The organism is Pseudomonas syringae KCTC 12500, assembly GCF_000507185.2.
GTDB classification, from domain to species: domain Bacteria; phylum Pseudomonadota; class Gammaproteobacteria; order Pseudomonadales; family Pseudomonadaceae; genus Aquipseudomonas; species Aquipseudomonas syringae.
The window spans coordinates 5,579,480-5,694,822 of the sequence record NZ_AYTM02000002.1 but is presented as its reverse complement, the minus strand read 5'-3'; the positions used below and the strand labels follow the sequence as shown (position 1 = coordinate 5,694,822).

The 115,343-nt window shown below is 58.1% G+C and carries 77 protein-coding genes and 4 pseudogenes (2 of these 81 running past the window's edge); 41 read left to right on the top strand and 40 right to left on the bottom strand.

Translation table 11 applies throughout. The features are described from left to right. The 3 genes from V476_RS24740 to V476_RS24730 all read right to left on the bottom strand — a co-directional run. Positions 1-522, bottom strand: partial view of a PDR/VanB family oxidoreductase gene (locus V476_RS24740; RefSeq protein WP_016568232.1) — the 5' portion only. The gene continues 429 nt to the left of window position 1, outside the view; 522 of the gene's 951 nt are visible here — the first part of the coding sequence; its start codon is at positions 520-522; its stop codon lies off the left edge, out of view. Positions 523-595: 73 nt separating this feature from the next. Next, positions 596-1,660 (bottom strand): aromatic ring-hydroxylating oxygenase subunit alpha, encoded by a 1,065-nt coding sequence (locus tag V476_RS24735; protein WP_024960942.1) that lies wholly within the window; start codon positions 1,658-1,660, stop codon positions 596-598. Between the two features lie 145 nt (positions 1,661-1,805). Then, entirely contained in the window at positions 1,806-2,693 is an 888-nt protein-coding gene (locus V476_RS24730; protein WP_024960941.1) for a LysR family transcriptional regulator, read from the bottom strand. Between the two features lie 127 nt (positions 2,694-2,820). On the opposite strand from V476_RS24730, the gene V476_RS24725 reads away from it, so the two are divergent. Both V476_RS24725 and V476_RS24720 read left to right on the top strand, forming a co-directional pair. Next, on the top strand, positions 2,821-3,570 hold the full coding sequence (locus tag V476_RS24725; RefSeq protein WP_024960940.1) for a gamma-glutamyl-gamma-aminobutyrate hydrolase family protein: 750 nt from the start codon (positions 2,821-2,823) through the stop codon (positions 3,568-3,570). 128 nt (positions 3,571-3,698) lie between these two features. Continuing rightward, positions 3,699-4,247, top strand: a complete 549-nt coding sequence (locus V476_RS24720) for a cupin domain-containing protein (RefSeq protein WP_003344936.1) — start codon at positions 3,699-3,701, stop codon at positions 4,245-4,247. Between the two features lie 61 nt (positions 4,248-4,308). Here V476_RS24720 and galE read toward each other — a convergent pair. Continuing rightward, positions 4,309-5,338, bottom strand: a pseudogene (gene galE / locus V476_RS24715) (UDP-glucose 4-epimerase GalE). Between the two features lie 430 nt (positions 5,339-5,768). On the opposite strand from galE, the gene V476_RS24710 reads away from it, so the two are divergent. The 5 genes from V476_RS24710 (at position 5,769) to V476_RS24690 (ending at position 12,421) form a co-directional block, all read left to right on the top strand. Beyond that, positions 5,769-6,953 carry a glycosyltransferase family 1 protein gene (locus V476_RS24710; RefSeq protein ID WP_024960939.1) on the top strand — a complete coding sequence of 395 codons (1,185 nt, stop codon included), beginning with the start codon at positions 5,769-5,771 and terminating at the stop codon, positions 6,951-6,953. Beyond that, positions 6,941-8,122: a UDP-galactopyranose mutase gene (gene glf / locus V476_RS24705; protein ID WP_004417645.1), complete on the top strand. Its 1,182-nt coding sequence runs from the start codon at positions 6,941-6,943 to the stop codon at positions 8,120-8,122. Before V476_RS24710 ends, glf begins: the two co-directional genes overlap by 13 nt. Positions 8,123-8,124: 2 nt before the next feature. Further along, a complete protein-coding gene (locus V476_RS24700) occupies positions 8,125-9,267 on the top strand; it encodes a glycoside hydrolase family 1 protein (protein ID WP_024960938.1) in 1,143 nt (380 codons plus the stop codon). A gap of 144 nt (positions 9,268-9,411) precedes the next feature. Continuing rightward, complete coding sequence (locus V476_RS24695) at positions 9,412-11,016, top strand: hybrid sensor histidine kinase/response regulator (protein ID WP_003344947.1); 1,605 nt, start codon at positions 9,412-9,414, stop codon at positions 11,014-11,016. Positions 11,017-11,401: 385 nt separating this feature from the next. Then, positions 11,402-12,421, top strand: coding sequence for a hypothetical protein (locus tag V476_RS24690; protein WP_004417649.1), 1,020 nt, complete (start codon positions 11,402-11,404; stop codon positions 12,419-12,421). A gap of 146 nt (positions 12,422-12,567) precedes the next feature. On the opposite strand, the gene V476_RS24685 is transcribed toward V476_RS24690, so the two are convergent. Then, positions 12,568-14,979 (bottom strand): lectin, encoded by a 2,412-nt coding sequence (locus V476_RS24685; RefSeq protein WP_024960937.1) that lies wholly within the window; start codon positions 14,977-14,979, stop codon positions 12,568-12,570. A 412-nt stretch (positions 14,980-15,391) separates the two neighbouring features. Here V476_RS24685 and V476_RS24680 point away from each other — a divergent pair, with 412 nt between their 5' ends. Beyond that, complete coding sequence (locus V476_RS24680) at positions 15,392-16,873, top strand: ArnT family glycosyltransferase (protein WP_024960936.1); 1,482 nt, start codon at positions 15,392-15,394, stop codon at positions 16,871-16,873. Positions 16,874-16,892: 19 nt separating this feature from the next. On the opposite strand, the gene V476_RS24675 is transcribed toward V476_RS24680, so the two are convergent. The 8 genes and pseudogenes from V476_RS24675 to arnB form a co-directional block, all read right to left on the bottom strand. Next, on the bottom strand, positions 16,893-18,287 hold the full coding sequence (locus V476_RS24675; RefSeq protein WP_024960935.1) for a UDP-glucose dehydrogenase family protein: 1,395 nt from the start codon (positions 18,285-18,287) through the stop codon (positions 16,893-16,895). Next, positions 18,265-18,670, bottom strand: a pseudogene (arnF, locus tag V476_RS24670) (4-amino-4-deoxy-L-arabinose-phosphoundecaprenol flippase subunit ArnF). The gene V476_RS24675 and the pseudogene arnF overlap by 23 nt, the downstream one beginning before the upstream one ends. Positions 18,671-18,696: 26 nt before the next feature. Further along, complete coding sequence (gene arnE, locus V476_RS24665; protein ID WP_003344964.1) at positions 18,697-19,041, bottom strand: 4-amino-4-deoxy-L-arabinose-phosphoundecaprenol flippase subunit ArnE; 345 nt, start codon at positions 19,039-19,041, stop codon at positions 18,697-18,699. After that, the gene (gene arnT / locus V476_RS24660; RefSeq protein ID WP_032629562.1) at positions 19,038-20,687 is read right to left on the bottom strand and encodes a lipid IV(A) 4-amino-4-deoxy-L-arabinosyltransferase; all 1,650 of its coding nucleotides are present in this window, start codon (positions 20,685-20,687) and stop codon (positions 19,038-19,040) included. Before arnT ends, arnE begins: the two co-directional genes overlap by 4 nt. Then, positions 20,687-21,568: a 4-deoxy-4-formamido-L-arabinose-phosphoundecaprenol deformylase gene (gene arnD / locus V476_RS24655; protein ID WP_003344966.1), complete on the bottom strand. Its 882-nt coding sequence runs from the start codon at positions 21,566-21,568 to the stop codon at positions 20,687-20,689. The genes arnT and arnD overlap by 1 nt, the downstream gene beginning before the upstream one ends. Further along, the gene (arnA, locus tag V476_RS24650) at positions 21,568-23,562 is read right to left on the bottom strand and encodes a bifunctional UDP-4-amino-4-deoxy-L-arabinose formyltransferase/UDP-glucuronic acid oxidase ArnA (protein WP_024960933.1); all 1,995 of its coding nucleotides are present in this window, start codon (positions 23,560-23,562) and stop codon (positions 21,568-21,570) included. Before arnA ends, arnD begins: the two co-directional genes overlap by 1 nt. Continuing rightward, positions 23,559-24,572 carry an undecaprenyl-phosphate 4-deoxy-4-formamido-L-arabinose transferase gene (gene arnC, locus V476_RS24645; protein ID WP_024960932.1) on the bottom strand — a complete coding sequence of 338 codons (1,014 nt, stop codon included), beginning with the start codon at positions 24,570-24,572 and terminating at the stop codon, positions 23,559-23,561. The genes arnA and arnC overlap by 4 nt, the downstream gene beginning before the upstream one ends. Further along, positions 24,569-25,717 (bottom strand): UDP-4-amino-4-deoxy-L-arabinose aminotransferase, encoded by a 1,149-nt coding sequence (gene arnB / locus V476_RS24640; protein WP_024960931.1) that lies wholly within the window; start codon positions 25,715-25,717, stop codon positions 24,569-24,571. The genes arnC and arnB overlap by 4 nt, the downstream gene beginning before the upstream one ends. A 771-nt stretch (positions 25,718-26,488) precedes the next feature. Between arnB and V476_RS24635 the strand changes: the two genes are divergently transcribed. After that, positions 26,489-27,082 (top strand): DUF2946 family protein, encoded by a 594-nt coding sequence (locus tag V476_RS24635; protein WP_235810978.1) that lies wholly within the window; start codon positions 26,489-26,491, stop codon positions 27,080-27,082. 265 nt (positions 27,083-27,347) lie between these two features. After that, complete coding sequence (locus V476_RS24630; RefSeq protein ID WP_024960930.1) at positions 27,348-28,742, top strand: PepSY-associated TM helix domain-containing protein; 1,395 nt, start codon at positions 27,348-27,350, stop codon at positions 28,740-28,742. Between the two features lie 95 nt (positions 28,743-28,837). Here V476_RS24630 and V476_RS24625 read toward each other — a convergent pair whose 3' ends face one another. From V476_RS24625 to V476_RS24580, 10 genes are all read right to left on the bottom strand, one after another. Then, complete coding sequence (locus tag V476_RS24625; RefSeq protein ID WP_003426548.1) at positions 28,838-30,433, bottom strand: gamma-glutamyltransferase family protein; 1,596 nt, start codon at positions 30,431-30,433, stop codon at positions 28,838-28,840. Positions 30,434-30,464: 31 nt separating this feature from the next. Beyond that, positions 30,465-31,337 carry an ABC transporter permease gene (locus tag V476_RS24620; RefSeq protein WP_003410575.1) on the bottom strand — a complete coding sequence of 291 codons (873 nt, stop codon included), beginning with the start codon at positions 31,335-31,337 and terminating at the stop codon, positions 30,465-30,467. Further along, positions 31,337-32,281, bottom strand: a complete 945-nt coding sequence (locus tag V476_RS24615) for an ABC transporter permease (protein WP_024960929.1) — start codon at positions 32,279-32,281, stop codon at positions 31,337-31,339. The genes V476_RS24620 and V476_RS24615 overlap by 1 nt, the downstream gene beginning before the upstream one ends. Positions 32,282-32,309: 28 nt before the next feature. Further along, on the bottom strand, positions 32,310-33,812 hold the full coding sequence (locus V476_RS24610; protein ID WP_024960928.1) for an ABC transporter substrate-binding protein: 1,503 nt from the start codon (positions 33,810-33,812) through the stop codon (positions 32,310-32,312). Continuing rightward, complete coding sequence (locus tag V476_RS24605; protein ID WP_016568209.1) at positions 33,809-34,942, bottom strand: ABC transporter ATP-binding protein; 1,134 nt, start codon at positions 34,940-34,942, stop codon at positions 33,809-33,811. Before V476_RS24605 ends, V476_RS24610 begins: the two co-directional genes overlap by 4 nt. Further along, positions 34,939-35,955: an ABC transporter ATP-binding protein gene (locus V476_RS24600; RefSeq protein ID WP_024960927.1), complete on the bottom strand. Its 1,017-nt coding sequence runs from the start codon at positions 35,953-35,955 to the stop codon at positions 34,939-34,941. The genes V476_RS24605 and V476_RS24600 overlap by 4 nt, the downstream gene beginning before the upstream one ends. Continuing rightward, positions 35,952-36,689: a FadR/GntR family transcriptional regulator gene (locus tag V476_RS24595; protein ID WP_003401136.1), complete on the bottom strand. Its 738-nt coding sequence runs from the start codon at positions 36,687-36,689 to the stop codon at positions 35,952-35,954. The genes V476_RS24600 and V476_RS24595 overlap by 4 nt, the downstream gene beginning before the upstream one ends. 289 nt (positions 36,690-36,978) lie before the next feature. Further along, entirely contained in the window at positions 36,979-37,341 is a 363-nt protein-coding gene (locus tag V476_RS24590) for an AtuA-related protein (protein WP_024960926.1), read from the bottom strand. Beyond that, positions 37,338-38,702: an acyclic terpene utilization AtuA family protein gene (locus tag V476_RS24585; RefSeq protein WP_024960925.1), complete on the bottom strand. Its 1,365-nt coding sequence runs from the start codon at positions 38,700-38,702 to the stop codon at positions 37,338-37,340. The genes V476_RS24590 and V476_RS24585 overlap by 4 nt, the downstream gene beginning before the upstream one ends. Continuing rightward, positions 38,703-39,995, bottom strand: a complete 1,293-nt coding sequence (locus V476_RS24580) for a CitMHS family transporter (protein WP_024960924.1) — start codon at positions 39,993-39,995, stop codon at positions 38,703-38,705. 130 nt (positions 39,996-40,125) lie between these two features. On the opposite strand from V476_RS24580, the gene V476_RS24575 reads away from it, so the two are divergent. Then, entirely contained in the window at positions 40,126-41,067 is a 942-nt protein-coding gene (locus tag V476_RS24575) for a LysR family transcriptional regulator (protein ID WP_024960923.1), read from the top strand. Between the two features lie 209 nt (positions 41,068-41,276). Here V476_RS24575 and V476_RS24570 read toward each other — a convergent pair whose 3' ends face one another. Beyond that, a complete protein-coding gene (locus V476_RS24570) occupies positions 41,277-42,113 on the bottom strand; it encodes a PhzF family phenazine biosynthesis protein (RefSeq protein WP_024663266.1) in 837 nt (278 codons plus the stop codon). Between the two features lie 1,104 nt (positions 42,114-43,217). After that, complete coding sequence (locus V476_RS24560; RefSeq protein WP_020313137.1) at positions 43,218-43,427, bottom strand: hypothetical protein; 210 nt, start codon at positions 43,425-43,427, stop codon at positions 43,218-43,220. A gap of 113 nt (positions 43,428-43,540) precedes the next feature. Here V476_RS24560 and V476_RS24555 point away from each other — a divergent pair, with 113 nt between their 5' ends. The 14 genes from V476_RS24555 (at position 43,541) to V476_RS24510 (ending at position 57,939) form a co-directional block, all read left to right on the top strand. Beyond that, a complete protein-coding gene (locus V476_RS24555) occupies positions 43,541-44,191 on the top strand; it encodes a phage/plasmid replication domain-containing protein (protein ID WP_248833021.1) in 651 nt (216 codons plus the stop codon). Between the two features lie 41 nt (positions 44,192-44,232). Continuing rightward, positions 44,233-44,562, top strand: coding sequence for a hypothetical protein (locus tag V476_RS29010; RefSeq protein ID WP_248833028.1), 330 nt, complete (start codon positions 44,233-44,235; stop codon positions 44,560-44,562). A gap of 274 nt (positions 44,563-44,836) precedes the next feature. Beyond that, complete coding sequence (locus tag V476_RS24550; RefSeq protein ID WP_027902978.1) at positions 44,837-45,964, top strand: phage/plasmid replication domain-containing protein; 1,128 nt, start codon at positions 44,837-44,839, stop codon at positions 45,962-45,964. Continuing rightward, positions 45,961-46,191 (top strand): hypothetical protein, encoded by a 231-nt coding sequence (locus V476_RS27750; protein ID WP_024960380.1) that lies wholly within the window; start codon positions 45,961-45,963, stop codon positions 46,189-46,191. The genes V476_RS24550 and V476_RS27750 overlap by 4 nt, the downstream gene beginning before the upstream one ends. A gap of 75 nt (positions 46,192-46,266) precedes the next feature. Further along, positions 46,267-46,521 carry a hypothetical protein gene (locus V476_RS28400; RefSeq protein ID WP_146050732.1) on the top strand — a complete coding sequence of 85 codons (255 nt, stop codon included), beginning with the start codon at positions 46,267-46,269 and terminating at the stop codon, positions 46,519-46,521. 11 nt (positions 46,522-46,532) lie between these two features. Next, entirely contained in the window at positions 46,533-46,844 is a 312-nt protein-coding gene (locus V476_RS27745; protein ID WP_080278534.1) for a propanediol utilization protein, read from the top strand. A 222-nt stretch (positions 46,845-47,066) separates the two neighbouring features. Further along, on the top strand, positions 47,067-47,300 hold the full coding sequence (locus V476_RS24545) for a hypothetical protein (RefSeq protein ID WP_024960379.1): 234 nt from the start codon (positions 47,067-47,069) through the stop codon (positions 47,298-47,300). Between the two features lie 61 nt (positions 47,301-47,361). Further along, positions 47,362-48,732, top strand: coding sequence for a hypothetical protein (locus V476_RS28745; RefSeq protein WP_181017516.1), 1,371 nt, complete (start codon positions 47,362-47,364; stop codon positions 48,730-48,732). A gap of 3 nt (positions 48,733-48,735) precedes the next feature. Further along, a complete protein-coding gene (locus V476_RS24535) occupies positions 48,736-49,047 on the top strand; it encodes a DUF2523 domain-containing protein (RefSeq protein WP_024960377.1) in 312 nt (103 codons plus the stop codon). Positions 49,048-49,052: 5 nt separating this feature from the next. Then, a complete protein-coding gene (locus V476_RS24530; protein ID WP_024960376.1) occupies positions 49,053-50,318 on the top strand; it encodes a zonular occludens toxin domain-containing protein in 1,266 nt (421 codons plus the stop codon). Between the two features lie 696 nt (positions 50,319-51,014). Then, the gene (locus tag V476_RS24525; RefSeq protein WP_024960375.1) at positions 51,015-52,052 is read left to right on the top strand and encodes a restriction endonuclease-related protein; all 1,038 of its coding nucleotides are present in this window, start codon (positions 51,015-51,017) and stop codon (positions 52,050-52,052) included. Continuing rightward, positions 52,036-55,107: an ATP-dependent DNA helicase gene (locus tag V476_RS24520; protein ID WP_024960374.1), complete on the top strand. Its 3,072-nt coding sequence runs from the start codon at positions 52,036-52,038 to the stop codon at positions 55,105-55,107. The genes V476_RS24525 and V476_RS24520 overlap by 17 nt, the downstream gene beginning before the upstream one ends. Then, on the top strand, positions 55,104-57,458 hold the full coding sequence (locus V476_RS27725; protein WP_024960373.1) for an RNaseH domain-containing protein: 2,355 nt from the start codon (positions 55,104-55,106) through the stop codon (positions 57,456-57,458). The genes V476_RS24520 and V476_RS27725 overlap by 4 nt, the downstream gene beginning before the upstream one ends. A gap of 70 nt (positions 57,459-57,528) precedes the next feature. Further along, the gene (locus V476_RS24510) at positions 57,529-57,939 is read left to right on the top strand and encodes an AAA family ATPase (protein WP_024960372.1); all 411 of its coding nucleotides are present in this window, start codon (positions 57,529-57,531) and stop codon (positions 57,937-57,939) included. Between the two features lie 283 nt (positions 57,940-58,222). On the opposite strand, the gene V476_RS24505 is transcribed toward V476_RS24510, so the two are convergent. Beyond that, positions 58,223-58,687 carry a DUF3429 domain-containing protein gene (locus tag V476_RS24505; protein WP_024960371.1) on the bottom strand — a complete coding sequence of 155 codons (465 nt, stop codon included), beginning with the start codon at positions 58,685-58,687 and terminating at the stop codon, positions 58,223-58,225. Positions 58,688-58,794: 107 nt separating this feature from the next. Next, a complete protein-coding gene (locus tag V476_RS24500; protein ID WP_373365858.1) occupies positions 58,795-59,451 on the bottom strand; it encodes a glutathione S-transferase in 657 nt (218 codons plus the stop codon). A 137-nt stretch (positions 59,452-59,588) separates the two neighbouring features. Between V476_RS24500 and V476_RS24495 the strand changes: the two genes are divergently transcribed. Both V476_RS24495 and V476_RS24490 read left to right on the top strand, forming a co-directional pair. Further along, a complete protein-coding gene (locus V476_RS24495) occupies positions 59,589-60,158 on the top strand; it encodes a TetR/AcrR family transcriptional regulator (protein WP_024960369.1) in 570 nt (189 codons plus the stop codon). 377 nt (positions 60,159-60,535) lie between these two features. Beyond that, positions 60,536-61,606: an alpha/beta fold hydrolase gene (locus V476_RS24490; RefSeq protein WP_024960368.1), complete on the top strand. Its 1,071-nt coding sequence runs from the start codon at positions 60,536-60,538 to the stop codon at positions 61,604-61,606. A gap of 26 nt (positions 61,607-61,632) precedes the next feature. Here V476_RS24490 and V476_RS24485 read toward each other — a convergent pair whose 3' ends face one another. The 4 genes from V476_RS24485 to V476_RS24470 form a co-directional block, all read right to left on the bottom strand. Further along, positions 61,633-62,958, bottom strand: a complete 1,326-nt coding sequence (locus tag V476_RS24485) for an NAD(P)/FAD-dependent oxidoreductase (protein WP_024960367.1) — start codon at positions 62,956-62,958, stop codon at positions 61,633-61,635. Positions 62,959-62,998: 40 nt separating this feature from the next. Further along, positions 62,999-63,667 carry a haloacid dehalogenase type II gene (locus tag V476_RS24480; RefSeq protein WP_003426786.1) on the bottom strand — a complete coding sequence of 223 codons (669 nt, stop codon included), beginning with the start codon at positions 63,665-63,667 and terminating at the stop codon, positions 62,999-63,001. A gap of 191 nt (positions 63,668-63,858) precedes the next feature. Beyond that, positions 63,859-65,214, bottom strand: a complete 1,356-nt coding sequence (locus V476_RS24475; RefSeq protein ID WP_024960366.1) for an aspartate aminotransferase family protein — start codon at positions 65,212-65,214, stop codon at positions 63,859-63,861. A 26-nt stretch (positions 65,215-65,240) separates the two neighbouring features. Next, positions 65,241-66,326, bottom strand: a complete 1,086-nt coding sequence (locus tag V476_RS24470) for a phosphotransferase (RefSeq protein ID WP_024960365.1) — start codon at positions 66,324-66,326, stop codon at positions 65,241-65,243. A 288-nt stretch (positions 66,327-66,614) separates the two neighbouring features. Between V476_RS24470 and V476_RS24465 the strand changes: the two genes are divergently transcribed. Both V476_RS24465 and tspO read left to right on the top strand, forming a co-directional pair. Continuing rightward, a complete protein-coding gene (locus V476_RS24465) occupies positions 66,615-67,298 on the top strand; it encodes a GntR family transcriptional regulator (RefSeq protein ID WP_024665411.1) in 684 nt (227 codons plus the stop codon). Positions 67,299-67,453: 155 nt separating this feature from the next. After that, positions 67,454-67,894, top strand: coding sequence for a tryptophan-rich sensory protein TspO (gene tspO / locus V476_RS24460; RefSeq protein WP_024960364.1), 441 nt, complete (start codon positions 67,454-67,456; stop codon positions 67,892-67,894). Between the two features lie 96 nt (positions 67,895-67,990). Here tspO and V476_RS24455 read toward each other — a convergent pair whose 3' ends face one another. The 3 genes and pseudogenes from V476_RS24455 to V476_RS29510 all read right to left on the bottom strand — a co-directional run. Next, complete coding sequence (locus tag V476_RS24455) at positions 67,991-69,169, bottom strand: DUF2252 domain-containing protein (protein ID WP_024960363.1); 1,179 nt, start codon at positions 69,167-69,169, stop codon at positions 67,991-67,993. Positions 69,170-69,411: 242 nt separating this feature from the next. Further along, positions 69,412-69,996 (bottom strand): annotated as a pseudogene (locus V476_RS29515) (methyl-accepting chemotaxis protein); the annotation flags it as partial. A 273-nt stretch (positions 69,997-70,269) separates the two neighbouring features. Next, a pseudogene (locus tag V476_RS29510) lies at positions 70,270-71,040 on the bottom strand (MCP four helix bundle domain-containing protein); the annotation flags it as partial. 596 nt (positions 71,041-71,636) lie between these two features. Here V476_RS29510 and V476_RS24445 point away from each other — a divergent pair. From V476_RS24445 to V476_RS24395, 11 genes are all read left to right on the top strand, one after another. After that, positions 71,637-72,992, top strand: coding sequence for an SrfA family protein (locus V476_RS24445; protein ID WP_024960361.1), 1,356 nt, complete (start codon positions 71,637-71,639; stop codon positions 72,990-72,992). A gap of 11 nt (positions 72,993-73,003) precedes the next feature. Continuing rightward, complete coding sequence (locus V476_RS24440; protein ID WP_024960360.1) at positions 73,004-76,138, top strand: virulence factor SrfB; 3,135 nt, start codon at positions 73,004-73,006, stop codon at positions 76,136-76,138. After that, positions 76,135-78,834, top strand: a complete 2,700-nt coding sequence (locus V476_RS24435) for a putative virulence factor (RefSeq protein WP_024960359.1) — start codon at positions 76,135-76,137, stop codon at positions 78,832-78,834. Before V476_RS24440 ends, V476_RS24435 begins: the two co-directional genes overlap by 4 nt. A gap of 3 nt (positions 78,835-78,837) precedes the next feature. Continuing rightward, positions 78,838-79,860 (top strand): hypothetical protein, encoded by a 1,023-nt coding sequence (locus tag V476_RS24430; RefSeq protein ID WP_024960358.1) that lies wholly within the window; start codon positions 78,838-78,840, stop codon positions 79,858-79,860. Further along, complete coding sequence (locus V476_RS24425) at positions 79,857-81,848, top strand: vWA domain-containing protein (protein ID WP_024960357.1); 1,992 nt, start codon at positions 79,857-79,859, stop codon at positions 81,846-81,848. Before V476_RS24430 ends, V476_RS24425 begins: the two co-directional genes overlap by 4 nt. 1 nt (position 81,849) lies before the next feature. Continuing rightward, the gene (locus V476_RS24420; protein WP_024960356.1) at positions 81,850-82,542 is read left to right on the top strand and encodes an ABC transporter ATP-binding protein; all 693 of its coding nucleotides are present in this window, start codon (positions 81,850-81,852) and stop codon (positions 82,540-82,542) included. Beyond that, positions 82,526-83,749: an FtsX-like permease family protein gene (locus tag V476_RS24415; RefSeq protein WP_024960355.1), complete on the top strand. Its 1,224-nt coding sequence runs from the start codon at positions 82,526-82,528 to the stop codon at positions 83,747-83,749. The genes V476_RS24420 and V476_RS24415 overlap by 17 nt, the downstream gene beginning before the upstream one ends. Before the next feature lie 88 nt (positions 83,750-83,837). Continuing rightward, positions 83,838-85,286, top strand: a complete 1,449-nt coding sequence (locus V476_RS24410; protein WP_373365879.1) for a formylglycine-generating enzyme family protein — start codon at positions 83,838-83,840, stop codon at positions 85,284-85,286. A 32-nt stretch (positions 85,287-85,318) separates the two neighbouring features. Beyond that, the gene (locus tag V476_RS24405; protein WP_024960353.1) at positions 85,319-86,056 is read left to right on the top strand and encodes a hypothetical protein; all 738 of its coding nucleotides are present in this window, start codon (positions 85,319-85,321) and stop codon (positions 86,054-86,056) included. A gap of 7 nt (positions 86,057-86,063) precedes the next feature. Next, positions 86,064-86,564 (top strand): hypothetical protein, encoded by a 501-nt coding sequence (locus V476_RS24400; RefSeq protein WP_024960352.1) that lies wholly within the window; start codon positions 86,064-86,066, stop codon positions 86,562-86,564. 55 nt (positions 86,565-86,619) lie between these two features. Next, complete coding sequence (locus V476_RS24395) at positions 86,620-87,879, top strand: vWA domain-containing protein (protein WP_024960351.1); 1,260 nt, start codon at positions 86,620-86,622, stop codon at positions 87,877-87,879. Positions 87,880-87,960: 81 nt separating this feature from the next. Here V476_RS24395 and V476_RS24390 read toward each other — a convergent pair whose 3' ends face one another. From V476_RS24390 to V476_RS24380, 3 genes are read right to left on the bottom strand one after another with little or no spacing between them, the layout of a single operon-like run. Further along, entirely contained in the window at positions 87,961-91,005 is a 3,045-nt protein-coding gene (locus tag V476_RS24390) for an efflux RND transporter permease subunit (protein ID WP_024960350.1), read from the bottom strand. Further along, a complete protein-coding gene (locus V476_RS24385) occupies positions 91,002-92,105 on the bottom strand; it encodes an efflux RND transporter periplasmic adaptor subunit (RefSeq protein WP_024960349.1) in 1,104 nt (367 codons plus the stop codon). The genes V476_RS24390 and V476_RS24385 overlap by 4 nt, the downstream gene beginning before the upstream one ends. Then, positions 92,102-93,532 carry an efflux transporter outer membrane subunit gene (locus V476_RS24380; protein WP_024665407.1) on the bottom strand — a complete coding sequence of 477 codons (1,431 nt, stop codon included), beginning with the start codon at positions 93,530-93,532 and terminating at the stop codon, positions 92,102-92,104. Before V476_RS24380 ends, V476_RS24385 begins: the two co-directional genes overlap by 4 nt. A 275-nt stretch (positions 93,533-93,807) precedes the next feature. On the opposite strand from V476_RS24380, the gene V476_RS24375 reads away from it, so the two are divergent. Beyond that, positions 93,808-95,142 (top strand): diaminobutyrate--2-oxoglutarate transaminase family protein, encoded by a 1,335-nt coding sequence (locus V476_RS24375; RefSeq protein ID WP_024960348.1) that lies wholly within the window; start codon positions 93,808-93,810, stop codon positions 95,140-95,142. A 215-nt stretch (positions 95,143-95,357) separates the two neighbouring features. On the opposite strand, the gene V476_RS24370 is transcribed toward V476_RS24375, so the two are convergent. The 3 genes from V476_RS24370 to sypC form a co-directional block, all read right to left on the bottom strand. After that, entirely contained in the window at positions 95,358-97,319 is a 1,962-nt protein-coding gene (locus V476_RS24370; RefSeq protein ID WP_024960347.1) for a MacB family efflux pump subunit, read from the bottom strand. A gap of 2 nt (positions 97,320-97,321) precedes the next feature. Beyond that, positions 97,322-98,479: a macrolide transporter subunit MacA gene (gene macA / locus V476_RS24365; RefSeq protein ID WP_024663271.1), complete on the bottom strand. Its 1,158-nt coding sequence runs from the start codon at positions 98,477-98,479 to the stop codon at positions 97,322-97,324. Between the two features lie 63 nt (positions 98,480-98,542). After that, positions 98,543-115,343: the end of a syringopeptin non-ribosomal peptide synthetase SypC gene (gene sypC, locus V476_RS24360; protein WP_051128938.1), read on the bottom strand. It continues 23,786 nt past the right edge of the window; the window shows 16,801 of its 40,587 coding nt (coding positions 23,787-40,587); its start codon lies off the right edge, out of view; it ends in the stop codon at positions 98,543-98,545.

Below are 115,343 nucleotides of genomic sequence, written 5' to 3'. Positions count from 1 at the left end.
AGCGTCCAGCACGGTATCCGGCTGTTCATCGAAGTGCAGCGTGATGCGCTCGGCAAATGCCGAATGCTTCAGGCGTTCGATAAAGGCGCCGCGCTCGGCGGAACGCACGCAGTAATGCAGCTCGAAATCGGCAGCCTCCAGCGCAAGTTGTTCAGCCATGCAGAGAATGGGCGTGATGCCGATACCGCCGGCGAACAGCAGCGTGCGTCGGCTGTTTTCAGCCAGCGGGAACAGGTTGCGCGGTTCGCTGATACGCAACTGTGCGCCAGTCTGAATCTGTTGATGCAGGCTGCGCGAGCCACCACGCGAAGCCGGGTCGTTGAGGACGCCGATCAGGTAGCGGTGACGCTCGTTCGGGGCATTGCACAGCGAGTACTGGCGGATAAGCCCGTCCGGCAGGTGCACGTCAATGTGCGCGCCCGCGGTAAACGGCGGCAACAGCGCTCCGTCTGCTCGCACCAGTTCAAAGCTGCAGATATCCAGCGCTTCATCGTTACGTGATAACACCGTCACGTCGATCATGGTAAGTCCTCGGGTGACCGCGGCACGGGTCACTTCTGATTGTTGTCTTCGTGTTTCGACGAGCAATGGCCGGTCATTTTGTTGCCATCACGGGAATCTGCTCGCCGGGACCGGCCTGCTCGGCAGCGATCAGCCGCTCCAGAATCTTGCGTGACTGCACGCCACCGGCGTCGATATTGAGCTTGAGCAAGTTGCGATGCGGGTGCTTGAGCAGGTTCTGTTGCTGGCGTTCAAGCATTTCCAGGTCTTCGGTGAAGATCTTGCCCTGGCCTTCGCGGATGCTGGCGGTCAGCGCTTCGTCGGCCGGATTGAAGTTGCGCGCCATACCCCAGAAGTACCAGATGGACGTGTCGGTCTCGGGGGTGATGAAGTCGACGACGATGCTCGACGCCTTGAACTCTTTAGGCGCGTTATAGCCGCCTTTGCCCGCATGGGCGACGCCGACTTCGATCAGCACATGGCTAGGCGGCGTGAAGCGGCAGATCTGCCAGCGATCGACCGGCACGTCATCGGCCAGGTTGTTGCCACGCAGTGCCATCTGCCAGAACGGTGGCGGCATGATGTTTTCCATGTGCCGGGCGGTGACTACTTCTTCGCCTTCGACGGTTGTAATGGGCGCGGCTTCGTCGATTTCCTTCTGGCCGATGCTGGACGCATGCACGTAGGTTTCGTGGGTGAGGTCCATCAGGTTGTCGATCATCAGGCGGTAGTCGCACTGGATATGAAACAGCCCGCCGCCGTAGGCCCATTCGTCGCTGACGGCCCACTCCAGATGATGAATGAGTGCCGGGTCGGCTTTTTCCCGGTCACCTGGCCAGACCCAGATGAAGCCGTAGCGCTCGACCGCCGCGAAGGTCTTGTTGCAAGGGAAGCCTCGAACACGCTGGCCGGGCATTGAAACCGTCTTGCCGTCGCCGCCCATTACCAGCCCGTGGTAACCACACACCAGTTGGCCGTTCTCGACATAGCCCAGCGAGAGCGGGGCGCCGCGATGCGGGCAGAAATCTTCGACGGCAACGACCTGCTGGTTCTGGTCGCGATAGAACACCATCTTTTCGTTGCAGATCTGCCGGCCCAGAGGCTTGTCGGCGACTTCATCCGCTGTGCAAGCGACGTACCACGCATTTTTCGGGTGCATGATGGTTCTCCACGGTTCGATTATTGATCTTATGGATCCACAGAATGAATCAAGTTGTTTCCTCGAGATTATTAATGCCACAGGATCGAGATTAATCCAATGATTAGTTTTGTTAACTATTATTTAATGGATCCACAGAGGCTGATCAACCGGGGCTGGATACCTGCAACGCTGCGCGCAGGCGCGGCGCGAGTGCTTCCAGCAGAGTCTGCACGGAACGCAGTGCGCGACAGTCGGGGCGGGTCAGCAGCCACAGCTCGGTGCGGCATCCTTCCAGCGGGCCACTCAGACGTTCGACCGCCCCAAGGCCCTCGACCGTAAAGCCGGTTAGCGCCGCAACGCCCAAGCCTGCAGCGACCAACTGCGAGACAGCCGACATGCTGCTGCAGCGGTAGCTCGGTAATACCCCCGGAAAGGTCTGTTTGCGCCAGATCACCGAGGTGTGGTCGGGCATCGAGTCGTCGGGGCTGATCCATGGGATCGAGGCCGGGTTTTGCGTCAAGGCTTCGCGGTATTCGGGGCGACCGCAGACGAAGTAGTCGGCACTGCCCAGGCAGCGCCCGATCAGGTGCTCGGGTGGCGTATTGGTCAGGCGCAGGGCGATGTCGGCATCACGACGGCTGAGGTTGGCAAAAGCATTGGAGGTGGCCAGCTCCAGCGTAAGGGCCGGGTACTTCGGCATGAAGTCTGCCAGTGCGGGTAATAGCAGGCTGTGCAGTACCGCATCGGTACAGGTCAGGCGTACCGTGCCGCTGACCACCTGTTCGCCCTGTTGCAAGGCGATGCGCGCAGCGGCAAGTGCCTGTTCGGCGCGCTCGGCCTGCTCGGCCATGGCCTGAGCGGTATCGGTCGGTATGTACCCGCGCCGGTTCTTTTCAAATAGCGCTGCGCCAAGCGCGGCTTCCAGGCGACGGATCGAGCGGAATACGGTCGATACATCAACTTGCAACAGATCGGCGGCACGGGCCAGCGTGCGGCCGCGAGCCAGGGCGAGCACCAGTGAAAGGTCGGCGTGGGTGATTTCATATTGCATCGGTGCATTGTTCCTTTGCCGGAATGCCTATGTTTGTTGCGCAGATGACTATCCTAGACTGGTTTCATTCCCGCTGGATAGCGCCCGATCGGCGCTGGCCACTCAGATTTCAAACAGGATTCAACCTATGTCGCGACATCCCTTGATCGGTGTCACCGCCTGCCGTCAGCAATTGGGCAAGTATTCCTCTCACACGGCAGGCGACAAGTACGTCGAGGCCGCAGCCTTCGCCGGTATGCCGGTAATTCTGCCTGCACTCGAGGTGCCCACCGAGCCTGCGCAACTGCTCGCGTCGCTGGATGGCCTGCTGTTTACCGGCTCGCCGTCCAACGTCGAGCCGCGTCACTACAATGGGCCGGCGAGCGTGGAGGGCACCGCTCATGATGTAATCCGGGATCGCACCACTCTGCCGCTGCTCAGGGCTGCCATTGCTCAGGGCGTGCCGGTGTTGTGCATTTGCCGCGGTTTTCAGGAGCTGAATGTCGCGCTGGGCGGCAGCCTGCATCAGAGGGTCCAGGAGTTGCCCGGCTATCTGGATCATCGCGAGCCGCAAAGCGATGTGCTGGCGGTGCAGTACGCGCCAAAGCATGCCGTGCAAGTGCAGCCGGGCGGTCTGCTCGACGCGCTCGGGCTGGCACCGGGGTTCGAGGTCAACAGCCTGCACAGCCAGGGTATCGATCGCCTGGCGTCGGACCTGCGCGCAGAAGCATTGGCACCCGATGGCCTTGTGGAAGCGGTTTCCATGCCCGGCGCGCCAGGCTTTGTGCTGGGCGTGCAGTGGCACCCGGAATGGGAGTTCATGGACAACCCTGTTTCGCTCAGCCTGTTCAAGGCCTTTCGCGAGGCCAGCCAGAGGTATGCGCGCAGCAGCCGCTAGAGCGATGAGCTGCTGAGTGTTGTGGGCAAACGTGATTTAATATCTGGCTTGACGGGCTTCGGGTAATGGACGATCTATTGCGCCGGGGCGCTGCCTCATTCACCGGATATCTTTCACATAAGGCCACTATGGATACGGGAGCACGACTCAAACTGGTGCGTGAAAGCTACAAGCTGTCACAGCGTGAGCTCGCCAGACGCAGTGGTGTGACCAATGCCACGATTTCCCTCATCGAGCAAAATCGTGTCAGTCCTTCCATCAGTTCGCTGAAAAAGCTGCTTGAAGGCATTCCCATGACGCTGGCGGATTTTTTCACGTTCGATCAGCCTCCCGGGCAGGATCAGTACGTGTTTCGAGCCGGTGATCAACCCGACCTGGGGCGCAACGGTGCGCGCCTGCTGCTGGTCGGGGCGACCCTGCCGAGCCGGCAAATGCGCTTTCTTCGTGAGCAATACGCGCCAGGCGCCGACTCGGGCGATGAACCCATCGTCCACAGCGAAGGCGAGGAGTGCGGTCTGGTGACGCGCGGCACTGTGGAGCTGACTATCGATGGACAGGTCAACATCCTCGGTCCAGGGGACGGCTATTACTTCCCGACCACCTTGCCGCATCGCTTCCGCAATATCGGCCAGGATGAAGCCGAGATCATCAGCGCCAACACACCCGCTAACTTCTAGCCTGCTTTTGCTGACGTGCCGTTACGATGGCGTGGGTACCGTTGGCACGTCTGGATGAAATTCAAATGACCAGCGCTGTCGGTCTATAACCCTGCGGGTTCATGCACTGCCAGCGCCAGGCATCAGTGAGCATCGAATCAAGGTTGAACCTGGCCCGCCAATCCAGCTCACGCGCGGCTTTTCCTGGATCGGACCAGCATGCTGCAATGTCTCCGGGCCGGCGTGGCTCAAAGATCAAAGGCACAGCTTTGCCGGAGATACGTTCGAAGGCTTGCACCACCTCAAGCACTGAATAGCCCTGTCCTGTGCCCAGATTCCAGACGGATACGCCGCGCTGGTCATGAATTCTGTCCAGCGCCTTCAAGTGTCCCTCGGCCAGATCCATGACATGAAGGTAATCACGCACACCTGTTCCGTCCGGCGTGGGATAGTCACTGCCAAAAAATGTGCAGAGCGGGGCGCAGTCGATTGGCAACCTGCAGCAGGAAGGGCAACAGATTGTTCGGCGTGTTGCAGGGCGACTCGCCCAGCAAGCCGGACGGATGCGCACCAATGGGGTTGAAGTAGCGCAGCAGCCCGATGGACCAGCGTGGATCCGAGCGAGCGACGCTTTGCATCACATGCTCGGCCATCAGTTTGGAGTGCCCGTAAGGATTGGTCGGTAAACCCAGTGGGCAGTTCTCATCCAGCGGCATTTGCTCACACTCGCCGTAAACCGTCGCGGATGAGCTGAATAACAGGTCGAACACGCCTGCTTCTGCCATTGCCTGACACAAGTTGACGCTGCCGCTCACGTTGGTCTCGAAATAGCGCAGCGGCTCTCGAACGCTTTCGCCCACCGCCTTGAGCCCGGCGCAATGCACCACCGCCTTGACAGGGTGCTGAGCGAACAATCGGTGCAACGTCGCTTTGCTGCGCACGTCGCCGTGTATGAACACAACCTGTCGCCCGCAGAGTTCCTCAACCCGTCTTAACGGCTCTCGCGAACTGTTGCACAAGTTATCAAGCACGACGACATCGCGGCCATCTTCAAGCAATTCGAGCGCGATATGAGCGCCAATGTATCCCGCACCACCGGTAACCAGAATCATGAGTGTCCTTCCTGGATTTTCGCCGCCTCGTTAAGAAGCGAGCTGAGGGCTCCGCCTCGTGACCTTTCTCAACAGGACGACAGCGGAGCCTTGCTTGCGAAAATCAGGACCAGACCACCGCGTGGGGGGGGACGTGGTTAAAACGTACTGCAGGTACCAAAAAAACATTCGCTCAAGACTAAGGGCGTATTCTCTGCGACGAGTTCAATGCGTCATTCCCGACGGCGCATACCCTTTATCGGAATCAACGAACAGCGGCCTGGACGCGTGTTCGAAACTGATGAGTCGGTCTATGGTTGCTGCATGCATGTGATGGTTCCATGTACGCAACAGCTGCCACTGCCTATCCTCATCATGAATGCCGTCGAAGCTTAGCCCTTTCAAGAGCCCTTCAGTTTCATCCAGGACTTTCTAACAGAAGGGAAACTCTATGAACGGTGTTCAAACAATTCAGTCCGAGACGTTGGCCTTAACCCGAGTCGAGGCCGTCGTCAGGCCTTTGCTGCTGTGCCTTTCCCATCTGCGATGGGGGTTTGTCTATCAGCGTCCTCAGCACATCATGTCGCGCATGGCGCAGGATTATCAGGTGGTGTTTCTTGAGGAGCCTGTTCTGTCGGACTCCCCTGATATCCGCCTTGAGCAGTTGCCGCAAGCGTGCGGTGTCACAGTACTGGTGCCGCACCTGCCCTCGAAGATGCAGCCTGATGAGGTGATCACTGCACAGCGTGTATTACTGAATCGTTTTATCGATGCACAACGTTTTGGTGAGTTGCTGTTGTGGTATTTCACCCCGATGAGCCTGGCGTTTACCGATCACCTCAGCGCGCACGTGACGATCTTCGATTGCATGGACGAATTGTCTGCGTTCAAAGGTGCGCCGCCAGAGCTTGTCGAACAGGAAGAAGCGTTGATGAAGCGCGCAGATGTTGTGTTTACTGGCGGCTTCAGCCTGTGGGAGACCAAGCGTCGGCAGCATGCGAACGCGCACGCCATGCCCAGCAGTGTCGATTTCGGGCATTTTTCAGCCGCTCGCAACGTGCAGCCTGACCCCGAGGATCAACAGTACATTCCTTATCCAAGACTCGGCTTTTTCGGCGTCATTGACGAACGTTTTGATATCGGGCTGATTCAACAACTGGCCGAGTTGCAGCCGCACTGGCAAATCGTTTTGATCGGCCCGGTGGTGAAGATCGACCCGGCAAGCCTGCCGCATTTGGCCAACGTCCATTATCTAGGCAGCAAGTCCTATGACGACTTGCCAGCCTATCTGTCTGGCTGGGACGTTGCGTTGATGCCATTTGCGCTGAACGACTCCACACGCTTTATCAGCCCGACCAAGACGCCGGAATACCTGGCTGGCGGCTGCCCGGTGGTATCAACCCGGATTGCCGATGTGGTCAGAACGTATGGTGAGTCGGGTGTTGTCGCCGTTGCCGATGATGCCGACGCGTTTGCGCGCGCGATTCAAGAGGCACTGGCGCACAAAGGGACTATTGATTTTCTTCGCAAAGTTGACGCGTTGTTGGTCGGCGAGTCTTGGGACAACACGTGCGCGGCCATGAAGGCGCAAATCGACCTGGTGGCCATCGGGGAGCACATAGAATGCCTCGGATAAATCTCGAATCAGCCGCGTGTGAAAAGACGCCCTATGACTTTCTGATCGTCGGTGCAGGTTTTGCAGGCAGTGTGTTGGCGGAAAGGCTGGCGGCTGGATCGAGTAAGCGCGTTTTGCTCATCGACCGACGTCCACATATCGCGGGTAACGCTTACGATCACCTGGACAGCGCCGGGGTGTTGGTTCATCGATACGGGCCACATATATTCCACACCAACGCTGAGCGGATTGTGGAATACCTCTCACGATTTACCGAATGGCGCGATTACGAACACCGCGTGCTTGCCAGCGTAGACGACCAACTGCTGCCTGTTCCGATCAACCTCGATACGCTCAACAGCCTGTACGGCTTACAGATGAATGAACGAGAAGCCGAAGCGTTTCTTGCCAGCCGTGCCGAGCCTGTCGAGACGATAAGAACCTCCGAAGACGTTGTGATCAATCAGATTGGTCGGGAGCTGTACGAGAAGTTTTTCCGTGGCTACACCCGCAAACAATGGGGGCTGGATCCCTCGCAACTGGATCGGTCGGTTACCGCCCGAGTGCCTACCCGCACTAACTCGGACAATCGTTATTTCACAGATACTTTTCAGAAAATGCCGCTGCACGGTTACACGCACATGTTTGAGCGGATACTCAACCATCCGCTTATCGATACCGTACTGGGGGTCGACTTTGCCGATGTCCGCACGGCGGTGAAGTATTCGCATTTGATCTATTGCGGGCCGATTGATGAATACTTCGGTTATTGCTATGGCCGTCTTCCGTATCGGTCGTTGCGTTTCGAGCACAAGACCGTTGATCAGGCGCAGTTTCAATCGGTGGCGGTGGTCAACTACCCGGATGAGGCGGTCCCTCATACGCGCATCACCGAATACAAGCACCTTACCGGTCAACTGCACGCCAGAACCAGTCTCAGCTATGAGTTTCCAAGTGCCGAAGGCGATCCTTATTACCCCATTCCCCGACCCGAAAATGCCGAGTTGTACAAGCGTTACAAGGCATTGGCCGATCAGTCGGATGAGGTCACTTTCCTTGGGCGGCTGGGCACTTACAAGTATTACAACATGGACCAGGTCGTGGGCCAGGCATTGGCGTTGTACCAGCGGCTGGCCCATGACTTCCCTGAGCCGCCTCCCGAACCGATCGAACAGCCTGCGCGAGGTTGAGCATGGGCGGTCTGTTCGACAGTTTTTTCATCGGCGGATTCGAGTGCGCCAGCCATCGACGAGGTGACGGTGTGCGACTCGACCTGCTTCACGCCACCGGGCACGACCGCTGGGCACAGAAAGATTTTGTCGCGCTGGCTGAGTGCGGAATGCGTACTGTACGTGACGGTCTGCGCTGGCATCTGATTGAAGCCCGTCCAGATTGTTACGACTGGAGCAGTTTTCTGCCCATGCTGCGAGCTGCGCGGCATCAGGGCACCCAAGTCATCTGGGACTTGTGCCATTACGGTTACCCAGATCATCTGGATGTCTGGCGGCCGCAGTTTGTCGAGCACTTTGCGCGTTTTGCAGCGGCGGTGGCTCAGGTCGTCAAAGACGAAGGGGAGACCGCACCTTTTTATTCGCCGATCAATGAGATTTCGTTCTGGAGTTGGGCCGGGGGCGACATGGCTTATTTCAACCCCGCTAGCGAGCAGCGCGGCATGGAGCTCAAGCATCAACTGGTCCGGGCCAGTATTGCGGCAATAGACGCGGTACGCACGGTAGAGCCCAACGCGCGTTTTATTCAGGCCGAGCCATTGATTCATGTAGTACCGGCAACGCGGAGCGGCGCAGATGCCGCGGCAGCAGAACGTTATCGGCTGGCGCAGTTCGAAGCCTGGGATCTGTTATCCGGACGGCAATGGCCTGGGCTGGGCGGCCGCCCGGAGTATCTGGATATCCTGGGCGTCAACTTTTATCCGCATAATCAATGGCAGCTCAATGGCCATAAGCTTACGCACGACGATCCGCAGTACAGGCCTTTTCAAGGCATGTTGAGCGAGCTGCACAGGCGATACGCCAGACCGATATTGATTTCTGAAACCGGTGCTGAAGACGTTCAGCGTCTGCCCTGGTTCAATTACGTTTGTGCCGAGGTCAGCAAGGCGGTGAGGGCAGGCGTACCTGTGCAAGGTATCTGCTGGTATCCCGTTCTCGATTATCCGGGCTGGGACGACGGTCGATACTGTCCGGCGGGGCTGCTGGGTTATGCTGACGGGCAGGGTGCTCGGGCGATCTTTGACCCTTTGCAGGTAGCGTTGCGCGAAAACACGCTTGAATTGGCGGCTGTCATTCGAGAAAAGAATGGAAAATTTGCCGTTTGAGTAAGCGCTTCGGGAGTGCGTGCCCCTTCAAATGAATATAATTCGATTTTTTTCAGATACTTTAGAACCCTTTTGAGGCTTCGCCAGTCCTAGCCATTAGAGAGCAGGCGCAATAGCCCAATAAACAGTCGTGGAGTTTCTGGAGTGTCGGACAATAAAGCCCGGGTCGACAATGCGGCGACGGGAGATATCAAACATCAGGGAAAGGATATCTTTTTCGCGGCGGTAGAAACGACCCGGATGCCGATGATCGTGACGGACCCCAATCGCCCGGACAATCCCATCATTTTTGCCAACCAGGCATTTCTGGAAATGACCGGCTATGCGTCAGAGGAAATCATCGGGAGCAACTGCCGGTTTCTTCAAGGGCCGGACACTGACCGGGCGGCGGTGCAGTCGATTCGCGATGCCATCGAAGAGCGCGTCGATATCTCCACTGAAATTCTCAACTATCGCAAGGACGGTTCATCGTTCTGGAATGCGCTGTTTATTTCCCCGGTCTATAACGACGCGGGCGACCTGATTTATTTCTTTGCGTCGCAGCTGGACATCAGCCGCCGTCGAGATGCCGAAGAAGCATTGCGTCAGGCTCAAAAGATGGAGGCCTTGGGGCAGCTTACCGGTGGCATCGCGCACGACTTCAATAACCTGCTGCAAGTGATGGGTGGTTATATCGATCTGATCGGCAGTGCGGCAGAGAAACCCACCATTGATGTGCAGCGTGTCCAGCGCAGTGTTCATCACGCCAAGTCTGCCGTCGAACGCGCCAGTACACTGACCAAGCAACTGCTGGCATTTGCCCGGAAACAGAAACTGCAGGGGCGAGTCCTCAACCTCAATGGCCTGGTTTCCACGACGGAGCCGCTGATCGAGCGTACTTTTGGCCCGGAAGTGGTTATCGAAACCGATCTGGATCCGGCACTGAAGAACTGCCGTATCGATCCAACCCAGGCAGAAGTCGCACTGCTTAATATTTTCATTAATGCGCGCGATGCACTCATTGGTAGGCCCGACCCGAAGATATTTATTGAAACCCGCAATCTGGTCGTCGACGAGTTGGCCAATATGTCTTACGACGGTCTGTTACCCGGCCGTTATGTCTCTATTGCGGTGACGGACAACGGCATCGGCATGCCCGCGAGTATCCGTGATCGGGTAATGGACCCGTTCTTTACTACCAAAGAAGAAGGCAAGGGCTCCGGGCTCGGTCTTTCGATGGTCTATGGCTTTGCCAAACAGTCGGGTGGTGCGGCGCGTATTTATACCGAAGAAGGTGTCGGCACCACGCTGCGCTTGTATTTTCCTGTAGACGAAGCCGTGCTGAGCAAGAACGATCCGCCGAAAGCCTCGGAAAGGCGCATTGGCAGTTGCGAACGAATTCTGATCGTGGAAGACCGTCCTGATGTGGCCGAGCTGGCGAAGATGGTGCTGGATGATTACGGCTATGTGTCGGAAATCGTCCTCAATGCCCGTGAGGCGCTGAAGCGCTTCGAGGCCGGCGCCACATATGATTTGCTGTTCACTGACCTGATCATGCCGGGTGGCATGAACGGGGTGATGCTCGCGCGGGAAGTGAGGCGCAGGTACCCGAAGGTCAAGGTGCTGCTGACCACTGGCTACGCTGAAAGCTCGATCGAGCGAACCGACATTGGCGGTTCCGAGTTTGAGGTGGTGTCCAAGCCTTGCATGCCGCAGGACCTCGCCAGGAAGGTCAGGCAGGTCCTCGACGGGCCGAACGGCATCGCCTGACGATACTGACAATGAACACATGAAGGCCTGCCTGTTCTCAGTCAGGCCTTCGTGCTGTTTGATATATGATTAAGCCTATCCAATGAGTGCCGATATTCAAAAGGCAGTCAGCCCGTAATGCCCGTCTGTTATTAACGGACATCAGACAACTGCCAATAGTTAGAGCAAACAACCTAATAAAATGAAAAGTGTGTAAATCGCTTGGAGCAAGGCGAGCAGGTAACGTTCCATTGATGTGCGTCACTATCAATACAGTTCTATTGTGCTTTTTCAAGCCTGAAAAAAAGTCTATAAAATTTTTAAACTTCTTGAACGTCGCTCGGGTCATTGATTTGTACGCCACACATGTGTGCGTTTACTGCCAATGACTCAAAGGACTATGACTATGATTCGCGACGACCGTATCGCCCCAGGTGCCCCTGTGTACCACGAAACTCATGCAGCGGCTCCGCTGCTTAAACGAATCTCCTGGAGTGCGATTCTGGCCGGTGTTGTTCTGGCCATGGTTGTTTCGCTGTTGCTGAACCTGTTGGGTACGGCAATCGGAAGTGCCAGTATCGATCCCATGCAGGAAGCCAATCCGTTGTCCGGCATTGGTACGGGCGCAGGTATCTGGGTCGTTGTAAGCTCGGTTATTTCGCTGTTCGTCGGCGGCTGGGCCGCTGGACGTCTGGCGCAGCGTGAAGGTGCATTTCATGGCCTGCTGGTATGGGCGAGCGTCTCGCTGATCACGGTTTATCTGGTCTCCAGCGCAGTGACCGGCGTCGTGCGCGGCGGCCTCAACCTGGCGGGCAGCGGCATGTCGGCACTGGGCAGTGGTATCGCACAGGTGGCTCCAGCCGTTGGCAGCAAGATTCAGGATCAATTGCGCGCCCAGGGCATTGATTTCAATCTGGACGATATTCAGGGCGAGATCGAAACAGCCATGCGTCAGACCGGCAAGCCCGAGCTGAACCCGGATAACGTCAAGCAGGAAGCTCAGGCGACCCAGCAAGACGCACAGAACACTGCCAAGCAGAGCGCACAGAATCCTCAGCAAGCCGACCAGCAATTGAGCGGCCTGATGGATCGCATCAAAGCCAAGGGCGACCAGGCATGGGATGCCGCTGACCGTCAGGCGCTGGTCAATCTGATCAAGGCGCGTGGCAACAAGACTGATGCCGAAGCCAACCAGATCGTCGATCAGGCTCAGGCCAGCTACCGTCAGGCTTATGCCAAGTATCAGGAACTGAAAGCTCAGGCCGAACAGAAAGCTCGCGAAGCGGCTGAAGTGACCGCCAAGCGTGTTTCGCAAGGTGCCTGGATTCTGCTGATCACGCTGGTGATCTCGGGTCTTGTAGCTGCGGGTGCAGGTGTACTGGGTCGTCGTACTCAGCCGCCAGCCAAGGTTGTTGCTGCGGTCTGATTCACTGCAATAAGACTTGAACTGAAGCACCAGACGGGGAGCGTTGATCGCTCCCCGTTTTTATTCATGATGCAGGTGATTGATGGCGTGCAGTTGATACTGATGCAGTCGACATTTTTTGATTGAGGTTACCTTTCGGCACATCCTCAATCTTCCACCACCTCATCATCCTGTCCTGCAGTCTGCTCAATAAAAGAGCGTTCAAAGAGCAAGCGTTCTGCCAAAGAGCTACCAGGAATATCGTTGATTTCAACGGTAGCCCCAGTGTCATCGGCATGGGTCACTCTGATTCGCTTCCCGGATAAAACATCGTCTGCCGACCCACCTTGCCGCAACGGAGCGTCATTCATGCCATGTATGCCTGATGGCGTTGTGTCTACGAGCGTGTTGGAGACGGAGTTGCCATTAAAACGAGCGATTCTCACAATCACACCATTGACAAAGGGATCGTCAGTTGGCCAGTTTTCAAAGCCGGGTGAAGGCTTGCGGAATTCCAGCGTGAGATAACTGCCATCGCTACGAAACAGGCGTAAGCCTTTGACCACTTCGGGATCCGCCGCTCTGAACAAGGGTGCAATATTATAGGTGCCATTTTTCATCACTTCAGGAAATTGGTCATCAGTGAGCCAGCCCGCGTAGTACAAATAAGGAATGGGGTAAAGACGTGACCCTCCACCATTCAGCGTATCCGAAGGGTCAGCGCTATTAGTGACTGCGCACCCACTGCCGCCGATTTGCACAACTTCCCGATTATTGTAAGGGCAGCGCTCCAGCGAGGTCGCATGAGGTCCGCCGAAGCTATGACCGAATTCGTGTTGCCACATCCATGGCTTGTGGCCCGAATTATTTCCCATGGCCCACCAGCCCGGCATTTCAGCAAGCCCACCCCAGGAGCATGAAGTAGAAGGAATCTCAACGGCGACATAATCGTAATTATCCCTGTCAGTTCCCTTGTCGCGTGCGAGTTCTATCGCTTTGTTCCTCAGTTCAGTGGACGGGCAACCTGAAGGTCTTGGGCCCAGGTCTAGACCGGTCACCGCATCCCCGATGAACTTCAGATGATCGCCGGAGGAAAAAGAGACCGCGTTGACAAATGATTTGTTATCACCAGGCGCTCCGAAGAAGGCCGCCCTGGTGGCCTCGAAGTCGGTTTCTGGCTTGTCACTGTATCGGGTGTGCAGCAGGAGAACTTTTCTATCGCCTACGATGGGGCGTCTGGGGATCTTAGGTACTGCCAATTCAAAGTTCCATGTCACTGCCTTCGACCGTGATTCCGGCACCATCTGGATGGTGTGACCTGCAAAGCCCAGAACTTCGTTGGGACCGACAAGATCGTTGCGATATTTATTGGCCAGTACAAACCCTTCTATGAGGGGGATGAAGTTCCTGTTGTAACTCCAGGAACGCTCCGAGGTATAACCGGTACCTTGGCAGTTGATCATTTTGCTATTTGACCCAACGCACTTTTCTGTGTCCCTGTCCAGCAGCGCGCGATTGGTCAATTTGTCATACTCCGGTACGATGACGGACATTCGCCAGTCTTGGCCGGGCACACTTTTACAGGCAGAAAACTCGACGCTGACTTCATCTGCAGACAAAGCGAGGCACGTTTCCTGCCCTTTTTCAACGTTCCTGATGTAACCGTAACGCTTGGCGATACTCCAGCTCGCCGAGCCTTGTTCTTTGCCACCAAATATCAACTGTTCACTGGCATTGATTTGTAGGTAGTTAGCCATTCCAAGATCACTGATATATTTGTTTGACAGCTGACTGGGGGTGTTGCCGTCCCGATTCCACAGTCGCCTGGACTGATAGTCATGACTGCCGGCGCTGGCACACGCGGCCATTTTTACGCTGTTTGCATTCGCCGCAAACAAACACATTTCTTGCGCTGATGTGGACAGCAGTTTGTTTTTCACATAAAGCCTTTTTTCCTTGGGCGTAAAAGTCCATTGCTGACTGTCCCTCCCCAGGCACTTTTGCAGTACCACACTGGTCATGTCACCCGCCAGTGTTAAACAGGCGTCCGGGCCATTCACTGTGCTGATGATTTCTTCGTAAAGAGGTTGGGTGATTGTCCATTGTGATGAAGCTCCCTCTGCAGGGCCAAATACCAACTGCTCGCTTTCATTACTGAGCAGGTAGTTATCAAACCCTAAATCCTTGATGTATTTATTTGATAACACGCTGGTGTGGTCACCGTCTCTGCTCCAGAGTCGCAAGGATTGATAGTCGTTGCTGTCGGCGCTGGCACAGGTTTTCATGCTGACGTGACTTGGATTCGACGCCGACAAACACATTGCCTGCGTTGACCCGCCTAACGCCTTGTTTTTTAGGTACAGCATGGGCCCTGATGACACAAAGATCCATTGTTGATAATCGGTGTTGACACACTTCTGCAGTGAGACAGAACTTAAATCACCGTCGAGGGTTAAACAGACCTGCTCACCTTGCGCAATGCTGATGATCTGCTCATAAGGATTCATCTCTGTAGAGAAGGCGTTTGAATGGAAAAAACCCAGGAAAAACACGTACGTGAAAGCCGGCATTGTTTTCATAACTCTCCCTGTTGCTTGTGTCGGCGCATCCCTTGCGCCGTCTGTATTTTGCTTGCCCGATAACTATTTCTGAACTAAGTGTTCGTGGTTAACAGAGGATTGACCAACACGGCCAGGTCACGCTTAGGCATGACCTGCATCAGGCTGGCTTATCTGTAAGATTAGTAGACCTGCGAAGAGATTTATTGGGCCCGATCACCGGTCGCATTCTGCATGTCGGATGCGTTCTGGGCCACGGGGGATCTGCGCCAGGTCAGGCGTTCACGGCCGGCTTTTTGCCGAGCTTTTGAACAAGCGTTGAGTGGCTGTCTGGTGTGCCGCCGGTTAACAATTCTTCAACAATTGGCGACTTATACTTCGCCAGACCGATTCGCTTGTTTGCTTGCCCCCCGTCAACCCGGTACCTACCTTGATGACTTCTCGTGTGCTTTCACCGTTGCTGTTGTTGCTGGGTGCAATGCTGTTTTTCCTCGCGTTGGGCAATCACCAATTACAAAACTCGACAGAACCCCGCGTGGCCGGCATCGCCATGGAAATGCACCTGAGCGGCAACTGGGTTACCCCGAAATTGAACGATCAACCGTTCCTGGAAAAGCCGCCGATGAGTGTCTGGCTCGACGCTGCGTCTATCGGGGCGTTCGGTGCGACTCCCTGGGCGGTCAGGCTTGCGTCCGCCTGTGCGGGGCTGTTCAGCGTGTTGCTGCTTTACAGCATGCTGCGTCGCTTCGGGCGGCCTGCCTCCGTAGCGTGGGTGGCTGCATTCATGCTGGCGACCCAGGCCAGTTTCTGGAGCAATTCGCGACAGGTGGGCGAGGACGCGTTGCTGGCGCTGGGTGTGAGCATGGCGTTGCTGGGGTTCTTTCACGCCAGTCAGCGTTTGCGCAGCGACGGATTTCCCGCAGGCGCCTGGCTGCTCTTCGTAGTGGGGATCGCGCTGGCAACCCTGAGCAAGGGCGTGCTGGGCCTCGCGATGCCGGGTGTGGTCATTTTCGCCTGGCTGGTGTGCGAGTCGGTGCAGAGCAAACGCATTGTTCTCGCCCACTGGCTACGCCCGTCGATGTTCACCGTCCTGGCTTTGGTGCCTTTGCTGGTATGGCTGTGCTTTCTATACGGGCAGGGCGGTACGCAGTCGTTGAAGGACGTGCTCTGGACCAACAGTGCCGGACGCTTCAGTGGTTCGTTCGAAGAGGCGGGGCATTACGAGCCCGTGCATTACTATCTGACCAAACTGCCTGAAGCGTTTTTGCCGTGGAATGTGTTCGTCTATCTGGGGCTGTGGCATTTCCGCAAACAGCTGCGGGCCAACCGTTACCTGCTGTTTTTCAGCCTGTGGCTGATCGCGCAGTTCCTGCTGTTGTCGCTGGCCTCGAGTAAACGCATGGTTTATCTGATGTCACTGGCCCCTGCGGCTGCGGTCATTGCGGCGGAATATACCTTTGTGTTGGGCGAGCGACTCAAGGCGCGCTCGCAGCGCTCTCCGTATGCGGCGTTGGTTGTACGAAACGCAAGGGCGATGACGGTTGCCGGTGCCGTTTTGATCGTGGCGGGGTATCTCGGCGCAGCCATATGGCTGGAACCGCGAGCGGACCGGCAGTTGTCGTTCCTGCCGCTGACTGACAAGGTCCATTCCCTGCAAGTCCAGGGACGGCACGTCGCCTTGTTTCAGCCCAGTGAACGGCTGGCAGGTGCCAGCGTGTTCTACAGCCAGAGCTTGCTGGATACATTCATATCCAGCGCTGACCTTAGCAGCTTTCTGACCCGTGCCGACGGCAATGTGGCGATCATGGAAAGCCTGCAGCCTCCCGAACCACCCTTGCGAGTGGTCGACAGCGTCAAGGTCGGCGAGCGTATCTACTATTCCGTCAGCCAGGCTCCGGTGACTGTCGGCAACTGACGGCCGCCGGAGCAGCCCGTTACACGACCTGACTGCTGACAAACGAGTTACAGGCCGTCCACTGCTTTTGTGGGATTGGCAGGTCGCACGATTCGCCACGGCCGATGGGGAAGTAGTGGAAGCCGCGTTTTGCCAGTCGTTCAGTGTCGTACAGATTGCGTCCATCGAAGATGATCGGCGCGTTCAGGCGTTGCTGGATCAACTCGAAATCCGGGGCTTTGAACTGTTGCCATTCAGTGCAGACGATCAATGCATCGGCCTCGTTGAGCGCGGACTCCGGCGTGCCCATGAGCATCAGGTCCTCGCGATGGCCATAGATGCGCTGGGTTTCCTGCATGGCCTCGGGGTCGAACGCCCGCACGCTGGCGCCAGCCTCCCATAACGCTTCCATGAGTACGCGGCTCGGGGCATCACGCATATCGTCGGTGTTGGGTTTGAACGCCAGGCCCCACAGGGCAAAGGTCTTGCCGCGCAGATCGCCCTGATAGAACGCGTTGACCCGCTCGAAGAGTTTGTTCTTCTGCCGTTCGTTGATGGCCTCGACCACCGACAGCAGATCGTTGGAGCAATGAGCCTCCCGGGCGCTGTGAATCAACGCGCGGATGTCCTTGCCGAAGCATGAACCGCCGTAACCGCAGCCGGGATAGATGAAGTCGTAACCGATCCGTGAGTCGGCACCGATGCCCAGCCGCACCGACTCGACGTCCGCGCCCAGATGCTCGGCCAGTTCAGCGATCTGGTTGATGAAGCTGATCTTGGTTGCCAGCATGCAGTTGGCGGCATACTTGGTCAGTTCGGCGCTACGCAGGTCCATGAACATGATCCGCTCATGATTGCGGTTGAATGGCGCATACAGTTCGCGCATGACGTTGCGCACGGCTTCATTGTCACAGCCGATGACGATACGGTCCGGGCGCCGGCAATCGTTGACCGCCGAGCCCTCCTTCAGAAATTCCGGGTTGGAGACGATATCGAACTGCAGCAGCCGGCCCGCCTGACGCAGCGCCTGATCGACGTGGTTGCGCAAAGCGTCGCCACTACCGACCGGCACGGTGGATTTCTCGACGATGATCAGCGGTTCGCGCCGATGCCGGGCGATGGCTTCGCCCACCGCAAAAAAGCCGCTCAGGTCGGCCGAACCATCGGCACGAGAGGGCGTGCCGACCGCGATGAACAGGACCTCGGCATGTTCCACTGCCAGTTGCTCGTCAGTGGTGAAACACAGACGCTGCTGGTCCAGGTTTTCACGCACCAGATTGGCCAGTCCTGGCTCGTAGATATGCACCTGGCCCTGACGCAACTGGTCGATCTTGGCCTGATCAATGTCCATGCAGACCACATCGTGGCCGACTTCGGCAAGCACGGTCGCTTGTACCAGGCCGACATATCCGCTACCGAAAACACTGATTTTCATGGGGAAGATCCTGAGGTGATGGCCCGGGGGACGCGCCGAAGGTTGATGATCAAGACACCTGCCACGATCAGGGTGACACCCACAGTTTTCGATACCGTGAATGTCTCGTGGAAAAACGGCAGTGCTGCGGCGAGCGTATAAACCAGCGCGTAGCTGATGCTGAGCAGCGAATAAGCACGGCTCAGGGGCAAGACCCGAAGGGCCAGCAACCAGAAAAGCATGGAGAGCGCATAAGCAGTGATCGAGGCGCAGACGACCATCAGGGCACTGAGATCGAGCTGCGTCGAATTGTGCAGTTCGAGCCATTGAGCGGGCGAGGGCAGGCGGCTCATGCTCCAGCGCATACCCAATTGCGCTGCGCTGACCAGCGCCACACTGGCCATGGCGCACAGGGTTGCCCGGCAGCGGGTCACGCCTGACGCCCCAACTGAAATACCCCGACAAGAATCAGCGCAATACCCAGCCAGTGCTGTGCGTCAACCGGCTCGTCGAACACATAGCGCCCCGCCAGCGTGATCAGCACGAAGTTAACACCCAGCATCGGATAGGCGATGCCGACGTCCAGGCGTTGCAACACCAGCAGCCATACCAGCAGGCCCGACCCAAGGCAGGCCAGCGCCAGCCACAGCCACATTGAGCGCAGCGCTGCAAACGCGCCGGGAAATGCCCCGCGCCAGTCTTGTACCGCGCACTTCTGCGCGATCTGGCCCAGGCAGGTCAGCAGGCATGCGCTTGCCAGCATCAGCCAGGTCACGATGCCGACTTCTCGTAAATGAGGATGGCCAGGTTGCCTTCGTCATAGCGCTGACCATCCTTGGGAAGACTTTCGAGCTCTTTCAGTTCCTCATCGCTCTTGCCGCGCATGATGACGCCGACCCGGCCTTGGCTGCGGGCGTTCTTCATCCAGGCATCAATGTCCTGCAGGCGGACTTCTCGACCCTGCACATCGGGATAGCCCAGGCCGTATTCCAGCTCGCCCCAGGTGTTGAACAGTGCAACATCAGGCCGTTTCAGGCGCCACGCCAATGCCGAGGCAGCGCCCAGGTCGTTGCTCAGCAGATGCGTGCAGTCCGCCAGTTCGGCCTGGTGCCTGACGACGAACGGGTCGGGAGTCTTGTTGTTGATCACATCGTTTGGCAGCGCAACGGGCAGCAATGCGATCAGCAGCCAACCGCCCAACGCCGGCGTGGCCCAAAAGGTCAGGGGGCGCAAGCCTTGCAGGGCGTTGGCGAGTGTCCATCCGAGAAGCACGATGACCGCCAGTGACAGATGCATCGGTTCGTTTTCGTAGACGGGCTGCTTGAGTTGCAGGTAGATCAACGCCACGAGCCCAAGAAAAGTGACGGTCGCGTTGAATATTCCGTTCGCGCGCAACGCTGTGCTGTGGCCTCGATCGAGGCGCTCGACCAGAGTGTTGGCCATCAGCAGCGCCAACGGCAGCAGACACGGCAGTATGTAGGTCGGCAATTTACCTTTGCTCAGGCTCAGAAACGCCAGTGGCAGCAGCAGCCACAGCAGCAAAAAGGCAATGTCAGGGTGGCTTTTTTCTTGCCATGCCTGTTTCAGTGTTACCGGCAGCAGCAGTGCCCACGGCACACAGGCCGCCACCAGCAACGGCATATAGAACCACCAGGGCTGAGCATGCTGCGCATTGTCCCCGGCAAAGCGGCGAATATGCTCATGCCAGAAGAAGTAACGCCAGTAGTCGGGCTCTTGCTGGTGGATCGCCAGCGCCCACGGCAGGCAGACGGCGACGGCAATCAGTACCGCGAGCGGGCCAAATCTGAGCAGCTCGGCCAGGCGTCGCTGGCACAGCATATAGGGCAGGGCGATGATGACGGGCAGTGCCCAGGCGAGAAAGCCCTTGGTCATGAACCCCATCCCGCAGGCCACGCCGACTAACGCCCATGCCGCCAGACGCGCTCGACCGACGCTGTGCACGGCGTACCAGAATGCCAGCAGTGTCACGTTGGTCCAGAGGGTGAATTGCGGATCAAGATTGGCGTAACCGGCCTGGCCGGCGACAAAGCCGAAGCTCATGAGCAACAAGGCGCTGGCGAACTGCTTGCGCGGGTCGTTCCAGATCTTGCCGGCCAGTAGATAGGCCAGCAGCACGCTCAAGCCGCTGGCCAGCGCCGACACAATGCGCACGCCGAACAGGTTCTCGCCAAAGACCTGCTGCCCCAGTGCAATCAGCCAGTAACCGGCCGCCGGTTTTTCAAAGTAACGCAGCCCCATGAAGTGCGGTGCAATCCAGTTGCCGCTGTGGAGCATTTCCTGGCTGATCTGGGCATAGCGGGTTTCATCGGGAATCCACAAGCCGTGAAAGCCCAGCGGCAGCAGATAAGCCAGCACGAACGCCAGTAATAGCAGCGCAAGATGACGATGCCTGACGTGCATCACTGCTGCACCCCCAGCCAGCCTTCGCGGCCGGGCAGGTGGCCGCGAACGATATGCCCGGAAGGCAACCGTTCGATGGCATCGGGTAGCAGATGGCCCAAAGGCGCGAAGTGGATGCCTTGGGTATTGGCCCGCTTTAACAGTTGCCTGAAACCGTCGGCCATGATGATCCCTTCCACTTCGGCGTGAAGGGTGTAGACATTGAGCCGTCGTGCGGCGAAGCGGCCGAGAATGTAGTCGTTGAACGCATTCGGCTGCAGGTGCGGGCCGATTACTTCATCGAAGGTCGGCAAATCCACCGGAACCTGAGCGGTACCGAGACTACCGTCGGCCAGCAACGGGCGAAACAGACTGGCGCCACGGCAGTCACTGTTGTAGCGAAAGCCAAACGCCTCTTTGGCCTGCACAATGCGCTGGTCGGCGCGCCAGCCTGCCGCTGCGGAGCACACTACCGGATGGCCGAGGATGTCGCTCAGGCAGTCGACCCCACGGTGTATCTGGGCAGTCAACTGTCTGTCGCTCCAGTGTCCGGCATTCGCTTGCCAGCCATGATGATCCCAGGCATGCAGGCCGATTTCGTGACCTGCATCCAGCGCGCGGCGCATCAGTGGGCCAAGGTCACGGCCGATCGGTTTGCCCGGCCATGCAGTACCGGCCAGCAGAATATCCCAGCCATACAGGCTCGCCGCCCTGGAGCGAAGCATCTTCCAAAAGAACGTAGGCCTTACCAGGCGCCATAGATGGCGCCCCATGTTGTCGGGTCCGACACTGAAAAAGAAGGTCGCCTTGACCTGCGCTTCGTCGAGTATGTCCAGTAGCCTGGGCACGCCCTCACGCGTGCCCCGGTAAGTGTCGACATCGATTCTCAAGCCTGCCTGCATCAGCACTGATCCGCTTTTTCAGCCATGGCTTCGCGCAGGAAGAAATCCAGGGTTTTGCCGATGGTCTCGCTCAGCTCAATACCCGGCGTCCAGCCAATCAGCTTTTTGGCGTTGTCGATGCTCGGCGTGCGGTGACTGACATCCTGATAGCCCTTGCCGTAGAAGGACTGGCTTTCAACTTCACGAAAGCCCGCAAAGGGCGGGAAATGGCCGCGCAACGGATGGGCTTCGAACTGGCGAAGCAGCTCTTCACCTAATTGACGGATGCTGGCTTCGTTGTCGGGGTTGCCGATGTTGATGATTTGTCCGTTACAGCGCCCATCACGGTTTTCGATGATCCGCGCCAGCGCCTCGATGCCGTCGACGACATCGGTGAAACAGCGCTTCTGGGCGCCGCCATCCACCAGGCGAATGGGCGTGCCTTCCACCAGGTGCAGGATCAGTTGGGTGATGGCCCGCGAACTGCCAATGCGCGCCGAGTCCAGGCGGTCCAGACGCGGTCCCATCCAGTTGAATGGGCGAAACAGGGTGAATTGCAGGCCTTTCTGGCCATAGGCCCAGATCACCCGGTCCAGCAGCTGCTTGGACACCGAGTAGATCCAGCGCTGCTTGTTGATCGGGCCAACGATCAGGTTGGAGGTGTCTTCGTTGAAGTTTGCGTCCTGGCACATGCCATAGACTTCGGACGTGGACGGGAAAATCACGCGCTTGTTGTACTTCACGCAGTAGCGAACGATCTTCAGGTTCTCTTCGAAATCCAGCTCGAAAACCCGCAGTGGATTGCGCGTGTATTCAATCGGCGTGGCGATGGCCACCAGCGGCAGCACGACATCGCATTTCTTGATGTGGTATTCGATCCATTCGGTATGGATGCTGATGTCACCTTCGATGAAATGAAAGTTCGGCTTGGCACGCAGGCGCTCGATGGCGTCCGAGCCGATATCCATGCCGTAGATTTCGTAACGGTCATCCTGCAGCAGACGCTCGGACAGGTGGTTGCCGATGAAACCGTTGACGCCGAGGATCAACACTCGGGTACGACGAACCGACCGGCGCTTTGCCTTGTCGAGCAGTTGTGAGCCTGCTACCAACCCGAATTCGCGCGCCAGTTGCGCACCACTGAGGTACAAGCCGTTGTCACCGCGTTGCCCTGCGGTGATGACCAGCGAACCCTCGCCACAGGCGATACGCAATGGCTCGTGACTGATGACCGTGCCGGGCGCCTCGCCATTGCTGCTCGTGTCCACGCTGGCAGCCCAGATGATCAGCTTGTTGTCGCCGACCGTGCAAAACGCGCCAGGGTAGGGCTGTGTTACCGCACGGATCAGGTTGTAGAGCTGGGTAGCCGGCAGCGACCAGTCGATCAAACCGTCGGCCGGGGTGCGCCGACCGAAATACGTCGCACGGGATTCATCCTGGGGCGTAGCTGGCAGTTGCCCTTGTGCGGCGAGCAAGGGCAGTGTCTCGCAGAGCAGGTCAGCGGCGGCGTCACGCAATTTGCCATGCAGCGTCAAGGCAGTATCGGTGGCACTGATCGATACCCGCTGCTGAGCGACTATCGGCCCGGCATCGGCGCGTTTGACCATCTGATGCAGGGTAACGCCGGTTTCACTTTCGCCGTTGACCAGCACCCAGTTGGCCGGCGCGCGTCCGCGATAACGCGGGAGCAGCGAGCCATGCAGGTTCAGCGCAGCTTTTTTCGCGCAGGCCAGCAGCGAATCGCCGAGCAGCTGGCGATAGTAGAAGGAGAAAATGAAGTCCGGCGCCAGTTTGCCGATGCGCTCTACCCATAGCGGGTGATTCGGGTCCTCGGGGGCATGCACTGCAATGCCGTGCCGGGCGCACATCTGCGCCACAGAGCCGAAAAAGGTTTTTTCTTTGGGGTCGTCGGCATGGGTGAACACCGCCGCAATCTCATAGCCTGCATCCAGCAACGCTTGCAGGCCGACACAGCCAATATCGTGATAAGCGAAAACGACAGCTTTAGTGCTCATAGCGCGACCTTGTTCATATAGGGAGTTACAGAGGAATCAATGCTGTCGGTGGCAACCGGTGACGAGCTGCGCACGACCTTTTCGATAAAGAACCGCGGACGCGCACGCACATCGCTGTACATCCGGCCCAGGTATTCACCCAGCAGTCCCATGCCGATGAACTGCCCTCCGGTGAATACGAACAGCACGGCAAACAGTACGAACATGCCGTCCCCGGCCCATGACGCGCCGAAGATCAGGCGCAGAACGATCAGCAGCGCCGCGAACGAGACACCGAGCAATGCCATGCTGAAGCCGATGATGCTGAGCAGGCGCAGCGGCGTGGTGGTCATGCAGGTGATCAGGTCGAACATGAGGTTGATCAGACGCATCGGGCTATATTTGGAGTCGCCGTGCTCGCGTTCGGCGTGATCGACCAGCACCTCGGTGGTGTGTCGCGCAAAACTGTTCGCCAGAATCGGAATGAATGTGCTGCGCTCCCGGCAGGCGAGCATGGCGTCGACAATCGTGCGCCGGTATGCGCGCAGCATGCAGCCGTAATCGTTCATGGCCACGCCGGTGGAGCGCTGCACCGCCAGGTTGATGAGTTTCGATGGCCAGCGTCTCCAGGCGGAGTCCTGACGGTTGCTGCGCACCGTACCGACCACGTCGTATCCCTGTTCAGCGAGCTTTACCAGACGAGGGATTTCTTCAGGTGGATTCTGCAGGTCAGCATCTAGGGTGATGACCACGTCGCCCTGGCACTGCTCGAATCCAGCCATGATGGCGGCGTGCTGACCGTAGTTTCGATTCAGGATCACTGCGACGAAGGGGCTGTCGGCGCGCTCGGCAGCCCGCTGGAGGATGTCTGCCGAGTCGTCGCGGCTGCCATCGTCGACCAGGACGATTTCGAAGCGGTGGTCGAGCTGTCCGCAGGCCGCTTCAGTGCGGCGCAGCAACTCTGGCAGGCTTTGTCGTTCGTTGTAGACAGGGATGACGATCGACACGAACTTTATCGGATACGGTTTCAATGGCTGGATTCCACGGTCGATTCAATGGCACCGACAACCCGCTCGACATCATCGAGGGTCATGTCGGGAAACAGGGGTATGGAGCACAGCCTTGATGAATTCCATTCCGTGTCGGGCAGGCGGACGTCGGGGAAACGTTTGCGGTAATAGCTGTGCAGGTGAGTGGCGATGAAGTGGATGCCGGTGCCGATGTTTCGCGCTTGTAAGGCCTTCATGAAGGCGTCGCGATCCAGCCCGCAGCGCTCGGGATCGATGCGCAGAATGAACAGGTGCCAGGCGTGTTGCTGGGCATGTCGGGGCAGGGCGAGAGGCAGAACGGGGCTGCTGGCCAGTCGTTCGAGGTAATGGCTGGCGAGTGCCTGACGCTGCGCATTGATGGCATCGAGGCGTTGCAACTGCACCCGCGCAATGCTCGCATTGATGTCGGCCAGGTTGTATTTGAAACCAGGCTCCATAACCTCGGCCTGGGGCTTGCGACCCAGGGTCAGGCGGTCGTAAGCATCGACACCCAGGCCATGAAATTTGAGCTGACGCACCCGATCAGCCAGTCGCGCATTGTCGGTGACCAGCATCGCGCCTTCGGCACAGGTCATGTTCTTGATCGCGTGAAACGAAAAGATCGCAGTGCCCTGCTGGCCGACCGGACGTCCCTGGTAACCGGTGCCGGCGGCATGCGCAGCGTCTTCGATCACGGTGATGCCGTGCCGGTCGGCCAGCGCATACAGCGGGTCGAGATCGAATGCAGCGCCTGCGTAATGCACCGGCACGATCGCCTTGGTCCGCGGGGTGATGGCTTGCTCTATCAGCGCGGCGCTGGTCATCAGGGTGTCACGGTCGACATCGACGAACACCGGAATGGCCCCCAGCAGGCAGATCATGTTGGCTGTCGACACCCAGGTTTGCGACGGCGTAATCACTTCATCGCCAGGCCCTACGCCCAGCGCAAGCAGCGCAACGTGCATTGCCCCGGTGGCCGAAGACAGTGCCACTGCATGCTGCGCGCCGACCCGCGCGGCGAACTCTTCCTCCAGCTTCTGACATTCCGGGCCAGTGGTGATCCATCCGGAGCGCAGCACGCGCGTTACCGCAGCAATTTCTTCATCGCCAATGGACGGCCGTGAAAAGGCAAGAAAAGTTTGACTCATCTACAGAGACTCTCCGATTGACGCAGCAAGGCCGAACATAAAAAAGTCACACCAGGAGTGCGCGTGAGTGCGGTGAACTTAGGCGTTCAAATATGAAAATAATGTCCAGACGCCGTTGCTTTTTTGTATCGCCTGGCAGGCTTTCGAATCATAGAGTAGGGTGAAAGCCAAACGAACGACAACGCCGTTATGCGTCCATGTAGAATTATTAATCTGCCGTTCAGATTTCATCGAACGCGTCATGAACAGACAGCTTTAGTTCAGCTTGCTCATGATAATCATGGAAAGTTAAAGCGGATGAAGTGTGTTGCAGTTGCAGGTTTTTTTAATGAAGCTTTCATGACCGGGGAATGGGTTTTGCGTTGTTGGGCAGGGTCGAGCCCGACTCGAAAAGGTTGCTATTGACCAGGTTTCATTGGGGGTCAGCTTTTTCTCGGTTTTTTTTAGACGCAGACGGTGCGTTTGCGTAAACCCCGGTCAGAAGGAAGCTTGCCGGGTGTAGAAACATGACCGCTATCAAGTGATATATATAACCAGGCGGTAGGGTCGGGCAGTGCGGCAGAGAGAAAGTTTGCTGATAAGGAACAGGTTGGTATAGGTAATCATCGAGAAATGTTTGGGTGAGTTATAAGGTCAAGGCAGTTTCATGCAGGCGTGCTGATGGTTGCGAAGTGTTCAAGGCTTAATTCATGTGCCTTTATATTCGACACGATCCTGTAAGGAGAGGGTACCGACGAAGTAGTTAACGATGTGTGTAGAACGACGGTCCGCTTGACTGCCATTGCCGGGTTTATTCGATGCAGCAAAGTAAAGGGGCACGCGGCGTGCCTTGCTTCGTGCGAACACGTGGCGGTCTCGGATAACCCCTGCCGCCCGGTTATCGACCCTGCGCAGGCTGACAACCCGCACACCCCGTTCTGTCTAGTTCCGGCCAGAGATGTTAAATTAGCCGCCATGAACTTCTTCCGAACCCATTGCTCGCCCATTGCCTGGATACTGTACGCAGTTGTCCTGTTCAATGGTCTTGCGTGCAGCATCGGTCATGGCCAGATGATGGCCGCCTTTGCGGGCACTGCAGTGGCTTCGGTTTCCCATGCAGATCATGGGATGTCAGATATGCATGCCGGGCATCACACGATGCACATGGCCATGCACGATTCTTCCAAGAAGATGGACATGTCAGGCAGCATGAAGGCGCAGTCGGGAGAGTGTTCGTTTGCCGGCACACTGACGCTGGCGATGATTTTCTTCGTGGCGCTGGGCTGGCTGATCCGTGTCCGTCGTACTCGTTTTGTGTTGCCCGACTTCTGGCTCGGCAACCTGCCAAGGTACACCCTCCCGGGACTCAATCCACAGGCCCCTTAGGCTCTGTACGAAAAGTGGCTGCGCTCGGTGATGCTTCGTTAAAAACAGGCTCGGAATGCTCATTTACAACACGTAGAGTCGAACGCGACCCCGGCCGTTCCTCGCCTGTTTTTGCCTCGCCTGACCTTCGCTCGCCGACTTTTCGTATAGAGCCTAGTGCCCATCGTGGACGTGTGAGTACTACTCGCACGAACAACCGATAGTGTCTTTACAGCCTGCCGGAAGGTCATTCCGGCGGGGCGCGTTCATACGTTGGTGAGTCCCTATGTCTGCATCATTTTCAAGCCCGGAGCCACGGCCTTCCGGAGCATTTGTCGCCTTTCTGAAAAGGCTCCATTTTTACATCGGCGTATTCGTCGGTCCGTTCATGCTGGTCGCGGCCTTGAGTGGCGTCGTCTATGCACTGACCCCGCAGATCGAAGATTCGCTCTATGCGCATGCGCTGCACACAGACAGCCGTGGTCCTGCGATGAGCTTGCAGGCTCAGATCCAGCGCGCGCAGGCATCGGCAGGTCCAGGCCTGAGCGTTGCCGCAGTGCGCCCGGCACCCCGGGAAGGGGATACCACTCGGGTCATGTTCAGCGATCCGGGCTTTGGCCCGTCAGAGCATCGGGCGCTGTTCTTGGACCCGGTGAGTGGCGAAATTCGCGGCGACATGAAGGTCTACGGTACCAGTGGCATATTACCGCTACGTACCTGGATCGATCAGTTTCATCGAGGCCTTCTGCTGGGCGATGTCGGCAGGATCTACAGCGAGCTGGCAGCTTCATGGCTGTGGGTGGCTGCGCTCGGAGGTCTGGTGCTGTGGGCGGTTCGCCGTCGTCGGCAGAGTCGTGAACGCGGCAACGTGCGCCGCTGGCATGCAACCACCGGCGTATGGCTGCTGCTGGGCCTGCTGTTCTTCTCGGCCACCGGTTTGACATGGTCACAGTACGCTGGCGATAACATTGGCGTACTGCGTGCCTACTACGGCTGGTCAACGCCCAGTGTGGCCACCTCACTGGGCAAGTCGGCGGCGATGCCCATGTCTATGCCCATGGACGAGCACGCCGAGCATCATATGCACATGGCGCCGACGACACAGGCGGCCGAGTTGGACCCTGCCTTGTTCGACAGTGTTCTGGCCAAAGCGCGCGCCGAACATATCGATGCTGCCAAGGTTGAAATCAGGCCATCCGCAAGCAATGACAAGGCCTGGGTAGTCAGCGAGATAGATCGCAGTTGGCCGACGCAAGTAGATGCCGTATCGATCGACCCGCAAACACTGGACGTAGTCGATCGCGTCAGGTTTGCAGACTATTCGCTGCCCGCCAAGCTCACCCGCTGGGGCATTGATGCGCACATGGGTGTGTTGTTCGGTCTGGCCAATCAATTGGTGCTGGTGGTGTTCGCCAGTGGCCTGGCGGCCATGGTTGTCATGGGTTATGTGATGTGGTGGCGACGTCGTCCAACGCTTTCTCAGCCGCGCAATCAGCAGGCAACGCTCTTGAGTCTCTGGCGCTCGTTGAATCCGGGCGCGCAATGCGCGTTGATCCTGGTTGCAGTGTTGACTGGCTTTGCGCTGCCGGTACTGGGCGTGAGTCTGCTGGGCTTTATCATCCTGGACGCGCTACTGGGATACCGGCGAGCCGCAAGACCCTTGGTCGAGGGCAAGGTGTAATCCTTAGTTGCGCGGATTACCAAGCGCATCGAGCAACTGATTCCCGACCAGGGCCGTCTGCTCGATGGCTTTTCAGTAGCGGATATCGCGGTCGCTCAATACGCTGCGACCGTTCCGTCTTTCCTCGGATCGGTCCCGCCCACGTATCCATGTGCGGTGCGCTGAATAATCTGCGCACCGCCGAAGGCAAACACGCCACTTGGCTCTTCGACATCGATATCGTGCCCTTTGGCGCGTAGTGCTTTCACCACTTCGGGGTCAAACGCACGTTCCACGGCGACTTTCAGGCCGGCTTCGATTCTCCAGCGCGGTGCGTCGGCAGCGGCTTGCGGGTTCTGTTTGTAACGCAGGATGCGCATCATCATCTGCAAATGACCCTGCGCCTGCATCGGGCCGCCCATCAAACCGAAGGACATCAGCGGCGTGCCGTCGGCATTCATGACAAAACCGGGGATGATGGTGTGGAACGGGCGTTTGCGCGGCGCGACGTAATTGACGTGCTGCGGGTCCAGCGAGAAGCCCGCGCCGCGGTTCTGCATGCTGATGCCCGTACCGGGTACAACCACACCCGAACCAAAGCCCATGTAGTTGGACTGGATGAACGAGATCATCATGCCGCTTTCATCCGCTGCCGACAGGTACACCGTGCCACCCGGTTTTGGCGAGCCGTGCCCGGGATTGGCGGCCTGATCGGTGATCAGCCCTGCGCGCTCCGTCAGGTAAGCCTTGCCCAGCAAGTCGGCTGAGGGCACGCGCATGTGCTCGCTGTCGGCGACATGTTCGTCGAGGTCGGCCAGGGCCAGTTTCATTGCTTCCAGCACCGGGTGAACCGTCTCGAGGCTATCCACCGGGTGTTCGCCCACGCCCAGTGCTTCGAGCATGGTCAGGCCGGCCAGGGTGGCAATGCCCTGGCCATTTGGCGGGAGTTCATGCACGACAGCGCCTGCGTATGGCACCGACAGGGTGTCGATCCAGTCCACGGTGTGCGTCGCCAGGTCGTCGAGACTCATCACGCTGCCATTGGCGTTGGCATGGGCGATGATTGTGTGCGCCAGTTCGCCGCGATAGAACGCTTCGCCTTTGGTCTGCGCGATCAGCTCCAGCGTACGGGCGTGGTCCTTGAGCCGGATTTTTTCTCCGGCCATGGGGGCCTTGCCATCCGGCATGAAACACTCGGCAAAGCCCGGTTGGTCCTTGAGCAGATGTGCGCCGCGTTTCCACAACTCGGCGATTATCGGCGTGACCTGATAGCCGTCGCGGGCGTAGCCAATCGCCGGTTCGGCCAGGGTCGCGAAGGGCAGTTTGCCGTAGCGCGCTGACAGCTCCACCCAGGCCGATACCGCACCCGGCACGCTGACCGCAGGCCAGCCGCGTTGCGGCATCTGGCTCTGGCCTTCGAAGTATTCGGGTGTCCAGGCTTGTGGCGCGCGACCGGAAGCGTTCAAGCCTTGCAGCTTGCTGCCGTCCCAGACGATGGCAAAGGCATCGCTGCCGATTCCGCAGCCGGTGGGCTCGACCACGGTCAGCACCATGGCCGCGGCGATGGCGGCGTCGACCGCATTACCGCCACGGCGCAGCATGTCCAGCCCGGCCTGAGCGGCCAATGGCTGAGAGCAGGCGACCATGTTGTTGCCCATCACCGGCGAGCGGGCCGACGCGTACGGTTGGTTGTAATCCAGATCATCGAACATAAGCGTTTCTCTTTGGCAGAAGACGAAAGGTTTAGCCCTTGGGGTCCAGCGCATCGCGCAGGCCGTCACCCAGCAGGTTGAAACACAGGACCGTGATGTAGATCGCCACGCCAGGCGCAATCGACATCCACGGAGCCTGCTCCATGAAATTCTTCGCAGTATTGAGCATCGAGCCCCAGGACGGCGACGGCGGTTGCTGGCCCAGGCCGAGGAACGACAGGCTGGCTTCGGCCAGAATCGCCGAGGCGATGGTCAGCGTTGCCTGCACGACCAGCGGCGACATCACGTTGGGCAGCACGTAACGCAGGATGATCCAGCGATCCGGCAGACCGATGGCGCGGGCACCTTCGAGGTAATCCTCGTGCTTGATCGACAGCACCTGGCCGCGGGTCAGTCGGGCAAAGATCGGCATCGCGGACAGGCCGATGGCGATCATCGCGTTGGTCAGGCTGGGGCCGAGAAAAGCGCCCAAAGCGATGGCCAGCACCAGAAACGGGCAGGACAGCAGCGCTTCCATCACCTGCGAAATGATCATGTCCAGCTTGCCACCGAAGTACCCGGCCAGCAGGCCCAGCGGCACGCCGATGAACATGGCGATGGCTACCGAAACACCCCCGGCCAGCAGCGAGCTGCGGGCGCCATACAGCAAGCGCGAGAACAGATCGCGCCCCAGTTCGTCGGTGCCCATCCAGTAGATCAACGAGGGGGCCTTGCGTACCGCGAGGAAGTTGGCTTTGAGCGGATCATGGGGCGCAATCCAGGGCGCCAGAACGGCCGCCAGGACAAACAGCAACAACACCGCCGCGCCAAGCACCGCGCCTTTGTTGGCCAGGAATTTCTTCAGAAAAGGCGAGCGACTGCGGGGCAGTATCGCGCTGTGCGAGAGGCTGGCAATAGCGGTCATCAGGCAGTCCTCAGACGTGGGTTGATCAGGCGATAAAGCACGTCGGCCAGCAGGTTCAGCATCAGGAAGCCAATCGCGACACACAGCACCACGCCTTGCACCACGGCGTAGTCACGGTTGAACACGGCGTCGACGATCATCTTGCCGAACCCCGGAATGCTGAACACTTGCTCGGTCAACACCGCACCGCCGAGCAACTCGCCGAACAGCAATGTCGTGAGGGTGATGATCGGCATCAACGCGTTGCGCAGCGCATGCTTGAGAATCACTGTGCGCGTGAACAATCCCTTGGCCCGGGCGGTGCGGACATAGTCAGCGCGCAGTACTTCCAGCATGGCGCTGCGGGTATGGCGCATGAGAATCCCCGAAAGCCCGGCACCCAATACGAAGGCAGGCAGGATCAGGGTCTTCAGGTTTTGCCCGAAGTCCTCGCCCATCGGCACAAAGCCGGAGGCGGGCAGCCACTGCAGTTTCACCGCAAAGACCATGATCAGCAGAATGCCCAGCCAGAAGTGCGGAATGGAAATCCCCGACAGCGCCACCACGTTGGCCCCGTAATCCACGGCGGTGCCTTTGCGCACTGCCGAAATGATCCCGGTGGGAATACCGATCAGCAGCGCAATCAGCAGGGCCAGCACCGCCAGTTCGAGGGTCACCGGCAGTTTCGACGCCAGCAGCGTGGTTACCGGTTGCTCGGTGCGCAGCGATGTGCCCAGGTCGCCGGTCAGCACGTTGCTGACCCAGTTCAGGTACTGCAACGGGATCGGGTCATCGAGCCGGTACTTGTCGCGCAGGTATTCCATGACCGCCGGATCGCGCTCTTCCCCGGCCATGGCCAGCACCGGGTCACCCGGCAGCAGCTTCTGCAGGGTGAAGACGAACAGCGAAACCAGAATCAGCGTCGGGATCGAGCTGAGCAGGCGTCGCAGGATGAACATCAGCATACCGGAACCTCGCAGGTGCGCCCGTCAGTCATGGCTTGAACGCGACATTGTTCAGACGAATCAGACCGTCCGGGTTAGGGACGAAACCGGTCACGTTGTTACGCATGGCAATGATTCGCGGGTCGAAATACAGGTAGGCGGTCGGTACTTCATCGGCCAGCAAGCGCAGTGCGTCGTTGTACAGTGCCTGGCGTTGTGCAACGTCGTTCACAGTGCGCGCCTTGTTGAGCAGTTCGTCGAGCCTGGCGTTGCAATACTTGCCGTCGTTCTGGCCGCCTTTGCAGGTCACGAACTGATGGATATCACCATCCGGGTCAGGACGGCCCGACCAGGCGCTCATGCCGATCTGGAAGTTGCCGCTCGCCTGTTCGCTGAGCATCGTCGCGTATTCAGTGGCAATCAGGTTGACCTTGAAGCCCGCTTCCTCAGCCATGGCCTGAATGATCTGCCCGACCTGTTGCGCGATGGGGTTGTTGGCCACTTTCAGGTCCACCGCCAACGGTAGTTTCACGCCGGCCTGCGCCAGCAGCGCCTTGCTTTTCTCGACATCGCGAGCCGGGATCGGCAGTTCCTTGTCGTAATACGGGCTGTTTTTCGGGAACGGCTGAGCGCTTGGTGCGTACAGACCCTCGAACACCACCTGATTGATGGCGTCGCGGTCGATGGACAGCTCAAAGGCTTTGCGTACGCGCTTGTCCTTGCCCATCGGCGAGTTGGCTTTTTCACCATTACCGATGTTGAACATCAGCTGCATGTAGCCCAGGCCCGGTGTGTTGTAGATCGCCAGCTTGCTGTCGGCCTTGACGGTTTTCACATCGGTTGGCGCAACACGCTCGATGATGTCCAGATCGCCGGAGCGCAGGTTGGCCAGACGCACCGAGGTGTCCGGAATCGGCAGGAACACCACTTTGTCGAAGTGATACGCCTGTTTATTCCAGTAGTTTTCAAAACGTTCCAGCACGATTCGATCCTGCTGCACGCGCTGGACAAATTTGTAAGGACCGGAGCAGACCGGGTTGGAGGCGAACTCGCCTTGCGCGGCTTTCGGCGCGAGCATCATCCCGGCACGGTCCGACAGCTGAGAAACCAGCGTGGCATCGGCTTGCTTGAGCTTGATGGCGATGGTTTTTGCGTCTATCACCTCGACGCTGTCCACCGAGGCCAGCTCGCTTTTACGCAGGGAGTCGGGGAGGGTGCGGGCGCGGTCGAGGTTGAACTTTACCGAGGCGGCATCAAAAGGTTCGCCATCGTGGTACGTCACGCCTTCGCGCAACGTCATGGTCAGGGTTTTACCGTCTTCGCTCCAGTTCCACGCTGTGGCCAGTTGCGGCGAGTAGGTCAGATCCGGGTTGACGTCCACCAGTTTGTCGCACAGCGCGGTGTACACCAGACGACCGGAGTAGGTGCGCGAACGATGCGGATCCAGCACATCGGGATCGTCCTGAATGCCGATGCGCAACGTCGATTCGGCGAAGGCAGCATTGGCGGCCAGCAATAACAATGTTCCTGTCACGACGCGTGCGATTTTCATGGCTGGCTCTCCACTGCAAGGGATTGATGGTGCTTGAACAGATTCAGGCGCTGGGTGTAGGCAGCGCTGGGTGTCGGAAGGATCAGCGTGGCGCTGCCTGCGTTGGCGATTTCACGCCAGAAGTGGCAGGCGACCTGGCGTTCGGCCTCGACGGTTTCCATGACCGGCGCAGCCTCCTTGCACAGCGCACGGGCGTGCGGGCAACGGGTATGAAAGCGGCAGCCCGAAGGCGGGCGGCTGGGGCTGGGCATGTCGCCGCCGAGGAGCGGACGCGGCTGGCGCAGGTCAGGGTGGCTGACCGGCACGGCGGCCATCAACGCCTGGGTATAAGGGTGCAACGGGTTTTCGAACAGCGCGTCGACCGGCGCCAGTTCGACGATTTCACCCAGGTACATCACCGCCACGCGGTCGCTCATGTGGCGAATCACGGCCAGGCCATGGGCAACAATCACCAGGGTCAGGCCGAATTGATGCTTGAGGTCTTCGAGCAAGTTGACCACTTGCGCCTGCACCGAAACGTCCAGTGCCGAGACCGGCTCGTCACCGAGGATCAAGCGTGGCTCGGAAGCCAGTGCGCGGGCGATGCCGATGCGCTGGCGCTGACCACCAGAGAATTCATGGGGATGCCGACCACCGTGTTCAGGAGCCAGACCTACCGTGCGCAGCAACTCGGCGACCTTTGCCTGGCGGTCGCTGCGGCTGGCCTGGCTGTGCAGCCAGATCGGTTCGCCAACGATGGATTCAACGGTCATGCGTGGATTCAGCGAGGCGAACGGGTCCTGAAAGATGATCTGCAAGTCTCGGCGTACCTGACGCAGCTTTTCCGGTGTCAGGTTGGCGAGGTTGCGGCCCTCGTAAATCACGTCACCCGCAGTCGGTTGCAGCAGGTTGAGCAGCAAGCGGCCAAGCGTGGATTTGCCCGAGCCGGACTCGCCTACCAGTGCCAGCGTCTCGCCTTTGCGGACCGACAGGTTGACCTCATTGACGGCCTGTACCGGTGGCTTCTTCGGCTGCAAAAAACCGCTTTCCACGGCGAAATGCTTGCTCAGGCCGATGCCTTCCAGAATGGGTTTCTGCGCGTTGCTGTCGGGGCTGACGCGCCCGGTGATGTCTGGTTTGGAAAGGTTCACGCACTGACTCCCACATGCTGTTCCAAAGGCGCACGGATGCACGCGGCGAAGTGTCCGGGGGACAACTCAAGCTGCGGCGGGCGTTCGTCTCTGCATTGCTGGATCACAAACGGGCAGCGTCCGGCGAAACGGCAACCGCCGGGCATTTCTGCCGGCGTCGGCACTCGGCCGTTGATCGTTGCCAGGCGGCCTTCACGAGGACCGATCGAGGGCATCGAGCCCATCAGGCCGATGGTGTACGGATGCTGCGGATCGTCGAACAGGGTTTTCACCGGGCCGCTTTCCACGACGCGTCCGGCGTACATGACCATGACCTCATCGGCGACTTCGGCAACCACGCCCAAATCGTGGGTGATCAGAATCATCGCTGTGCCGGTCTCGGTCTGCAGGTTGGCGATCAGCGAGAGAATTTGCGCCTGAATGGTGACGTCCAGCGCAGTCGTCGGTTCGTCCGCTATGATCAGCGCCGGGTCATTGGCCAGCGCCATGGCAATCATGGCCCGTTGCCGCATGCCTCCCGAGAGTTCATGCGGGTAGGCGTCCAGCCGCTGGCGAGCGTCCGGCACGCGGACTTTTTCCAGCATGTCCAGAGCCCTCTGGCGGGCAGCCTTGTCTGAGAGGCCCTGATGACGCATCACGCTTTCAGCGATCTGTTCGCCGATGGTGAAGACTGGATTGAGGGAGGTCATCGGCTCCTGAAAGATCATCGCCATGCGATTACCGCGCACGTCCAGCAGGCGCTCTTCGGACATGCCCAGCAAGGCTTCATCGATCAGCAGCGAGTCGCTCGCGCCAACCCTGGCAGTTGACGGCAACAGACCCATCAGGCCCATTGAGGTCACGCTCTTGCCGCAGCCGGACTCGCCGACGATGGCCAGGGTCTTGCCGCGCTTGACGGAAAACGATACGCCGTCGACAACATTGGCGGGCGCACCGGCAAAGCGTACGGTCAGGTCGCTGATGCTGAGCACCGTGCCGTCGCCGTTTTCTGTGAGGTGGGCAGTGGCGCTCATAGGCTGGCCTCCAGGTCTTGGTTGATGACGGTGTTCAGGGCCTGTTGCAGCGCACGTAAATGGCCGCGCATGGCGGTGGCGGCCTTGATCGGATCGCGGCTTTCAATGGCGCTGACGATGTCGTCGTGATCGTGGCTGTAAGTGTCGAGGCGGTCGGCATTGCGTGCCCGGTGACGCAAGTCGCGCCAGGCCGGGTCCAGACGGATCGCATCGAGCATTTCGAAGATGTCGAGCATCAGCCGATTACCCGCCGCTTCGGCAATGGCGCGGTGCAGTGCGCTGTCCCACAGCTCAATGCCTTCGGCGTCGGTCTGCTCGGCGACCTGCTGGCGAGTGGTGCGCTCGGCAAGACGGCGCAGAATCGCCATCTGTTCACCGTTGGCCCGTACCGCTGCCAGTGAGGCAAGTGCCGGCTCCAGGTGCAGACGCGCTTCCATGACCTCGGTGAAATTGGTCCGGCCGGAAAGCCGCGCGAAGCTCATGGCAGCACTGGGTGGCGTAGGTCCGACAAAGGTCCCTTTGCCTTGTCGGCGCCAGACCTGGCCTTCGGCTTCCAGTACCGACAGGGCGCGACGAACTGCCCGTCGGCTAACCCCGAAATCGGCCGCCAGGTCCCGCTCGGTAGGCAATGCCCGTTGGGGGAATGCTGCATGCTGGGCAACGATCTGGCGCAACGCATCCAGCGCCAGTTTCGAAGAGTTGTCGATAGGGATGTCAGGGTCGAACCTTTGCATCGTGGTACTCGCGCCAGACCAAAAAAAGATGCCCTGAACTGCCCCTAGGCAGAGGTTCCAGGAAGAAGGGCTGGTGCAAGAGCGATGCCAATGAAAATTGGTTCGGCTAATTTTGAGCTACAAGATGACCAGCGACTGGCGACGATCAAGCCTGGCGGGCCTATGTTCAAAGGTCCGCCCGACTGGTCCGCGGCATGCTGAGAGGATTGGTCCGCCGGTGGGTGAACCAATTTTTCAACGGGTACGGATTTGTTGCATCAATGCGTGCAGGGTGCGCCAAAGTGCGCCGTTAGCTGGTCGACCGAAGTGATGCATCGGGTGGCGCGGCTTGCCATTCCAGAGCCAGATCGAGCAGGGCGGCCCCCAGAGCCTTGCCGTGGGCGTCGAGCGCCAGTGACCGTGTGACTCCGCCACGCAGGATGCCGGGCAGGACGAAGTTGAGCGCACCTACACAAGGCAGTTCGTAGCGCCTTACGGGTGGCCCATTCAGGTCCAGCAGTTCGGCGAAGTGTGCAGTGACCCGCTCAACCGTGAGCAGCTCAGCCAGACGTGCATAATCGTCGATGTGAAAGGCAACGATGGAGATATTGGAGACGTCACCCTTGTCACCGGTACGTGCGTGAGCGATGTCCCGCAGTTTGGTGGTGTTCATGCCAGGAGCTCCAGGTGTACGTGCAGGTTGACGTGGTCTCTCGGCACAAACAGTGACGCCACCGCGACCACCTGGCGGACTGATTTGCTCGCACCGCCGCCTCCGTATGGGCCGTTGGTGTAGAGGGTTTCTACTTCATTGCCGACGCGTACCGCATCGCTTTTGTCCACGCAACGCGCGGCGACCCGAAGGCGTACCTCCCAGGGCTCGCCCTCGGCGCGCGCCCCCAGGTGACTTCCATGCAAGGCGCTAACGCCGATCAGTTCGGCCTGAATGTCCTCACATGCCACGCCTGTCAGAGCCAGTCGTTTGAGCACGATGTCCTTCGCCAACAGCCCGCGGGCCAGCGCGCCGGGGCCGCCATAGGACATTTGTCCTTCGCCGATCCAGCCATCGAGAAAACCTACGGACACCTTCAACGTCTCGGGACGTGCGTGTCCGCCCGCCCCCTGAACGCGTACTTCGTCGCTCGCGATGGATTCGAAGCCAGCATGGGTGAAGTCCGCGCTGACATCGGGCGTCAGGTAGGCGGCAGGGTCATGCACTTCGTACAACATTTGCTCGGTGCAGGTGGCGGTATCAATGCGGCCGCCTGAGCCCGCCACTTTGCTGATAACGGCATTGCCTGCCGCGTCTATCTCGGCCAGCGGGAAGCCCAGGCGGTCGAGGTCGGGAACGTCTTTAAAACCGGGATCCGCGAAATAGCCGCCGCTGACCTGGCCGGCGCATTCGAGCAAGTGCCCGACCAAGGTTCCACGGCCCAGCAATGCCCAGTCGTCCTCGGCCCAGCCGAACTCGAACATTTGCGGTGCGAGAAACAGTGACGGATCAGCGACCCTTCCGGTAACGATCACGTCAGCATCGGCGCGCAAGGCCTGGATGATTCCTTCTGCGCCAAGGTAGGCATTGGCCGAAATGAGTCTGTCGCCGAGGGATCGCAGAGACCTGCCGTTGTCGAGGGATCGATCGGGCTGTTGCAGTAGGGCTGCGAGCACGTCATCGCCTGTCAGCGCTGCGACTTTCAAGCCCGTCAGGCCAAGATCTGCCGCTATCCGGCGTATTTCACTTGCGGCGCCAAGCGGATTTGCAGCCCCCATGTTGGTGATGATTCGCAAGCGACGGCGCGTACCGTCAACGCCTTTGCCCACAAAAGGCAAGACCCGGCGCATGCGCTCGCTCAGCAATGGATCGTAGCCTGCTGATGGGTCTGCCAGACGCGACTGTTGTGCGAGCGCAATGGTACGTTCCGCGAGGCATTCAAATACCAGGTAATCCAGTTGCCCATGCTCGGCCAGCTCGATCGCTGGCTCGATGCGGTCGCCGGAATAACCGGCCCCTGAACCAATCCGTATGGTTTTCATTCAGAAAACTCCTATGACCATAGCGGTCAGGGTCATGATGACCGAGGCCGCAAACAGGAAAGGGATAGTGAAGCGCTGATGGTCGGCCAGTTCGATCTTGCACAGGCCGACCAGCAGAAAGGTTGCTGGCGTCAACGGGCTGACCGGGAACCCTGTGGTATGCACGCCGAGCAGCGACGCTTGCGCGACCTGCATCGGGTCAACGCCGAGCGCTTTGCCGACCTCGGCGACCACCGGCATGATGCCGAAGTAGAAGGAGTCCGGATCGAAAAGCAGGCTCAAGGGCATGGATAGAAAGCCTACGACGACCGGGATCAGCTTGCCGTGCCCGGCCGGGATCTGGCCCACGGCCACTTCTGCCATGGCCTTCAGCATCCCGGTGCCTTGCATGATTCCTGTGAACACCCCGGCAGCGAGCAGAATACTGGCCATGGTCAGGGCTGTTTTGGCGTGTGCGTCGATGCGTGCCCGTTGTGCGTCCACGGCAGGGTAGTTGATGCACAAGGCAATCACGGTGCCGAGCATGAACATCACCACCGGATCGACAACACCCGCGATCATCACGCCCATTACCAACAGCGTCAGCAGCAGGTTGACCCAGAACAACCGAGGCTTGCGCAGTTCACGCTCGGCATCGCTGAGCACGCGTTGGTGGGGTTTTACATCAAGATTGTCGGGGCCCAGGCCGAGGCGTCGCTCTTCGCGCCGTCCCAGGAAAAACGCGCAGGTGAAGACAAAGATCAGTCCGACGATCTGCACCGGAATGAGCGGCTGAAACAGATCCGAAACCGGCACATGAAGGGCGGCGGAGGAGCGCAGCACCGGGCCCGTCCAGGGCAGGAAGTTGACCCCCGCAGCCATCGCCGTCACGCAGGCCAGTATGCGTTTATCCATGCCAAGGCGCGTGTACAACGGCAGCATGGCGGGAATGGTCACGAGAAAGGTAACCGCGCCGGAGCCGTCCAGATGCACCAACAGCGCCAGCAGTGCGGTACCCATGACGATGCGGGTTGGCCGTGTACCGACCCGTTTGAGGATGCGGTCGATGATCGGATCGAGCATGCCGGCATCCGTCATGATGCCGAAGAAGAGGATGGCGAACACAAACATCCCGACTACGGGCGCAACGTTCTTGATGCCTGTGATGATGAAGCCACTGGTTTGCAGACCAAAGCCAGCGAGGAGGGCGGCGATGATCGGCAGGGCGATCAAGGCAACCAGGGGAGATATGCGTTTGCTCATAATGCTGACGAGCATGGCAAGAATGGTTATCACACCGAGTGTAGCGAGCATAGGCTGGTCCTCTTTGGCATCCCTGTGCGCGGCAGCGACGAGACGCCCTATTGTTGTTTTGCAAGAGTAATAGCAACGACGCTATGCTCTGTGAATTGAAATATTCAGTGGGTCATGTTCGGAAAAAAAAATGAAGAATTCGATCCAGCACATTCGCGCCTTCCTGTCAGTGGCTCAGACCGGCAGTTTTTCCAAGGCTGCAACCGCTCTCAACTTGTCGCCGTCTGCACTGACCGTGCAAATCCAGCAACTGGAGGATTGGCTCGGCGTTGCCTTGCTGGAACGAAGCCCACGTCATGTCTGCTTGACCGGGGCTGGCCAAAATGCGCTTTTGCCTATGGAGAAACTGCTGCTGGATCTGGACAACATCGTTAGTGCCGCGCGGGACATTGCAGCCTCACGACGCGGGTTGATCACCATCGCCGCGTTGCCGTCGCTGTGTTCAGGCGTACTGCCTGCAGTGTTGAAGACGTTTCGCGAACGGTTTCCCGGTGTCGAGGTCAGGCTGCGAGATGTCGTCGCGCAACGAATCGATGCGCTTGTCATGGAGCGCGAAGTGGATTTCGGATTAGGCGTGCAGGCTCGGCCCACCCATGGGCTGGAGTTCAACGCCATCCTGGAAGACCGGTTGTGCCTGTTCGCTCCAAAAGACCATCCCTTGGCGAATCGCCGCGCAGTGAAACTGAACGAGATAGCTGGTTTCCCGATCGTTCTTACCGGCAGGGAAAGCAGTGTTCGCGATCTTGTCGAGCGAGTGTTTGCTGACGAGCAACTGCCTTTATCTGCGGGTCTGGAAGCCAATTACATGTCTACGGTACTGGCGTTGGTCAGACAGGGGCAGGGCATTACGCTTCTTCCGGAGTCGGCGGACGATGGGCGGGGAGACCTGAGTAAAGTGCCAATCGATCATCCGGGTGTTGTTCGGCAGATTGGGCTTATTACCCGTACGGAGCAAACAATGGCTCCCGCCGTCGTCGAATTTGTTCGGTTGCTGGAGGATCTGCGCACGCTCGGCCATCACAGCCGTACTGAAGCTGTTGCTCATAATGAGACTGTTATGCCGCGCCGTTGATCGTCAACCGTTGAGTGTTTTATGTTTGGGTAAAGTGCAGGAGGGGCGCTTGTTGGTGTTGATGGATAACTCAACTAAATGACTGTTTAGTTGAGTTATTAATCTCAGTGATTTTAAGGTTGGGTGAGGGCGGTTGTTCTGGTTTCTCAAGTTTTCTTGGAAAAGCGTTCTGAAAAGCTCACTGACTCAACCGGATTTTCAATCATCTACTAAAAAGAGACTCGGCCGGTAATGCATTTTTGAACCTCACCACCAACCCAGATGCGCTCGCCAATTTGTTCTACCTGAATTCGTCCGTGACGCCCTAAAGCCGTACCTTGGCTGACAGTATATCGTTTCGGCATTAGCCCAGCTGGTATTAGCCATTGGGCAAGGCCTGCATTAAGGCTACCAGTAACAGGGTCTTCGGCAGACCTGTCACTAATGAAGGCTCGAACTTCAATATCAGCTCCTGCATCTCGCCCGATCCAAGGCGCAAAGGCACCTACGTTTAACCCGTTCAGTGCTGCATAGTCTGGATGTATTGCCAACAACTCTTCACGTGAGCGCAGCATTACCACAACCCAACCCGGACCGTTGTCTGCCCATTGGCTCGCAATAATACGGTCAGGTGCAACACCCAATCCATCGATGATGCGGTGCAAAACATCGTCTTCAACCGCACCTCCACGCAGCAATGGTGGTGCCGTGAAAGCCAGGCGAGTGCCGTCGCGGCGGATGTTAACTAAGCCTGCACCACACTCCTGAACGACTTCTTTACTTTGCGAAAAACCATTATCCCCCAGCCACACGTAACAGCTGCCTAAGGTAGGGTGGCCAGCAAAGGGAAGTTCACGCATTGGCGTAAAGATACGTACGCGATAATCCGCATCAGGATGGGTAGGACGCATGAGAAATGTAGTCTCGCTAAGGTTTGTCCAACGTGCGAACGCGGCCATTTGTTCGGTGGTCAGATCATCGGCGTCGCTTACGACTGCGAGGGCATTGCCTTCCAAGGGCTTGTTAGCGAATACATCAACCTGGTGAAAACTCAGTGTATTGGGCATGAAGCTCTCGTAGGTTGGTTTGCGTGGAATGGTAACCCTAAATACATAGCAGGATAGTGTCCACATGGATGCGCGCTTGCCGCCGCACAAAATTCCCGGCGAAGAGCCAGGTCTTGCGTCCAGGTGGATACAGCGCAGGGCTCGCTCGGCGAGCGTACTGTTGATAGATCAACGTGCGTAGAAACTCCGCTGGTGCTGGTAATGCAGTGAGTTTGAGCTTCTGTTTTTCTCGGTCGCCACTGACATCGTTCGGAAGGCCGGAAGCGCAGCTTCAATCGCCGCGATCAAGTTTTTGTTAGTGGCGGTTTCGCTCAGGTTAGATTCGAGGCTGATTGGCATGTTTCGACAGGAGCCTTTTCCTGGTGAAATGCGGTGGGCACTGGCCTGGATTGTGAAATACTTTGTTACGCATAATGTGTGGACGTTATGGTACTTGCGGCCAACGGCCAGAATCAGGCATCGGGACCATTGCGCAGCCCCCGGTGCCTGATTTATCCATAACGTCTATTATGCGTGGCCCCAGTTCGTCTATCATCGTTTTGGGGTGACCGGTCGTAATTGTCCCGATATCGCCGGTTAACGCTTTGGTGCGCGGTTCCCGTCAGACTTTGTTCTGACCAGTTCGCACGGCTGCGGCCCCTTTCTTTTCTATGCCACCCGGTGTCGACCGCGTGCAAAGCCCTTCCAGCCCCCGCAAAACTCCCTTCGCGCCTGATTACCATGCTTTACCGCAACGGACCCTTAACGTGCAGCACAGGCGATTGTCGTGTCCCGTAGGCAATTTCCTTGCAGCACCTCGGGGCTTCAGGGGCTAGCCCCTGTTCGTAGCGAAGGCGGAGAGCTTCTAGGGTTTGCTGGTCATCACTGAGAATCTTTTGTAGCACCCGGCAGTGCCTGGCTTGCCCAGGCTATACCGTGCAGTCATCAGTTCGACTCCTGCCTTCTGGCAGTCCTCCTGCGACTTGTAAGCGCCGTGTAGCTCGTAGCCTGCGCCTAAGGCGATTATCAGCATCCATTCGATCATGCTCGCTCCTGCGATTTTCAGCATCCGGGTGGGGGTGCTGTTACACCCCCACTTTACCGTGGTATCCCACGGCCTGCCGGTCACTCAGAATCGATAATCACATCCCCTGATTCTGAAAGCCTTGCGTAAGGCACTGATTTTTCAAGGATTTTGTGCACCAGCTCGCTGTCGCGTAATGGCTGCTTTCCTTGCTTAATCAGTATCTTATTGAATTCTATAGCTTTTTGCCGAATAGCTTCCTGCTCGGCAGTCGTCAGTCTTACGTTCGTGGCCATGCCATCACCGTTCATCAAATTCCCTCTAATAATACATGTGTGCACGTTGACACGTATTGACGTGTGCAGTTCCACATGTGTACATTCCTCTTCCATGTTACTTGTGTGCATGTGTAAGGACGCTCCGCATGATGATCGACTGGCCCACCGTTTCCCAGGAGCACGACCACGACCTACCTGTGGTCTGTGACGTTTTCACGTTGACCATCGATTCCAATACCAACGAGGTCTTGAGTACTCGCCAGCCTCGTTTTAAACATGAAGCCAGCCATTCCACGTCCGTTACGATCCATGTTCAGGGTCGAAAAGTTCGTGTCGAAGGCAATCCCAGTAGAGTAGGGCGTCTTGATAACCTTTTTGGATACACTTCAGTCGAACAGTGCATATCTGTCTATAACGCGCTTTTGCGTGAATACGGGCTTCCTGCTTTCACCCGTTGCACACGCCTTGCTCTCCGCCAAGGCGCATCAGGCTCTAAATCGAGTGATCTTGTTGCCGATGGGGCCAAGATTGAACGAATCGACCTGACAACTAATATCGCATTAGGTGAGGGCAATGTTCTTGCCTACCTTCGTGGCGTATCTAGTCAGAGAATTGGCCACTCAATAGGTTTCTATATCCAAATGGCCGAACTGTTTCTTGGACCCCAAAGGGCAATGGGCAGGGCGGTCGTCTTCAATATCGTAAGGGTTACGATAAAGCATTTGAAATGGATCAGAACCTTCTTCCTAAGATTAAGCGTCTTTATGGTGAGGATTCCGAGCAATTTAAGTATGTAACTGATCTTCGTAACTACTGTTTTCAGAACGGCGTTGTCCGTATGGAACAAGAATTAAAGAGTGAATTCCTCCAGCGAGAGGCCCTGTGTTATTGGGGTATGTTTAACGAAAGCCGTTTTGGCGACCTCCACCGCGAGTTTCTTAAAATAGACGAAAGGTTAAAGGTGACAGCTATGGATATAGTTAGCATCAGTGAGCAATTGGTTGCTGAGAAAGTCGTTGATTCTACTCGTTCAGCCAATACCACAGCTATGTATGCAATCCAGTGGATGCATGGTCAGGTTACACCCCCACTTTACCGTGGTATCCCACGGCCTGCCGGTCACTCAGAATCGATAATCACATCCCCTGATTCTGAAAGCCTTGCGTAAGGCACTGATTTTTCAAGGATTTTGTGCACCAGCTCGCTGTCGCGTAATGGCTGCTTTCCTTGCTTAATCAGTATCTTATTGAATTATATAGCTTTTTGCCGAATAGCTTCCTGCTCGGCAGTCGTCAGTCTTACGTTCGTGGCCATGCCATCACCGTTCATCAAATTCCCTCTAATAATACATGTGTGCACGTTGACACGTATTGACGTGTGCAGTTCCACATGTGTACATTCCTCTTCCATGTTACTTGTGTGCATGTGTAAGGACGCTCCGCATGATGATCGACTGGCTCACCGTTTCCCAGGAGCACGACCACGACCTACCTGTGGTCTGTGACGTTTTCACGTTGACCATCGATTCCAATACCAACGAGGTCTTGAGTACTCGCCAGCCTCGTTTTAAACATGAAGCCAGCCATTCCACGTCCGTTACGATCCATGTTCAGGGTCGAAAAGTTCGTGTCGAAGGCAATCCCAGTAGAGTAGGGCGTCTTGATAACCTTTTTGGATACACTTCAGTCGAACAGTGCATATCTGTCTATAACGCGCTTTTGCGTGAATACGGGCTTCCTGCTTTCACCCGTTGCACACGCCTTGCTCTCCGCCAAGGCGCATCAGGCTCTAAATCGAGTGATCTTGTTGCCGATGGGGCCAAGATTGAACGAATCGACCTGACAACTAATATCGCATTAGGTGAGGGCAATGTTCTTGCCTACCTTCGTGGCGTATCTAGTCAGAGAATTGGCCACTCAATAGGTTTTCTATATCCAAATGGCCGAACTGTTTCTTGGACCCCAAAGGGCAATGGGCAGGGCGGTCGTCTTCAATATCGTAAGGGTTACGATAAAGCATTTGAAATGGATCAGAACCTTCTTCCTAAGATTAAGCGTCTTTATGGTGAGGATTCCGAGCAATTTAAGTATGTAACTGATCTTCGTAACTACTGTTTTCAGAACGGCGTTGTCCGTATGGAACAAGAATTAAAGAGTGAATTCCTCCAGCGAGAGGCCCTGTGTTATTGGGGTATGTTTAACGAAAGCCGTTTTGGCGACCTCCACCGCGAGTTTCTTAAAATAGACGAAAGGTTAAAGGTGACAGCTATGGATATAGTTAGCATCAGTGAGCAATTGGTTGCTGAGAAAGTCGTTGATTCTACTCGTTCAGCCAATACCACAGCTATGTATGCAATCCAGTGGATGCATGGTCAGGTTTTTGACTTCAATAAGAAGCAAGTCCAAACTCATGCCGCCCGCCTTAATCGTATTGGCATAAATATCCGTAATGCTTGTGATACCTCTCGTTTTGCACCTGTATTTGTTCGCCAGTGCCGTGAGGTAAGTAAGTCTAGTCTTGTTGTTCCTGTTTGGTATCGTCGTGCCAATCATTTGCAGTTGGCAGCATGAAGACTGTAAGCCTTCAAGGCATTCAGCTTTCACCTGGACAACGTCGCATGCTTGAACATCAGCGTCACGTTCGCGAGTTTATGAATCCTGTTCTGACCCAGCAAGTAGCAGAAACACTTGCTGTAATTGAAGTTCGGAAAGAGCAGGGCGCTAAACCTGAGCGTATTTGGTTTCTTGATCGTCAAGAAAAAGGTACACCGTCAATGGCCGAGTGGATGGGTTACTGATGCTTATTATTTCTGCTGTATTTATTGTCTTCGGCCTCATTGCCGGAGTTGTTATTTGGATTTCGGAGCAGTGACATGGAAAAGTCTTCATATCAACAACTTCGTTATGCCGTGGAGTCCGAGCTTGATAATTTTAACTCTGGCAACGCTGACGATACTGCTTTCGTCAATTCGCTTATGCGTCTGTTTTTACAGGCTTCATCAGCTGAACAAGTACGCTCGCAAATAGCCAAGCGTCAGTTTCTCACGTTTCGCCGTGTTCCAAATCTTATTCCGCCCAGTTGGGCATATCGTAATCCGAGCTTAAGTTCTCGGCTACCAACACTGTAAGGGGCAACAACATGTCAACTCCACTCGTTATGCTTGTAGAGGTTACCGGCGATATCACTCGTCGTGGTAACGCTGCTAAATCCGGCAAGCCATATGCTCTTTACAAGGCATTCGTTCATCTTCCCGGTTACCCTTATCCTCAAGAAGGTTCTTTCTATGCTGAGGGTGATTCTAATGTCCCTCAGCCTGGCACTTATGAGTGTGACTACTCATTTACCATGAAAGACGGTCGTCCTGTTCTTAGTGATATTGACCCTCGTCAGGGTCGCCGTAAGAATATTCCTCCTCTTTCTGCTGCAATGAACGCTCAGAAGGCTGGCTAACATGAATTTTCTGGGCTGTGACGGAATGTGGCAAGTTCAGTCTGACGGTACTCCCGTTTGTACTGGCCAACTTCAAACTTTCACAGTCCAAGAAATGCGGGACTCTCTCAGTCCTGCTATTACCGCAGAACAACGGATGGAAATAACTGGTGCACTTTTTGGCCTCTTTGTTTTCGTCTGGGTCTGCAAAACCGTCCGCAATTCATTTTGATTTGGTGATATATGAAAAACAAACTGCTCCTCCTCTGCAAATCTGGCCGTGCTCAACTTGTAGCCGCTTCGATCGCGATGGCAACTGCCTCGCCTTCTTTCGCTGCTGGTGAAACCATCGACACTGCCGAAGCCCTGGGCTATGTCGCCGCTGCTGTTGTTGCTGCCGCCGCTGTTACCGCCGCCATGTTCGGTCTGACTGCTCTGATCGGTGCTGGCAAGAAAGCAATGCGCGCAGGGACCTAATCAACCCTGTTTGCCCGGTGGGAGTCTTTCCCTCCGGGCTTTTTTTTGTCTGGAGAAAATCATGGGGACATCAAAATGTATATTGATCCGAATGACTTCGTTTGGTTTTGGGTTACGGCATCTTTGTTCTTACTCTGCACCGGTCGTTAAGTTCTTTCTGTCTTTTGGTCTTTTTTTATTTGTGTCGAATTCTTATGCGGCTATCACTTATAAAGGCCCGTATACAGGTGCTACTTATTCCAGTGGTATTGAGGCGTGTGTAGCTGAAGGTGCCATTGCCGGTTCAGAAGTTAATCCTAGATGGATATACGGTCGAACTTATGATTGTGGCAATGGATGGTCCGTCGCTGGCGGTGGCTCATGTTCAGATAGCGAGACGTTTGATTCTGTTTCAGGCCAATGTATCACTACGCCTGTAGTTACACCTGTTCCTGATACTCCCGCTACTGATCAGCAGAAATGTTTAGATGCCAAAGGTGCAGTTCAAAAAAGTTATAGTTGGAATCAATCATCTGATATTCCCGTTCCTCCAGCTCCCGGTGGTTGTGCAACTACTATATCTGGAGTAGGCATTTGTACTGCTGCTGCATCAGGCGGCTTTACCTGCACAGCAGATATCACGATAACTGGTGAACTTTACGTTCCTCCAGCTCCATCACCTTCACCTGATCCAACACCAACTCCTACGCCTGGCACTGGTACTGGCGACACTGGCACAGGTTCTGGTTCCGGCAGTGGCTCTGGTAGTGGTTCAGGCTCTGGTAGTGCCTCTGGTTCTGGTTCTGGCAGTGGTTCAGGCTCAGGTTCCGGTAGTGGCTCTGGTAGTGGATCAGGCTCTGGTAGCGGTTCTGGTTCTGGTTCTGGCTCTGGCAGTGGTTCAGGCTCAGGTTCCGGTAGTGGTACTGGTTCAGGCTCAGGTTCTGGTAGCGGATCAGGCAGTGGTTCAGGTTCTGGTTCCGGCACTGGTGATGGTACTTGTGAAGGTGACAAATGCGGTGAGGATGACGCTCAGGTTTCTGGTGATATGCAGTGTCAAACTGTAGTTTCTTGCACCGGTGATGTAATTCAATGCGCTGTACTTCGTCAGGAACAACAATCACGTTGCGCTGATAAAGAATATCGCGATCTTACTGAGAAAAAGATAGCTGACTTAAAGTCCGAACTTCAATCAGAGTTTGCTGGAGAAGACTACAAGCCTATTAAGCCTGATTCTGATTCTACGTTTGATCTCACATCAATGATTGATACTAGCAGTCGCTTTGGTGCTTCTTGTCCTGTTCTTAGCACTGTTAGCGTCCCCTTGTTTGCCGGTCGTAATGTTTCCTTTGACCCCAATGTTCCCGGACTTTGTACATTCTTCACTTTTATGGGTTATTTAATGGTTGCCTTCGCTATGCGTCGTGCTGCTGAAATTATCGCAACTGGAGTCTGATAAATGCCTGCAATTATTGGCTTGTTTATTCGTATGCTTGGTTTGTCTATTGTTCCCCTAGGCTGGAAGCTTTTACGCGGACTTGGTTTTGCTGCAATAAGTTATATCGGCATTGAAGCTGCTCTCGATAAGGCTAAGGTTTATGCTTTCTCCCAGCTTGGCAGTTTGCCTGCTGACTGGATTTCAGTCCTTGGAATGCTCAAGGTTGATGTTTGTTTGAATATCTTATTTTCTGCATATATTGCCCGCGCCTTGCTTGCTGGCATGAATAAGGCTGGCAGCAAAACAACTATGAAATGGACACCTAAGGAGTAGGGCGCATGTTAATTCTTCGTACTGGTTTGCCTGGAGCTGGCAAGACTCTCAACACAATTAAAGAGATTGATTTGGAGCATGCTGCCGATCCAGATAATCCCTTGCTTCGTCTTCACAAGGATCCTGACGATCCAAATTTACCCCCGCGTGTCATTTATTATCATGGCATTCCTGAACTTAAAGTAGATAAGCTTAAGTCTAACTGGGTTGAATGGGACACTCCTGAGCTATGGTACAACTTGCCAGATGGCTGCGTTATCGTAATAGATGAGGCTCAAGGCACTTTCGGTACTGACGTTCGTGGTCGTGTTGAAAAGATCACCCGTTTTGAGAAGCATCGTCACCATGGTTGGGATGTTCATATAATTACCCAGCATCCATCACTTATCTGCTCGCCTGTCAGGAAGCTTGTAGGAAGGCATATTAACTTTATCCGCCCATATGGCAGGACTAAAGGCATATTCCGTCATGAGTACGAAATGTGTATTGACAGGCCTGAGAATCGCACTAATTTCAAGATGGCTCAGGAGTCGAAAATTGAGTTCGATAGTCATTACTTTGGCCTTTATAAGTCATCAACCGTTCATACTCATAAAAAGGTCACGCCTAGTTATTACAAGGTTATCCCTTTGCTTATCGCTGCTGTTCTCATACCTATCGCTTTGCTTGGTGGTGGTTTCTGGTACATCATGAAGAGTAAAGCCCCTGAAAGTGAGGCTCCTGTTGTCTCTCATTCTGAATTAAAACCATCTGAGCCCAAGCATTCGACTTTACAGTCTTCTGCCGTCAACACTCCAGGTCGATCAGTTCAGCCAGCTCAGGAATATGTACAGCAGTACAAGCCTAGAATTGCTGACGTTGAGTCGTCTGCACCTAGATATGACGAAACCAACAAGGCTCGGGATTTTCCACGTCCAACGTGTATGGCTTCTACCGATGTTCGTATGTTGCTGACTGCGAAGTCTAGAGGTCTGAGCACGGGTTCATTTAATGGAGAGGACACTGTCTGCCAGTGCTATTCACAGCAGGCTACACGCATGACTACTTCTTTTGATTTCTGCATGTCAGTTGTTCAGAACGGTTATTTTGATGACACCAAACAGCAGCCAGCGTATGCCACACCGGCCGGTCTTTCCTCAAACCGCCTTAATGATATGCGCGACGGTCAGCAGCGAGGGCTCGCAGCTGTGGACCAGAGCGCTCAATCTACAAAGCCTTCACGGTTCAACATCATTCCTGATACCAGTCGCACTCAGAGGACCATCAAATGAAAGCTCTTGAGCTTATGTACAGATTCAATCCTGTCGTCGAGCGCCTAGACCTCTGTAACTCTCATGTTATCGACTGGAAGTGGCACCTGCAGGAAACCCGTCCTCATTTCTGGTGGCGTTTCCGCTGCTGGCTGTTATAACTCGACTAAACGGTAATTTAGTTGAGTTATGCTTTTTGGTGATTAAAAGGACTGTACATCGAGGCCGGCATTGAATCCAGAGGTACGCATAATGTATATTATGTTAAATTACGTGCTTCCTTATGTTGTCCGCCTGTAGCCGCCATCAACAACCCAGAGCTTCAACCCTATCAACTTGAGCTTCCTCAGCGAACAATACTCCCAACACCTCGGCTACCACATGCGAAGCTACAATCCCGAACGACTCTCAATAGAGTGCTCTGGCAGAACGTCTTGTACGCGATCGGAAGCGCTATCGGCTTGGAAATGTATGAGCTGTTTGGCATTTTTTGACGTTGGCTCAAGCCTGGTATGCTCAACTGAGGCGGATATGGCCGGTGCGTTCATGTCCTGAATTAATTCGAAAGACAAATCGCGTTACCAAGCGTTGCGCGATTTAGCAGCAAATTGATAGCTTAGCCACCAACATTTACACGTTGTAGGTTGTCTTGGCCGCCATTGGTCTTCAGCAACCTGCAACGCTGATCAGTCGCTCAGGGAAGATGAGGTACCGCAGATGGACAAGCACGCCCCCGAGCACCTGCTCCGCCTTCTAGCCCAAGGCGCCTCGCTGTGTGGCACCGACAGGGCCGAAGCGTTTACCGTGCTTCAAAGAGCATCCGCATTGCTCTGGCGCCTGGAGCCTAGCGCTCCCCCCATGTCAGCGATCAAGCTTGAAAATCAGCTTAGCCTACCCTTGGAAAAGTGGTTGCCGGATGCACTGAGGCTAGATTATTCGGGCCCACTGCTTTACTCCAACATCGCGACGCAGACCTGCAACGAAATGCTGCTTGAGCTCGACGTCAGTCAGCTCTGGGAAGAAGTCCAGGCAAGCGTAAATAGGGTCAAGCAGGCGTGTCGGCTGCGGGCAGAGGGAGAAATTCACTACCGCAACTTCAGGCTTTTCCTCATTGAGCACGGCGTGATCTTTCCGTCTGAAGCCCAAGATGTCTTCATCCCGCTCAACCTCTCCCTGAACGAGTTCTACGACCCCATCCCCCTCCATCTGTATCACAACGGCTTAGTCTACTTGTGCCCGGAATGCCGGTGGCCAATGAATGCCCAGCGGCACGAAGTCAGCTGCGACTCAGCCTGGTGCCAAGACAAAAAAAGCCTTTTTGTTCGTGAAGGTACAAGCCTTCTCAACCGTGTGAACAACAGCGTGCTGCATGGCCAGCCGGTCGATGGCCGTCTGATGCTCAAACCTGCGCTGTGGAAATTCACCCTGCAGCCAGGACTTATCGAAATCGCCCTGGCGAGTACGCTGGCGGGAAAAGGGTTTGATGTGAGTCTCTGGCCGGATGTGGATCGAACAGACCTCCGTATCCAGTTAGGCCTTATTGAGCAGGACATCGATGCCAAGGTTTGGGTGTCCCCTTACGAGTTGGCCAAACACATCGAATCGATCCCCTCCAGCAAACCACGTTGGATCGTGATTCCTGACTATCAGCGGGAGAGCATTCCGTTTCTACGCCAGCGCTGCAAGTCTGGGGTGAGTGTATTTACCCAAAGCCAGTGTGTGAAGGAGGCCCTGAAACATGCTCCCCCTTTCTGATACCAGCGTCATACTGTTCCTCGCCTTAGCCGCGCGTTACGTCGGCAACGAACCCATGGTGGCGGACGCAGCAGCGCTCTGCGCGGGTCGCACACGAGGCTGGAGCACTTGGTACGTGCTATCCGAGCCTGACCAGCTACTTATCGCTGAAGGCTTGCGCCTACGCCCATCCTCCGTGGCGCAGCCCAAACGCTTCGTGATGACCGCAGAGGAAATTATCAAGGGCGAACGTAGCCCCTTTGAGTTAGTCGACTCTGGCAAGCTCAGCAGTGAGCTCCACGAGCAGGATTGCTATCGCGTTTCACCCCACCTGAACGTCGATCAGCTCATCAGGGAGCACCTAGATGCGTTGAGATATGGGCGCCCCCCATCGGTTCATGCACAGATTCCAGACTCAGGGGATGTCGTTCTCAAGCACATCACAGGTGATCAGGTCAGGGTGTTCGTCGTCCCACAGAGCGAGCGAGGGGTGCTCAGTGGCGCCCACCAGTACGTTACTGTCCCAACCTCCCATGCAGCCCCTGAGACGAAGTGGGAACTTGACGCTCTGAACGAGCTCGCGGAGTCACTCGATGGTGCAACCGGATTGCACACGAATCATCGAAGCTCGTTGGCCAACATTTGGGGTTCGGATCCGCTACGCACAGCTGACGCAGGTCATTTTTATCGTGTGAACGCGCCGACTGGCACCGGTAAAAGTGTGGCTATGGTCATGATGTCGATCGATGCTGCTCGCAGAGGACACCGGGTGGTGATCGCGGTGCCAACGTTGGTTGAGCTTGAGAACACGGTTCGGATTCTCAAGCAATCCGCTGCGGTGACAGCGCCTGATATCACGGTTGCCCCCCTGCACTCAGCAACACGCGTATACGAGCGCGGAAAGCTTCAATTTCAGCAGGGTCATTCTGCACCGGCCTACGACTATGCCTGCTTACTCGATGCCTATGCCTCGGATACGCTGCAAGTTGAACCTGGAAAAGAACCGTGCTTTAACGTTCGGGTATCGACACAGGAAGAAGGTCGTGCAGAACAATCAAAGCGGCTGAATCACTGCCCTTTCCTGTTCAAGTGCGGACGAACAACGATGCTGTCGCAAGCTCTGGAAGCGGACGTCGTGGTGATTAACCATCACGCCCTGTTGTCCGGAACAACCCGCATTCCATTGTCCGACTCAGACCGGTGTCCAGGCCCACGCAGCTTCATAGAGCTGCTGCTAAGAACAGCACCGGTGTTTCTTGTCGACGAAATCGACGGTCTACTGAAGTCTGCGATCGACAGCAGCGTCATCGAATTGAAGCTGGGCAATCAAGGTGACAACAGCCCGCTGCTCCGTCTATTCAATACAGTGGCCGGTCGATCCAGCATTCCTGAGATTGATCGAAGCAGCATGTACCGCGTGAACTGGGCGCTTACCTACTGCACGCTGAGTGTCAGCCAGCTAATGAACCTCCAGCAAGAGGAATATTTCGAGTGGCCAAAGAAAGAAACCACTTGGTCGGACGCAGACGACACGTTCATTACCGAAAAGCTTGGTATTGATCGTGAGACGCTTGAGCACTTGTTCAACAGCACGAACCGCATACCGGGCTATCTGGAAAAGCTGAGTCACCACCTTGCTCACTGGCAATCAAATGGGGGCCAGTACAAGCTTGAGGCCTTGGCAATCAATCTGGGCCATCTCGTCAAAGAGTTGTCCGACAGCGACTTGCTTCCTGCGCGTCTCAAGGAGCACGATCAAATCCGCCTCAAGGCGTCACTCATCTTGCGAGGCACGTTAGAAGCGATCGAAACGCACCTGCGCAACCTTCAGGTCGAGCTACCCAGCTTCGTGAACGCCGAAATACCTTATGCCTACGAGGTCAAACGGAGTATCGCAGGGCCGGAGCCGCTGAGCCCGACTCCGAATGGCCCCTTGCAGCGAGCCGTATTTGGCTTCAAACGTAAAGACACCGGAGACAACGACTCAACTCTGAACGTTGTCGCAATGCGTGGGGATCCGCACAGCACACTGCTTTCGCTGCCAGATGTCAGCGCCTTGGGCTATGCCGGTGTAAAGCGATTGTTTATCGGCTTCTCGGCGACTGCCTACTTCCCCGGCGCTAGCGCTTACGATCTTCGTGCTAAGGATTTCATCGACGTTCCCGATGTAGCTGGCCAGGTGACTTTCGAAAATGTGCCTCAGACAACCGCTATCTCTGGCGCTCAGTTCTCGCAGCGAAAATTCCTGGTATCAAAATTCGCCAAAGAGATTTGGCCGTGGCTACGCAGCCGACTTGCAAGCTTGGCCAACGACCCCGTCACGCAGACGCGTGCCCGCCTGCTGCTGGTCACCAATAGCGATGCAGACGCTGAAGTTCTGGCCATGACCCTGGCCAGGATGCAGGGCGGTCCTGGTCAGCTGGTAGGCTGGGTTCGTGGACGGCAAAGCGACTACAAGCCGTCCTCGCTAGATGCACAGCAGATGCTTGCATACGATGATCTCGCTGAGTTCACCAACGGCCGACACAAGGACAAAACTCTGCTGGTCAGCGCCTTGGGCCCAATGGCGCGTGGACACAACATTGTGAACAGCGACGGATTTTCAGCCATTGGTGCTGTGGTGATCTGTGTACGCCCTCTTCCATCGTCAGATAGCCCCAACAACAATCTGGCGCACATCTGTTACGAAACCAGCAAGTTTGTAGCGCCATCCAGCAGTCCGGGCGTATTGATGATGCAGGAACGGAAGCATTCCAATGCGCTGCTGCAAAAGATTCGTACCGCCCGCCCCGCGTTCAGCCAGCAGCCGGCCAACATCCGCCACTACACGATCATGAACATCCTTGTGAGCCTCACCCAACTGATCGGTCGTGGACGCCGGGGCGGCACACCTGTGACTTGCTACTTCGCCGATGCGGCATTTCTCGAAGGTTTGAAGCCGTGGCCTCTGATGCTTAACGAGAGCGTTGAACAGCTCAAGCAAGACGGCGATTGGAACCAGTTTGCCCGTCATCATGCCGGCGTTGCATCGGCACTTTTGAAATACATCAATGGATCAGTGAAGGACGCACGATGAAGGTTCTTGAATTACGCACCAGCCTCTTTGAGTTCGATCCAGCAGCTTTGGGACAAAGCTACCGCGTCGTGGTAGGCCCGCATTACCTTGATGCCTGGCAAGCTCTTCAGGGACTGGTAAGGAAACCCCATCCTGGCCTACCGACCATAGGGCTTGAGGAAATGCTCGCCACCCTCTCTGGAGGGCCGGTCAAGGTGAACCTGTTTCCGCAAAAAGAAGGAGGCGTCTCGGCGATCCTTTTGCTGAAGCCCCTGCCCGTTGACACCATCAACGAAGCGCTCCGCCTTTGGGCTATGGACGTGATGCAGTTTTACAAACAAGAACTGCTCGAATTCGAAGGCAAACTGGTCGTCACCGACCTGGTACCTATGGACACTGCCCGCTTGGTCGCGTCCGGTGACGTATCGTCCCTTGCGTACACAGTCATTCCTTGGTTGGTAGGTCAAGCGCTGATTGCGAAGCCAATGCAAGCAGCGAAACCTCTTAAGCTTTATCAGGCTGCCGACGGGTGCGTGCTCGCCTGGGACGACCCAGTCGTTTCGGAAAGCGACGTACGCTACGCCAGTGCGCTTCACGCCATCGAGCCTGCATTGGTGCTGATCTACGGCCAATCCAAGCCCTATCTACAGCTGCGGGTAAAGCTGACTCAGGTGATGCCGAATCTCAAGGGTCAAAAGAAGCATGCCTGGGTCAAAACTGGCGACCTGATTGTCAAAGCAAAAATCCGGAGCAAGCCCGACGGGCATGGGGGCTGGGAAACATTTTACGAACATCCCATTGAAAAGTTGCTGACCTTTATGGGGGTTCCGTCGTTTCCTCCAATAATCGAGGGCGATATCCCTGTCGACAGCGACGTGCGCCCTATCTACGCCATTCCACCCTCGAACCCCTTGATCGCGTCAGGCACTGGCCCCCTGTTTCTTGACCAGGCAGGATTCCATCTGCTTGCTTGTCTACCAAGGACAAAGCCGCTTCTGGTCAGAAAATCTGTCGCTGTTCTGCGCGAAGAAAAGACCAATGCTACGGGCGAGGTGATCGACTTGAACGTGATGGTCTTGGCAGCTCACGCAGACGTGATGCTAAGGCTTCACGGGGCGAGTTCAAACTTGGCCAGGGACAGCAAGTTCTTCAAGAAAGTCGCCCCACCACGTGTGACGCTGTCACGTCTGGATGTGCCAGATGCGCAGCGTATGCTGGAGGGGCAGCATGACCTGAACAGCCTCAACGAATGGTTATTGAATCACGTGGTTCCGGCGAGCAGAGTGCTCGCTCAAAACGGCGCCAAGGTCATGATTGTTGAGACCAGTGCATCAGCAGCATCACGCGAAACTGGACTCGATCCCAAGCACGTCATCCGCCGGGTGCTGGCGAAGCATGGCATCGCTACCCAATTCATTATGCACGTTGACCCCGATGCACAGGTGAAGAAGCGCAAGCCTAAGGAAGATGACCGTGATTTCAAAGCGATCAACTCGATCATCGAAGCGATTCGGTTGAGCGGCCAGCACCCTGCCCCTACACCCAAGGTCAAGTCGATGCCGGCCAACACTACGGTAGTTTCAGTCCTGCTAGATCGACTCCAGGACAAAGGCTGGGCGAAATTTCTACCCGTGATCACGCGCACCACGCTCGGTGGCCACACCCCTGAAATCTTCTGGTTTGAGTCTGGCGCAGAGTCTGCAGGCAAATGGTTCAGCTACAGCGCGGGACTGACTGCGATCCATGCCACGGACACGCTGCTGACGCCTGATCAATTGAAAACACTGATCACCCAAGCCCTTCTTGATTGCAAAATCAATCCAGCTGACTCGTTGATCGTCTGCCTCGATGCAGACCTGAGAACTTTTTATGCAGGCCTAAAAGACAGTCCTGGTGAGGGGCTACCAACCGTACCGGACGATGCAGCAGTAGTGCGAATCCGTGCGGACCATCAGGTAGCACAGATCAGTGGTAGCCACACCTTGTCGCCGCAAGCAGCCCACTACATTGGCACGAAGGTCGGCGCGTTCCAGTCCTGTGAGAGTCCCTCAGTGTTTTACTTTGTGTCTCCATCCAAGCAGTTTGGCAGCGTTCGTTCGCAGCGTGACAACACCCGTTACGACGTACGGGAGAGAGATCTTCGGGATCCTTGGCAACAGCTCGGCGTCACGGAAATTGCCATCATCCAGCCTGGAGCCTTTGACGGTGCAGCTGCGGTTGCCGAGCAAGTGGCGTTGCTCTGTCGCAACCCACCACTGTGGGATGGTCATCTGCGCCTGCCTGGCCCGATGCACCTTGGCAAGCAAGTAGCTGCAGATCATCCAGTTATGGAAGCGCGGCGAAAGACAGAGGCTAATCGATCAGCCGGTTAAAGCCGCCTGGTAACCGTTCATTACTAGACACGTATAAGTCATAACACCCAGCATTTCACAAAGAGCGCGAATGCCAGCCATCACGCAGTTAGAGTTGCAAAACTTCAAAAGCTTTCCTGCACTGACGCTGCACTTTGATCCAGGCACTAACGTGTTGATCGGGGACAACGCTACGGGCAGGAGCAGTGTCCTGGGTGAAGATCAAGGCTTGTATGTATATCAGAACCTGACGCAGGCGGCTGGCGACGGCCTGCGGGTGGCTATCGTGCCCTTGATAGAAGATTTTGGGCCTACGATTCTTGAGCTGTTGCGCACTAACAAGGAGAGCTTCCCTTTCGAGTATTACACAGTGCAGTTCTCAACATTCTCGGGTGCACCACATGTCCGCTACAGGCGACCGGTCAAACATCTGCTGATCGACAGCTCCCGAATCGATACCGAATATGCGGCTGGGGAGTACACGCGAACCGTCTTCGGCTAACACACCCAGGTGCCGGATCGATACCTTCTCGAAAATCAGTATCGCCGGGGCAAAGAGGGTTTCCAGAAAACTAACCTGAAAGCGCTGAACGACACCCTAGGTGACTACCAGTTTGCCCTCAGAGCAAGGCTCATCCTTCCTCGGCCTGGAAAAGCACAATGAGCTTCTGATTGTAGTCATCCAGATATCAAAGCCGCCTAAGACGACGAGTCCAAAATGCCAAAACGCATCAACCGCGATAAGCGGCTGCCATCCACAGGCAAAGAACCGGGCACACGAGGCTTCATAAATGAAGCACCTCAACTATCGCGGCAAGCAGCAGGCAGACGCTAGCCACGGCGGTAAGCCGTAATCGCATCGGAAGGTACCAGGCGGGCAAGCTTATAACCTGCGAGAGCTGCCTGTCCTGCCAGAGGTGGACAACAAAGCCGATGACCATCAGCAAGCAACCCAATGGCATTGGCAGTAACGTGGCAATCCAGGCAATAAGTGCAGGGATGACACTCCAGATGAACCGGCCGCTGCGCTGCTCGGCTTTCATGTCTTGCGCGGTCATGGCGAAGCCCCAGTGCAAGGCGCCGACGAAGCTCAGGATGACGGCTCCATAGTTAACAAGCGCAATCGCAAACAGCGGCCGATAGTTGCCAGAGAACGGGATCAGCAGCGCCAGAGAAATAAACGGTAAAAGGCCGCCATAACCCAGCAGGCTGACGTGCTTTGGCAGAGAGGTTGAAGGCAACGCGTTCATGTGTATTCCTTGCAGTGAGCGACACTCAAGACTCCAGGCCCAAAAGCCCCAATAGAATGAGTGACATCCACTATTAGCGCTCTGGTGGATGCACTATCCCTGACTCGTTAGCTCTTCGGTGCCCCCTGCTCCACTAGCGCGCGCCAAGTCTGGACGCTTGGGCGCTCCTGCATTTTCGCGTGCCAGGCTTTGAGAACGACACATTCCTCTGGCACCGCAAGCTTCACCAGTGATGCGAAGATCATCCCACCCAAGACCGCAATATCGGCCATGGAAAATGTATCGCCAGCTATGAACGGCCGGGATTTTAGAAGGTTGTCGAAATAGCGCATACCGCGTATGGCCTTCTCGCCCATTTTCGCGCCCCACTCAGCGTTTTGATAAAGCTCGACCTTCGGCCCCAAACCAGGTGTGGCGTGGTGGAAGTAAACGCTCACTGCATCAAGAAACTCGATCTCGGCGCGCTTGGTCATCATGTGGATAAGACCCTTCTCCAACGGCGTTTGTCCGGTGAGCGAAGGATTGCCATCCAGAGTATCCAGATACTGCGTAATCGCTGTGCACTCTGCAATCAGTGTCCCGTCCTGGAGTTCGAGTACAGGAAGAGTCCCGGAGTAGTTGATCGCCAAAAATTCAGGCTCTTTATGTTCGCCTGTCCAAAGATTGACTGACACAAAATCAATCTTGGGGAGCAGCCCTTTTTCGGCAAGTGCGATGCGTACCCGCGCCGGATAGGGACCGTCAAACCAGTCGTAGATTTTCATCTGTGGGATGGATGAAACGTCAGTTTGTTGAGATGCGATAGTCATATTCAGTTACCTGCCTGTCAATTGGCAGGTAGAGCCTGCGGGAGTAGGATGTGCCTATGCCCACAGGTGAGAAACCAGAGAGAGGTTGTAAGGTGAGCGAAAATGCGCGAGAAGCCATCCTGGCAGCGGCAAAATCCGCTGCGCAGCTGCATGGCTATAGTGGGATCAATTTCAGAAGCATCGCTGATGAAGTCGGCATCAAGAATGCGAGTATCTATTACCACTTCCCTAGCAAAGCGGCCTTGGGCTCTGCGGTTGCCCGCCGCTACTGGCAAGACACATCGACTGCGCTGGCGCAAATCCGGACGACTAATTCTGATCCATGGAAATGCTTGCAGCTGTTTCCTTCAATCTTCAGGACGTCACTGGAGAATGCTAACCGACTTTGCCTTTCCAGCTTCATGGCAGCCGAATACGAAGATCTGCCTGAAGAGGTTGCGGCTGAAGTCAGGGCATTTGCAGACATAAACGTGGCGTGGTTGATCCAAGTGTTGGAAGACGCTGGTTGGGGGGATGCGCAATCCCGCGAGCGACGGTCCCGGGCGATCTATACGGCTGTTGCCGGTGCGCAACTTATTGCACGAACGCGCGCGGACATTCACCAATTCGATGACCTGATAGCGAGCTATGAGGAATCAGGACTGGTCCCACGCCCCTCTTGATCATGCGGTTGGGCCGAGGCCAGTGGCCGCGGTGAATAATACCTTCTGCATAGCTTGGCGAAGTTTTCCGAAAGCGCGCAGCCGGTGTCGGACTTGATGGTCCGCTGTCTCCATTACAAACAGCGACACAATCGCGCCAAGATGTTAAATAATGGTATATAAAAATTAACTTAACATTATCTGATCGTTAGGGGGTTATCCCCCCAATCCCCATTACGCCCTGACAAAAATACAAAACAGGATGGGAACGAAGATCCCCGTATCGACACCCGTCCACGTTGCGCCATGATTGTCTCGCCCTGAGGATTAGCCAAGTGATCACTCCTGCAGGCATCGAAGCGCAGGACCTCCTAAAACAAAAATAATAGGACACAACCATGCATAGATTCATTTCACGTCCCTCGATCGGGTTGTTGTTTTCTCTAGCCTTATTCGGCCCCGCCATCAGTGCCGCGCCCTTACCCGCCGCGACCGAGGGCGACTGGGTTGCCCCGCAGTTCACCTTCCATACCGGTGAGAAACTCGCCAACCTCAAACTGCACTACATCACCCTTGGCAATCCCAAGAATCCCGCCATCCTCTTCCTGCACGGCACTTATCGGCCAGGCAGCGATATGCTGAGCAAGGATTTTGGCGGGGAACTGTTTGGCCCTGGTCAACCGCTGGACGCCAGCAAGTACTACATCATTTCCACCGATGGCATCGGCATGGGCCAGTCCAGCAAACCATCAGATGGCTTGCGCACCCGGTTTCCGACGTACAACTACGACGACATGGTTCAAGCCCAGTATCGCTTGGTCACCGAAGGCCTGGGTATCAAGCACCTGAGGCTGATCATCGGCAACTCCATGGGCGGCATGCAAACCTGGATGTGGGGCCAGAACTGGCCGCAGATGATGGACGCACTGGTGCCCATGGCGTCCCAACCCACCGAAATGTCATCCCGCAACTGGATGATGCGCCGCTTGCTGGTGGAGTCGATCAAGCAAGACCCGGCCTGGAACAACGGTAACTACAGCACGCAACCACCCTCCTTGCGCTTGGCAAACGCGATGTTCAGCGTGGCGACCAGTGGCGGCACCCTGGCGTATCAGGCGGCTGCCCCGACCCGCGCTCAGGCCGATAAGCTGGTGGATGAACGCCTCAGCGCTGCACAAACCGCCGACGCCAATGACTTTATCTACCAATGGCAATCTTCCGCCGACTTCAACGCAACCCCCGGTCTGAAGAAAATCCAGGCGCCGGTGCTGGCCATCAATTCGGCGGACGATGAGCGCATCCCGCCGGAAACAGGTCTGATGGAGGCGTCGATGAAAGAACTCAAGCACGCACGGCTATTACTTATCCGTGCCAGTGCCGACACCCGTGGTCACGGCACCACGAGCATGGCGAAGTTTTATAGCAAGGAGCTGGGGCAATTCATGCGTGAGACTGAAAAGGTGAAATAAATCCACCCCCTCGCCCCAGCTTCAGCTCAAAAGTCCGCCACCTTGCCCCAGGCAGACGTTTGAAAACGGTCCGGGTGATAAGGACGCGGATCAACAATGGGGCTCACACCGCTGACAATATCGGCAATAAGATGACCCGCGCCCGGTCCAATGCCAAAGCCATGCCCGCTGAACCCGGCCGCGATCACCAGCCCAGGCAGGCTGGCCATTTCGCCGATACCGGGAACGCCGTCCGGCGTACTGTCCACGTAACCGGCCCAGGACGCCTTGATCGACGTACCCTGCAGTGCCGGCACCAGTTCCACCGCGCGCTTGTAAGTCAGCGCAACTGCGGAGGCGTCAGCGCTTGGGTCGAGAATGCGCATTCTCTCCATCGGCGTGGGCTGGTCCAGGCGCCAGCGCTTCAAGCTTTCGTGGCCTGCTTGCCAGCCTTCCAGCCCCCCAGGGGCAAGGTTGCGCCAGCGGCGCTGAAACATTGGCAGGAATTGGGTAGAGAACCTCAGCAACTGCGGCGTGATATCGACTCGCCCCCGGCCACTGATCGCTAGCGTGTAACTGCCATCAACGCGGCGGGTCATGGACGCGCCGGTGGTATGCAGCGCGCTGGGAATTTCCTGGCTCGGGGCGGAGACTGAAAGCACGGTTTGACGAATCGTCGCTTGTGGGAAGCGAATACCATACTGGCGGCAGAACGAAGATGCCCAGGCGCCTGCGGCAAGCACTGCGAGCCGAGTGCGGATGGTGCCTTTTTCGGTGACCACTGCCGACAATCGACCGCCTTCGGTCTCGACGCCCCGCACGGCGCAATTCTGATGCACGCTACTGCCCAGTGCCATGATCGCGCGCGCGACTGCGGGGGCTGCGCGGGACGGGTCGGCAATGCCATCGGTAGGCGCAAACACCCCGCCTTTCCAAGGCTTGCCTGTTGCCCTGCCCCGTTCGGCGGCCTGCTCGGCATTGAGCATCTGGGTCTGCACGTTGACGGTCCGCGCAAACTCGCCCCAGCGCGCCCACCCTTCCAGTTCCTGCTCGTTGTTGCTCAGGTAGAGTAAGCCGCACCGCGTAAAACCGGTCTGTTCACCGGATTGCGCCGCGAATTGCTCCCACAGGTCCAGGCTTTTGGTGGCCATCGGCAATTCACGCGCATCGCGATTCTGCTGGCGGCACCAGCCCCAGTTACGACTTGACTGCTCGGCGCCTATGCGGCCCTTTTCGACCAGTGCGACCTTCATGCCGCGCCTGGCAAGGTAATAGGCGGTAAACGCGCCAATTATACCGCCGCCGATCACAACCACATCGGCCTCCGCCGGCAGATCTGCAGAGGTATGCACGGGAGTTAAAGGTGCTGGCATGTTCTGGTTATCCACATGAGTTCAAAAGAGAAACCTGTTGCTAGAGCCCGACCAGCCCGGCCAGCCCGCCGATATCCGCGATCTGGTGGTAGCCGAAAGCAGCATTGGCCGGCTGTTCATGCCCCCGCGCCACGAAAGCTTTGTGCTTGATCTTCATGTCATGGGCCGACATCAGGTCATAGCGAAAGCTCGACGAAACGTGCAGCACATCCTCTGGCCCGCAGCCCAGGTTATCGAGCATGAATTCGAACGCCGCCAGACGTGGCTTGTAGGCCTGGGCCTGCTGAGCGGTGAAGACCTTGTAAAACGGTGCGCCGAGCTTGTCGACGTTAGACATGATCTGTTCGTCCATGGCGTTGGAAAAAATCACCAGGGGAATCTTGCCAGCGATTTTCTCCAAACCCGCCGGCACATCAGGATGTGGCCCCCAGGTCGGCACGGCGTCGTAATACACCTGACCTTCGTCGCGGTATTCGATGCCCCAGCGCTTGCACGTGCGCGCCAGGGCTATCTTTAGAATCTGATCATAAGGCAGCCAGTCACCCATGACCTGGTCCAGGCGATAGGCCGCGTAGTCCTTGATGAATTGTTCCATCCGCTCAACCGGTATGCGATCGGCAAACAGATCGCGCGTCAGGGCTGCGGTTTTGAAATTGGTCAATGTGCCGTAGCAGTCGAAGGTGATGTACTTAGGGCGAAGATCGCTCATGAATGCGGTCCTTGATCAGTGATGAGGTCATTACGGCGCAAACCGCTGTGGTGTGCCGAGCATCTGGCCATCATGGGGTCATTACACCACCATGAGGCCGTAAATAAGCGGTTAAATGCAGGGTTGCTTGGTACAAAACACCGTTTAAAAGGCACGTCTCAGCAGACTTTGTCGAGACGCCGGGGTGGGCTTTACAACTCGGCAAAAGCGCTTTCCAAAGCGTCAAGCACACGACCCGCCTCCCTGGCTGTCCAGATCAAGGGCGGGCGAATTTTCAGAATGCTCGCATCGGGTCCCGTGGCGGAAATGAGCACCCGTTTTTCTCGCAGATGGTTGACCAGGCGCAGAGCAGTCTGCATGTCGGGCGTTTTGCTGGCCCTGTCCTTTACCAGCTCGACGGCGAAGTACATGCCGGTGCCTCGCACGTCGCCAATGTGCTCATACCGTGCAGCCAGGTCCTTGAGTCCGGCCATTATCAGGCTGCCCACACGGTTGGCGTTGGCCATCAACTGCTCTTCGGTAATGACATCCAGCGTTGCCTGGGCGGCCGCAATCGCCACGCTGTTGCCGCCAAAGGTATTGAAATAGCGCATGTCGCGACCGAAGCTTGCGACTACCTCCGGACGCACCATCAACCCCGCCACCGGGTAGCCGTTACCCATGGGTTTGCCCATGGTGATGATGTCCGGCTCCACCGCGTGGCGCTGATGCCCCCAGAAATGCGTGCCGCTGCGACCAAACCCCGACTGGACCTCATCGGCGATGAACAGGCCTCCAGCCTTGCGCACTACCTCGGCGATCGGCCCGAATACATCCACCGGATCACAGAAAACGCCATCGGACGAGAACAGGCAGTCGGCAATGAATGCTGCGACGCCGCCGCCATGGCGTTGTATATCGCGGATCTGCGCCGCCACCTGGTCGGCCATGTAGCGACCCAGTGCTTCACGTGGAATGCGATAGGAATCCGGAGCAGGCACCCGTCGCACGAACGGGTCGAGCTTGGCATTGAGACCCAGCGACGGCGAAAAGGCCGCTACCGTCGCCGAGTTGCCGTGGTAGGCCTCGGCGGTGACGATGACGCCCGTATTGCCGGTGTGATGCCGTGCAATGCGGATGGCAAGATCGTTGGCTTCCGAACCGCTGCACGTGAACATCAAGTGCCCGTCGGCGCCCATCTCTCCGTCCGCCGTGGCGCGCAGCTGTTCGGCGTAGTCAAGAATGCCGTCCTGCATGTAACGAGTGTGGCTGCACAGCTTATTCATCTGCTCAGTGATGGCAGCGATAACGCGCGGATGGCAATGCCCCACCGACACCACGTTGTTGTAGGCATCCAGGTACTCGTTGCCGTCCTTGTCGTACAGATAAGCCCCTTTGCCACGCACGACACCCACCGGCTCGTTATAGAACAACCGATAGGCAGGCCCCAGCAAATCGATCCGACGCTGAATGTGTTCACGTGCAGCAGGGTCGAGGCGATCGACGTTGGCAGGGTTGAAGCCGTTAGGCATGTCTCCACGGACAGCCTGGATGTTTGAGTTACTCATTTAAAACCCCCTAAGCAATGGATGAATCAGTGGGCGAAGTGCATCAGAAGCGCTGACATCTGTGACGGTGACCGGTCAAGCAGCCAGTCCAGCTGGCCCCATCCCGGCGCCGCGTTCCTCAAGATGTAGGCACTGTTCTGCGGAAAAAGCTGCGAGCGCCAGGTGGTAATCAACGCTCTGGCAACCAGGCGCGCCATGGCCAGATGAGGGATAAGCGCCAGCTCCTCAGGCGTGAGGTCGGCAACGTGCAGGTAACCTCTGAGCAGGTCCTTGGCGGGGGCAAAGATATCGACGTCCTGACCGGTTTGCACTGCGAGCAACTGGTTCATCATGGCCGTGGACACATCGATGGCAATAGCGGTCTTGACGGTGTCGCCGAAATCGATGATCGCCCCGACACACTGCGGGCGATGCGCATCGATGACGATGTTCGAAGTATTGAAGTCGTTATGCAGTACTTGTTGTCGGCATCCGGCGATCAAACCCTCCACCTCGCCAAAGCGTTCGAGCGCCCGCTCCAGCGAGTGCCGACGCGCGGGCTCGACGACACCATCGAGCAGAGGCTCAAGCACCCGCAGGTGCTGCACATCCCAGCACACCTTGCGGGACTCTGCCGGGTGGACGAAGTCGGCAGTGGCCAGCCTGAGGTGCGCGAGCAATTGGCCGATCTGCTCGCGCCCTTGGGCGTTGAGGGTGGTTTTGTCCAAGGGTGTACCTGGCAGAAAGCTCAGAAGCCTTACCTGCCTTGACTCGTCGCTTGCGGTTACAACAGTGGTCAGGTACCCGCCGTCCAGCGCGGGGTAAACCCTGGGAATCGGCAGCTGGGGTGCCCTGCGCCCGATATGCTGCATGACTTCGATTTGCAGCGACAGCTCAATGGGCGACTCCTGCGGGTTGGCGATCTTGAGCACATAGGACTGACCGCTTGAACAATCGCAGCGAAACGTATCGTCTTTTTCTGTGGCGAATCGCGTCAACTGCGCGCTGATACCAAATTGCTCCAGCACGATACGCCGGCCTTCTTCCAGCGACACTGGCGTGAAAGGCGCCGCCAAATCGCCCTGCAAGGCGATAAGGCTTTCGCTGAACTGATCTTTCCCAATCACTTGCATCGCTGGACTCCTGGGCCGGCAAAGCCGTGCATGGCACGACGTCGATGCGCAGATATTGTGCTACAACTATTTTGATTGGAAGCGAATATTGCAGCTGAAAGGCCTGGTTTTCAGGTGATATCTTTTAAAAAGTCATAATAATCATATGGTTGAAATTATATAAAAAATTTCTAAAAAATTAAATTGTTGTACAGATTTAAAAGAAGCTTGATGGCTTACTGGTGTCCGCACACCCAGTCGTACTAGAATCGAGCACTCTACCGAGCCCCAACCCCCGTCGTGGTTACCATGATTCTTTCCAGCGCAAACATCGAAACATCCCCAGCCAGGCTCTCGGCTGTCGAAGCACTGGCTGCGAAGCTCAAGGCCAGGATCCTGAACGGTGACTTCGAGCCAGGCGAATTCCTGCGGGACGTCAAGATGGCGGAAGAGTATGAAGTGGCGCGCAACACGTTTCGCAGTGCGGCACAGTTGCTGGTGTCATTCGGCTTGCTGCTGAAAGTGCCTCATCGCGGATTCTGCATACCCCAGTTCGGCCCGGACGACATCGTCGACATTGCCCGGCTGCGTGGCGTGCTGGAAACTGAAGCGGTGCGCATGATTATCCTCAATGGCACGGTCCCGGCTGATGCGCTGGACGCCGTGGAAAGACTGCGCAATGCCGCACCCGACACCCCACGCTCCGACATTGTCACCGCTGATGGCGACTTCCACCGAGCGATTATCCGTGCCAGTGGCAGCGCGCGCCTGCAGCGCAGCTATGCCATGCTGGAGAGCGAGATTGAGCTGCTGCTGGTACTGCAACAACCCTGTTATGAGGACCCCAAGCAAATCGTCAAAGACCATGAGCACTTGATAGCCTGCCTTCGCAGCCGTGACTTCGAAACAGCCCGCACGGCGTTCGTCGAGCATTGGGAGGATTTGAGCGCCAAGCTGTTACGCGCACAGTTCGAGAGACGGCAATCGCTGTGAAGCCGTGCAACATCGTTCGTCATTCGATGCTGGGAAATTGCACCCCTACGCCCTGCCCCTCACATCAAAAAAACGGACCTTTTCAACGCAAAGGCGTCAAACCTGGGTATCGCTACCACCGATCAGCCTCATAAGCCCTCGACCCAGGACAACCCATGACCTTCTTCATTTTCCTTCTAGCCTGCTGCGCCGCCGGAGCAACCGGCATCATCTTCAAGCCGGGAGCATGGTACGAATCTCTTGAAAAACCGAGCTTCACCCCGCCTGACTGGGCGTTTCCGGTGGCGTGGACGACGATTTATCTGCTTCTCGCCTGGGCAGGCTATCGCCTGACGCTGATCCCCGGCAGCGAGATCGTGCTGGCCTTGTGGGCGGCTCAAATTGCGCTGAATACGTTGTGGACGCCGGTATTCTTTGGCGCGAACCGCCTCGTTGCTGCGATGGTTGTTCTGGTTTTGTTGTGGATCGTGGTTGCCGCGATGATCGTAATGGCCTCGCAACTGGACATCATCACCGGGCTGATTTTGTTCCCCTACCTGGTCTGGCTCTCGGTGGCAGCGGCGCTGAACTTCTCCATTCTTCGCCACAACCGATAAGTGCCTGACGCTGACTGCCTTATGCGTTCCCCAAGAATATGAGCGGAATATCGATTAACTGAATTCTGTTCCGCTCATCTCGGCATTCATAAGGCGCTACAGCGCGTAGCGCCGACAGTGCTCAAGATAGCCTTGCTCGTGACTGCCGACCAGTTGAACGACACTCGACCATAGCCAGGAGGGAGCGTCCAGGGTATCGGACCGATTGGCTTGCAGATCCCTGATCCACGCCGCGCGTGTGGCCAGGTCCATCTGTCTGGCGTGGGCGTTACCAACCACTTTTGCGAGATACGCTGCGGCCTGCATGGCCTCTTGCTCAGTGAGCTCATCAAGTTCCAGCTTCATGTCCTGAGGAAGCAGCTCACGTATGAAGAACGAATGATCCAGCATTCGCACGGCAACCATTCGGCTACCCAGGCCGGGTGACAGGTTCCGGGCGCCCTCCACTACCCGTTTGCCATTGTCTCTGGGCATGCGAGCCCTCGCCGTACGTGGTGCCGCTGCTGCGACGGCTTCCTTGACGTCGAGCAGGCAGAACTCTTCATCCTCTTCATCGCCAACCCCCATCAGCACTGCGTAGCGAAGCAGCCCCAGAGAGCTGCATCCTTTTACCCAATAGGCGGAGTCGAGTAAGCGCACACGGTCATCCTGGGACCTGCCTTTGAGCGATGTCACCAGCGCATGAATCTCGGGCGTTTCGCAAAGCTCCTTGATTGCATCGCGTTCCGCACGGGACAGTTGCCAGAAATGCTTGCCAAGCGGAATGGTCGGTTGTGTACCTTCGAAACGCTCCTTGGCCAGATGCTTCCAGGTGCGTTGTACCGCGCTACGCATGCCGGCTTTCACTTGTGCAGGACGATCGGGCTCTTCATCGTCGTCGCCCAAAAAAGCTTCTTCGTAGCCCTGCATCATCTCTTCCAGCATTCTTGCCGTGGTAACGCCGGGCAGATCCGAGCCTCGAGCAGCTGTCGCCAACGACAACCCAAGCCTCACCAGGTCATGGGCAGGATTACCGATCACAGCTTGATCGAGGTCGCGGATATGCATGTCGATGCGCCCTCTCGAATCTCCCGTGGGCCCCAGGTTGCCGGCGTGACAATCGCCACAGATCCAGACCGGCGGACCGCTGGGCAGACGTCTGCCCGACTGACTGTGAAGCCACTCATAGAACTGTGCGGTATTGCCTCGCACGAACGCGTGCGCAGACCGCGCCATCTTTAGATTGCGCAGGTTGATGAGGGATTTGAGACGTGTATTTGGGCGAGGCGTTTTCATCGGAAAACCTTGAAGAGGGTTATTCCATTGACTCTTCATGTGACACGAATGTTTCAAGATATTTCATATCTGATCGCTGTTTGTCTTCAGCGTCCAAGCCGGACTCAAACTGCCTCAAGCCCTTTGCCCCCGCAAACTGGCGAGGTCGACCGTCAACAAGAAAAGAAAAAGAGAAAGCAGTGTGTATTCCCGGTCAAAGCGGCCCAGACGACCCGACCGGAAATACACCTGCGCACGCAACGTTACAGCTTGAACTGCGCAACCATGGTATTGAACGAAGTCGCCAGGCGTGACAGTTCCTGACTGGACGCGCTCGTTTGATTGGCACCTGCTGCCGACTGTGCGCTCAGTTCCTGGATGTTGACCAGGTTGCGATCTACTTCGCGTGCCACCTGGGCCTGCTCTTCGGACGCCGAGGCAATCACCATGTTACGCTCGTTGATCATCCCCACGCCGCTGGTGATTTTTTCCAGGGCGCTGCCGGCGCGCTGAGCGAGTTCCTGGGTGTTGGTGGCCGTCGCCAGGCTTTTGCTCATTGCAGCGACCGCACCGTCGGCACCGGACTGCACGGTACCGATCATGCCTTCGATTTCCACCGTTGAAGCCTGGGTGCGGTGCGCCAGAGCGCGCACTTCGTCGGCTACTACAGCAAACCCTCTGCCTTGCTCACCGGCGCGTGCAGCCTCGATGGCAGCGTTCAGCGCGAGCAGGTTGGTCTGTTCCGCGATGCTGCGGATGACCTCAAGCACTTTGCTGATATCCCGGACATGGCCGGCGAGCGTTGTGACCGACCCCGTTGACTCGGTGATCTCGCTGACCATCGTGCCGATGCCCTTGACGGTATTATCCACCTGGCCCCGCCCGTTAGCGGCGTCGGTTGCCAGTGATTTCGACTCCTCCGACGTAGACACCGCATTGCGGGCTACCTCTTCCACAGCCGCCGTCATTTCATTCACTGCCGTTGCAGCCTGTTGAATCTCGTCATTTTGCCGAGTAAGACCGCGGGTGCTTTCTTCCGTGACCGCGCCAAGCTCTTCGGCAGCCGAAGCAAGCTGATCGGACGCGCTGGAAATCTCCTGAATGGTCCGCTTCAAATTGCCCTGCATCGTGCCGATCGCATTGAGCAACTGCCCTGCTTCATCGCCTCGGGTGCTGGAAACGCTCTGGGTCAGGTCACCCGATGCAATACGTTGTGCAATTTCAATAGCGCTTCTCAGCGGCCCGCTAATCATGCGAGTGATCAGAATACCCAACATGATCGCCACCACAAACGCGATGACAACACCCGCGGTCAGCATGAATACCGAGGTGCTTTGCAACCTGTCAGCGGCTTCTGCACCCTCTTTGATTTGGCGCTTGTTGGAGTCGATCATGATCTGCAGATAGCCGCGAGCCTTGTTGAACTCCCCGTCAGCCAGCGCGTTTAAACGAATGCGCGCATCTTCCAGTTTGCCGGCCTGTTGCAGGTCAAAGATATTCTGGGAAGCAGACATATAGGCTGGCATCAAGGCGTCGTACTGATCACCCGCTGCACGTTCATCGTCCTCCAATGGAGTCGCGCGGTAGATGGCATAGACTTTTTGCGCACGCTCAAGCTCGGCGTTGATACTTTGACGCATTTTCTCCGCCGTGGCCGTGTCCTTGGCATCGAGCAAACGGTAAAGCCCGCGGTTATGCGTGGTCAGGGCGGTCATCGTCTCGTTGGTGTTGGCCACTGAAACCAGATTATTCGAGAACGTCAGCTCAAGGGCATCGGAAAGCCGGTTGATACCGAGCATACCCACACCCCCCACAGCCAGTGTGATCACGGCGCAAACGGTGAACGCGGCCATGAGTTTTTTAGCGAAACTGGTGCGATTTATCAGGTTCATTGATTATCCATCATCGTTAAGTAAACGGCTGTCACTACCCGGAAGCCCAGCGGTGCTCATGTAAGCAGTAACAAGAGGGTTCTGCGCGCTACTGCTATAAATCGCTCATCGTTCTATGAAAGCTAGCCATCCAATTATTGTGCCAACGTTGAAACTTGATTTCGCTAGGCGAAAGGTGCTCTAGCGTCGTTGTAACGCGGACACTAGACCGTGAACTTCACAGGTCTTCAAGGATAGAAATCTTAATCATTTAGCACTGACTTTCTGCGATCTATGATCTTATCGGCATGGGGAGGATTTTCTAAATAGGAATGAAAGCTTAGATCACGTCCATTGGCTGTCTTCACTAAGGCACACTGCGATTACGGCTATCCGTTGATAACGGTGTGCGGGCGGTGATCGCTAGAGCCAGTAACCTGCAAGTACAGATAGCTTCCTTTGCAGTAGCTCCCGACTCTTCATGGCCACACCGCCCCCAGGCCCTCCAAGACAGAGGGCACATATAAATTGACAGCAACGGCAATTTGCCACTAATGTGGCGGCCTGCAGATGTATAACCGTCAGCCAACGGATTGAATTACAAGGGAATGTTTAGTATGCACGGTGCGCTCCTTCGTACTGGCAAAAGCGATGAATTCATTGCTGTAGGCGAAACCGGGCAACCTGTCTACAAGGCTGCGTTGCAACTCATTGCCGCCCTCACCCGTAAGTCGCCGTCTCTGGTGAATTTCCTCGCCGTGCCGAAAAGCAACGAGCAAGGCAGCGTCATCGACTGGTACAGCCCTGTTCAAGGTGATGTTGTGCCCTGGAGCTCGGCGACAGAAGCCGAGCGTGAAGTCGCAAGAGCCCAGCTGAATCATTTCAAGACTGCTATCGCTGAGATGAGCTCGACGCTGGTGCAGGCCGGTAACAAGGGCGGCCAAAGCGATCAGATTATTTTCGGCAAGCTGCTGGGGCTGGTCCCGCATGCACCTGCTGACAATTACGTTTACCTGATTGAAGCCACACGCACCAACGCACAAGGCGAAGCCGAGCGTTACACCCAGCCAATTCTGACGTTTTGGGGCTTCGTGCAGAACGAGGGCGACAGGCATCGTGATCCGCTTTACTTCCTGACTCCCCGAGTAGCAGCCCCCGCACCCTCCTCCTTGCCAATAACGCCTGTGTCGGAAGCTCCGGCAGTGCTGCCGTTTGTTGCAGAGCCGGCTCGGCCCTGGTGGCGGCGTTTCTGGTGGCTTTTGCCGTTGCTGCTGATTCTGGCGCTGCTGCTGTTTGGTCTGCTGAGAGGCTGTTTGCCTGTCGTGGACGTGACGTTGCCAACCGTGCCGGTCACCACAGAGAGCATTCAGCTAAAAGACCCGGCAATAGAAAGCAGCGTGGTCAGCGCTACGCCAATGCCCTCTACAGCGAACGTGGCCACTGGCGAGCCTTCTTCTGAAACGCCCGTCCAATCGCCTGCGGTAGCGCCAGTGCCCGAGCCGAAGCCGGAAGTCAGCGAGCCTGTTCCTGCCGAGCAGCCAGAGAAGCAAGAGCCACCACAGTCGCCAGTATCCAGCGCCGAATCTTCCGAGGTCAGCACTCCCGGTGCACCGTTGAGTATTCCACCTGACGCTGCGGAAGGTCCTGCAGAGTTTCTGAACGGGAATTACCGCGCCGGTGCCGGGATCATGGATGCCAAGACTTCCAGGCCGTTACGGCTTGAGTACGCGTTCGAGAAAGGCCAGGGCAAAGTCACTATCCGACGCCCGGATGGCGTGTCTTGCTCCGGCGCGATCAACGCGGCCATGAATGGCGGCAATCTGGCATTGAACAGTCAGGCCCAAGCCAGTTGCACTGACGGTAGCGGCTACGACATGCCTCAGGTGTCCTGCAAACCGGGTGCCCAGAGCATCGCTGATTGTAATGGCAACTATAGCAACACCCAATTTCCCATGTCCATGCGGCGCGAATAAAGGCTGTACCCATGCTGCCAGAACTGACGCAATTTGAAGACACCGTTCACCTGATCAATGACAGCGGAATCCAGTTTCTGGACTTCGCCGTCAAAGTTGATCTGCGTAACGAGCCTGCCGGACGTTTCGCGAAAATGGGCAATACGCTCATCGCGCGTCTGCTGCAGAACCAGGAAACCAAGCAGTACTTCCACTTCGGGCCGGTGGGCACCGCCAACCAGTCCGGTGAGCGGCTGGCGCAATCGCAGGCTCAGGAACGCCTGGTCAGCGAAGTCGATGACGAAGACCTCACGCTGGGCATGCAGTCCAGTTTCAAATTGCTGGACGGCTTGTGGCTGCCAGCACCTGTGTTTCGTTTTTTGCCGCCAGAGCGTTACGACGAAGGTCCGACCAATTGGGCACGTGTTCGTCTGATCGAGCTTGAACAGCCTGATGTCGATGGCAACACCCACCGCCTGACACTGGCATTCGACACGCGCGCGATGGCATCGGCGACGGGTATGCAATACCTGGCACCGACCCGGGACGACATCAATGCCGGCTCGTCCTTCCGCCTGGCGTGCCACGCGCGTCAGAGCCGCTGGTTTCTGGACCAGAAATGGGTGCAGGACTGGCTGGCGGAAATCTACCGTGAAGGCAACCGGCATCGCCCCAGCGAAGATGTTGAAGAAGAGTTGGTCGAGCAGCGGCACATCGGCCACTACCTCAACCTGCTGAACCTCATGGCCAAGCCTATTCCTGAGCAGCGCAGCAGTGAACCGGCACGCGTTGTCGTCCCGGAAATAAAGCTGGCCGCCAATGGCGCAGACTCCATAGACCTGCCGATTCAGGTGGATCTGGTGCTGGACGTAGGCAACTCGCGTACCTGCGGCATTCTGATCGAGAACCACGGGCAGTCCGGCGACGGGATGAAGCACAACTACATCCTGCAGATTCGCGATCTGGTCAACCCTGAGCGGGTCTACAGCCAGCCGTTCGAAAGCCGCGTGGAGTTTGCCCAGGCGTCGTTCGGCAAGGAGAATTTCTCGGTCCAGAGTGGCCGGCATGATGCGTTTCAGTGGCCGACGATTGCTCGTGTCGGCGTCGAAGCCGGGCGGTTGTCGGGCCGTCGGCGTGGTACTGAGGGCTCTACCGGCCTGTCGAGTCCCAAACGCTATCTGTGGGACGAAAACGCCTACACCCACGGTTGGCGATTCAACAATTCCTACGTGCAGACCGACAGCGAGCCCAAAGCTACTGCCGCACCGTTCTCGCACAAGATCACCAAACTCGGTCAGGCGTTCTACAAACTCAAGAATGAGGATGACCGCCTCCCTGCGTTCTCCCCGCAATACTCGCGCAGCTCGTTGATGACCTTCATGCTCGCCGAGGTGCTGACGCAAGCGCTGTTGCAAATCAACAGCCCGGCGCAACGTACGCGCATGGGGCACACCCAACGCCCTCGTCAGTTGTCCAGCATCATCCTGACAGTACCGCCGGGAATGCCGCAGGTAGAACGCAGCCTGCTAAACGACCGGCTGCTTCAGGCGCTGGCGCTGGTCTGGAAATGCATGGGGTGGCACGAAGGTGACCTCGACCCAAGTAAAGCCAAGGGGCTGAATTCGCCAGTACCCGCGCCTCGTGTGCCGCTGCCGCGCATAAAAGTGGAGTGGGATGAAGCGACGTGCGGTCAGCTCGTCTACCTGTACACCGAGATTCGTGAAAACTTTGCCGGCCATGCACAAGAGTTCTTCGACACGCTGGCACGCCCGGACAAGGCCAATCGCGAACACCTGACGCTGGCGAGTATCGATATTGGCGGCGGCACCACCGACCTGGTCATTACGGATTACTCCCTGGAACGCGGTGCAGAACAGGCCAGCGGAAGCAACGTTTCGATCATCCCCGAGCAGCGCTTTCGTGACAGCTTCAAGGTCGCTGGCGATGACATCTTGCTGGACATCATCCAGCGGTTCGTACTGCCTGCTCTGGAACAAGCGCTCAGGGATTTTGGTGTGGTTTCACCGCGCTCGCTCCTGTCGCGACTGTGCGGGGACGAAAGCACCAGCGCTCAGGAAGCCATCCTGCGCCAACAGCTCAACCTGCAAGTGTTCGTACCGCTGGGCCTGCGCTTGCTCAAGGACTACGAAACGTACGACCCTGAATTGCCAAGCCCGGTTCACGACTACCTCTTTGCTGATTTGCTGGAAAAAGATGCGATCAGTGAACGTATTCGCGAATACGTGGCCGGTGGCGTACGACGCATTGATGGTGGCCGTGATGGCTTCGAGCTGGGTCAGGTCGTGCTGCGTATCGATCTGCCAGCCATTCATCAGGCTTTCCTCAAAGGCCAGATCAACCTGAGCAAGATCCTTGATGCATTGTGCGAAGTGGTCTTCCAGTACCCTTGCGACGCGCTGCTGCTGACCGGCCGTCCTTCGCGCCTGCCAGGCGTGCAGGCTTACATACGCCGCAAAGTGCCGTTGCCACCGGGGCGCATCGTGCCCATGAACGGTTATCGTACCGGCGGGTGGTACCCCTTCCACCGCAATGGCCAGATTGACGACCCCAAGAGCACGGCTGCGGTCGGCGCGATGCTGTGCCTGCTCAGCGAGCAGCGCAAAGTGTCGAACTTCTATTTCAGTGTGGGCCGGCTCAAGCCGTATTCGACCATGCGCCATATCGGCAAGCTGGACGAAAACAATCTGGTCATCGATCACGACATGCTTTATCGCGATGTGATCAAAAGCGACGCGCAAGGCAACGAATTCCTGCAATTGCACGAGCCGCAACTCGACGGTCCGCAGTTGCGGGTGCTGGGCAAAACCCGTCTGGGTTATCGACAGCTCAACGCCGAGCGCTGGGTCGCGGCGCCCTTGTATCTGATCGAACTCACCGAGCGCGGCACGCGAAAACTGGTGGGCAAACCGACCAAGGACGGCAAGGAAGCCTGCCTGCTGCTGCGTTTTCGAGTTGATGGCGCAGATGCCGACCGTGGCGATGCAGAGATCATCGCCGAAACCCTGGTGATCGACGACAACATCGAAAGTAACACCGGCGAGTCCTTTGATCGCAAGGACGTGAAACTACAGCTCTACACCATGTTGAGCGCCGAAGGTGGTGCCTCCAACTATTGGCTCGACAGCGGGAGCGTGAGTCCGAAATGACTACTCTGACCACCAGACAGATACAACTCGCCCATGCCTGGACATCCGTTCACACCGGTGCTGGCCTGGCCCTGGACTGGGTCGCCAATGTGGCCGAAAAGGTCGAAGAAGTGGCCACCAAGGCCGACGCCCTCAGCCGTGACTTGCACCGCGCGCGCAACCTGTCCCGCAGCCTGGGGCGGGTTTCGACGACGCCCATGGGTATCGGTTTCTTTGGCCTGTCGCAAGCTGGCAAGAGCTACCTGATTTCCGCCTTGGCGGCGGACGAGAAAGGCCAGTTGCTAACCCGGCTGGGTACTCAGCAACTGGACTTCATCAAGCACGTGAACCCGGTGGGCGGCGGCAAGGAGGCTACCGGTCTGGTCACGCGATTCACCCGCACTGCTGCCCCAAGCCTGGACCCTCACTTTCCGGTTGAGCTGCGTCTGTTTCGCGAGGTCGAGATCGCAATCATCCTGGCCAACGCCTGGTTTGAAGACTTCGATCATCAACGCCTTGACAGTCAAGTCACCGATGCGCAAATAGAGGCTGTTCTGCAGCGCTTCGAAGCACAATTGGCAGCGGCTCCAACACCCGGAGTCAGCAGTGACGATGTGGTACTGCTCTGGGATTACCTGGAGCATCATTACGCTAACGCCATGCGCCCGCTGAACGCGCGCTATTGGCCTTGCGTGATAAAACTGGCTCCGCGATTGTCCGTACGCGAACGCGCCCAGTTGTTCGAGCCGCTGTGGGGCGGCATAGGCAAAATGACCGAAACCTATGAACAACTGGCCTCTGCCCTGCACCGCCTGGGTCTGGCGGAGACGGTCTTTACGCCTATCAGCGCACTGGTCACCGAGCGTGACGGGCAACTGGTGCAAAGCAACAGCATCATCAACGTCGATATTCTCAGCCGTCTTGGTGGTAGTGCGGATTCACCCATAGAGGTGCGTCCAGCCCATGATGGCACCTTGCGCCCCGCCGTATCGGTGAACAGGGCCGAGCTGGCGGCGCTTACCAACGAGCTTATTTTTCGTCTGGACAACGAGCCGGCCAACGCGATTGTCAACAGCGTCGATCTGCTCGACTTCCCGGGCTACCGCAGCCGCCAAAATCTGATGAGCATCAACGAGGCCAGCGAAGTCGACAGCAATGGCACCGCCAACAATCCGGTCGCCCGGCTACTGCTGCGCGGCAAGGTCGCTTACTTGTTCGAACGCTACACCAACGAGCAGGAAATGAACGCGCTGGTGATGTGCACCAGCACCTTCAAGCAGAGCGAAGTGGTGAGCGTCGGTCCAGTGCTCAAGAGCTGGATCGACAAGACCCAGGGCACTAGTCCCCAGCAGCGCGATGGCCGTGCCAGCGGGCTGATCTGGGCGTTGACGATGTGTGACGGCTTTATCGGCGGCGCGCTCAACGGCGAGACCGTGCAGTTTCCCGAAGGCTGCGACAACATGCTCAAACTGACCATGATCGAGCGATTCGGCAACGAAGACTGGATGAAGCAATGGGGCAGCACGCCCTTCAAGAACACCTATCTGGTGCGCAAGCCGCGCTTCAAGACCAGCTTCATCGAGTTGGCGGCGGACGGTGAAGAACGCGCTTACAGCGACTCATCGCACACTGCGCTACAGGCTCTGCAACACGCGTTCAGCAACAGTGAGCTGGTCAAACGCCATGTGGCGGAGCCGCAGGAAGCCTGGCAAGCGATGCTTACGCTGAACGACGGCGGCATGACCCGTTTCAGCTCGGCGTTCAGTCCGATCGCCAACATCGACTTCAAGTTACAGCGTATTGCCGAGCAACTGGACGAGTTGATGGTGCAATTACTGCCGCGCCTGGAGGAGTACTACGAAGCCGGTGGCGAAGACGAACGGGCCAAGAAGAAGGTCATCGCCAACATGATTGCCCGTCCGTTCGCGACGACGCCGCACGGTAAGCATGTACTTGGCGAACTGCTCGGTTACATGGCGCTGCCAGAACAGCAGTTGCGCGACCTTTACCTGAACGGTGATTTCGGCAGCCCTGCCAGTGACGTCACTGCAGTGGTGCAGGCTGTCGGCAAGCCTGAAGTGGAATACGACATATTCGGCGAGGCCATCGCATCGACTGCCACGGTTGAAACGCCCGCAGCAGCGGCCATAGCGCCGCAATACCAGAGCCACGAACACCGCTTCGCCAGAGCCGCATTCGACCTGTGGGCAACGCACCTGCGAAACCTCAGCCGGCGCCAGCACCTGCTGGACCTTTTGGAGCTGCCCGCCGAGGCCATCGCCCTGCTGGTCAAGGAACTGGTGGTCTGCGCCGAGCGCCTGGACTTGCCGTTGCAGCTCAGCAACGCGCTGCTCAAACGTGCCCAGAGCGGTGTGCGCAGAGAAAACCTGGTGCAGCGCCAGGTGCTGACCGCGCAACTGCTGCTCAACGACTTCGCCGCCTGGTTCGGGCACACCGCCCAGCCTGCGGGTCAGCGGCCAACGGGCCTGCTGGGTGCCAAACAACCGTTGTTTGCCTTTTATCAAAAGGAAATGCCAGGTCGCTTCCCGCACCTCGCAGCGCAAGCCGACGACCAGAGCGTGATTTTCGCTGATGACTGGATTTCTGGCATTGCCATTCATACCCAGAAAAACGTCGGTCACCGCAAAGGCAAAGAAATCACTCCTGAGCAAAACGAGGCCATGGGCCGCGTTATCCAGGCGTTCAAAGCGAGATAATTCATGTCCATCACAATCAAACTCTCACCGCTGGCAAGTCCGGTTCCCGGCTGTGGCTTTCTCCAGGTACGTGGCTGGGAGCATGATGTAGGCAATCTGGAATTTGCTATCCAGCGCAACCAGGACGACTACTACCTGCAGCACAGCCAGCAATGGGCCAATGCGCCCTGCTGGTTCGCCCAGCATTTTGTGGAAGACGCCCAAGGCGATTCGATCAGCCATGAGGTAGGTCCGGATATTGTCGACCCACTTCTGCAGAATTCGGCAACCGGGGTATTCAATTTTCGTTTGCGCAACCCAGATGGCAGCGGCGAAGACGATAATCCGATGAAGCTGATGGAGGGCCTGGCCCTGTCCGGCGCGGGTAGTGCTACTGGACCCGGTGCCGCGCAAACCACCGTCAGCCTCGCCGCAGCGTCACAAACAGCACTTCCGGTAGTGGACCCTGCTTCGTCGCCATTGCCTGAACCAGCCGAGCCGGCATTGCCGGACCCGGTTGTCGAGCCAGTCACTCCGATACCGGCGCCCGAGAAGCAAAACCGCAAGGTATTGCTGCTGATTATCGGTCTGGCATTGCTTGCGATCATCGCGGCGGGCCTGTGGTTCTTGCTCAAAAAAGCACCTGCCCCCGAGCCCGCCGTTGCGACGACAACTCCTGCGGCTGTGGCTCCCGCTGCCGCTGCGCCCTGCAGCGTAGAAGCGTTAAACAGCGAAAACGAGTTGAGTTTTGTTCAAGGCTGCATCAAGCAGGCGCCTGACAGCGCAACCCTGTTGAACGTCATCGGTCTAGCCAAAAACAACAAGCAGTGCGGTGTCGCCCAGCGCCTTTACGCGAATCGCGCCCAGGCCGGCAACGTCGAAGTGGCTCAGGCCTATGCGCGTGAGTACGACCCTAAATACCTGCAACCCAGCGCTTGTTTCACCACCCCTGACAACGCCACTGCCGCTTACTGGTACGAAACCATCCTGGGTTATCAGGCAGATAACGCAGAAGCCGCTCAGCGCCTGAAGGAGCTCAAGCCGTGACAGTGCGTAATTTTTCACTGACCCTCATAGCCTGCGCGTGTCTGGGGTCCGGCTGGGCCTCGGCGGCCGACAAACCGTTGTTGCAGGAAGGCAAAAAGACCCTGTTCCAGCGCGTGCTTACGACTCCGGGTTGCCACCTGAGTGCAGCCGCTGGCGGCCCTGCCGGTGCCGAGCAGCCTCCTTTCAGTCGTTTCTATGTTTACGAGCATGCCAATCCAGGCAATGCCGACTGGATCAAGGTCGGCCCGGACAGCTTCGGCAAAATCTCCGGCTGGCTGCCGACAGCATGCACCGTGGATTGGAAAATGCAGCTCACCCTCGCATTCACCAACCCGGCCAATCGCGACCGGTTGATGTTTTTCAAAGAACGCAAAACGCTTGAAAGCATTCTGGATGCACCGGATCCGGTAAGCCTTGTCGCACCGCTACGCGCTAAGCTCAAACAAAGCACAGTGGCACCAGGCGTGCTGGCCCAAGAGCCGGAATACTTCATCGACATGCAGAAGCAGTTTTATTTGCTGCCGGTTCTCAGCGGCGAAGAAGTCATGACCGAAGCGGGTTTTCGCACTCGCATCCTCAATGTGGCGTCGGTGAGCAAGGCTGATGCAGTTACAGCCGCAGCTGCTCAACAGGCCCAGTCCGGAGCGAGTCCGGGCCAGGCGCAGGCAGTGGCAAACGCCACCAGCCAGCTCAAAGAGTTCAGTGCCGCGGTAGTGTTCGTGATTGACTCGACCATTTCCATGGACCCCTACATCGAGCGGACCCGAGAAGCGATCAGCAAGGTATACGCGCAGATTGCCAAAGAGAACCTCGGGCGGCAGGTGAAGTTCGGTCTGGTGGCATTTCGTTCCAGTACCCAGGCTGTGCCAGGGCTGGAATACGTGACCAAGATGTATGCCGACCCCAATACCGTAAAAGACGGTGCGGATTTCCTTGCCAAAGCCGCGGACCTGAAACAGGCCAAAGTGTCGAGCAAGAGCTTCAATGAAGACTCCTACGCCGGTGTCATGCAAGCCATCGACAAGGTCGACTGGAGCCCGTTCGGTGCGCGCTATGTGGTATTGATCACCGATGCGGGCGCGCTGGATGGCGATGACAAGCTATCCGGGACCGGGCTGAACGCCGAGCAGGTACGGATCGAAGCCAGCAACCCGGGCGTCGCCATTTACACCCTGCACCTGAAGACGGCGGCAGGTGCCAAGGACCACGCCAAGGCAGAAGCGCAGTATCAGGCGTTGTCCACTTACACGGGCACCAACACCTCGCTTTATTACCCGGTTGATGCAGGTGATCTGGATGCCTTTGGCAGCAAGGTCGACGCGCTGGCCAGCGCTATCACCGGTCAGGTCAAAGCCGCCTACATGGGCGACGACGCTATTGGAAGTGCAATGAACTCCAAGGCCGCGCCTGCCGAGCAGAAAATGCTCGATGATGCTGCTCTTATAGGTCATGCCATGCGCCTGGCTTATCTCGGAGAAAAAACCGGCGCCCAGGCACCGCCAGTCTTCCAAGCATGGATTGCCGACCGCGACCCGATCAAGCAGAACGTCCCGACCACCGATGTGCGGGTCCTGCTGACCAAGTCACAGCTCAGCGACCTCAGTGACGTGCTCAAGAAAATTCTTGATGCCGCCAATGAAGGCCTTATTTCGCCAAGCGAAATGTTCGAACGGTTACGCTCGGTTGCCGCCACCATGGGGACCGATCCCAATCAGCTTAAGCAGGACGGTACTGCCAAGCTCTCGGAACTGGGTGTGCTGGGAGAATACCTGGACGATCTGCCTTACCACAGTGAAGTCCTCAACCTCGATGAAGAAACCTGGAAAAGCTGGGATGGTCTCGCTCAGGAGAAATTCATCCGCACCCTGTCGACCAAGCTGCGCCATTACCAGGTATACAACGCAGATGTGGACCGCTGGGTGCCGTTGGCCGAGGGCAGTGATGCCCGTGACAACGTCTATCCGGTACCACTGGAAATGATGCCCTGACATGCTCCGGATCAAAGGACTGAATGTGCAGCGAGGGAGCGGCGTACAGGCACATCGGGTACAGCTGCCCGAGCTGAGTCTGGCTCGTGGGCAGGTCATGGCGATTACCGGCGAAAGTGGTTGCGGCAAGAGCACCCTGCTCGAGGCTCTTGGCTTGCTGCTGGCGCCTGAAAGCGTCGCGCACTATTGCCTTGATGGTATGGACATCGCGGCTTTGCTTAAGGCTGATGATCAACCTGCACTGGCTGATGTAAGAGCGCGATCATTAGGCTTTGTTCTGCAAAGCGGCGGACTGCTGCCGTTTCTCAACGCCCGGGACAACATCAATCTGCCCCGTCGGCTACTGGGTCTGGCCAGCAAAAGTGATCACGTTGAACGAGCCATTGCTGCGCTGCACCTGGAGACGTTGCTGGACCAATTTCCGCAGGCTCTGTCTATCGGCGAACGTCAACGCGTGGCCTGCGTGCGCGCCATTGCCCATCAGCCGCGCCTGATACTCGCCGACGAACCTACAGCTGCCCTGGATCCACATAACGCCCGTCAGCTGTTCGAGCTGTTATTGGGCCTGGTCGGTGAGCTGGGTTTGAGTGCTCTTATTGTTTCGCACGATTGGCAACTGGTGAACAGCTTTGGCATCACCCGTTTGAATGCCGTCAGCCTGCCTGGAGTGACGCGTTTTGAAACGTCCCTTTGAGCGCCTCGGCCTTCTGGCAACCCTGGCCATTGCAGACTTGTGGCATGACCGCAAAGTGTCGCTGTGCATTGCGGCTTCGCTGGTCGCCGTCATCGCCCCGCTGTTACTGCTGTTCGGGCTCAAACACGGCGTGGTCGGCCAGTTGCAGGCAGAACTGTTGCGTGACCCGCGCAACCTGGAGATCAAGTTGCTCAGCAGCGGCAACTACGACGAACGGTGGCTCAGTAGTCTTCAGCAGCGACCCGAAACCGGCTTTGCCCTTGGGATGACTCGCTCGCTTAACACCCAGGCCGACCTCATCGGCAGCGGTGGTCGCTTTGTAGACAATGCGGAAATCCTGCCAACAGGGCTCGGCGATCCGTTGCTGGGTAAGCATGCCAGTGCGCTTCTGCCCGACCAGGTCATTCTCAGCGAAGCAGCTGCCAGACGTCTGATATTGGCCGTTGGCGACACTCTGCGCCTGGTCGTTCAGCGGCGTCTCGACGGGGTATCCGAGCGTGGCGAGGCTACCCTGACCCTGATCGATATTCTGCCGGCAGCCAGCTTTTCGCGACCTGCCGCATTTGCTCATCCCGATCTCTTGCTGCAGCTGGAGCGTTTTCGGGACGGTTTTGCAATTTCTGCGTTGGGCGCCACCAGCGGCCAGGCAGACGAGCATCTGACGCCCCGCTACGCCCGCGCCCGTCTGTACGCCCGTGATATCGACAGCGTCGCGCCACTGGAGCGCTGGTTGAATGCTCAACATATCGAAACAGGAAGCCGGCTGGCTGATATCGACAATGTAAAAGCCATCAATCATGTGCTCGGCGTGATCTTCGGGGTTATCGCCGGGGCCGCTTTGTTGGGCTGTATCGCTTCGCTTATAGGTGCCTTCCTCGCCAACATTGATCGCAAACGCCGCAGCCTCGCATTGCTGCGGCTGATGGGGTTCACAGCCCCCGCAGTGGCGGGTTATCTGGTTCTGCAGGCATTGCTGCTGGCCGCGGTTGGCTACCTGGGAGGACTGGGTTTCTACTTTGCGGGTAGTGAGGCGTTCAATCACCTGCTGGGCGGCCAGCGCATCACCGGCGGTTTCATTTGCCAGATCACCCCCTTTCACGGCCTTGCCGCACTGGCGCTTGCGTTGGTGGTTTCAGCGCTGGTCGCGCTGGCAGGTGCCACCCGAGCCATCCGAATTCAACCTGCGGAGAGTCTGCGTGAACTCTAAATACTGGGGCCAGGTGCTCTTTCTACCCTTCACCCTGATCTGTTTTCAGACGTTTGCCGCGACTTGGGATGAGAAACTCTACAACCCGATGCCTGACGCTGAAGACGTAGTGCTGCCTATGCCGTGTGATGGCGCCATGGTCTTTCGCAAGGTATTTATCCCGCTGGCCGGTCCGCTTGATGATTATCCAATCAATATCGGTGGCGATAACGCCGAATATGGCTACGTAGAACAGACTCGTCCGGCCTTTATTGCAGGCAGCTTCACTAACGAAAAAGACGCTAAATCACGTTACTACCTGTTGGCGAAGTACGAGATGACTGCGCTGCAATACAGCGCACTAACACAGGCAGAATGTCCGACACCGTCGAACAAGCAGCGCTTGCCCATAGTCTCGTTGAGCTGGATACAGGCTATGGACGCCGCCGATAAATACAATGTCTGGCTACGCGAAAATGCCGCAGACAAACTGCCGAAAGAAGATGGTATAGCTGGGTTTTTACGCTTGCCGACTGAGGTCGAGTGGGAGTTTGCGGCGCGCGGAGGCTTGAGCGTCAGTACTGCGGAGTTTCGTGACCTGAGGTACCCGATGCCGGAAGGCTTAAACGCCTACGAATGGTTCGCCGGGACGCAATCTTCCAATGGTCAGTTGCAACTGGCCGGTTTGCTCAAGCCGAACCCGCTTGGTCTGCACGACATGCTTGGCAATGTCGACGAGATGATGTTCGAGCCGTTCCGACTGAACAAGCTTGACCGCCAACATGGCCAGGCTGGCGGCTATGTAGTGCGCGGCGGTGACTACCGCACAGCGCAAGGCGAGCTGCGCAGTTCGCTGCGCAAAGAGCGCAACTACTATGATGCAAAAGCCGCAGCCACCAGCAAAACCACTGGCGTACGCCTGGCATTGGCGTCCAGCACGTTGACCTCCCGCGAGCGTGTCAGCAGCATCGAGAGCAGTTGGAAAAAGCTTGGCACCGGCAGTGGAGAGGCTGGCCAAACTGAGGACAAGAATGCCGTGCAGACGCTTGGAACGTTGGCCTCGGGCGTATCCGACGAAGCATTGAAAGAAAAGCTCAAAGCGTTGGAAAACCAGTTGCGCGCGAGTAACCAGCAACAGGAGGAAACTCGCGATCAGGCGATTCGCGCCAGCCTGAATCTTGGTGCCTTTCTGTGCACGAAAATGCTCGACGATGGCAAATACCTCGACTTCCTGCAGAAAAACTACGCACTCAACTGCTCTGCCGCCGAGCAGGATGCCAGTTGCCCGATGCGTAAAGGCAAGCTCGACGAGCAAAAAGACCGACTGCACAAGCTAAGCCGCTACTACGCAAGTAGCCTGGTAGATTCCGCGACCCTCTACGGAGAGCCTTTGCTGGCGCGGCAAATACCGGTCATGGGCGAAATCATCAGTCCCAACGAACAGCTCAAGGAGCTCAAGCCTTATTTGCAGACCCACTGGGTCAATCAACAGGCTTTTCTGAAAACCCAGAAAATAGACACCGATGCATGGCTGAACCGCTGTAAGGCAGTCCAGTAATTCGTCGTCAGGATTAATCAAGGAGCAACAGTATGGAACATGTACGTCGTCATCTGCCGAGGGCCATGTTGGGCCTGATCATCTCCGTCAGTATGGTGCTGTCCGGCTGCGCCAACAATGGCACTGGCAGCAGCCTGCTTGGCTCAGGCACCGCCCCCGATCCACGTCTGACCAAAAGTACCGATTCGTCATTTTTCTCTACTTCTGGCCTCACCGCCTGCGCGGCTGCTGCAGGCGTAGGTATTCTGGCCTGTGCCGTTGCGAGTCCCAGCGACAAGGTAAAATGCATGGTTGTGGCGGGTATTGCTGCTTGCGGCGTCGCTATGGGGGCGAACTATTACTATGACTACCGCCGCAGCAAGTATTCCGACACCACCCAACGCCTGCAGTTGATGAGTGACGATGTAAAAGCCGACACCGAAAAAGTTGCCCAGCGTACGTACACGCTGCAGCAGGTTATCAACGACGACAAAGAGCGCATCGCAGGTATTCAGAAATCGATCAAAACCAAGACTCTGGACAAAGCCAAGGCTCAGCAAGAGATCGCCAGTGTCGACAGCAACCTGGCTCAGATGAATAAAGACCTGACCGGCATGCGTTCCAAAGTAGCGGAATACAAGAAGACCGCTGACCTTGAGCGCGCCAATAGTGGCGGCACACAGGTCGCTGCAATCGACGGTGATATCAGCAAAATGAACAGCAAGGTCGCGTCTTTGCAAAAAGAAGTGGACGGCCTTTACAGCCAGCGCCAAGCCATCACATTGGGTTGAACTGAACATGAATATTAGAGCACTGATTGCCAGCTCGGCCCTGTTGCTTATGGCCGGTTGTGCCACTCAACCCGGCAGCTGTGATTCAAACAACGCCGAGGCGAGCCTGATCACCAAGATGAACTGCGACCATTCCGGTGGTTACAGCGATCAGGTCCGCAAACGCGAGCAGGCGCTGACCGATGCACGCGCTGAAAACGCCTCCTTTCGCGACGTGTACAACGCCCTGCAAGAGCAGCGACACTCGACCAGCAAGAGCCTTGCCGAGCAACAAAGGCAACAGGCGACGCTGGACAGTTCAATGAGCAAGCTCTTGAGCCAGCTCAAGGCCCGGCATGCCGACAAGGCGCAGGTGCAACAACAGATCGCAGATCTTGAAAAACAGATGGCCGACAAGAAAAAGGTTGTCGCCAGTGCCGACCCGGCAGTGGTCGAGGCACGCCAGCAAGAACTCAAAGCTCTGCAGCAGAAGGTTTCCAGACTGCAGCTAAGTCTGGGTTACGAATAAAGCGTAAATATCTTCAGAGGCCCCATGGGGCCTTATCTGATCCGGGACCGGTCCCATGCAACGCATCACTATCGACGCCACGTCCCACCCTGCCGAGCTGCTGAACACACTGGAGAGCAAGGTTGCGTTGCTGCGTCGCCAATTTCCGCCCAGCGTGTCCAGCCTGTTTGCCATTCCGCGTGCGGGTACCGACGGCACGCTGCAATGGTGGTCTGAACTAGGCGGTCAGCCCCTGCCGTATCACAGCCTCGACGCTGGCGCGCAACAGGCGTTGCTCGCACGCTACCTGCAGCGCCAGCAAGCCATTGTGCAGTTGGCGGATGAGCTGCAGGCGCGCGATAGAGCTGATGAGGCCAATAGCCTTCGTACGCTTGTCGGCGCCCCTGCGCTGAACAACCTTTATAGTCTCAATGACGAGCCTGTAGTCATCCGCTGGGGTATGGCGCAGCCAGTGGCCCCTGCAATCCCGTCGACATTACCAGTGTCATCACTCGCCAGCCCGGCATCAAGGCGATGGTGGCTGCGTATTCCGGTTTTGCTGCTATTGCTGCCGTTACTGTTGATACTACTGTGGCTGCTATGGGCATGGCGCGGGAGCGTATGGAACGTGTTCAACACGGCCCCTATGGGTAATTACTCATGCACACAGGGTGTGCCCGCCCCTGACTTTGCCGTGGTGCTGGATACTTCCGGCTCGATGAATCTGAACATCGATACGTCTTCTGAAGACGAGGCCTGGATGTATCAGGTCGGTGGCGCGCTCCCCGCCGACAACCCGAGAAAAGCTCGCGTGCTGGCTGAACCGACTCGCCTGACTGTCGCCAAGCAAGCCTTTGGCGCGATGCTCGGGCAACTGCACCCAGACGTTGATACACGCTTGATCACTTTTCAAGGCTGTGAGGGCACGGTCGATCAAGGCGTGTTCCAGCGTGATGCGCGTCAGCAATTGCTGGCCGGGGTTGGAAAACTCAGCGCAGACGGGGGCACGCCATTAGTCGCCAGCCTTATCAAGGCGGCAAGTCTGGTGGACGGGCGTTTTAAAGATGCCTTGGTGGTCATGTTTGTCGATGGCGAGGACGGTTGTGGGCAAAACGCTTGCGAGGTGTCCGCCCGTATCGCCCGTCAGCAGCCAAGATTGCGGATCAATGTTGTCAATATCAGCGATAGCAAACTTTCAAACTGTATCGCTGAAAATACCGGTGGCCGTGTATATGCCGCGCGCGAAGCGGGAGAGGTACAAAGGATGCTGCGCGAAGCCATGGAAGAAGTCGCAGCGGCCCCCGCGTGTACAGAGAAAAAAATCCCCGGCGAGTGATATGGCCATGCACCCGAGGCGCGCGCAAGGTACGCGCGCTCGATCAGGACTCGTGCGCGTGTCACCTTGACCCGCCCCCTTCTAATCGTGAGTCTGGCGAGGCCTGCTAAACCATCTTTTGAATGTCTCATGACCATCATCGACATAAGTAAAGATAACGGGCACTACCAACAGGCTTAGTACGGTCGAGGCCAACAGTCCGCCGATAACGACCACCGCCATCGGTTGACGGAAACCTGATTCGCCGCCCCATCCCAGTGCGGTCGGCAACATGCCCGCGCCCATTGCGATGGTGGTCATCAGGATCGGCCGGGCGCGTTTGTGACAGGCGTCGATCAACGCTTCATAGCGGCTCACGGTGGGTGCGCGGCGAGCCATGATTGCGTATTCCACCAGCAGGATCGAGTTCTTGGTCACGATCCCCATCAGCATCAGCAAACCAATGACCGACGCCATGGAAAAACTCATTCCGCCGATCAACAGTGCCAACAGTGCGCCGCCAAGCGATAGGGGGAGCGCCGAAAGGATTGTCAGCGGCTGCATGAAGTCATGGAACAGCAGCACCAGCACCGCGTAGATACAGAATACGCCGACGGCCATCGCCAGGCTGAAGTTGCCAAACAGCTCGCTCATCAACTGCAACTCGCCCTGCTCCACCAGTTTCACTTGCGCTGGCAGGTTCTGCATGGCCGGCAACTGCCTGGCCTGCTCCATCACTTCGCCCAGATTGCTGCCATTGAGTTCGATGGACAGTGTGATATTGCGCAAGCGGTCGATACGATCAATCTCCGCGGGACCGCTGCCCATGCTGAGCTCTCCCAGCGACGCCAGCGCAATCTGGCCATCACGCCCCTTGATCCGTAGCTGAGCGAGGCTCTGCAGGTCGGTGCGTACTTGCGGCTGCATGCGCACCCGCACATTGACCTGGCGCTGGGACAGATTGATCTTGCCCAAGGACGAACTGTATTCGCCGTAGGTGGCCATGCGCAGGGTGTCGGCGATGTCCTGGCTACTGATGCCCTGCTCCGCCGCCCGGAAAACATCCGGGCGCATCTGGATTTCCGGCCGTTGCACTGCAGCACTCGAGGTGACGTTGCCGATGCCCTTTATCTGGCGCAACTGCGGTTCAAGAGCGGCGGCAGTGCGCTCCAGCAAATCGCCGTCATCGCTGGCAAGGACAATGTCCAGACGTTCTCCGCTGCCGTCACCACCGACCGTTACCCGCACACCGGGCAAGCTGCGCAGACTTTCACGCATGCTCGCTTCCACTTGCGACTGTTTCAGTGCGCGCTGGTCACGCGGCAGCAGATCGACGGTCAGTTTCGCGTCCCGATCACCTGCACCGCCCGCATCGCCGCTGCCCGCCGCGATGAAGACGTGAGCCACTTCAGGAATCGCGCGTAAACGCTTTTCAGCCTGCAAGGCAATCTCACCGGTCTGAGCCAGACTGGTGCCGGGCGGCAATTCCAGGCTGACGGTGCTGCTGGCAATATCCTGAGCAGGCAGAAAGCTGGTTGGCAGCAACGGGATCAGCGCCAGCGAGCCGATAAACAAAGCACCAACAATGGCCATGGTGGTCTTGCGGCGACTAAGGCTGGTGTGAATCCAGCCCAGGTAACGTCTCATCAAACCGCTGTCATGCTCGCCATGCGGCCGTGCCTTGAGCAAATACGCCGCCATCATCGGCGTCAGAAGGCGGGCGACCAGCAACGAAAACATCAACGCAGCGCTGGCCGTCACGCCGAATTGGCGAAACAGTTTGCCGGAAATCCCGCCCATGAAAGCAGTCGGCAGAAACACCGCGACCAGGGTCACGGTCGTTGCTAATACGGCAAGGCCGATCTCGTCGGACGCCTCGATTGCCGCCTGTCGCGGGGTTTTGCCCATGCGCAGGTGTCGAGCAATGTTTTCGACCTCAACAATTGCATCGTCGACCAGAATGCCGATTACCAGCGCCAGCGCCAGCAGCGAAACGGTATTGAGGCTAAAGCCGGCAAAATACATGACGCCGAAGGTCGGGATGATCGACAAAGGCAATGCCGTGGCCACGATAATGGTCGCTCGCCAGTCACGCAGGAACCACCAGACCACCAGCACCGCCAGTAACATGCCTTCGTAGAGCAGCGCCATGGAGCCACGATAGTTTTCCATTACCGGCTCGACGGCATTACTCGCCTCTTCAATGTGCACGTCAGGGTGTTGCCTGGCGAACTCACTGACTGCCTGGCGCAAGTCCCTGGTCACACCTACGTCGGAAAAGCCCAGTGAGCGGATGACCTGAAAGCCAATTACCGGTTTGCCGTCGCGATACGCCAAGGTGTTGCGCTCGGCATGGGTATCACGCACGGTGGCCAACTGCTGCACAGCGAGCATCCGTCCATCGCTGACAGGAATGCGGATAGCACCCAGCGCCGCCGGGTCGTCAATGCCGCCGAGGACACGCAGCGCCTGTTGACCGCTGCCCAGATCGCCTTGACCACCGGAGTTATCTTTCTGCATCGCCCGCAGACGATTCGCAATGTCTGTCACGCTCAGACCCAGACCGGCCATCAGCGTGGGGTCAAGGTCAACCTGGACTTCGCGGTCCACGCCGCCCACGCGGCTGATCTTCGCGACACCACGCACGGTCAGAAGCTGTTTGCTCAACTCATTGTCGACAAACCATGACAACGCTTCTTCGTCCATACGTGGCGCATCGACCACATAGGTCAGCAACGCTGTGGTATTGGTGGTCAGACGCGTTACCGACGGCGTATCGAGGTTGGCTTGCAACTCAGCCGCAGCGCTGTCCACCGCATTGCGCACTTCGTTGAGGGCTTCGTTGCCATCCTTGTCAATCTCGAAGATGACATTGATGAGGACACTGCCTTCGGAAATTTTCGTAGTGACGTGCTTGAGCAGGCGCAGCGATGTCAGCTTGTCTTCGAGCTTGCGCGCGACTTCGGTTTCCAGTTGCTCGGGGGCGGCGCCTTCCAGTGAGGCACTGATAACCACTGCAGGCAGATCGGTGTCGGGAAAGTCCTGGATACCGAGACGTTCGAATCCGAGGAAACCAAACAGGGTCAGCAGTAAAAACAGCATGACCGCCGGGACCGGGTAACGAATCGACAACGCGGAGATATTCATTGCGCACGGGCCTCGGCGTTGACCAGCGTCACGCTGGCCCCGTCATTGAGGAAGGCCCCACCGCTGCGGACGATCTGCGCCTGCTCTGCCAGGCCTCCGACGATTTCCAGCGCCGATCCACGACGTCGGCCGATCTCGACCACGCGTTGGCTGACGCGCATGTCTTGGCCCAGCACAAACACATAAGAGTGCCCGTCGCGCAGGATCACGCTGGTGTCCGGAACCGTCAGCGCCGGGCTTGAAGGCAGTTCGATGCGACCGCTGGCGTACATGCCGGCGCGGGCCACAGCCCCCACCGGCAGGGAAACGTAGACCAGCGCCCTGCTGGTCTTGCCATCGAGCACTGGCGAGACCAGGCGCACGCGTCCCTGGACCTCGATACCGCCCGGCAACATCACCCGGGCCAGCTGGCCAGGCTTAACGCCCGGCAGTTGCTGGGCGTCCAGTTCTGCCTGCCACTCGATCCGGCCATCCCGGATCATCCTGAACATCTCGCTGCCCGCCGACACCACGTCGCCAAGCAAGGCCTTGCGCCCGGAAATGATCCCGTCATCCACCGCGACGATGCGCGTCTGCGTGAGTTTGATCCGGATGCTGCGCAGATCGGCATTCGCCGAGGCCAGGTTGGCTTCGGCGGTCTGTACCTTGACCCGGTACTCTTCCAGTTGCTGCTCGGACAAGGCCCCGCTCTGTCCGACCACCGCCGCACGTCGCGCATTGGAACGGGCTTCCTGCAATTGTGCAGTGGCTTGGGCGACCGCCGACTTCTGCTTGTTTTCCTCGGCCAGCACGCTGTCATCGGCCAGAGTCGCCAAGACCTGGCCCTTCTTCACCTGATCGCCTATATCAGCCTTCAGGTTGGCGATACGCAAGCTCCCGGTCTCGGCACTGATCACGGCTTCCTGCCACGGCGCGAGCGCACCGCTGGCCACTAGTTCCTGCGGCCAGTCTTCGCGGTGCGGTTGAACCGCCTCGACCGTCAGGCTGGTAGCTGGCGCTGTAACGGCAGCCGGGGTCGGTTCTGCACGGCCAAACAATATCCAGCCCGAGACACCCAACGCCGCCAACGCCAGCAGCCCATAAACGCGTATCTTCTTCATGCGCCGCCCCGCTTCGGTGTCTCTCTGGCCAAACCTTCGCGACTGTCCTGCCATCCACCGCCCAGGGCCTTGTACAGGGCAATCCAGTAACGCACCTGATTTTGTTGCACGGTGATCAATTCGATTTGCGCCGACAGCGCCGAGCGTCGAGCCACTTCGCGGTCCAGCAAGCTGGCATTGCCGGCCTGCCAGTTGCGGTCTGTGGCCTCGAACGACGCTTCATAGCCGTCGGCTGCCTGCTGCGTACTGGCTTGCCCACGCCGTGCCGCGTCCAGACGCACCAGTGACTGCTCGACTTCCATCACCGACGTGCGCAAGGTCTGCCGATAGGTCGCCAGCGCTGCGTCATAATCCGCTTGCGCCGAGTCCACCGCCGCCCGGCGCTTGCCTGCGTCGAACAACGGGACGGTCAGTTGCGGGCCGAGGCTCCAGACACGGCTGAATACTCCGGTGGTAGTCCCCACCTGGAACGAGCCAACCAGACTCAGTTTGGGCAGACGATCAGCCTGGGCAGCGCCGATCTTCGCATTCGCGGCTGCCAGCTCGCGCTCGCTGGACGCTAGGTCCGGGCGCTGGCGCACCAGGTCGGCGGGTATTTCCCGTACATCCAGCAACGCGGGCTGCGGCAGTCGCGCGGGGTTATGGCCGAGCACTTCTCGCACCTGTTCCTCGTCGCTGCCGGTCAGGGCCACCAGGCTTTTGAGCAGCACGTCGCACTCGCTTTGCTGTTTGATAAGAGTCGCATTGCTCGCCGCCGCACTGGCGTCGCTCAACGATGAATCGGCGGCTGCGGTGAACCCGGCCTGAAACGACACGCGAGTCAGACGTGCGGTCTGCTCCTGAGATTGCGCCTGATCACGGTAAGCGTTGACCAGCATCTGGCAGCCGCGGTACTGCACGAAGTCATCACCGACCTCGGCGGCCAGTGACACACGAGCGTCATGCCAGTCATTGACACGTGCTTCGAGCAGATTGCGCGAAGCCTCGTCGGTGCGTCGCAGTTTGCCGAACAGGTCCAGTTCCCAGGACGCATCGAGGGTTGCGCCGGAGGTCGTACCGCTCTTGTGCAATCCGCTCTGATTGATGCCGGCGCGCGACTTGCTCACGCCGCCGCTTACTTGCGGCAGCCTGTCGGCAACGCTGCCGTCCAGCGTGGCGCGAGCCTGGGCAATGCGCGCCAGAGCCTGATCGAGGGACGGGCTGTCTGCCTGTGCCAGACGCAGCAGCGTTGCCAGTGCCGGGTCATTGAACTGTTGCCACCAATCCTGCAGCCCGACCATCGACGCGCCATGAGGCAGCGGCGCATGCCACTGGCTGGCAACCGCCACCGCAGGCAATTGGTAGTCCGGTCCTAGCGTGCAGCCGCTCAGCAGCGATACCCAAAGCGTTGACACCAGGAAGTAGCCAGCAGGTTTGCCAATCGACATAAAGCTCTCGAAGATTCCGGAACAGTGGTGTCTTGAGAAAGGGGTAACGGGGCAAGAGTCCGGACGATCAGGAGCATTGTCGCGAGGTTTCTTACAGCGCCACAAATCCCTTTCGTAGCATGCATTTAACGCCTGAGGCCGCGAGATGTCTGTCGTGGAATACGGGGACAGTCCGGCGGCGATAAGTTGGCGATCCCCCTGAGGTTCTTACAGAATCGGACTCTGCTCGAAGCGAGTAGCAATGAATCCGTACCTGTGCCAACAAGGGATCGACTATGGAAGAGTTAAGCAATCTCAAGAAACTGGAGTCGAATGCGCGCACCTACGCAGCGACCTTCCAGCAGCTGTTTGTCAGCGGCAAGGGCATGCGAGTCAAGGACGCCAACGGCCAGGAATACCTCGACTGCCTGTCGAACGCTGGCACGCTCGCACTGGGTCATAATCCACCGATTGTCCGTGACGCGGTGATCGAATTCCTCAACAGTGATCATCTGCAGCAGGCCCTTGACCTGGCCACACCGGCCAAGCACGCCTTCGTCGAAGAACTGTTCGCGACGTTGCCCGCCAGCATGCGCGACAACAGCAAAATCCTGTTCTGCGGCCCCAGCGGTTCAGACGCAGTGGAAGCCGCCATCAAACTGGCCCGCCATTACACCCAGCGCTCGCCGCTGATGTCCTTCCACGGTGGTTACCACGGCATGACCGCTGGTGCATTGTCGGCCATGGGCAACCTCAACCCCAAGGCCGGCCTACTGGCGCAGGGTACCCACTTCCTGCCGTTCCCCTATCGCTTCCGCTGCCCGTTCGGCACCGATGGCGAACACACCGACCGTCTCTCCATCGAGTACATCCGCACGGTACTCAGTGACCCGGAAAGTGGCGTGCCCAAACCGGCGGCGATGGTGGTCGAAGTGATCCAGGGCGAAGGCGGCTGTATTGCGGCATCGGCCGAGTGGTTGCGCGCCGTGCGCGAGATCACCCGCGAGTTGGGGATATTGCTGATTATCGATGAAGTGCAAACCGGCCTCGGACGTACCGGCAACCTGTTTGCCATCGAACATTCCGGGATAACGCCGGATATTCTGGTGCTGTCCAAGGCGATCGGTGGCGGTTACCCGATATCGGTGATCGTCTATGCCGAGCACCTGGATACATGGGGCCCGGGCATGCACGCAGGTACGTTCCGTGGCAACCAGGTGGCGATGGTGGCAGGCGCTGCGACCATGCGTCATATCAAGGAACACGACCTGGTCGGCAATGCCACGCGCCGAGGGGAACAGTTGCACAGCGGGCTGGAGGATATCGCCCGGCAATTCCCGTTTATCGGCGACGTTCGTGGCCGCGGGTTGATGCTCGGGGTGGAAATTGTCAAACCGGCCAGCGGATCGCGTCCGGGGGCTGGCGATGGCGCACGTGCGCGGGCGATCAAGCTGGAGTGCTTCAAGAATGGCGTGATCATCGAGACCGGTGGACGCAACAGTGCAGTCCTGCGCTTCCTGCCTCCGTTGAATATCACAGAGTCAGAAGTGGGCATGGTCCTCGACCGCTTCGAACAGTCCCTCAAGAGCAGCAGCGCCGCACGGGTTTCCAGCGTCAGCGCGGTTGGCTGATCACTCGCAAAAGCTTGCTTGAGAGGTTGATGCAGCCGACAGATAGACGTCGGCTGTATGAGCCCCTCACGAACGCTATCCTATTCAGAAGCCTCCTGCATCGACGTTTCATACACCGATCTTTTTCACCCCGCGCGCAGGCGTCTTTCAGTGCGCGGTCGCGCACAGGCGTTACTCTCCGTTGGGCAGGACATCCTTGTCCTGTAATCCGCTTGTCAATCCCGAGCCAGCGCCTCGATCGGATCAAGCTGTGCCGCGTTACGTGCGGGTACGAAGCCGAACACGATGCCGATCAATGTCGAGCAGATGAACGCCGTCACAATCGAGCCCACGGAGAACACCATCTGCCATTCCTTGACCAGCAGTGAAAACACATAGCCAATCACGAACGACAGACCGATGCCGATGACCCCGCCAATCAGACAGACCATCACCGCCTCTACCAGAAACTGCTGACGGATATCCGACTGGCGTGCCCCGACTGCCATGCGAATGCCGATCTCGCGCGTCCGCTCGGTGACGGATACCAGCATGATGTTCATCACTCCGATGCCGCCTACTGCCAGCGAAATTACCGCGATCAACGACAGCAACAGGGCCAGCGACTGGCTGGTCTTCTGCACCGTTTGCATCACGCTGTCGAGGTTGTAGGTGAAAAAGTCCTTGGTTCCGTGCCGCTTTTGCATCAGCTTGTTGACGTTATCCTCGACCACTTTGCTCGGTTGCCCGTCCTTGACCCGCACGGTGATGCTGTCCAGGTAGCTCTGACCCAGCAGACGGCCAGAGGCGGTTTCGTAGGGCATCCAGACATTCAGGTTCTTGCTGGTGTCGAAGATGTTCTTCTTGTTCTCGGTCACGCCGATCACTGTACACGGCAGGTTACCCACCAGGATCACCTGGCCCAGCGGGTCGACCTTGGGACCGAACAGTCGGATCCGGGTGTTGTAATCGATCACCACCACCTGCGCCTGCCGACGGGCGTCATCCTTGTTGAACCCCACCCCCGAGCCCATCTTTGTGCCACGCACCTGGAAGTAGCTAGGGCTGACCCCGCTCACCGTCGCCGATACGTCGATGTTACGGTAGCGCAGCAGCATGTTGCGGCCGATGTTCGGCGTGGCGCTGTCGATGTAGTACTGACTGCTCAGCGCCGCTACATCGGACAGCGCCAGGGTCTGGATATCCATTGACTTGGTGTCGCCAAAGTCACTGCCCGGGAACACCTCAATGGTGTTGCTGCCGATGGCCTCGATGTCCTTGAGCACATAACGCTTGGCTCCTTCGCCGATCGCAACGATAGACACCACCGAGGTGATGCCGATGATGATCCCGAGCATGGTCAGCAGCGTGCGCATACGGTGCGAGATCAGCGCCACCCACGCCATGACGAAGGCCTCTTGGAACAGGCCGATGTTGGCCATCAGGCGGTTGCCCTGCCTGGGTTTGGACGGCAGGCGCTCGGTAGCTTTTTCGTTGATGATCGGGCGATCGGTGTTGACCCGGTCGGCGATGATCTCGCCGTCACGCATTTCGATGATGCGCTCGGCGTGCGCTGCAACCTTCTCGTCGTGGGTCACCAGGATCACAGTATGCCCTGCGCTGTTGAGCTCGAGGAGGATGTTCATTACCTCCTTGCCGCTCACGCTGTCGAGGGCTCCGGTGGGTTCGTCGGCCAGAATGATCTCGCCGCCGTTCATCAGCGCCCGGGCGATACTCACGCGCTGTTGCTGGCCGCCTGACAACTGACTTGGCCGATGCTCCAGATGCCCGGACAGGCCCAGACGCTCGAGCAGTTTCTGCGCGCGCTCCACGCGCATGCTCTTGCCGGTGCCTGCGTAGATGGCCGGCATTTCGACGTTCTGGATCGCCGCCAGGTGCGGTAACAGGTGGTAACGCTGAAAAATGAAACCGAAGTGATCGCGACGCAACTCTGCCAGCTCATCATCGGTCAGCGTACCGGTTTCACGCCCATCGACCTTGTAACTGCCGCTGTTAGCGTGGTCCAGACAACCCAGGACGTTCATCAGTGTTGACTTGCCGGAACCCGAGGCCCCGGTAATGGCAATCAGGTCGCCGGCATTGATCGTGAGGTTGATGTCATTCAGCGCGATGAAGTCTTTCTCGCCGGCGACGAAACGACGGGTTACACCCTTGAGTTCCAGAAGAGCTCGACTCATGGTCAGGCCCCCGCTGCCGCTGGTGTGGCCGATGGTTCACCGATCACCACCTGGTCACCCTCGGCAAGGCCGCTCTTGATCTCGACCCGCACATTGTTATTGATACCGGTCTGCACATTGCGGCTCTGGGCCTGGCCTTGAGCGTCCATCACGCGCACCGGGAAGGTTCCGTCGCCGTTCTTGTCGCCCAAGGCCGCAACAGGTACCGTCAGTACGTCCTTGGCCTTTTCGCGGACGATATGCACCTGAGCGGTCATCGAAATACGCAGACGATGATCCGGGTTGGGGACGTCGAACAACGCGTTGTAGAACACTGCACTGTTCGGCTTGCTGGCGTTGCTGGACTGCGAGTCAAGAAAGTTCTGCGGCGCCGGTTCCGTGCCTTTCAGTTTGGCGTAATAGCGTTTTTCGGCATCACCGAGGATGGTGAAATACACCTCTTGTCCCGGTGTGATATGAATCACGTCGGCCTCGGAGACCTGTGCCTTGACGGTCATGGTGTCCAGATCCGCCAGTTTGAGAATCACTGGTGTCAGTTGGCTGGCGATCACGGTCTGCCCTTCCTGCGTCACGATACCCACCACATCACCGCTGATTGGCGCGACGATACGGGTGTATCCCAGGTTGATCCTGGCGGTCTCGATCTGGATTCTTGCGTCGCGCACTTGTGCCTCCAGCGAGCGCAGGTTGGCACTGCGGACCTCGAAGTCCGATTGCGCCGTATCGAAGTCCTTTTGCGAGATCGCGTCATCTGCACGCAGTTGTTTGTAACGTTGGTAAATGGCTCTGGCGTCCTTGAGCTGTGCGACAGCCGCGTCCTTCTGGGCGATCAGGTTTTGTTCATTGACCTGCGACTGACGCAGGGTGTTCTGCAGCACCACGGGATCGATTTCCGCCAGCCACTGACCTTGTTTGACCTTGTCACCCAGATTGACCTTCAGTGACTTGAGCTGGCCCGAGACCTGCGCGCCGACGTCAACCTGTTTGATGCCTTGCAGCACCCCGCTGGCCAGCACCGAGTTTTCAATTTCGGTGCGTTCGACCTTGGCAGTCAGGTACTCCGGTGGCTTTTCCGGGGACTGGATGCTGTAGGCAATACCCGCTGCCAGAACCAACAGCACTACAACAATGAGCACTTTGCGAAACTTCAACTTTTTCATAGAAAGCCACGAATGTGTTGAGGATTGACCCGGCGATCAACCGCCGGGCTTGAAGAAACAACGTTATTGACGGGGTAGCCACCAGTTCGCCAGATGCTGTACATGCTGCGCCTTGAGGATGGTGAAATGGTTGCCCGGCCCACGCCAGACAGTGAGGTCCGGGGCACACCGGCGCCAGCCGCTGACCATCGCCTGTTGTTCGCGCTGATTGCCCGCCGCATCCAGCACCGGATCGTCAGCCAGCACCAGACGCACCGGTCCGGTGTAGATCTGCGACGGTTGATAACGCGTGCGCAACGCCGTACCGAAGGCCCGCGCAGGCCCGCGCATCGCGTCCGGCGACGAACGCTGCGGCAACATCCCTGCCCGTACCATCCCGGCATGCAACAGGCGCATCTGGCCGATATCGTCCTGGGCCCGGAAGGCCGCACCATCGATGCCCAGCGACTTGCCCGCAGCCAGCTGCATGGTCTCGATCAAACGTTCCAGCACGCCTATCGCGGTGTAAGGTTTGCCCACCACCCCGTTGCCGCCCGGCGACTCGCTGTCGATCAGTGTCAGAGAAGCCACTTCCCTGCCGCGTGCCGTCAGGCGCTGGGCCATTTCAAAGGCTACCCAGCCACCGAACGAATGACCGAGCAGATGCACCGGCCCTTTGGGATGAGTGCTGTCGAGTGCTTGCAGATACGCCTCGGCGGCGGTTTCCACCAGGCTGTAAGGCACCGTGCGGCCATCCAGCCCGCGTGGTTGCAGCCCATGGATTGGCCAGTGCGGCCCAAGGGCATCGGCCAGGCTGATGAAGCCGGTCACACTGTCCCCTGCCCCCGGTACACAGAAAATTGGCGCGTGATCGCGACGTCCGCCCTGAATCGTCAGCAACGGCCGGTGGGCGCTTTCAGCCCCCCGCGGCCTATCGGGCAGATCAGCCAACGCCTGGCTGATCGCCTGACCCAGGCCCTCGATATGCGGCGGCTTCATCATGCTCAAGTGATCGCCCGCGACCTTGATACTGCGCAACTGACTGACTGGCAGGACGCTATCCCAACCCAGGTAACCGCTGTGTTTCTGCGAGTCGGGTTCCCACTCGATGGCGGTAAACAAGTGCAGCGGCACGCTGTTGGGATAAACCGTGTAATTGGCCTGCGCATGACCGTGAGCCACCTCTCGGTCGAGGTACTGCCAGAGATCCTCGGTCGTGTAGGTTTCCAGCTCCGGAGGCAGCGCACCCTGTTCACGGCAGTGTTGCAGGAGCCCTGCGAAATCAAAGGCCTGCCGGTTTGTACGCACTCGCTCAAGGGCCTCAAGGGCCTCAAGGGCCTGCGTGCATTCGCCTCGTGCTCTCCAGAACTGCTCGCAGTGTTCCAGCAGGTGCTGACGGTGGGCGGTCTGCAGGTCCCAGCGTTCGCGACCCTGATCCACCAGGCGCGGCATGTAGGTGTCGAGCAGGCCGATAAACTCCACCTCCTCGTCCATACCCTCCAGCTGGATGGCGATTTCGTAGGCCAGAAGCCCACCGAACGACCAGCCCGCCAGGCGATAAGGTCCGTGCAGCTGAACGCTGCGCATCGCACTCAACAAGCGTGTTGCCAGGCATTCCATGGTCTGCAGCTGCTCCTGACCGAGGGGGATGCCGCTCAACCCGTAGACCGGAATATCGCTATCGATGTGCACCGCCAGCGCAGGGAAATGCACGTCCTGGCCAGTGAACTCATGAACCAGGAACAGCGGACGCTGACTACCGGTGGTACGCACCGGCACCAGTTGTTCATGAAGCTGCGGTGCAGCCTCTTTGCTGCGGCTGTCCAGCAGGCCCGCCAGGTCCGCGACGCTGGCGTGCTGGAAAACGTCGGCCAGAGACACCGACAAACCACTCTGCACCAGTTGGTTGACCAGTCGCACTGCCATCAGCGAGTGACCTCCGAGATTGAAGAAGCTGTCATAACGGCCCACCTGTTGTAATTCAAGTACTTGCGCCCAGGCTTTCGCCAGACGAATCTCCAACTCCCCAACCGGGGCTTCAAACGCATGGCTCGCGAACTGATCCGCCGTTGGTGCTGGCAGTGCCTGGACATCCACCTTGCCATTGAGCGTGAGCGGCAAATCTGGCAGGCAGATGAAGACGCTCGGGACCATGTATTCCGGCAAACCGGCGCTCAGTTGCGCACGCAAGGCCTCCGGCTCGGGTGCTTCAACGCCCGCATGCACGGTGTAATACGCCACCAGCCGCGTGTCGCCCGGGCTGTCTTCGCGCGCCACGACCACGGAGTTGCGTACGCCATCGCACCCATGCAGGCTGCTTTCGACTTCCCCAAGCTCGACCCGGAAGCCGCGGACCTTCACCTGGCCATCATTACGCGCCAGGTATTCGAGGTTGCCGTCCGGCAACCAGCGCGCCAGGTCGCCGGTGCGATAGAGCCGCGCCCCCGCCTGCTGACTGAACGGGTCGTCGCTGAAGCGTTCAGCAGTGAGTTCCGCGCGATTCAGGTAGCCAAGCGCGACGCCGACACCGCCGATATAGATCTCGCCAACGCTGCCCATCGGCACCGGCTCGCCGCACGCGTCGAGCAGATAGATGCGCACGTTGGCGTTGGGTTTGCCGATTGGCAGGCTCAGGGTGCCCGGCTGCACATCGAACACTTCGTAACGAGTAGCGCACGTCGTGCCCTCGGTCGGGCCGTAGCCGTTGAACAGGCGCACTTGAGACGAATGCTCACGTACCCGGCGGAACGACGCCGGATCCGCCCGTTCGCCACCGCACTCCAGCATGCGCAAGCCCGCCAGCGCTTCGGGAATCAACCCGGCATACAGGTTGAACAAGGCGGTCGAACTGAACATCACCGTCACTGCATGGCGTTTGAGCAAGGCGGCAAAGGCTGTAGGCTCAAGCAACACTGAAGGCTCGACGATTACCGACTGACCGCCATTGAGCAAGGCACCCCAGATTTCCGGGCTGCTGGCGTCGAACGCCGGGTTGGAAGAAAACGCCACGCGGTCATCGGCACGGAAGTCATAGTTGTCCCGCACCAGCCGCACAATGCCGTTGTGGGTCACAATCACGCCTTTGGGCATGCCGGTGGAACCGGAGGTGTAGATGATGCACGCCGGAGTCTCGCCTGCGACCTCATCTGCAAGCGTGACTGGCCCCTGGTGAGCCACTGATAGGTCCAGGGTGTCCAGATCGAGTCGCGGCGTCGTTTCAGGTGCCGTCAGCTCGCTGCGGGTCAGCAACATGAGTGCTTCGCTGTCCTCGAGCATGAAGCGCACACGCTCCTCGGGGGCCAGGCGATCCAGCGCCAGGTAAGCCGCGCCACACTTGAGCGTGGCCAGCATACCGGTCAGCAGCTCCACCGAACGATCCAGCAGAATCGCCACTCGGGTTCCCGCTTTCACGCCGTGCTGGCGCAAGTGCTGAGCCAGGGTGTTGGCGCGGCTGTCGAGTTCGGCGTAGGTCAGCGTCTGCTCACCCTGACGGGCCGCAAGCGCCTGAGGTCGAGACGCTGCATGCGCCTCGAAAAGGCGATGCATCAGCTGACCCTGAGGGTAAGCACGTTCGGTTGCATTAAGACCGCTCAACAGGTGCTCGCGCTCGACCGCATCCACCAATGGCACGTGCTCCAGGATGCGGTGTTCATTGGCGACCATGGCTTCCAGCAATCGCTGGAAATAGCCCAGGTAACGGACCATGGTGCTTTCGTCGAACAGCGCCGTAGCGTATTCCAGCGTGCCGACCAATTGATTGCCGACCTCGGTCATGTCCAGCACCAGGTCGAACTTGGCCGTGTGGTCGTTCACCGCCACGCCTTGCAGGTTCATATTGCCCAGCGCCAGATCGGACGTTTCGTTGTTCTGCCAGGACAACATGGCCTGGAAGATCGGGCTGTGGGACAGGCTGCGTTGCGGGCGAACCACCTCGACCACCTGTTCGAACGGCAGGTCCTGATGGGTCTGCGCTGCCAGCGTCTGGCGCTTGACCTGCTGCATCAACGCTTCGACGCTGGGTGCGCCGGAGAGATCGACGCGTATCGCCAGGGTGTTGACGAAGAACCCGATCAGGTCCTCCACCTCGGCACGCAGGCGGTTGGCTACTGGTGTACCGATCACCACATCATCCTGACCGGCCAGACGGCCCAGCAGCGAGGCCCATGCAACCATCACGGTCATGAACAAGGTGCTGCCATGCCGCTGGCTCAGGGCCTTGAGGCCACGGGTCAGCTCTGCATCGAGCACCAGACCGCGTATGTTGCCGCTGTAGTCCTGTTGTGCCGGGCGTGGCCGGTCGGTCGGCAAGGTCAGCAACGCTGGCGCACCGCCCAGGGTCTGCTGCCAGTACTGGCGCTGTTGCTGCAGCACGTCGCCGCTCAGCCAGTTGCGCTGCCACACCGCATAGTCGGCGTATTGCACCGGCAACGCGGGCAGCGGATCTTCGGCACCGGCACTGAACGCGGCATAGAGCGCACCCAGTTCTCGTGTCAGCACATCCGCAGACCAGCCGTCGGAGACGATATGGTGCATCGTCACCAGCAACACATGATCGTCGTCGGCCATGCGCACCAGGCGTCCGCGTACCAGCGGGCCGTTGAGCAGATCAAAACCCTCGTTGGCCTCTTCAGCGGTGATGGCGAGCAGTTGCTCTTCAGCATCCGCCTGCCCGGTCAGCACCTGCAGTTGCAGGCTGAAACCGATATCGGCCGGGGCGATGCGCTGTACCGGATCCTGGTCCTGATCCTGCACAAAGGTCGTACGCAGCACTTCGTGGCGCGCCACGATACGGTCCAGCGCCCTCTCCAGCGCAGGGTTGTCCAGAGCGCCACGTAGACGCAGCCCTGCCGGGATATGGTACGCCGTGCTGCCGCCTTCCAGTTGGGCGAGGAACCACAGCCGCTGCTGGGAAAACGACAGCGGCAAGTCCTGATCACGGGACACCGGTACGATAGGTGGCTGAACGCTGCCTTTGGCTTCGGCGAGTATCCGTGCCATGGCGGCGAGCTCCGGCTGGGCAAAGATATCCGCCAGGCCCAACTCGACACCCAGGTGCTGGCGCACCTGGGAAATAAGACGCATCGCCAGCAACGAGTGCCCGCCCAGTTCGAAGAACTGGTCATGGCGGCCCACCTGTTCCAGATTGAGCAGGCTCTGCCAGATCTGCGCCAGCGCCAGCTCGGTGTCACCTTGCGGTTCGACATGTTCGCGGCTGGCAAAGGCCTCGGCTTGCGGAGCCGGCAAGGCGTTGCGGTCAAGCTTGCGGTTCGGCGTCAACGGCAAGGCATCGAGGATCACGAACGCGCTCGGCAGCATGTATTCAGCCAGTTGCGGCGCCAGTTCGGTACGCAGGCTGGCGGCCGTCAGGTGCATATCCGGCTGCGCGACTACGTAGGCCACCAGACGTTTGTCTCCCGGATTATCTTCCCGAGCGATCACCACCGCTTCCTTGACCCCGGCGCAATTGCCCAGGCGTGCTTCGATTTCGCCCAGTTCGATACGGAAACCGCGCACCTTGACCTGGAAGTCGTTACGGCCCAGGTACTCGATGCGACCGTCGGCCATGTAGCGCGCCAGGTCGCCAGTTTTGTACATTCTGGCATCAGGACTGTTGCTGAACGGATCCGCGAGGAAGCGCTCTGCGTTGACCTCGGCAAGGTTCAGGTAGCCTCGCGCCACGCCATCGCCACCGATGAAAATCTCACCGGCCACGCCGTATGGCACTGGCTGCTGGTGAGCGTCGAGCAGGTAGATGCGGGTGTTGGCCATCGGCTTGCCGATGGTCGCGTTGCCGCTGCCTTCGCTGCCAGCCACGGAGTCGTGGCTGACGTAGGCGGCGGTACACGACACCGTCGCTTCGGTTGGCCCATAAGTGTTGATCAGGCGGGTATGCGCCGGGCGCACCTCGTCCCAGAGCTTGAGCTTCTGTGCTGACAGTGCATCGCCAGTGACGTTGATCAGACGCACATTTTGCAGGCGCTGAGCCGCCACCTGCGGTTGCTTGTGCCATTCGGCTACCAGCGTGTGCCAGTGCGCAGCGGTCAAGTGCAGTACGGTCGGTTGAATGCCGTAAGTTTCAGTCCCTTCGCTGCCGAAGATCTCGCGACTTGGCGCCAGAGTGGCGCCAGCCAGCAGCGCCGGGAAGATCTCCTCCACCGAGAGGTCGAAGTTCAGGGTGTTCTGTTGCAGCACGGTGTCGCTCTGGGACAGGCCAAACAGGCGTGCAGCATCGACGCTGTAGTTGACCAGACCACGATGTTCGATCATCACCCCCTTCGGATTGCCGGTGGAACCTGATGTGTAGATCACATACGCCAGATTGCGTACGCCGAGGGCTTCCACCACCGGGTTGTCGTCACGCTCGGTAAAGGTGTTGCGCTGATCGTCGTCGAGCAACACCAGTGGCAAAGCAAGCGTCGGCAGGCGTTTCTGCAGATCACGCTGGGTCAGCAATGCCGTCGGCTGGCTGTCGTTGATCATGTAGGCCAGGCGCTCGGCCGGATACGCCGGGTCCAGCGGCACATAAGCCGCCCCTGCCTTGAGCACACCGAGCAGGCCGATCATCATTTCCACGCCACGCTCGACGCAGATCGCCACTCGATCATCCGGGCCAATGCCCAGGCCGATCAGGTGATGGGCCAGACGGTTAGCCTGACGGTTCAGTTCGGCATAGCTCAAGCGCTGCGCCTGGAAGGCCACGGCGATGGCGTCGGGCTGTGCCTGGACCTTTTCTTCGAACAGTTGATGAATCATGCAGTCTTGCGGGTAAGGCACGTCGTTAGCGTTAAGCTCGACCAGCAGATGCTGGCGTTCCACCGCATCGAGCAACGGTACCTGTTCCAGCACCTGGCGGTCGTCGGCGACCATGGCTTCCAGCAAGCGTTGGAAGTAGCCCAGGTAGCGCTGCATGGTGCGTTCGTCGAACAGTGCCGTGGCGTATTCCAGCGTGCCGATCAATTGATCGCCAACCTCGGTCATGTCCAGTGTCAGGTCGAACTTGGCCGTATGGCCTGCCACCGCGACGCCCTGCAGGGCCATGTCGCCAAGCGCCAGGTCGGACGCTTCGTTGTTCTGCCACGACAACATGGCCTGGAAAATCGGGCTGTGGGACAGGCTGCGTTGTGGGCGAACCACCTCGACTACCTGTTCGAACGGCAGGTCCTGATTCGCCTGGGCGGCCAGGGTCTGCTGTTTGACCTGCTGCAACAGGTTTTGCACGCTCGGTGTCCCCGAGAGGTCGACGCGCACGGCAAGGGTATTGACGAAGAACCCGATCAGGTCCTCAACTTCGGCGCGCATGCGGTTGGCCACCGGCGTACCGATGACCACGTCTTCCTGACCGGCCAGACGTCCCAGCAGCGCCGCCCATGCGGCCATGACCGTCATAAACAGGCTGCTGCCATGCCGCTGGCTCAGCGCCTTGAGGCCGCGGGTCAGGTCGGCGTCGAGTACCAGCCCGAGCAACTTGCCACTGTAGTCCTGTTGCGCCGGCCGTGGCCGGTCGCTCGGCAAGGTCAGCAAGGACGGCGCGCCGGCCAGAGTCTGCTGCCAGTACTGGCGCTGTTGCTGCAGCACATCGCCGCTCAGCCAGTTGCGCTGCCACACGGCATAGTCGGCGTATTGCACCGGCAACGCGGGCAACGGATCTTCGGCACCGGCACTGAACGCGGCATAGAGCAGGCCCAGTTCACGGGTCAATACATCTGCGGACCAGCCGTCAGAGACGATGTGGTGCATGGTCACCAGCAACACATGGTCGTCATCGGCCAGGCATACTAAGCGTCCGCGCACCAGCGGGCCATTGAGCAGATCAAAGCCCTCTTCGGCTTCTTCTGTGGCGATGGCGAGCAATTGTTGTTCTGCATCGGCCTGCCCCGTCAGCACCTGAAGTTGCAGGCTGAAACCGATATCGGCCGGGGCGATGCGCTGCAGCGGATCCTGGTCCTGCTCCTGTACAAAGGTCGTACGCAACGCCTCGTGGCGCGCAACGATGCGGTCCAGCGCTCGTTTCAATGCGTCCTGATCGAGGCTGCCGCGCAGACGCAGACCGGCTGGAATGTGATAAGCCGCACTGCCACCGTCCAGCTGTGCAAGGAACCACAGGCGTTGTTGGGCAAACGACAGCGGCAAAGCCTGATCGCGAGATACCGGCACGATGGGCTGCTGGCTGCTGCCGGCAGCGTGCGCCACTACCTCAGCCAGTGCCGCTAGCTCCGGCTGGGCGAAGATGTCCGCCAGGCTCAGCTCGACGCCCATGCGCTGACGCACCTGGGAAATCAGACGCATCGCCAGCAGCGAGTGCCCACCCAGTTCGAAGAAGTGGTCATGACGCCCTACTGCTTCCAGGTTGAGCAGGTTCTGCCAGATCTGCGCCAGGGCTTTTTCGCTGGTGCCTTGCGGGGCGACATGTTGACGACTGGCAAAAGCATCGTCCGCCGGGGCCGGCAAGGCCTTGCGATCGAGTTTACGGTTAGGTGTCAGCGGCAGTGCATCGAGCAGCACGAACGCGCTCGGCAGCATGTATTCGGCCAGTTGCGGTGCCAGTTCGGCGCGCAGTCTGGCGACATCCAGACTCGCTTGTGGCTGGGCGATCACGTAGGCCACGAGACGTTTTTCACCGGGATTGTCCTCCCGAGCGATCACCACCGCTTCCTTGACTCCTTTGCAATTGCCGAGACGGGCTTCGATTTCGCCCAGTTCGATACGGAAACCCCGCACCTTGACCTGGAAGTCGTTACGGCCCAGGTATTCGATACGGCCGTCGGCCATGTAGCGCGCCAGGTCACCGGTTTTGTACATCCTTGCCTCAGGGTTTTTGCTGAACGGATCCGCGAGGAAACGCTCGGCATTAACCTCGGCAAGGTTCAGGTAACCCCGCGCTACCCCGTCGCCACCGATGAAAATCTCACCGGCCACGCCATACGGTACTGGCTGCTGGTGGGCATCAAGCAGGTAGATGCGCGTGTTGGCCATCGGTTTGCCGATGGTCGCGTTGCCGCTGCCTTCGCTGCCGGCCACGGCGTCATGGCTGACGTAAGCCGCAGTGCAAGACACCGTCGCCTCGGTTGGCCCGTAGGTGTTGATCAGGCGCGTATTTACCGGGCGCACCTCGTCCCAGAGCTTCAGTTTCTGTGCCGACAATGCGTCACCGGTGACGTTGATCAGGCGCACCTCGGCCAGGCGTTGTTCAGCAGCCTGCGGCTGGTTGTGCCATTCGGCGACCAGCGTGTGCCAATGGGCAGCGGTCAAGTGCAGGACGGTCGGGTAAATGCCGTGATTTTCAGTGCCTTCACTGCCGAAGATCTCGCGGCTTGGCGCCAGGGTTGCACCGGCCAGTAGTGCCGGGAAGATCTCCTCCACCGAAAGGTCGAAGTTAAGAGTGTTCTGTTGCAGCACGGTGTCGCTCTGGGACAGGCCAAACAGCCGCGCCGCATCGACGCTGTAGTTGACCAGACCGCGATGCTCGATCATCACCCCCTTCGGATTACCAGTGGAACCCGAGGTGTAGATCACATACGCCAAGTTGCGCACGCCGAGAGTCGGTACGACAGGGTTGTCATCACACTCGGTGAAGCCTTGGCAATGCTCGTCGTCGAGCAATACCAGCGGCATGGACAGTGCTGGCAAACGCTCCTGCAGGCCGCGCTGGGTGAGCAACGCCGATGGCTGGCTATCGTTGATCATGTACGCCAGACGCTCGGCCGGATACGCCGGGTCCAACGGCACATAGGCGGCGCCGGCTTTGAGCACACCGAGCAGCCCGACTATCATTTTCACCCCACGTTCGACGCAGATCGCCACCCGATCATCCGGGCCGATGCCCATGCCGATCAGGTGATGAGCCAGGCGGTTGGCCTGACGGTTCAGTTCGGCATAGCTCAAGCGTTGTGCCTGGAAGGCCACGGCAATGGCGTCGGGCTGGGCCTGGACCTTTTCTTCGAATAGCTGATGAATCGTGGCGTCTTGCGGGTAAGGCACGTCGGTAGCGTTAAGGTCGACCACCAGATGCTTGCGTTCCACCTTATCGAGCAGTGGCACCTGTTCCAGTACCTGGCGGTCATCGGCGACCATGGCGTGCAGCAAGCGCTGCAAGTACCCCAGATAACGCGCGATGGTGCTTTCGTCGAACAACGCAGTGGCGTATTCCAGCGAACCGAACAGTTGGCCCTGGGCTTCGCCGATGTCCAGCGAGAGATCGAACTTGGACAGCGTATGGCCCGCGCTCAGGCTTTCCAGTTGCAGATCGCCGAGGGCGAAATCCCCGTCGCCCATGTCCTGCCAGCTGAGCATGGCCTGGAACACCGGGCTGTGCGACAGGCTGCGCACCGGCTTGATCACTTCCACCACCTGCTCGAACGGCAGGTCCTGATGGTCCTGGGCGCCTAAGGTGTTGGTCTTGACCTGCGCCAGCAGCGTCTCTGCCGTGGGCTTGTCGCTAAGGTCGACGCGGATCGCCAGGGTATTGACGAACAGGCCCACCAGTCCTTCGACTTCACTGCGTGTACGGTTGGCCACCGGCGTGCCGATGACCACGTCGTCCTGACCGGACAGACGTCCCAACAGCGCAGCCCAGGCGGCCATTACGGTCATGAACAGGGTGCTGCCGTGACGTTGGCTCAAGGTCTTGAGGCCGCGAGTGAGGTCCTGGTCGAAAACGATGGGCAGCACCGCGCCGGCATAGTCCTGCTGCGCCGGACGCACCCGGTCGGTGGGCAACATCAGCAGCGCCGGAGCGTCTGCCAGGGTTTGCTGCCAGTAATCGCTTTGTTGCTGCAACAGATCGCCGCTCAACCAGCGACGCTGCCACACCGCGTAGTCCAGGTAGTGCAGCGTCAGAGGCGTCAGCGGGTCGTCCTGGCCCTGACTGAATGCCGCATAGAGCGCGGCCAGTTCACGGGTCAGCACGCCAATCGACCAGCCATCGGAAACGATGTGGTGCATGGTCAGCAACAGGACGTGATGGTCCTCGGCCATACGGATCAGGCGGCCACGGATCAACGGGCCCTGTTCCAGATCGAAGCTTTGCAGCGACTCTTCGCTGGCCAGTGCCTGAAGCTTCTCTTTGGCATCCACTAGCCCTTGCAGATCATGCAGTTGCAGGTTGAAGCCGGCATCCGCCGGGCTGATCCGTTGCAATGGTTGTTCGTCATCGCCCTGAATGAAGGTGGTGCGCAAGCCCTCATGGCGCGCGACGATGCGCTCCAGCGCCCGTTGCATCGCCGTACGGTCCAGCTCGCCACGCAGGCTCAGGCCGACAGGCATGTGGTAGGCCGCGCTGGCCCCTTCCATCTGCGCGAGGAACCACAGACGTTGCTGGCCGAACGACAACGGCCAGACCTGGTCGCGTGCCACTGGCACGATATCCGGCAGGATGCTGCGCCCGGCTTGGGCGATGGCCAGTGCCAGGGCACTCAGTTCGGGGTGGGCAAACAGCGCGGCCAGGCTCAGTTCGACACTCAGTTGCTGGCGAATCTGCGAAATCAAACGCATGGCCAGCAACGAATGGCCGCCCAGCTCGAAGAACTGGTCGTGACGGCTGATGCGTTCAACCTTAAGCAAGTCGCTCCAGATTCCCGCCAGCAGGGTTTCGGTTTCGCCTTGCGGGGCTTCATAACCACGGCGGATCAGTGCATCGACGTCCGGCGCGGGCAATGCCTTGCGGTCCAGCTTGCCGTTCGGCGTCAGCGGCAGTGCGTCGAGCAACACATAGGCCACCGGAATCATGTAGGCCGGCAATTGTTCCTGCAGCCAGCCGCGCAGGCTGTCGATGTCTACAGAAGCCTGCCCTGCGCTCAGGGTGTAATAAGCCACCAGACGCTTGTCACCCGGCACATCTTCGCGGGCGTTGACCACCGCTTCGTGGACGGCCGGGTGTTTGGCCAGACGCGCATCGATCTCGCCGAGTTCGATACGGAAGCCACGGATCTTCACCTGATCGTCGTTACGACCGAGGTATTCAATATTGCCGTCTGGCAAGTAGCGCCCCAGGTCGCCCGTGCGGTACATGCGCGCCGCTGGGTTTTGGCTGAACGGGTCCTTGAGGAAGCGTTCGGCAGTGAGGTCGTCACGGTTCAGGTAGCCACGAGCCACACCGGCGCCGCCGATGTAGATCTCGCCCACAACACCCAGGGGGACGGGCTGTTGCTGTTGGTCCAGCAGGTAAAACTGCGTATTGCCAACCGGTTTGCCGATATGAGGAGCGAAGCCGTCTTCGCGATCCATGGCCACCCAGCTTGAATAGGTGGTGGTTTCAGACGGGCCATACAGGTTGCACAGGCGCTGCACGCCAGTCTTCTCGAACAGCGATTCCACCAGGCTGCGCTTGAGCGCTTCACCGGCCACGTTCACCGTGTGAACCGTTGCCGGCAGACCGTCAACGTCCAGTAGTGCTTTCAGCGCCGACGGTACCGTGTTGATCAGGCCGATATCGTGCTCGCCGTGTTGCAGTTCAAGGACGTTTTTAACGACTTCGATGCTGCCTCCCGACGTTAGCGGCGCAAAGCACTCGTAGACCGCAAGATCGAAGTTCAGCGAGGTAGAGAAGAGTGTTTTTTCCAGAGCAGACGCATCGAAAGCACTATGCGCCCAGCTCAGGAAGTTCACGGTGTTGCGGTGTTCGATCATCACGCCTTTCGGCAAGCCGGTCGAACCCGAGGTGTAGATCAGGTAGGCCAGATGTGCGGAAGTCAGCCCCGGTACCTGCGGATTCTGGACGGATTCGTCCTGCCAATCGCTCAGATCAAGATTGATCACAGGCACCGAAACGTCGGCTAGCAAGCCCTGAGTAGCTGTTTGAACCAAAACTGCCGCCGGAGCGCTGTCCTGCAACATGTACGCAATACGTTCCGCTGGATAAGCCGGGTCGAGCGGCACGTAGCCACCACCCGTCTTGAGAATCGCCAGCAAACCGACGACCATTTCCGCGCCGCGTTCTACACAGATTCCGACGCGAGAATCTGGCTGAACACCCCGCTCGCGCAAAGCATGTGCCAGGCGGTTGGCCTGCTCGTTAAGCTCGCGGTACGTCAGGCGCTGTTCGCCGTGCACCACTGCCAGTGCTTCCGGTGTGCGCTTGGCTTGCGCTTCGAATAAGCCATGAATGGTCTGTTCGTGCGGGTAATCCAGAGCGGTGTCGTTGAACTGCACCAGCAACTGCTCACGCTCGTCGACCGGCAGGGTCGGCAGGCTGTCGAGGGCCAGGGACGGTGACTGCTCAAGTGCATCCGCTAGATGCTCCAGCACGGTCTGCATGTAACCGCAGACCCGTTTGGCACCCACGGGGCTGCTGACCTGTGCGGTCAGACTGAACCCGTTACCCATGTCGTCCACGTTCAGGGTCAACGGGTAGTTGGTGTGGTCCTTGGCGCCAAAGGACTCGATCCCTTCCCAGGCAGTGGCGGTTTCCGCCGAAACATCGTTCACGCCGCTGTGCCGGTAGTTGAGCAGCGCGCTGAACAGTGGTGTCGGTGCCGCCACGCCGCTGCAACGCTGGGCGAGTACCAGCGGTGCGTGTTCATGGCCCAGCAACGCCGTCAGTTGCCTGTGCGTAGCTTTCAGTCCCTCGACCACCGTGGTCGCGCCGACATCGACGCGCAGCGGCAAGGTGTTGATAAACATGCCCAACGCACGGTCGGCACCCTCGCCGGCCTGCATACGGCCTAGCAGTACGGTGCCGAACACGACCTGGTCACGGGCCGAGACACTGCCGAGCACCCGCGCCCACGCAAGGTGCATAAGGCTCGCGGCGCTGACGCCTGCTTGCCGGGCCTGAGCCCGCAAACGCAGGTCCAGTTCAGCGGGCAGGATCACGCTCGCCTCTTCGAGGTCACGACCACCGTCCTGCACATCCTGCAAACCGAATGGCAGCGTTGGCTCGTCGATATCGCTGAGCATATCGCGGAAGAAGGCTTCGTGCTGTGCCTCGCTGACACCCAGGCGAGCCTGGGCTACGTAGTTGCGATACGGCACGCTCTGACCCAGAGCAGCGTGCTGACCGAGCAGGTGCGCCTGAAGTTCACGCAACACCACGTACAGCGAGGTGGCGTCGTTGACCAGGTGATGGAACAGCAGCATCGCCAGCCAGCGATCGTTGAGCGGATCATGGCTAAAGACAATCTGCATCAAGGGCGCTTGGCGTACGTCGAGGCGGTAATGCCGAGGATCGAAGCGCTCGTGCAACTGCTCGTCCAGCGGGCCGTCAGCCGGGTCTAGGTCCACCTCGGTGACGTGCATTTCAGCCTGACGCAGCACCACTTGCAGCGGTTCTTCGAGACCCTCCCACAGCACAGCGGTGCGCAGGATATCGTGACGATTGATTACCCCTTGCAAGGCGTGGCTGAAATCGTCCAGTCGTGCGCGGTCGCGCAGACTGAACAGCGCTTTCAGGGTATACGGGTCGCCCTGCTCGGCACTGATGTGGTGATAGAGAATGCCTGCCTGCAAAGGTGCCAGCGGGTAAATGTCCTGCACGTTAGCGGCACCGGCGGGCACATGCTTCACGACGCGGTCGATCTGCGCCTGAGTCAGGCTGATCAGTGGCAGCAGGTCCGGTGTGATGTGTTCGCAGCGTTCCGGGATCAGATTGGCCGGCACCACGACTTCCGTGCCACCACCGACCGCTGCCGCCAGTGCGGCTAGCGTAGGCTGGCTGAACAGCACGCGTACATCGGCACTCAGGCCGACTTGACGCATGCGTTCGATCAATTTGACTGCAAGCAGCGAGTGGCCACCCAGTTCGAAGAAGTGATCATGGCGACCGACCTGCCCGACCTTGAGCACGTCAGCCCAGATCGACGCCAGCAGGGTCTCAACCTCGCCCTGAGGTGCTTCATAACCACGACTGATGAGCGATTGCGCATCCGGCATTGGCAGGGCCTTGCGGTCGAGCTTGCCGTTGGCGGTCAGCGGCAGCGCATCGAGCTGCACGTAGGCCGCGGGCACCATGTACTCCGGTAACAGGCCTTGCAGATGGCTACGCAGGTGTTCGATGTCGACAGGCTGCTGCGCTGTGACATACGCCACCAGACGCTTGTCGCCAGGTGTGTCCTGACGGCAAAGCACCACGGCCTCGAGAACATCCGGATGTTCGGCCAGGCGCGCTTCGATTTCACCCAGTTCAACACGGAAACCGCGGATTTTCACCTGATCGTCATTGCGACCCAGGTATTCCAGGTTGCCGTCGGCACGCCAGCGAACCAGGTCGCCGGTGCGGTACATCAGTGCGTTTTCCGACGCACTGAACGGATCGACGACAAACTGCGTGGCGCTCAATTCAGCACGATTCAAATAGCCCTTGGCAACGCCCTGCCCGCCGATATACAGCTCTCCCGGCACGCCCAGCGGTACCGGTTGGCCTTGGCCATCGAGCACATACAGGCGGCTGTTACCCACCGGTTTTCCGATAGGAATCGAGCCATTGCCGACCGACGTGATTTCGTAGGTCGCGGAGAAGGTTGTGGCTTCGGTCGGACCATATCCGTTGAGCAGATACTGTGGAGGACTGTTGGCCAGCACCCGGCCAATAACGGCAGGGTCCAGCACATCGCCGCCGACAATCAGGTAGCGCAGGCGCGAAAAGGCCTCGCCCAGCCCTGAAGCGTATTGATGGAACAGCCCGGCGGTCATCCACAGCACGGTTACCGATTGCTCCAGCAACAGGCGCTGGAAATCGCGCGGGGACAGCAAGTCGTTCTGCCCGATCACCACCACGCAGCCACCATTGAGCAGCGGCACCCAGACATCCAGCGTACTGGCATCAAACGCAGGGTTGGAGGCAAACGCTACACGATCCTGTGCATTGAAATCGGCGTAACCGTTGTTGATCACCAGCCGGCTGATGGCCCTATGCGGCACCAGCACACCTTTCGGCGTGCCGGTGGAGCCTGAGGTGTACATGATGTACGCGACGCTTTCGCTGGACTGCGGCAATGCCAGGTCGGTGCCTTTAAAGTTCTCTACTTTCAGGCCATCGAGGTCAACACGCTGCGCAGCGGTTGTCAGCGATACCTGGCTGTGGGTCAGCAGAACACGCGCCTGACTGTCTTCGATCATGAACGTCTGACGTTCGACCGGTGCATTGATGTCCAGCGGTACGTACACCGCCGCGCACTTGAGCACCGCCAGCTGACTGGCGAGCAGGTCATGGCTGCGCTCCAGCAGGATCGCCACACAGTCACCTGGCTGCACGCCAAGGCCCAACAGATGCCGCGCAAGACGATTGGCGCGGGTGTTGAGCTCGGCATAGCTCACGGCAACGCCATCGTGGATCGCCGCGCAAGCTTCAGGGCACGCACGCACCTGGGCTTCGAACAGGCCGTGCACGGTCTGCTGCTGTGGGTAGTCCAGCGCGGTGTCGTTGAACGCCACCAGCAGTTGCTGCCGTTCGGTTTCCGGCACCACCGGCAGGTCGCACACCGCTGAGTCCGGCGCGGATTCAAGGGCTTCGGCCAGATGGCTCAAGACGGTCTGCATATAGTCGCAGATGCGCCGCGCATCGATACCGGCCACCGCCTGTACATTCAGGCAGAAACCCGCACCCATATCATCGACGTTCAGAATCAACGGGTAGTTGGTGCGTTCTTCACTGCTCAGGGCATGGATACCCTGCCAGGACTGCACGGCCTGATCGGATACACTGCCAACCGCACTGTGGCGGTAGTTGAGCAGCGCACTGAACAATGGCAGCGGCGCGGCCACCGCGCTGCAACGCTGGGCCAATACCAAAGGCGCATGCTCATGACCGAGCAAACCGGTTAACCGGGTGTGGGTCTGACGCACCGCCTGGCGTACCGCGCAGGTGTTGATATCGACGCGCAGCGGCAAGGTGTTGATAAACATCCCCAGCGAGCGCTCTGCACCCTCGCCGCCTTGCATCCGGCCCATCAGG

Coding starts and splice junctions, on each gene's coding strand:
- V476_RS24445 (WP_024960361.1), top strand. CDS start 71,637: ATGCACGGTGCGCTCCTTCGTACTGGCAAAAGCGATGAATTCATTGCT.
- V476_RS24505 (WP_024960371.1), bottom strand. CDS start 58,687: ATGAACGCGTTGCCTTCAACCTCTCTGCCAAAGCACGTCAGCCTGCTG.
- V476_RS24735 (WP_024960942.1), bottom strand. CDS start 1,660: ATGCACCCGAAAAATGCGTGGTACGTCGCTTGCACAGCGGATGAAGTC.
- V476_RS24700 (WP_024960938.1), top strand. CDS start 8,125: ATGGGCGGTCTGTTCGACAGTTTTTTCATCGGCGGATTCGAGTGCGCC.
- V476_RS24560 (WP_020313137.1), bottom strand. CDS start 43,427: ATGAACGGTGATGGCATGGCCACGAACGTAAGACTGACGACTGCCGAG.
- V476_RS24400 (WP_024960352.1), top strand. CDS start 86,064: ATGAATATTAGAGCACTGATTGCCAGCTCGGCCCTGTTGCTTATGGCC.
- V476_RS24575 (WP_024960923.1), top strand. CDS start 40,126: ATGAAGAATTCGATCCAGCACATTCGCGCCTTCCTGTCAGTGGCTCAG.
- V476_RS24500 (WP_373365858.1), bottom strand. CDS start 59,451: ATGAAAATCTACGACTGGTTTGACGGTCCCTATCCGGCGCGGGTACGC.
- arnA (WP_024960933.1), bottom strand. CDS start 23,562: ATGAGCACTAAAGCTGTCGTTTTCGCTTATCACGATATTGGCTGTGTC.
- V476_RS29010 (WP_248833028.1), top strand. CDS start 44,233: ATGGAACAAGAATTAAAGAGTGAATTCCTCCAGCGAGAGGCCCTGTGT.
- tspO (WP_024960364.1), top strand. CDS start 67,454: ATGACCTTCTTCATTTTCCTTCTAGCCTGCTGCGCCGCCGGAGCAACC.
- V476_RS24570 (WP_024663266.1), bottom strand. CDS start 42,113: ATGCCCAATACACTGAGTTTTCACCAGGTTGATGTATTCGCTAACAAG.
- V476_RS24420 (WP_024960356.1), top strand. CDS start 81,850: ATGCTCCGGATCAAAGGACTGAATGTGCAGCGAGGGAGCGGCGTACAG.
- V476_RS24470 (WP_024960365.1), bottom strand. CDS start 66,326: ATGCAAGTGATTGGGAAAGATCAGTTCAGCGAAAGCCTTATCGCCTTG.
- V476_RS24725 (WP_024960940.1), top strand. CDS start 2,821: ATGTCGCGACATCCCTTGATCGGTGTCACCGCCTGCCGTCAGCAATTG.
- macA (WP_024663271.1), bottom strand. CDS start 98,479: ATGAAAAAGTTGAAGTTTCGCAAAGTGCTCATTGTTGTAGTGCTGTTG.
- V476_RS24550 (WP_027902978.1), top strand. CDS start 44,837: ATGATGATCGACTGGCTCACCGTTTCCCAGGAGCACGACCACGACCTA.
- V476_RS27725 (WP_024960373.1), top strand. CDS start 55,104: ATGAAGGTTCTTGAATTACGCACCAGCCTCTTTGAGTTCGATCCAGCA.
- V476_RS24690 (WP_004417649.1), top strand. CDS start 11,402: ATGATTCGCGACGACCGTATCGCCCCAGGTGCCCCTGTGTACCACGAA.
- V476_RS24710 (WP_024960939.1), top strand. CDS start 5,769: ATGAACGGTGTTCAAACAATTCAGTCCGAGACGTTGGCCTTAACCCGA.
- V476_RS24520 (WP_024960374.1), top strand. CDS start 52,036: ATGCTCCCCCTTTCTGATACCAGCGTCATACTGTTCCTCGCCTTAGCC.
- arnB (WP_024960931.1), bottom strand. CDS start 25,717: ATGAGTCAAACTTTTCTTGCCTTTTCACGGCCGTCCATTGGCGATGAA.
- V476_RS24730 (WP_024960941.1), bottom strand. CDS start 2,693: ATGCAATATGAAATCACCCACGCCGACCTTTCACTGGTGCTCGCCCTG.
- V476_RS24720 (WP_003344936.1), top strand. CDS start 3,699: ATGGATACGGGAGCACGACTCAAACTGGTGCGTGAAAGCTACAAGCTG.
- V476_RS24545 (WP_024960379.1), top strand. CDS start 47,067: ATGAAAAACAAACTGCTCCTCCTCTGCAAATCTGGCCGTGCTCAACTT.
- glf (WP_004417645.1), top strand. CDS start 6,941: ATGCCTCGGATAAATCTCGAATCAGCCGCGTGTGAAAAGACGCCCTAT.
- V476_RS28745 (WP_181017516.1), top strand. CDS start 47,362: ATGGGGACATCAAAATGTATATTGATCCGAATGACTTCGTTTGGTTTT.
- arnT (WP_032629562.1), bottom strand. CDS start 20,687: ATGCACGTCAGGCATCGTCATCTTGCGCTGCTATTACTGGCGTTCGTG.
- V476_RS24410 (WP_373365879.1), top strand. CDS start 83,838: ATGCCTGACGCTGAAGACGTAGTGCTGCCTATGCCGTGTGATGGCGCC.
- V476_RS24610 (WP_024960928.1), bottom strand. CDS start 33,812: ATGAAAATCGCACGCGTCGTGACAGGAACATTGTTATTGCTGGCCGCC.
- V476_RS24580 (WP_024960924.1), bottom strand. CDS start 39,995: ATGCTCGCTACACTCGGTGTGATAACCATTCTTGCCATGCTCGTCAGC.
- V476_RS24680 (WP_024960936.1), top strand. CDS start 15,392: ATGACTTCTCGTGTGCTTTCACCGTTGCTGTTGTTGCTGGGTGCAATG.
- V476_RS24475 (WP_024960366.1), bottom strand. CDS start 65,214: ATGAGTAACTCAAACATCCAGGCTGTCCGTGGAGACATGCCTAACGGC.
- V476_RS24595 (WP_003401136.1), bottom strand. CDS start 36,689: ATGCAAAGGTTCGACCCTGACATCCCTATCGACAACTCTTCGAAACTG.
- V476_RS24375 (WP_024960348.1), top strand. CDS start 93,808: ATGGAAGAGTTAAGCAATCTCAAGAAACTGGAGTCGAATGCGCGCACC.
- V476_RS24385 (WP_024960349.1), bottom strand. CDS start 92,105: ATGAAGAAGATACGCGTTTATGGGCTGCTGGCGTTGGCGGCGTTGGGT.
- V476_RS24405 (WP_024960353.1), top strand. CDS start 85,319: ATGGAACATGTACGTCGTCATCTGCCGAGGGCCATGTTGGGCCTGATC.
- V476_RS24390 (WP_024960350.1), bottom strand. CDS start 91,005: ATGAATATCTCCGCGTTGTCGATTCGTTACCCGGTCCCGGCGGTCATG.
- V476_RS24455 (WP_024960363.1), bottom strand. CDS start 69,169: ATGAAAACGCCTCGCCCAAATACACGTCTCAAATCCCTCATCAACCTG.
- V476_RS24615 (WP_024960929.1), bottom strand. CDS start 32,281: ATGCTGATGTTCATCCTGCGACGCCTGCTCAGCTCGATCCCGACGCTG.
- V476_RS24600 (WP_024960927.1), bottom strand. CDS start 35,955: ATGAGCGCCACTGCCCACCTCACAGAAAACGGCGACGGCACGGTGCTC.
- V476_RS24485 (WP_024960367.1), bottom strand. CDS start 62,958: ATGCCAGCACCTTTAACTCCCGTGCATACCTCTGCAGATCTGCCGGCG.
- V476_RS24625 (WP_003426548.1), bottom strand. CDS start 30,433: ATGTTCGATGATCTGGATTACAACCAACCGTACGCGTCGGCCCGCTCG.
- V476_RS24465 (WP_024665411.1), top strand. CDS start 66,615: ATGATTCTTTCCAGCGCAAACATCGAAACATCCCCAGCCAGGCTCTCG.
- V476_RS24480 (WP_003426786.1), bottom strand. CDS start 63,667: ATGAGCGATCTTCGCCCTAAGTACATCACCTTCGACTGCTACGGCACA.
- V476_RS24630 (WP_024960930.1), top strand. CDS start 27,348: ATGTCTGCATCATTTTCAAGCCCGGAGCCACGGCCTTCCGGAGCATTT.
- V476_RS27745 (WP_080278534.1), top strand. CDS start 46,533: ATGTCAACTCCACTCGTTATGCTTGTAGAGGTTACCGGCGATATCACT.
- V476_RS24535 (WP_024960377.1), top strand. CDS start 48,736: ATGCCTGCAATTATTGGCTTGTTTATTCGTATGCTTGGTTTGTCTATT.
- V476_RS28400 (WP_146050732.1), top strand. CDS start 46,267: ATGGAAAAGTCTTCATATCAACAACTTCGTTATGCCGTGGAGTCCGAG.
- V476_RS24555 (WP_248833021.1), top strand. CDS start 43,541: ATGATGATCGACTGGCCCACCGTTTCCCAGGAGCACGACCACGACCTA.
- V476_RS24530 (WP_024960376.1), top strand. CDS start 49,053: ATGTTAATTCTTCGTACTGGTTTGCCTGGAGCTGGCAAGACTCTCAAC.
- V476_RS24675 (WP_024960935.1), bottom strand. CDS start 18,287: ATGAAAATCAGTGTTTTCGGTAGCGGATATGTCGGCCTGGTACAAGCG.
- V476_RS24380 (WP_024665407.1), bottom strand. CDS start 93,532: ATGTCGATTGGCAAACCTGCTGGCTACTTCCTGGTGTCAACGCTTTGG.
- V476_RS24685 (WP_024960937.1), bottom strand. CDS start 14,979: ATGAAAACAATGCCGGCTTTCACGTACGTGTTTTTCCTGGGTTTTTTC.
- V476_RS24620 (WP_003410575.1), bottom strand. CDS start 31,337: ATGACCGCTATTGCCAGCCTCTCGCACAGCGCGATACTGCCCCGCAGT.
- V476_RS27750 (WP_024960380.1), top strand. CDS start 45,961: ATGAAGACTGTAAGCCTTCAAGGCATTCAGCTTTCACCTGGACAACGT.
- arnD (WP_003344966.1), bottom strand. CDS start 21,568: ATGCAGGCAGGCTTGAGAATCGATGTCGACACTTACCGGGGCACGCGT.
- V476_RS24430 (WP_024960358.1), top strand. CDS start 78,838: ATGTCCATCACAATCAAACTCTCACCGCTGGCAAGTCCGGTTCCCGGC.
- V476_RS24510 (WP_024960372.1), top strand. CDS start 57,529: ATGCCAGCCATCACGCAGTTAGAGTTGCAAAACTTCAAAAGCTTTCCT.
- V476_RS24370 (WP_024960347.1), bottom strand. CDS start 97,319: ATGAGTCGAGCTCTTCTGGAACTCAAGGGTGTAACCCGTCGTTTCGTC.
- V476_RS24585 (WP_024960925.1), bottom strand. CDS start 38,702: ATGAAAACCATACGGATTGGTTCAGGGGCCGGTTATTCCGGCGACCGC.
- V476_RS24490 (WP_024960368.1), top strand. CDS start 60,536: ATGCATAGATTCATTTCACGTCCCTCGATCGGGTTGTTGTTTTCTCTA.
- V476_RS24435 (WP_024960359.1), top strand. CDS start 76,135: ATGACTACTCTGACCACCAGACAGATACAACTCGCCCATGCCTGGACA.
- V476_RS24440 (WP_024960360.1), top strand. CDS start 73,004: ATGCTGCCAGAACTGACGCAATTTGAAGACACCGTTCACCTGATCAAT.
- V476_RS24525 (WP_024960375.1), top strand. CDS start 51,015: ATGGACAAGCACGCCCCCGAGCACCTGCTCCGCCTTCTAGCCCAAGGC.
- V476_RS24395 (WP_024960351.1), top strand. CDS start 86,620: ATGCAACGCATCACTATCGACGCCACGTCCCACCCTGCCGAGCTGCTG.
- V476_RS24590 (WP_024960926.1), bottom strand. CDS start 37,341: ATGAACACCACCAAACTGCGGGACATCGCTCACGCACGTACCGGTGAC.